This window comes from Novosphingobium fluoreni, assembly GCF_014196615.1.
GTDB lineage: Bacteria > Pseudomonadota > Alphaproteobacteria > Sphingomonadales > Sphingomonadaceae > Novosphingobium > Novosphingobium fluoreni.
This window is the reverse complement of record NZ_JACIDY010000004.1, coordinates 1-115343: the sequence shown is the minus strand read 5'-3', so window position 1 is coordinate 115343 and position 115343 is coordinate 1. Positions and strand designations below refer to the sequence as shown.

At 60.5% G+C, this 115343-nt stretch carries 93 protein-coding genes and 1 pseudogene; 40 read left to right on the top strand and 54 right to left on the bottom strand.

All coding sequences use genetic code 11. The features are described from left to right. Positions 1-106 precede the first annotated feature (106 nt). From GGR39_RS09695 to GGR39_RS09670, 6 genes are all read left to right on the top strand, one after another. A complete protein-coding gene (locus GGR39_RS09695) occupies positions 107-247 on the top strand; it encodes a hypothetical protein (protein ID WP_183616949.1) in 141 nt (46 codons plus the stop codon). Then, positions 244-735 (top strand): FAD-binding protein, encoded by a 492-nt coding sequence (locus GGR39_RS09690; protein WP_183616948.1) that lies wholly within the window; start codon positions 244-246, stop codon positions 733-735. The genes GGR39_RS09695 and GGR39_RS09690 overlap by 4 nt, the downstream gene beginning before the upstream one ends. A gap of 67 nt (positions 736-802) precedes the next feature. Then, positions 803-1597, top strand: a complete 795-nt coding sequence (locus tag GGR39_RS09685; protein ID WP_058736603.1) for an enoyl-CoA hydratase/isomerase family protein — start codon at positions 803-805, stop codon at positions 1595-1597. A 124-nt stretch (positions 1598-1721) separates the two neighbouring features. Continuing rightward, entirely contained in the window at positions 1722-2531 is an 810-nt protein-coding gene (locus GGR39_RS09680) for an enoyl-CoA hydratase/isomerase family protein (protein ID WP_058736602.1), read from the top strand. Positions 2532-2599: 68 nt separating this feature from the next. After that, entirely contained in the window at positions 2600-2920 is a 321-nt protein-coding gene (locus tag GGR39_RS09675) for a 2Fe-2S iron-sulfur cluster-binding protein (protein WP_082667977.1), read from the top strand. A gap of 116 nt (positions 2921-3036) precedes the next feature. After that, positions 3037-4290, top strand: coding sequence for a cytochrome P450 (locus GGR39_RS09670; RefSeq protein WP_183616947.1), 1254 nt, complete (start codon positions 3037-3039; stop codon positions 4288-4290). A gap of 126 nt (positions 4291-4416) precedes the next feature. Here GGR39_RS09670 and GGR39_RS09665 read toward each other — a convergent pair whose 3' ends face one another. Next, on the bottom strand, positions 4417-5193 hold the full coding sequence (locus GGR39_RS09665; RefSeq protein ID WP_281374474.1) for an SDR family oxidoreductase: 777 nt from the start codon (positions 5191-5193) through the stop codon (positions 4417-4419). Positions 5194-5407: 214 nt separating this feature from the next. Between GGR39_RS09665 and GGR39_RS09660 the strand changes: the two genes are divergently transcribed. Further along, entirely contained in the window at positions 5408-6451 is a 1044-nt protein-coding gene (locus GGR39_RS09660) for a phosphotransferase (RefSeq protein ID WP_183616945.1), read from the top strand. Between the two features lie 20 nt (positions 6452-6471). After that, entirely contained in the window at positions 6472-6897 is a 426-nt protein-coding gene (locus GGR39_RS09655; protein WP_183616944.1) for a GlcG/HbpS family heme-binding protein, read from the top strand. Positions 6898-7213: 316 nt separating this feature from the next. On the opposite strand, the gene GGR39_RS09650 is transcribed toward GGR39_RS09655, so the two are convergent. The 5 genes from GGR39_RS09650 to GGR39_RS09630 form a co-directional block, all read right to left on the bottom strand. After that, positions 7214-8422 carry a cytochrome P450 gene (locus GGR39_RS09650; protein ID WP_183616943.1) on the bottom strand — a complete coding sequence of 403 codons (1209 nt, stop codon included), beginning with the start codon at positions 8420-8422 and terminating at the stop codon, positions 7214-7216. A 468-nt stretch (positions 8423-8890) separates the two neighbouring features. Continuing rightward, positions 8891-9790, bottom strand: a complete 900-nt coding sequence (locus GGR39_RS09645; RefSeq protein WP_183616942.1) for an IclR family transcriptional regulator — start codon at positions 9788-9790, stop codon at positions 8891-8893. Between the two features lie 141 nt (positions 9791-9931). Further along, positions 9932-10831: an acyl-CoA thioesterase domain-containing protein gene (locus GGR39_RS09640; RefSeq protein ID WP_183616941.1), complete on the bottom strand. Its 900-nt coding sequence runs from the start codon at positions 10829-10831 to the stop codon at positions 9932-9934. 70 nt (positions 10832-10901) lie between these two features. After that, entirely contained in the window at positions 10902-12473 is a 1572-nt protein-coding gene (locus GGR39_RS09635; protein WP_183616940.1) for an AMP-binding protein, read from the bottom strand. A 201-nt stretch (positions 12474-12674) separates the two neighbouring features. Next, positions 12675-13694 (bottom strand): pyridoxamine 5'-phosphate oxidase family protein, encoded by a 1020-nt coding sequence (locus GGR39_RS09630; protein ID WP_183616939.1) that lies wholly within the window; start codon positions 13692-13694, stop codon positions 12675-12677. 308 nt (positions 13695-14002) lie between these two features. Here GGR39_RS09630 and GGR39_RS09625 point away from each other — a divergent pair, with 308 nt between their 5' ends. Together GGR39_RS09625 and GGR39_RS09620 are read left to right on the top strand one after the other, a co-directional pair. Then, positions 14003-14890 (top strand): SDR family NAD(P)-dependent oxidoreductase, encoded by an 888-nt coding sequence (locus GGR39_RS09625; RefSeq protein WP_183616938.1) that lies wholly within the window; start codon positions 14003-14005, stop codon positions 14888-14890. Positions 14891-15054: 164 nt separating this feature from the next. Then, the gene (locus tag GGR39_RS09620; RefSeq protein ID WP_058736592.1) at positions 15055-15744 is read left to right on the top strand and encodes a TetR/AcrR family transcriptional regulator; all 690 of its coding nucleotides are present in this window, start codon (positions 15055-15057) and stop codon (positions 15742-15744) included. A gap of 39 nt (positions 15745-15783) precedes the next feature. Here the strand turns inward: GGR39_RS09620 and GGR39_RS09615 are convergent, their stop codons facing one another. The 4 genes from GGR39_RS09615 to GGR39_RS09600 form a co-directional block, all read right to left on the bottom strand. Further along, positions 15784-17037, bottom strand: coding sequence for a cytochrome P450 (locus GGR39_RS09615; protein ID WP_183616937.1), 1254 nt, complete (start codon positions 17035-17037; stop codon positions 15784-15786). A gap of 48 nt (positions 17038-17085) precedes the next feature. After that, positions 17086-18003 carry a crotonase/enoyl-CoA hydratase family protein gene (locus GGR39_RS09610; protein ID WP_058736590.1) on the bottom strand — a complete coding sequence of 306 codons (918 nt, stop codon included), beginning with the start codon at positions 18001-18003 and terminating at the stop codon, positions 17086-17088. 434 nt (positions 18004-18437) lie between these two features. Continuing rightward, on the bottom strand, positions 18438-19709 hold the full coding sequence (locus GGR39_RS09605; protein ID WP_221226060.1) for an amidohydrolase family protein: 1272 nt from the start codon (positions 19707-19709) through the stop codon (positions 18438-18440). Positions 19710-20111: 402 nt separating this feature from the next. Beyond that, positions 20112-21449, bottom strand: coding sequence for an aromatic ring-hydroxylating oxygenase subunit alpha (locus GGR39_RS09600; RefSeq protein WP_058736589.1), 1338 nt, complete (start codon positions 21447-21449; stop codon positions 20112-20114). Between the two features lie 262 nt (positions 21450-21711). Between GGR39_RS09600 and GGR39_RS09595 the strand changes: the two genes are divergently transcribed. Continuing rightward, positions 21712-22257, top strand: a complete 546-nt coding sequence (locus tag GGR39_RS09595; RefSeq protein WP_183616936.1) for a nuclear transport factor 2 family protein — start codon at positions 21712-21714, stop codon at positions 22255-22257. 45 nt (positions 22258-22302) lie between these two features. Here the strand turns inward: GGR39_RS09595 and GGR39_RS09590 are convergent, their stop codons facing one another. Continuing rightward, positions 22303-23490, bottom strand: a complete 1188-nt coding sequence (locus GGR39_RS09590) for an acyl-CoA dehydrogenase family protein (protein ID WP_183616935.1) — start codon at positions 23488-23490, stop codon at positions 22303-22305. Further along, positions 23487-24539, bottom strand: coding sequence for an acyl-CoA dehydrogenase family protein (locus GGR39_RS09585; protein WP_183616934.1), 1053 nt, complete (start codon positions 24537-24539; stop codon positions 23487-23489). The genes GGR39_RS09590 and GGR39_RS09585 overlap by 4 nt, the downstream gene beginning before the upstream one ends. Before the next feature lie 547 nt (positions 24540-25086). Here GGR39_RS09585 and GGR39_RS09580 point away from each other — a divergent pair. Then, entirely contained in the window at positions 25087-26304 is a 1218-nt protein-coding gene (locus tag GGR39_RS09580) for a DUF1214 domain-containing protein (RefSeq protein ID WP_343055849.1), read from the top strand. Between the two features lie 68 nt (positions 26305-26372). On the opposite strand, the gene GGR39_RS09575 is transcribed toward GGR39_RS09580, so the two are convergent. Further along, entirely contained in the window at positions 26373-26906 is a 534-nt protein-coding gene (locus tag GGR39_RS09575) for a VOC family protein (protein WP_183616933.1), read from the bottom strand. Then, positions 26903-28063 carry a sulfotransferase family protein gene (locus GGR39_RS09570; protein ID WP_183616932.1) on the bottom strand — a complete coding sequence of 387 codons (1161 nt, stop codon included), beginning with the start codon at positions 28061-28063 and terminating at the stop codon, positions 26903-26905. Before GGR39_RS09570 ends, GGR39_RS09575 begins: the two co-directional genes overlap by 4 nt. A 306-nt stretch (positions 28064-28369) precedes the next feature. Between GGR39_RS09570 and GGR39_RS09565 the strand changes: the two genes are divergently transcribed. From GGR39_RS09565 to GGR39_RS09550, 4 genes are all read left to right on the top strand, one after another. Further along, positions 28370-29341, top strand: a complete 972-nt coding sequence (locus tag GGR39_RS09565; protein WP_183616931.1) for a helix-turn-helix transcriptional regulator — start codon at positions 28370-28372, stop codon at positions 29339-29341. Positions 29342-29363: 22 nt separating this feature from the next. After that, a complete protein-coding gene (locus GGR39_RS09560; RefSeq protein ID WP_183616930.1) occupies positions 29364-30401 on the top strand; it encodes an LLM class F420-dependent oxidoreductase in 1038 nt (345 codons plus the stop codon). 378 nt (positions 30402-30779) lie between these two features. Then, positions 30780-32375 carry a GMC family oxidoreductase gene (locus tag GGR39_RS09555; protein WP_183616929.1) on the top strand — a complete coding sequence of 532 codons (1596 nt, stop codon included), beginning with the start codon at positions 30780-30782 and terminating at the stop codon, positions 32373-32375. Between the two features lie 101 nt (positions 32376-32476). After that, complete coding sequence (locus GGR39_RS09550) at positions 32477-32794, top strand: 2Fe-2S iron-sulfur cluster-binding protein (RefSeq protein WP_058737261.1); 318 nt, start codon at positions 32477-32479, stop codon at positions 32792-32794. Positions 32795-33662: 868 nt separating this feature from the next. Here GGR39_RS09550 and nhaA read toward each other — a convergent pair. Beyond that, positions 33663-34838, bottom strand: coding sequence for a Na+/H+ antiporter NhaA (gene nhaA, locus GGR39_RS09545; protein ID WP_183616928.1), 1176 nt, complete (start codon positions 34836-34838; stop codon positions 33663-33665). Between the two features lie 271 nt (positions 34839-35109). Beyond that, the gene (gene katG / locus GGR39_RS09540) at positions 35110-37395 is read right to left on the bottom strand and encodes a catalase/peroxidase HPI (RefSeq protein WP_183616927.1); all 2286 of its coding nucleotides are present in this window, start codon (positions 37393-37395) and stop codon (positions 35110-35112) included. A 376-nt stretch (positions 37396-37771) separates the two neighbouring features. On the opposite strand from katG, the gene pgl reads away from it, so the two are divergent. The 7 genes from pgl (at position 37772) to GGR39_RS09505 (ending at position 45554) form a co-directional block, all read left to right on the top strand. Next, positions 37772-38482: a 6-phosphogluconolactonase gene (gene pgl / locus GGR39_RS09535; RefSeq protein WP_343055848.1), complete on the top strand. Its 711-nt coding sequence runs from the start codon at positions 37772-37774 to the stop codon at positions 38480-38482. Positions 38483-39359: 877 nt separating this feature from the next. Further along, positions 39360-40160, top strand: coding sequence for a transporter (locus GGR39_RS09530; protein WP_221226059.1), 801 nt, complete (start codon positions 39360-39362; stop codon positions 40158-40160). Positions 40161-40350: 190 nt separating this feature from the next. Beyond that, positions 40351-40947, top strand: coding sequence for an FAD-dependent oxidoreductase (locus GGR39_RS17080; RefSeq protein ID WP_221226058.1), 597 nt, complete (start codon positions 40351-40353; stop codon positions 40945-40947). 54 nt (positions 40948-41001) lie between these two features. Further along, on the top strand, positions 41002-41541 hold the full coding sequence (locus GGR39_RS09520) for an FAD/NAD(P)-binding protein (RefSeq protein ID WP_183617130.1): 540 nt from the start codon (positions 41002-41004) through the stop codon (positions 41539-41541). Between the two features lie 1234 nt (positions 41542-42775). Further along, positions 42776-43609 carry a formate/nitrite transporter family protein gene (locus GGR39_RS09515; RefSeq protein ID WP_246388598.1) on the top strand — a complete coding sequence of 278 codons (834 nt, stop codon included), beginning with the start codon at positions 42776-42778 and terminating at the stop codon, positions 43607-43609. A 332-nt stretch (positions 43610-43941) separates the two neighbouring features. Next, a complete protein-coding gene (locus GGR39_RS09510) occupies positions 43942-44739 on the top strand; it encodes an alpha/beta fold hydrolase (RefSeq protein WP_183616925.1) in 798 nt (265 codons plus the stop codon). Positions 44740-44750: 11 nt separating this feature from the next. After that, a complete protein-coding gene (locus GGR39_RS09505) occupies positions 44751-45554 on the top strand; it encodes an SDR family NAD(P)-dependent oxidoreductase (RefSeq protein WP_183616924.1) in 804 nt (267 codons plus the stop codon). A 49-nt stretch (positions 45555-45603) separates the two neighbouring features. Here the strand turns inward: GGR39_RS09505 and GGR39_RS09500 are convergent, their stop codons facing one another. The 3 genes from GGR39_RS09500 to GGR39_RS09490 form a co-directional block, all read right to left on the bottom strand. After that, complete coding sequence (locus GGR39_RS09500) at positions 45604-46497, bottom strand: SDR family oxidoreductase (protein ID WP_183616923.1); 894 nt, start codon at positions 46495-46497, stop codon at positions 45604-45606. A gap of 50 nt (positions 46498-46547) precedes the next feature. Further along, complete coding sequence (locus tag GGR39_RS09495) at positions 46548-48362, bottom strand: glycoside hydrolase family 15 protein (RefSeq protein WP_221226057.1); 1815 nt, start codon at positions 48360-48362, stop codon at positions 46548-46550. 129 nt (positions 48363-48491) lie between these two features. After that, positions 48492-48659: a hypothetical protein gene (locus GGR39_RS09490; RefSeq protein ID WP_183616921.1), complete on the bottom strand. Its 168-nt coding sequence runs from the start codon at positions 48657-48659 to the stop codon at positions 48492-48494. A gap of 148 nt (positions 48660-48807) precedes the next feature. On the opposite strand from GGR39_RS09490, the gene GGR39_RS09485 reads away from it, so the two are divergent. Continuing rightward, positions 48808-50154: a DUF1214 domain-containing protein gene (locus GGR39_RS09485; RefSeq protein WP_183616920.1), complete on the top strand. Its 1347-nt coding sequence runs from the start codon at positions 48808-48810 to the stop codon at positions 50152-50154. A 246-nt stretch (positions 50155-50400) separates the two neighbouring features. Here GGR39_RS09485 and GGR39_RS09480 read toward each other — a convergent pair whose 3' ends face one another. Beyond that, complete coding sequence (locus GGR39_RS09480) at positions 50401-53043, bottom strand: TonB-dependent receptor domain-containing protein (RefSeq protein ID WP_343055847.1); 2643 nt, start codon at positions 53041-53043, stop codon at positions 50401-50403. A gap of 453 nt (positions 53044-53496) precedes the next feature. Here GGR39_RS09480 and GGR39_RS09475 point away from each other — a divergent pair, with 453 nt between their 5' ends. The 3 genes from GGR39_RS09475 to GGR39_RS09465 are packed head-to-tail and all read left to right on the top strand — an operon-like array spanning position 53497 to position 56428. Beyond that, complete coding sequence (locus tag GGR39_RS09475) at positions 53497-54699, top strand: extracellular solute-binding protein (RefSeq protein ID WP_183616918.1); 1203 nt, start codon at positions 53497-53499, stop codon at positions 54697-54699. Then, positions 54696-55577, top strand: a complete 882-nt coding sequence (locus GGR39_RS09470) for a carbohydrate ABC transporter permease (RefSeq protein WP_183616917.1) — start codon at positions 54696-54698, stop codon at positions 55575-55577. The genes GGR39_RS09475 and GGR39_RS09470 overlap by 4 nt, the downstream gene beginning before the upstream one ends. Next, on the top strand, positions 55568-56428 hold the full coding sequence (locus GGR39_RS09465; RefSeq protein WP_343055846.1) for a carbohydrate ABC transporter permease: 861 nt from the start codon (positions 55568-55570) through the stop codon (positions 56426-56428). Before GGR39_RS09470 ends, GGR39_RS09465 begins: the two co-directional genes overlap by 10 nt. On the opposite strand, the gene GGR39_RS09460 is transcribed toward GGR39_RS09465, so the two are convergent. Further along, positions 56418-57485, bottom strand: a complete 1068-nt coding sequence (locus GGR39_RS09460) for an ABC transporter ATP-binding protein (protein ID WP_246388596.1) — start codon at positions 57483-57485, stop codon at positions 56418-56420. The genes GGR39_RS09465 and GGR39_RS09460 overlap by 11 nt on opposite strands. Before the next feature lie 897 nt (positions 57486-58382). Here GGR39_RS09460 and GGR39_RS09455 point away from each other — a divergent pair. Next, positions 58383-60698, top strand: a complete 2316-nt coding sequence (locus tag GGR39_RS09455; protein ID WP_058737275.1) for a TonB-dependent receptor — start codon at positions 58383-58385, stop codon at positions 60696-60698. Between the two features lie 239 nt (positions 60699-60937). On the opposite strand, the gene GGR39_RS09450 is transcribed toward GGR39_RS09455, so the two are convergent. Genes GGR39_RS09450 through GGR39_RS09430 form a run of 5 tightly spaced genes read right to left on the bottom strand, consistent with a single transcriptional unit; the run spans position 60938 to position 65544 of the window. Further along, positions 60938-62026, bottom strand: a complete 1089-nt coding sequence (locus GGR39_RS09450) for an LLM class flavin-dependent oxidoreductase (RefSeq protein WP_183616915.1) — start codon at positions 62024-62026, stop codon at positions 60938-60940. 35 nt (positions 62027-62061) lie between these two features. Continuing rightward, a complete protein-coding gene (locus tag GGR39_RS09445) occupies positions 62062-63294 on the bottom strand; it encodes a rhodanese-like domain-containing protein (RefSeq protein WP_183616914.1) in 1233 nt (410 codons plus the stop codon). Further along, positions 63291-63902, bottom strand: coding sequence for a cysteine dioxygenase family protein (locus GGR39_RS09440; RefSeq protein WP_183616913.1), 612 nt, complete (start codon positions 63900-63902; stop codon positions 63291-63293). Before GGR39_RS09440 ends, GGR39_RS09445 begins: the two co-directional genes overlap by 4 nt. Further along, positions 63899-64714 carry an ABC transporter ATP-binding protein gene (locus GGR39_RS09435; protein ID WP_183616912.1) on the bottom strand — a complete coding sequence of 272 codons (816 nt, stop codon included), beginning with the start codon at positions 64712-64714 and terminating at the stop codon, positions 63899-63901. Before GGR39_RS09435 ends, GGR39_RS09440 begins: the two co-directional genes overlap by 4 nt. A gap of 29 nt (positions 64715-64743) precedes the next feature. Next, positions 64744-65544 (bottom strand): ABC transporter permease, encoded by an 801-nt coding sequence (locus GGR39_RS09430; protein ID WP_183617106.1) that lies wholly within the window; start codon positions 65542-65544, stop codon positions 64744-64746. 263 nt (positions 65545-65807) lie between these two features. Here GGR39_RS09430 and GGR39_RS09425 point away from each other — a divergent pair, with 263 nt between their 5' ends. Continuing rightward, on the top strand, positions 65808-66638 hold the full coding sequence (locus GGR39_RS09425) for a LysR substrate-binding domain-containing protein (RefSeq protein ID WP_183616911.1): 831 nt from the start codon (positions 65808-65810) through the stop codon (positions 66636-66638). 119 nt (positions 66639-66757) lie between these two features. Next, positions 66758-67423 (top strand): peroxiredoxin-like family protein, encoded by a 666-nt coding sequence (locus GGR39_RS09420; protein WP_183616910.1) that lies wholly within the window; start codon positions 66758-66760, stop codon positions 67421-67423. 102 nt (positions 67424-67525) lie between these two features. Here GGR39_RS09420 and GGR39_RS09415 read toward each other — a convergent pair whose 3' ends face one another. The 17 genes from GGR39_RS09415 to GGR39_RS09335 all read right to left on the bottom strand — a co-directional run bounded on the left by GGR39_RS09415 (position 67526) and on the right by GGR39_RS09335 (position 91812). Then, on the bottom strand, positions 67526-68887 hold the full coding sequence (locus GGR39_RS09415; protein ID WP_183616909.1) for an FAD/NAD(P)-binding protein: 1362 nt from the start codon (positions 68885-68887) through the stop codon (positions 67526-67528). A 72-nt stretch (positions 68888-68959) separates the two neighbouring features. Then, positions 68960-71413, bottom strand: coding sequence for a TonB-dependent receptor plug domain-containing protein (locus tag GGR39_RS09410; RefSeq protein ID WP_183616908.1), 2454 nt, complete (start codon positions 71411-71413; stop codon positions 68960-68962). Between the two features lie 15 nt (positions 71414-71428). Next, positions 71429-72928 carry an NtaA/DmoA family FMN-dependent monooxygenase gene (locus tag GGR39_RS09405; protein WP_343055845.1) on the bottom strand — a complete coding sequence of 500 codons (1500 nt, stop codon included), beginning with the start codon at positions 72926-72928 and terminating at the stop codon, positions 71429-71431. A gap of 27 nt (positions 72929-72955) precedes the next feature. Then, positions 72956-73888: an ABC transporter substrate-binding protein gene (locus GGR39_RS09400; RefSeq protein ID WP_183616907.1), complete on the bottom strand. Its 933-nt coding sequence runs from the start codon at positions 73886-73888 to the stop codon at positions 72956-72958. Between the two features lie 22 nt (positions 73889-73910). Next, a complete protein-coding gene (locus GGR39_RS09395; RefSeq protein ID WP_183616906.1) occupies positions 73911-76283 on the bottom strand; it encodes a TonB-dependent receptor in 2373 nt (790 codons plus the stop codon). A 409-nt stretch (positions 76284-76692) separates the two neighbouring features. After that, positions 76693-77484 (bottom strand): class II aldolase/adducin family protein, encoded by a 792-nt coding sequence (locus GGR39_RS09390; RefSeq protein ID WP_183616905.1) that lies wholly within the window; start codon positions 77482-77484, stop codon positions 76693-76695. Positions 77485-77603: 119 nt separating this feature from the next. Then, positions 77604-78554 (bottom strand): NAD(P)-dependent oxidoreductase, encoded by a 951-nt coding sequence (locus tag GGR39_RS09385; protein WP_183616904.1) that lies wholly within the window; start codon positions 78552-78554, stop codon positions 77604-77606. After that, the gene (locus GGR39_RS09380) at positions 78551-79723 is read right to left on the bottom strand and encodes an acyl-CoA dehydrogenase family protein (RefSeq protein WP_183616903.1); all 1173 of its coding nucleotides are present in this window, start codon (positions 79721-79723) and stop codon (positions 78551-78553) included. The genes GGR39_RS09385 and GGR39_RS09380 overlap by 4 nt, the downstream gene beginning before the upstream one ends. A gap of 2 nt (positions 79724-79725) precedes the next feature. Continuing rightward, a complete protein-coding gene (locus GGR39_RS09375; protein ID WP_246388594.1) occupies positions 79726-80736 on the bottom strand; it encodes an ABC transporter substrate-binding protein in 1011 nt (336 codons plus the stop codon). A gap of 59 nt (positions 80737-80795) precedes the next feature. Then, positions 80796-81767 (bottom strand): ABC transporter substrate-binding protein, encoded by a 972-nt coding sequence (locus tag GGR39_RS09370; RefSeq protein WP_183616902.1) that lies wholly within the window; start codon positions 81765-81767, stop codon positions 80796-80798. Next, entirely contained in the window at positions 81742-84252 is a 2511-nt protein-coding gene (locus GGR39_RS09365) for a TonB-dependent receptor plug domain-containing protein (RefSeq protein ID WP_183616901.1), read from the bottom strand. Before GGR39_RS09365 ends, GGR39_RS09370 begins: the two co-directional genes overlap by 26 nt. Before the next feature lie 728 nt (positions 84253-84980). Further along, positions 84981-85712 carry a transporter substrate-binding domain-containing protein gene (locus tag GGR39_RS09360; protein WP_246388613.1) on the bottom strand — a complete coding sequence of 244 codons (732 nt, stop codon included), beginning with the start codon at positions 85710-85712 and terminating at the stop codon, positions 84981-84983. A 180-nt stretch (positions 85713-85892) separates the two neighbouring features. Continuing rightward, positions 85893-87680: an amino acid ABC transporter permease/ATP-binding protein gene (locus tag GGR39_RS17535; RefSeq protein ID WP_183616899.1), complete on the bottom strand. Its 1788-nt coding sequence runs from the start codon at positions 87678-87680 to the stop codon at positions 85893-85895. Further along, positions 87677-88222 carry a GNAT family N-acetyltransferase gene (locus tag GGR39_RS09350; protein WP_183616898.1) on the bottom strand — a complete coding sequence of 182 codons (546 nt, stop codon included), beginning with the start codon at positions 88220-88222 and terminating at the stop codon, positions 87677-87679. Before GGR39_RS09350 ends, GGR39_RS17535 begins: the two co-directional genes overlap by 4 nt. Then, positions 88219-89418: a M20 aminoacylase family protein gene (locus GGR39_RS09345; RefSeq protein WP_183616897.1), complete on the bottom strand. Its 1200-nt coding sequence runs from the start codon at positions 89416-89418 to the stop codon at positions 88219-88221. Before GGR39_RS09345 ends, GGR39_RS09350 begins: the two co-directional genes overlap by 4 nt. Then, positions 89415-90749 (bottom strand): LLM class flavin-dependent oxidoreductase, encoded by a 1335-nt coding sequence (locus GGR39_RS09340; protein ID WP_183616896.1) that lies wholly within the window; start codon positions 90747-90749, stop codon positions 89415-89417. Before GGR39_RS09340 ends, GGR39_RS09345 begins: the two co-directional genes overlap by 4 nt. Positions 90750-90783: 34 nt before the next feature. After that, entirely contained in the window at positions 90784-91812 is a 1029-nt protein-coding gene (locus GGR39_RS09335) for an MsnO8 family LLM class oxidoreductase (protein WP_183616895.1), read from the bottom strand. A 390-nt stretch (positions 91813-92202) separates the two neighbouring features. Between GGR39_RS09335 and GGR39_RS09330 the strand changes: the two genes are divergently transcribed. Further along, complete coding sequence (locus GGR39_RS09330; protein WP_246388592.1) at positions 92203-94683, top strand: TonB-dependent receptor plug domain-containing protein; 2481 nt, start codon at positions 92203-92205, stop codon at positions 94681-94683. Positions 94684-94778: 95 nt separating this feature from the next. Here the strand turns inward: GGR39_RS09330 and GGR39_RS09325 are convergent, their stop codons facing one another. After that, positions 94779-95786, bottom strand: a complete 1008-nt coding sequence (locus tag GGR39_RS09325; protein ID WP_183616894.1) for an aldo/keto reductase — start codon at positions 95784-95786, stop codon at positions 94779-94781. A 1252-nt stretch (positions 95787-97038) separates the two neighbouring features. On the opposite strand from GGR39_RS09325, the gene GGR39_RS09320 reads away from it, so the two are divergent. The 3 genes from GGR39_RS09320 to GGR39_RS09310 are packed head-to-tail and all read left to right on the top strand — an operon-like array spanning position 97039 to position 99719. Beyond that, on the top strand, positions 97039-97620 hold the full coding sequence (locus tag GGR39_RS09320; protein WP_183616893.1) for a TetR/AcrR family transcriptional regulator: 582 nt from the start codon (positions 97039-97041) through the stop codon (positions 97618-97620). 18 nt (positions 97621-97638) lie between these two features. After that, positions 97639-98520 carry an SDR family NAD(P)-dependent oxidoreductase gene (locus tag GGR39_RS09315; RefSeq protein ID WP_221226056.1) on the top strand — a complete coding sequence of 294 codons (882 nt, stop codon included), beginning with the start codon at positions 97639-97641 and terminating at the stop codon, positions 98518-98520. Continuing rightward, on the top strand, positions 98517-99719 hold the full coding sequence (locus GGR39_RS09310; RefSeq protein WP_183616891.1) for an SGNH/GDSL hydrolase family protein: 1203 nt from the start codon (positions 98517-98519) through the stop codon (positions 99717-99719). Before GGR39_RS09315 ends, GGR39_RS09310 begins: the two co-directional genes overlap by 4 nt. Here the strand turns inward: GGR39_RS09310 and GGR39_RS09305 are convergent. From GGR39_RS09305 to GGR39_RS09260, 10 genes and pseudogenes are all read right to left on the bottom strand, one after another. Next, positions 99703-101004 carry a PepSY-associated TM helix domain-containing protein gene (locus GGR39_RS09305; RefSeq protein ID WP_183616890.1) on the bottom strand — a complete coding sequence of 434 codons (1302 nt, stop codon included), beginning with the start codon at positions 101002-101004 and terminating at the stop codon, positions 99703-99705. The genes GGR39_RS09310 and GGR39_RS09305 overlap by 17 nt on opposite strands. A gap of 5 nt (positions 101005-101009) precedes the next feature. Next, positions 101010-103031: a TonB-dependent receptor domain-containing protein gene (locus tag GGR39_RS09300; protein WP_183616889.1), complete on the bottom strand. Its 2022-nt coding sequence runs from the start codon at positions 103029-103031 to the stop codon at positions 101010-101012. Positions 103032-103182: 151 nt separating this feature from the next. Next, positions 103183-103584, bottom strand: a complete 402-nt coding sequence (locus GGR39_RS09295) for a DUF2946 family protein (protein ID WP_183616888.1) — start codon at positions 103582-103584, stop codon at positions 103183-103185. A gap of 101 nt (positions 103585-103685) precedes the next feature. Further along, positions 103686-104075: a hypothetical protein gene (locus GGR39_RS09290; protein ID WP_246388590.1), complete on the bottom strand. Its 390-nt coding sequence runs from the start codon at positions 104073-104075 to the stop codon at positions 103686-103688. 94 nt (positions 104076-104169) lie between these two features. Then, positions 104170-104595, bottom strand: a pseudogene (locus tag GGR39_RS09285) (NAD(P)H-dependent oxidoreductase); the annotation flags it as partial. Beyond that, a complete protein-coding gene (locus tag GGR39_RS09280) occupies positions 104592-105026 on the bottom strand; it encodes a GNAT family N-acetyltransferase (protein WP_183616887.1) in 435 nt (144 codons plus the stop codon). The pseudogene GGR39_RS09285 and the gene GGR39_RS09280, both read right to left, overlap by 4 nt. Then, positions 105023-106084 (bottom strand): ACR3 family arsenite efflux transporter, encoded by a 1062-nt coding sequence (gene arsB, locus GGR39_RS09275; RefSeq protein WP_183616886.1) that lies wholly within the window; start codon positions 106082-106084, stop codon positions 105023-105025. The genes GGR39_RS09280 and arsB overlap by 4 nt, the downstream gene beginning before the upstream one ends. Next, positions 106081-106512, bottom strand: coding sequence for an arsenate reductase (glutaredoxin) (arsC, locus tag GGR39_RS09270; protein WP_183616885.1), 432 nt, complete (start codon positions 106510-106512; stop codon positions 106081-106083). The genes arsB and arsC overlap by 4 nt, the downstream gene beginning before the upstream one ends. Before the next feature lie 8 nt (positions 106513-106520). Beyond that, a complete protein-coding gene (locus GGR39_RS09265; RefSeq protein WP_183616884.1) occupies positions 106521-106853 on the bottom strand; it encodes an ArsR/SmtB family transcription factor in 333 nt (110 codons plus the stop codon). Between the two features lie 99 nt (positions 106854-106952). After that, positions 106953-107351, bottom strand: coding sequence for a MerR family transcriptional regulator (locus tag GGR39_RS09260; RefSeq protein WP_343055844.1), 399 nt, complete (start codon positions 107349-107351; stop codon positions 106953-106955). A 167-nt stretch (positions 107352-107518) separates the two neighbouring features. Between GGR39_RS09260 and GGR39_RS09255 the strand changes: the two genes are divergently transcribed. The 6 genes from GGR39_RS09255 to GGR39_RS09230 are packed head-to-tail and all read left to right on the top strand — an operon-like array spanning position 107519 to position 115007. Beyond that, on the top strand, positions 107519-108064 hold the full coding sequence (locus GGR39_RS09255; RefSeq protein WP_246388589.1) for a cation efflux transmembrane domain-containing protein: 546 nt from the start codon (positions 107519-107521) through the stop codon (positions 108062-108064). A 13-nt stretch (positions 108065-108077) separates the two neighbouring features. Then, entirely contained in the window at positions 108078-108407 is a 330-nt protein-coding gene (locus tag GGR39_RS09250; protein ID WP_183616882.1) for a hypothetical protein, read from the top strand. Between the two features lie 57 nt (positions 108408-108464). Then, the gene (locus GGR39_RS09245; protein WP_183616881.1) at positions 108465-109736 is read left to right on the top strand and encodes a TolC family protein; all 1272 of its coding nucleotides are present in this window, start codon (positions 108465-108467) and stop codon (positions 109734-109736) included. After that, entirely contained in the window at positions 109736-110875 is a 1140-nt protein-coding gene (locus GGR39_RS09240) for an efflux RND transporter periplasmic adaptor subunit (RefSeq protein WP_183616880.1), read from the top strand. The genes GGR39_RS09245 and GGR39_RS09240 overlap by 1 nt, the downstream gene beginning before the upstream one ends. 3 nt (positions 110876-110878) lie before the next feature. Beyond that, positions 110879-114103, top strand: coding sequence for an efflux RND transporter permease subunit (locus GGR39_RS09235; RefSeq protein ID WP_183616879.1), 3225 nt, complete (start codon positions 110879-110881; stop codon positions 114101-114103). Further along, on the top strand, positions 114093-115007 hold the full coding sequence (locus GGR39_RS09230; RefSeq protein WP_183616878.1) for a cation diffusion facilitator family transporter: 915 nt from the start codon (positions 114093-114095) through the stop codon (positions 115005-115007). Before GGR39_RS09235 ends, GGR39_RS09230 begins: the two co-directional genes overlap by 11 nt. Positions 115008-115343: the final 336 nt, after the last annotated feature.

Genomic DNA, 115343 nt, shown 5'->3' with positions numbered 1-115343 from the left:
CGTGAGTACGAGCGGGTCCAGCTCAGCGGGGGTCAAGGCATTCCCCGCAGCCATGCATGCGATCCCGCCCAGGCGATGAGCGCGCTGTAAGCCGCGCTGACTACGCATGGACGGCCTCACCCGTTGCGATCAGATCGGGGCCGAACGCCTGGAGCGCGATGCTCAAAGCTGGATCATTCACGCCCGCGGCAAGGCTCATACTGCGCGCAGCGTGATCATCGCCAGCGGCGGGGAGCGCTCGCCGTGAACCTGGGTTTGCAGCGGTTCGTCAACGAATTGCTTTCCTACAAGGAGATCGGTGGTGCATGCCTTCGTCAGCGGGACGGAATCGCGTTTCAGGTCTTTGACGAGGATACGATGGCGCAAGCACAGGAAATTCCCTTCAACTTGAACTTCCGCGCCGCGCTGAACCTTGGCATCGTGCGGCAGGCGGATAGCATTTCGCAGATTGCCGGCTCGGTCGGTCTGGACGGAATGGCATTGGAGGAAACGGTCGCGCGTTATAACGCGATGATTACTGGCGAAGTCGACACCGAGGCCCAAGCGCTCGACCAGTTCGGCGCGAGGATTGACGGTCTTTACGCCGCAGGAGAAGTGACCGGCGGTTTCACCCCCACCAAGATCGGGGAAACCTGCGGTACCAGTGCAGGCATCGCCCAGATGATAAGGACAGCCGAAATGCGATTGCCGATTTCGTTGTGGGCGGCACCCGTGTCACTACAAACCGTGAACTAAAACCGATGAGGCCCACCGCCTGGATTTGTGCGGCACGGCCTGCTCTCAAGATCGAGGACTGAGCGCGATGTACGATTATGTAACCGCCCTGAAGCTGGACCGGCGCGACAATGGCGTTCTTGTCATCACCCTGGACAACCCGCCGACAAATCCGTTCGAAGGCGCGATGCACGATGATCTGCGCCGCGTGCTGACAGACGTGAACGCGGACCCGGACGTAAAGGTCATCGTGTTGACCGGTGGTGGTGAAAAGGCGTTTTCCGCTGGTGGCGATATTCATGAGATGAAGCGATTGCTGACAGACAATCACGGCACGATCCACGGCTTTATTGAGGCGCGCCGAATGTTGGAAGCGCTGCTGCGCCTGGAAAAGCCACTGATTGCACGCGTGAACGGCCATGCCATTGGCCTCGGCGCGACTTTGGCGCTGTTCTCCGACCTTTGCTACGCGGTCGAGGGCGTGAAGATCGGCGATCCGCACGTAGCGGTTGGCTATGCGGCGGGCGATGGCGGGGCACTGATCTGGCCGCAGTTGATCGGTTACATGCGCGCCCGGGAATATTTGCTCACCGGCGATCCTGTTTTGTCTCAGGATGCGGCGGCGATGGGCCTGATCAACCGCGCGGTACCGCGTGACCAATTGGATGAAGTCGCTTTCGGTATGGCCGACCGCCTTGCAGCGGGGGCCAGCGTGGCGATCAACCTGACGAAGCAGGCGATCAATCTTCCCCTGCGCCGCCAGCTGGAAGGCATGCTGGACGCCAGCGTCTGGTTCGAAGCAATTTCCAGCTTCAGCAAGGACCACGAGGAAGCCGTGAACGCCTTCATTGAAAAGCGCAAACCCAGCTTCAACGGCGATTGAGCAAGACGGCCAAGGTCATTATCCCACAGCGATCGCCGAGCCATCCTGCATTGGCCTAGCGATCGCGTGCCCAAACTCTGGCAAATAGTATTGCCTCGACCGCTTGATCTGAGAGGATATCCGGATGGATGAAGCTGACGCCCTTCTGGTGGATCGCCCGCACCCTGAAATTCTACGGCTGACGCTCAATCGCCCCGAACGAATGAACGCCCTGACCTACGAGGTCGTGAATAAGTTGAATGACATCCTCGATTCGCTGGTCGAGGATACCCAGACGCGCGCAGTCATCATCACGGGTAATGGCCGCGGCTTCTGCTCCGGGCAAGACATGAAGAAGGCGGCCGAGCGGATGGAACCGGGCGGCAGCACCATCGTCACCCGGTACGCCAGTCAAACGCGGTTCGGCTCAATGTCACAACGCATGGCACGGGCTCCGCAACCGATCATCTGCGCGGTAAACGGCGCAGCGGTGGGTGCGGGGATGGCGATCGCTGTGGGTGCCGATATCCGCATCGGCACGCCCGCCACGCGCTTTCTGATCGGTGCGGTGAAGATAGGATTGTCGGCCGGAGAGAGCAGCATCAGCTACTGGCTTCCGCGCTGGATCGGCCCGGGGCGGGCATTCGAAGTGATGTTGACCGGCCGACCGATCGATGCCGAGGAAGCCCTGGCAACCGGGCTCATCACCAGATGCGTCGAACCCGAAGAACTGCAAGACGCCGCGATCGCCCAGGCCGTGGCCATCCTGGAAAACGCGCCGTTCTCCACCTGGCACACGAAGCGCATCATGCGGCGCAATCTCGATGCTACGAGCCTGGACGCCGCGCTGGACGTGGAAAACCCAACGCAGATCGTCACCAACGCGACGGAGGATTATCGCGAGGCGGTCGCTGCTTTCAATGAAAAGCGCAAACCGGTATGGAGAGGACGCTAAGATCTGGCAACGGCTTCACGATGAAGCCGTCAGCCGCTCCGTAAACGTGAACAGATGAGCACCACTCGTTGCCAAGACTTACTTTTGTAGAATTTGACGGTCAAACCCGCGAGGTCGATGCCCGCCTTGGTGAGACCGTCATGCGCTCTGCCCGGAATGCCGGAGTGGAAGGCATCATCGCAGAATGCGGTGGCAGCATGACCTGCCTGACCTGCCATTGCTATGTCACCCTCCCCGAGTCCGGCAGCCTGCCAGAGCCGTCTGCCAATGAGCAAGAAATGCTGGACTGCGTGTTGGAAGCGCGGGAAAACAGCCGTCTGTCTTGTCAGGTCGTGGTTACCCCAGAACTTGACGGGGCAAGGTTTGATATACCGCAGTGGCAAGGCTGACCTGTCTTTCGAAACTGTGCAAGGATGTGATGGAGGCCGCACCGCTATGTAGCGTCCGCTTGCTTATTTCGGGGGCGGGGCTACATGGGTGACCGAAGTTTTGATTGGAGAATGAGATGACGGTGCTGCCGAAGTTGCGCGATCTGGAAGACGCGACCTTCAGTCCCTTCATGGAGGAGTCGCTCCTGTTCGGCGCGCATGACGACCCCTATCCATTTCTCGCCGAGCTGCGTGAAAAGGGCCCCGTCCTCAAGGCGGATTACCGCACCGTCATGGGTCTGGGCCCGGACATCACGTTCCCGGCAGACGCGCCTCATTACATGCTGATGAGCTACGAGGCTTGCAGCAAGGCGCTGCTGACACCTTCCGTCTTCAGCAATCAATCTTACATGTACAACCTTGGCGCATGTTTCGGGCGCTCTGTCTCGACGATGGATGCGCCAGAACATGGCCGGTTTCGCCGCATCTTCCAAAAGGTCTTCCTGCCCCAATACGTGAAGGAATGGGGCGGCTCGGTCGTCGATCCCGTAGTGAACGAGCTGCTGGAAACCTTCATTCACGAAGGCAAGGCCGATTTGGTCAACCAGTTCACCCTGCTCTATCCGTTCGGCGTGATCTACAAGCAGCTTGATCTGCCGCCAGAGGAAGGAAAGATCTTCCACAAGCTTGCGGTAACGCAAACCCTGGTGTCAGTCATGAGGGACAAGGGCGTCGAAGCATCCGACAAGTTGGGCGAGTTCTTCCCCCGCCTGATAGCGCAGCGACGCGCCAATCCCGGTGACGATCTGGTGAGCCTTCTGGTTCAGACAGAAGTGGATGGCGAGTATCTGCCGGAAGACGTGCTTGTGTCCTTCTTCCGCCAGCTGATCAATGCAGCCGGAGATACCACGTACCGCGGCACCAGCGTGCTGCTGGCGAATTTGCTAAAACACCCTGACCAGATGGAAGCGCTGCGCCAGGATCGCTCGCTGTTGCCCAACGCCATCGAGGAAGCTCTGCGCTTTGACGGACCGGTGCTGGAGCAATCGCGCTGGACCACCACCGACATCGACTTTTTCGGAACGCATATCCCGGCAGGCTCGCTGATCCATGTCATGGCGGGTTCCGCCAACCGCGATCCCGCCAAGTTCGATAATCCTGATGTGTTCGATATCCGCCGCCCGAACGCGAACCGCCACTTGTCGTTCTCTGGTGGACCGCACATCTGCATCGGGCAACACTTGGCCCGCGTAGAGATGACCCGCGCGATCAATGCCATCCTGGACCGTCTGCCCAACCTCAAGGCCGATCCGGACATGCCCCCCGCTCAGCTCAAGGGCGCGATGATGCGGGTGCCGCACCACCTGCACGTTACGTTCGATCCGAGCTGAAGGGCATAGCCCTATCGTACAAAACCCCGGAAGCAGAATGTCGCTTCCGGGGTCGTTCTAGATAACATCCGCGCCATGCAGCGCGAGAGGGTTGGCCTCTAAGCCAGATCGAGCCAACGCCGCCCCCTAGACACGCTCAGGCCGCATGATCGCGTCTGTCCCTCCATCGACGTAGAGGATCTGGCCAACGATAAAGCTGGTTTCCACTTCCAACAGGAACGATGCAGCCTCCGCAATGTCGATCGCTTCGCCATACGGCCGATCGAGCGCAATCGGTGTGGCCTGGGCCAGCATCGCGCGGCCTTCCTCCGTCGCCAAAATCGGTTCTATCATCGGCGTGCGGATGCGGCCTGGTCCGATTGCGTTGAGCAGGATGCCCGCGCCGGCCCACTCGGCCGACGTGGCTGCCCGCCGTAGCCACTGCGCCACTGCAAACTTGCTTGCGGAATAGTCGCCACCATCGAACACCGCAGTGCTGGTGGCCAGCTTGTCCTCATCACCCGATTGAAGAAGAGCCAAAAACTCGGCATCGATTTCAAGGAACGATGCGGTGGACGTTATCAGTACGGCGCGCGGTGACTTGGATTGTGCCAAGAGCGGGCGCAATCCTTCAAGAGTGGCGATTGCGCCGTAATAGTTGACCGCACCGGTCAGCTTGGCGCTGACCTGCGAGACGCCAGCCGCTGCGACAACACCGTCCAGCGTCCCCGAAACCCCGCCGGATATCAAGCGCTGCGCCTCTGCCACCATATGCTCGCGGCCTTTACGAGTGCCAAGATCGGCCACGATGTCCGTGTCGCGCAAATCGACGCCGATGGCGGTGTGGCCCTTGCCGCGAAGATGCGCGCAAAGCGCCTTTCCCATGCCGGAAGCGGCTCCGGTAACCAGTATTGTTCTCTCCATGCCGGCAATGAAGCCCAACGGCCGCGGCGATACAAGGGGGCGAGGGCTTTTATCGCCGTCATCATCGATCTGGTGGAGATGCGACGCTCGTGGGTCAACGACTGTGTCGCCATCGCCTATGAGTTAACTGCAACGTCGCATTGTGCTGCTACGCACAACATTGCATCCTTTCGGACCGCGCCGAAAAGTGACTGCACGGCGGGAGAGGATATTCATGGCGAAAACTGCACTGCCCCTGCCCGTGCGTCCCGAAGAAGTCGATGCCGCGTGGCTCGCTGCCGCCACGGGCTGCAACGTCAGCACCGCGCGCGTGGTCGACGTAATCCTGGGCACTTCCACCAAGATCAGAGTCGCGGTGGAGAGTGACAGCTTGCCGCCCACGCTCATCGTCAAGGGCGGGTTTGAGGACCACAGCCCGAAGATGAAGGAGATGTATCGCAACGAGATCGACTTCTACTCGCGCATCGCGCCCCACCTGCCGATAAATACCCCGCGCTGCTGGTACGCCGGCTCTGATCCGGGCAGCCATCAGTCAATCGTCATCATGGAAGACCTTGTCGCTTCGGGAGTGACCTTCCTGCATGCCCAACGGCCCGAGACACGCGCTGCGGTCGAGAAGAGGCTGTTGGCGCTGGCACGCTTCCATGCGGCATCCTGGTACGACCCGAAGGTGACTCCGCAAGGCCGGGGTTGGGACTGGGTGCCGCGCCGCTTCACCGACTGGTCGATGGTCTATGCCGAGCGGTATCTGAGCGAAGAGGTCTGGCGGCATTATTGCGAAAGCCCGCGCGGTGCGGCGATCTCGGTTCGGCTCCATGATCGCGATTGGATGCGCCGCGCCCTGAGCGCCTACAACACGATCGAAGCAAACGACGCGCAATGCGTGATCCATGGCGATACCCACTTGGGCAACCTTTATGTCGAGGCGGACGGTACGCCGGGTTTTCTCGATTCCCAGCCCTCCGTCGCATCGCCTTTCAACGAAGTTGCCTATCATATCACCGGTGCGCTCGACATCGCCGACCGCGCGGGGTGGGAGCGCGAATTGCTCGATTTTTACCTGGTTGCCCTGGCGCAAGAGGGGATCACGCACGATCGTGAACTGGCCTGGCTGCGATACCGCCAGTATATCGGCTATGGCTTTTTCATCTTCCTGATCAACGAAATCCGCTTTCAGACCGAGGCGATCAACACAGCGTATACCGCGCGTTTCGGCGCGGCCATGCTGGACCATGACGTCATGTATCTGGTCGGCTGATGGCACAAGGAGACAAACCGATGCCTGGCATGATCGAAACCGTTCCGCAGCTGACCATCGCCGCAGCGCGCGCGATCGCGGGTGCTGCCTTCAGCGAAGCTGAACGGCAAAGCTGCGCGATTGTCGTGGTCGTGCTGGATGCGGGAAGCGAGATCCTGCTGGTCGAACGCGGTAGCGGAGCTCCCGTCTCGTCCATAGAGATTGCGCGGCGCAAGGCCGAATGCGCTGTCGGCTTCGGGATGCCGACTGAAATCCTCGCGTCGGTCAGCGCGAGTAACCCAGCCTTGGCGAACCTGCCCCGGATGCTGCCATTCGAAGGCGGTATCCCGGTGATCATCGATGGGCGGATCGCGGGCGCCATCGGTGTATCCGGAGCATCGCAAGAGCAGGATCTGGCTTGCGCTAGGGCAGGCATCGCCGCTGTCATGAGCGACATCGCGGGATGAGTGTTGCGATGGGGAGCGAGGAGGTGTGCGCAGACCGGCGGTGTACCGCCTGACGGCCGAACCCACCGCCCTCCTGCCGACGTAGATCATCGATCCGTCGAGGCAGGTGTGATCGGGCCCCAACCACGCATGACGCCGTGCGGCTGATCCGGCCCTATGACGGTGGAGCTGCGATCTGCGGCGACAAGTCCTTCTTTGCGGGAACTCTGTTTTCCACCCTTCGGTCCCCACGAACTCCACGCGATGTCAGGCGATTGGGAGAGGGGTCAGCGCCCTCTCTCCATTCATGCTTTAGCGCCGCGGGGCTTTTCCGGCGTCAGACGTCCCATTTCAGCGGTAGCGAGAGCACGCCGGTGACACTGCCCGATGCCGCGACCATCGGCTTGCCAGGAACAAGCGAGAAATCCGGGATGCGCTTTAGCCATTCTTCCAGGAACAAAATGATTTCACTGCGCGCCAGCGCCGCGCCGGGGCAACGATGCGGTCCGCTGCCGAACGTCTGGTAATCGGTACCAGTCGCCGATCGATCGAGATTGACGGTCATGGGATCCTCCCAGCGGCTGTCGTCCAGCCCGTGCAAGGCGGTCGCTAGGAACAGGGTGTCGCCAGCCTTGATATGAATACCGTCGAAATCGATGTCCTGCGCGGCCTGACGGGCCGGGCCGGCAACGCCGAAGCGACGAATGATTTCATCGATCCGCTTCTCGATCAATTCAGGCTGCGCCGTCAGGCGGTGGCGCAGTTCGACGTTCACAGCCAAGTGCGCGGCGATAAAGCCCATCATCGACGCCACGGTATCCAGCCCGCCGACGAGAACCTGGGTACATTCGCCGATGATCTCCTCTCGAGTCAACGGACGGCCGAGCACGGTTCCCGTCGCGATCTTGCTGATCATGTCATCGCCAGGATTGGCCAGCCTTTCATCGACCTGCCGGCCGACATATTCCTCCATCTGCGCGTAAGCCGCCAGCTTCTGGACGGGATCGGGCATGCGGACGACCTCGGCGAGCGACGATAACAGCAGGCGATCGTCTAAAGGCAATTCGACAAGCTGCAGGAACACCTCGATCGGGAGGTGCTGGGCAAAGTCGACCGCAAAGTCGCACTCGCCCCTTTCGCGAAAACTTTCGATCAGTTTGATGGCCAGTTCCCGCGCGCCTTCGATCGCGGCGCGCAGCGGCTTGCCGATCAGGAACGGCATGATCAGCGAGCGATAGGCGCGATGCAGCGCGCCATCCGCCTGAATCGGGATTTGCGGCTTCATGCCTTCCGGGTTGGGTGGAACCCACAAGCCGCCGTTGATGAAGACCTCGTGATCGCTCATCACGCGCTCGATCACGTGCGCCCGCATGGGAATCCAGTGGCCTCCGTACAATGGGCTGTAGATCAGCGCAGGACTGTCGTTCTGGATCGTACGCCACGCCTCATGAATGTCGGGATTGACCGACTGGATGTTGAAAATGTCGATATCTCGAACGACATCGCGTGAGACGTGCTGGGGAATCTGCGCCGATTGTGCCGACATTTACTCACCTCTCCATGGCTTTTTAAACGTTATCCAAAACCACTGTATGGTCTGGCTCGTCATTCAGGCATTTTATGCCGCTCCGCTGAGAATGATCCAGCTAAGCGCATCCAAAATGTGATAGGTTACGGCTATCTGACGTCAGCGACGAATGCGACGAGCCGACTGATCATCGCATCTTGCAGGAAAGTGGCCACCTAAGTCCCCGCTCGCCCGACCAGTCATGCTCCCTAGGCCATCACTCAGCTACACGATAGCCGCATATCGATCGCGCGCCGGGAAACCGTCGGCCCCCGCCGCTTCATTCAGCACAGGCGAGCGAGCGAAGGGCGGGCGATGCCAAGACCGATCTCCGGATGTGTCAGCGGTATATCGTAGACATTTCCACTTGTAATGCGCGGATAGGCCGCCTCACCGATCCGCCCGCGACTACGCTTTGCGAGTTGATTTTAAGGCACCTTAGTGCCGTCAACCGCCGTGATTGACGGCTGCCAGCCTGACCGGGGAAGAGGATGAAAATCGATCGATTGCATCGCAGCGCTGAGGTTCCCCGTCGGAATCAACAAGGTGACTGGCGATTTCCTCGCGCATGGCCGCCACGAACTCATCCTTGCTCCGCAACAGAATGTCCGATGGTCCTGCGATCCCGATTGACAGACGCTCATGTGCCGTCATCGGTTCGGGCAGGCACATTGCGATCGTCCCGGCACCGGGTGTTACGGTGTTGTGGTGGAACGCATACCCATTAGTGCGAACCGCCTGGACACGCTCCAGAAGCGTGGTGACAGAGACCTTGATGTCAACTTCCTGCGGCTCAGCGTTGTAGCGAATACCGATCCGCTTGATTTCGCTCACCGGAAGATCAGAGATCAAGGTGGCTCCGGTCGCAGAGCAAGCCAGCGGCCGGCGAGATCCCTGAACGACATAAAGCCGTACCGGGGATGTAGCCTGGACGACGTGAATATACTCAGAAAATGTCTGGTTGCGAGCCGCCAGAACGATCGCCTGCCCGGTCCGAACGTTTAACCGGTGCATAAGCCGGATCAGCGGCCCATCGCTGACCATTGGGCCATTCACCCAGCTTCCGAGCAAAGACAGGCGCGTGGTGGGCGCAAATGAACGAGTGGGATTATTGTAGACGAGGTACCCCATCTCGACGAGAGTACGCAGCAGAACCGAAGTGCTTGATTGCGGAAGGCCCAACAGTTCGGACACCACAGAAACCGGGGCTTCCCGCTTCAAGACGTCGAACAGTTCCAATATGCGCAACACACGACCGGCCGATTTGACGCAGCGGTCGGTATCATCTTGTTCGTGACCCGCGATCCAGCCCTCCCCCAAGGCACGGCCAAGTCTGACGAGTTCCATCGATTCCTCTCCAACGAAGTTTCGACCACTCTAACAGATGTTCGGTTCATAACAAGGGCACACTTTCAGCCTTAAGGTACAGGTGGTTGTCCGGCAAACCGAACGGCCTGCCGTGTTGAAATCACGTTATAAAATCGTACCTTAGTGCGTTAAGTCTGGCCGCAGCAGCGCCTCCTGCATGACAGTGGCTATCAGGCGCCCGGTGCGATCTTTGATCTGCCCCCGGACGATGCCTCTTCCGTCACCCGTCGAGGGGCTATCACAATCATAAAGCAGCCAGTCGTCCACCCGGCATGGACGATGAAACCAGATTGCGTGGTCGAGACTGGCCATGAAGGTTCGAGGCCAGCGATATTTCACCGGATGAGGAAGTAGCGCCACACCCGCGAGCATGAAGTCCGATATGTAGGCCACCAACTGTTGATGCACTGCCGGATCATCACTGTTTACGGCACTCGGCACCCTGATCCACAAGCGCCGGTTCGCATCCGGGTTGGGCTGCAGAAGCAACTCTTGATCGACAATGCGAATATCCAGCAACGGGAACGTCTGCACATTCTGGATTATCCCCCATAAGGCGGCCTGATCTTTGTCCGGATCAAGTGCGGTGATATCCGGTATCGTCTCCGGCTCTGGTACCGGGACCGAGGATGGCACTTGGTGTTCGAGGCCCCTCTCACCGAGATGGAACGAGCATTCTAGATGCAAGATCGGGACGTCGTTTTGCAGCGCGACGACTCGCCGGGTTGAAAAGCGCCCCCCGTCACGGGTTCTATCCACCTCAAAACTCACGCTGGCGGATGCGGAGCCGGCACGCAGGAAGTAGGCATGCATCGAGTGACAGTGACGCCCCTCGACCGTCGTCGCCGCGGCTGCCAAAGCCTGAGCCACAACCTGGCCGCCAAAAAGGTGATTGTTCCTGAAACTCTCGCTGTAGAGATTGGTAAAACAATCCTTCGACGTAGAGGTAAGTTTTACCAGCTGCGTTGCGTCGCCTTCCCCGGCGATTTCTTGGGGAGCGATCGCACCATCTTGCCCCACGGCTCGTTCCCTTCTTAAAATCACGGCACCAATCGAACCGCCACGAACGGCATGTCCGGCAGCATCGATGTCAGGCCAAAGCGCGCAGTTCGATCTTGGCGATCTTGCCGGTGGCGTTGAGGGGAAGAGCGTCTAGGAAGCGGATCGAACGCGGCACTTTGTAATTCGCCATTTCCTCTCGGCACCAGGCGATCACCTCCTGTTCGGTGAGTTGCACTCCATTCTCCGGAACAACAAACGCACGACCTACGTGGCCAAGCCGATCGTCATCCACACCGACCACGGCAACGTTTGCAATCCCCGGCATCGTCGCCATGACGCGCTCGATCTCCGCCGGATAGCAATTGAAACCACCAACAAGGTACATGTCCTTTATACGGTCTGTAAGGCGCAAGTTGCCATCTTCATCCAGACGGCCCGCATCGCCAGTCAACAGAAAACCATCCGAGGTGAATGCTGCGGCGGTGGCTTCTGGATTGTCCAGATAGCCCGGCGTGATCTGCGGACCCCGAACGGCGACTTCGCCGATCTCACCTTGCGGGAGTTCTACGCCATCCGGACCTACGATACGCAGTTCCAAATTGCTGAGCGCATGGCCCACGGTCTGCGCAATGACTTCCGGTGGGTCATTGTCAAACGTGTTGCAAACTGACCCAGCCGCCTCGGTCAATCCGTAACCGGTTTGAACGATCGTGCCCTCACCCAATAATTGACGCATGTCCTTGATCAGCCGAACCGGCACCACGGTGCCGCCGGTCGACATGATCCGCAAGCTGGAAAGATCGGTCTTTTCGCGATCAGGATGGTCGATCAAGGCGCGCGCGATCGGGGGCGCCGTCGGCAGCATGGTCACGCCTTCTTTTTCAATCAGACGTAGCAACTCGCCAGCATCAAAGGTTCGGACCGGTATGATCCTGACTCCGTAGAGCAAGGAGACCTGCCAGCCGGCCCTGTACCCGGCATTATGCGCAAAGGGAAACGTCACCGCAAAGACGTCGTCCGGAGTGAAGCGGTTGATCTCCTCACGCTGGATATCGCACGCGATCATGCTTTTGCGGTGGGTCATCAGCACGCCCTTGGGGCGTCCGGTCGTCCCTGACGTGAAGATGATGTCAACCAGATCGTCGCCACATCCCTGGGCGATCCGCGCGTTCAAGGCGGCATCGTCTACCCGGTCGGCCGAATTCCGCAGGTCAGAGATCGACATGACCTTGCTATTCGCCGCGCTAGCCAAGGCACCCAGGACGACGAGTTTCTCTACCGATGCGGGGGCGTGCTGCAAGAGCGCGTCGATATAGCTGAAATCGCCAAACGACGCATCGCAAAAGACAAAGCGCACTTTGGCGTCGGTCAGGATGTCTCCCGCCTCTCGCCCTCGTAAACGCGTACCAACCGGGATGAGAACACCACCGGCGGCCTGAATACCGAGCGCGGCGATCACCCAATTCGTACTATTTACACCCCATATAGCGATACGATCGCCGTGCTGGATACCCATGCCCATCAGCGCCGCGCCAACCTCCCGGCTCGCCGCCTCCAAGTCGCGATATGAGATATTCGCATCACCTTCGGTTATGGCGATGCGATCAGCATGTATAGCTACGGACTGCTGGAAGCGGTGGTAGAGGGATGTATCGGTCATATCATTACCATCGCATTGTCGTGATAGAGTGGTCGACTGCAAGAAAAGGTCTCTGCTCGCAAGCTACTGATCAATCCAGCGAAACAGGTATCGCCCTCCTGCTTGTTTCCACAGCGCCATCATTCAATCTCACTTCTGATATCAGGCTTCTATCCAAAAACCCGCCGGCGTCGACCATCGCAGAATGTAGCAGTCTTGCCGCTATTCCCCTTTTGCGAGTTCGAAAGCCATCTGCCTATCGAAGCGGGCTTGCGCCAGTCGCGTGCGGGCCGGCGGTTGCTGCGGCAACACCGGGATCGGCTGTCCTCGGCGCTGCGTCTCTTCCTCCAGTCGCGAAAACAGCTTGGCTCGGGTATCCTCCGCGGGGTTCAGGACTTGCGCGGGATCGACCGTCAGTGGATTTTGCGGAAGCGCGCGCTCAACGTTCAGCAGAATGGTTTCACCTTCGTCCACCGCTTCGCCCACGAAGGTCTCCACGCCTTGAAAGGTTAATGTCGCAGTGCCCGAACGAGCGGCCCAAGGCGCCCCCTTCGGCACAACCAGACGAAAGCCTTCGTCCACACGCTCGACTGAGGTCGCCCGGATCGGCAAGGGCCAACCATCCGCGTCCAGCAAAGTCAGGTGCCCGGGGGAGGAACGGGCGATGGCATCCGCCGCAATTTCTTGCCACGTCCTTTGCTTCCACTTGGGTGCGGGGCTGCCTTTACCCGCCGGCGCCGGATCGGACCTGAAGTCTGGCGAGATCGAGCCATTCCACACGTGTGGCGGTTGATCCATCGCATCTGCATTGTCCCACCACAGGACGCGCTCAGGCGCAATGTCGATGATGATACGGCTGAAATACCAAACGGCCTCACGCGCCTTGTCCCAGCCCACACCAGCTTGCGCGCCGACCATCTCCCAACCGGTTTCCGACAGGTAGCGAATGGCGTTGGCCTGAAGATCGCTATCGCGCACGGCGGCGATCCCTCTAATTGAGACCACCGGCTCGCCGGGCTGGCCCTCGATCAGTAGGCCGACCTTTGGATTGCGCCGGGCGCGCTCTGCCTTCGCGGGATAGGACAGGCCCGTCGCCACGCCCACCGCACTCAGATCATCCGTTGCGAAGCACAGCGTAGGCGTGTCGATCGGCACGCCAGCGCCACTGACAGTCGCAAATTCAGAAACAAAACTGCCTTCGAGAACTTTGATCACCGCTTCAGGCAATTGCTTCATGGTCATCGCCGGCGTCCTTTCCTGGAATATAGCCCACCTACTGCAGGAGTGAACGTCAGCAAACGCAGGCGCTTCTCCCTCTCGGGCTATCCAATTTCGGACGCTGATAAACAGTGTATGATAGGCCGGCGCAACCGCTAAATTACCGTCACCCCGCCGTGCCCTTGATCCGCTGCCAAATTTTCTAACGCCCCCCGGCGCCCTATTAGGTGACTGATAGACTCGGCAATCCCAAAGAGATTGCCTGCTGGCGCGGGGCCCAGATATGCTAACGGCAAGTAAGTTTAGCCGAGTAATGGGACAGGAAAACCAAAATGCTGGATGAGAAAGCCAATCTAAATGGCAAAGTCGCCGTTCTGCTGGGTGGTGGATTTGGTATCGGCGCCGCTGCTTCCTTGGGTTTGGCGCAAACGGGCGTGGACATCGCGATCTTTGACAAGGACGTGGCGGGAATGGCCGAAACCAAGGCACACGTGGAAGCTCTGGGCCGCCGTTGTGTGACAATGGTAGGCGATGTGCTATCAGTCGACGACGTCCGCAAATTTTACGAAATGGTCGGTCAGGAATTTGATCGCCTCGATATCGTGGTGAACGTGGCGGGCGGCGTGAAGCAGCGCGATTTCCTGCAGGGCACGGATGCGGAGGATGCCGAGGATATTCGCCGCAACTTCGGTTACGTGATTCAGTCGATCCGTCTCGCGGTCCCCCTGATTGAGCGTGCGTCGCGCGGTGGCAGCATCATCAACTTCACAACGATCGAAGCTTATCGCGGCGCCGCAGGTTTTTCGGTCTATGCTGGTGCTAAGGCAGCAAACGCCAATCTTCGCCGCGCTCTGGCTGTCGAATTCGGTACCCGCAATATCCGCATCAACGAAGTCACACCCGATACCACGCCAAGCCGCGGCAACATGTCGGCTCTCAAGCCTGATCTTCTGAAGTCAATGGAAGACGCGCCGATCGAGGATATCGAAGCGTCGATGGCGATGTATATTCCACGGGGCGCAGCCGCTAGCCCTGAGGACTTGGCGGACACCGTGGTCTTTCTCGCATCCGACCTTTCTCGCTCCATCACCGGCATCAACATTCACGTTGATGGTGGCACTTCGGCCGCATTTGGCTTCATCAACTGGCCGGGCGGCGGCTATTGCCCCGCTCCGGTTGGCGAATCGATCAAGAAGCTTTTCCCAGGCGCGACTGTTTAACAGAAACACCGATGGCTGCCCGACCTGGATGGGTAGCCATCGGCTTTCGCAATCGCCGAAAGTTTATCATCACACCCTTGCTACTGGCCTAAACTCGCGCCGTCTGTGGGCTTATCGACCGGCAGGCATGGCACTTTGATCCAGGATCGCGTATCCTTGGCGGCATGGGCCTCGTTTCAAATTCCATCGGCAGCGAAAAAAAGTCGGCGATTTCACCAGTCGATGAACTCCCACCTTATGTCTCAAGGCGAGAATTAACGGGCAAGCACACCGCCCGACGCAAGCAGGCGATCGATACTGCCGCCGCTATCTTCGCCCGCCTCGGCTATCAAGGTGCCAGCACTCGCGCTATTGCCGAAGCCTTAGGGATCAAGGTCGCCAGTCTCTATTTTCATATCGCCTCCAAGGAAGATGCGCTGGCCGAGATTTGTCTTCTTGGTATGCAGCGATCCTTGGATTATTTGGAGGAAGCGCGCCGCAAGACGACGTTGGACGAGCAAATTCGTCATTTTTTCGCCTGCCAGCGCGACGATTTGATCCACCATGCCGATTACGTCATTGTGTCAATTCGCGATCGAGATCATTTAAGTGACCCGGCCAAAAACCGTATTCGCGATCTCACCGCACGCTTCCGTATTACGATGGATGAGATGTTCGTATTGGCCGAAGCACGCGGCGAATTGCATCCGGCGCTGACACCAAGACATGGCCGCTTCATCATGATCGGAACGTTGCGCGGCATCAGTGAGATGTATTTGAGTGGCGTGGATCTTGCCAGCAATGACATCATGGATCGCTGGGTGGAAACATTGATCCGCGGCGTTGTGCCCGAAAACAAGTCTACGGGCGTGTAAAGGCCCCCGCGCGGGGGCCTTTACACAACCAATAGGATCTTAGGAAGGGTCGAACACAACGTCCAGGCGATGCGGCACACGCATCATCGCCCCTTTAAGCTGAGGCGGGGGACATGCTGGGTCGAGACGCAAATTTGGCAACTTGTCGAGAATGGCATTTATGGCCCGCGTCATTTCCACCCGCGCAAGATGCTGCCCGATACAGATATGGGGCCCGCTGGCGAACGAGAGATGGCGATTCGCATTCTGCCTTCGAATGTCGAAACGATCAGGGTCGGGAAACTTGGCCGGATCACGGTTGGCCGCACCGGCAATAACATCGATGATCGCGCCCGCCGGAATTTTCACCCCGTCAATCTCGGTATCGACGGTCGCCCACCGCGACTGCGCAAGCACCGGACCATCGAACCGAAGCGCCTCTTCGATCGCGTTGGGGAGGAGGCTGCGATCATTGCGTAGCAGCTCCAGTTGATCAGGATGTTGAAGCAACTTAGTCAGCAATACGCTTGTACCGCGGTAGGTTGTGTCTCCGGCAGCATTGATAAGTTGGCGAAAAAATGAGACCAGCACGTCCTCCGGCAGATACTCCCCGTCCACCTCGGCCTGTACCAAGAGACTGACAAGGTCATCGCCAGGTTCAGCCCTACGCTGGTCTATCAGCTTCGGGAAATACTCACCCAATTTTGCCGATGCTTCCTCACCGATCTCGCGAACCGCCATGATCATCGTTTGCGCGACGGCCAGCTTATGGAAAACACGCCCCTCTTCCGTTGGCAGCGCCAGCTGCTTGTAGATCACGCCAAACGGGTACAGCAGCGTGAATTGGCTCACGAGGTCGGCTTTGCCTTCATGAATGAACGCCTCCATCAGATCGTTCACTACCGGATCTACCACGGAGCCGCCCCACTCGCGTACGAATTGGGGTAGAAAGACCTTCTGAAAAATGCGTCGATAACGCGTATGCTCAGGCGCATCCATAGTAGACACGGAACGCCCAAAGCTGGCGCCCAGATTGAACACATAAGCAGCATTTGAAAAAACCGCCGGCGTCATCAACGCCTTATTGCACGCTTCGTAGCTCAGCAGCATGTAATGCGGCGCGTCGGACGGCATCGTCAGGTCAGGGTACAGTCCCATGTATTCGCGATAATCGCCGGGAACGACTGAACCCTGCTGCCGAAGCTCGGCTATCATCGGATAAGGATCGTCGTGATCTCCGAACAGGAGCCGCTCTTCCATGAAAGGATTGAACGAGGCATCCTCTAAATCTCGTAGCTTCGGCAGGGCAGTCATTCAAAATCTCCAAACCTTTGCCATAGCGCTCAAAAAGCTGTGACGGGCCTAGCGGTCGACCCGCAGCTTGATGGTGCTGTCACCGAACGGGCCATCACGGTTGGCGAGTGCCTGCTTCAAACCACCATCGCGCATGTCAGCCTTGAACTGCATCCGGCGAGGGCCCGTGCCCAGGTGCGCGCGCGCGTCCATTTCGATCGCCATACGCTGAATGTTCAGCATGCCCATCTGCTCCATCGCCAGATTGACGATACGCTTCTGAGTTGCCGCGAGGTCCGGATCGACAAGTGCCACGCGTTCAGCCAGATTGATCGCGAACTCGTCGATCTCGTCAGCCGGCACGGCATCAAGGACCAGGCCGATCTTAGCAGCTTCGCGACCCTGGATGATATCGCCGGTCAGCAACAGACGCTTCGCCCACTGCGGGCCCACGTGGTAAGTCCACATGTGGGACGGCGGCGAACCGTTGGCTCGCGTTGCCGGAAAACCGATACGTGCGTCCTCGGCAGCCACGACCATGTCGCATCGGAAAGCAAGATCGGTACCGCCAGCAAGGCAGTTGCCGTGGATCTTCGCAATCACGGGCTTGTGCAGCATGAAGATCAGGTCAGGGATCGATTGGTTGCGTTCCATGGCCCACGTGTCGTTATCGATGCTACCGCCCGAAGGACGATACGTGACGCGATTTCCTTCTGTCTCGTCGCCTGCTTCGGCTTCCCATTGGTCGTACGCAGCTGTCAGATCGTACCCGGAACAAAAATCCTTGCCTGCACCTTGCAGCAGGATAGCGTGCACGTCTTCGCGATCATCGGCTTCCAAGAGGGCATCACGCAATTCCGCCAGCAATTGAAAGGAAAGCGCATTGCGTTTTTCTGGGCGATTGAGGGTGATACGTGCTACTGCACCTACTACTTCAAACAGCAGAAATTGCGGCTTACGTAACCACTTTCCGGAATAATCCTGCACTTTTCTCTCCAAACAACTCTAAAAGTGGAAACGCGATTAATTGAAGTTTTGGTTGTCACAACGATCGATAATCGACCGCCGCCCGCAGCCGACACCTACGGGCATCGCATCGACAGAGACCCCTCCTCAGCTCAACCGATAACGACGATCAAGAAGCGATCGCCATAGTTCCACCGAATTACTGCGTTACAGTAATACAGGCCCATCCAATGAGCTACGCCATGCCTGCTTCGGACGATGCCCATCACAGTTATGATAGACACAGGGGCATTGTGCCTGCCAAATGCCCCTGATCGCAAAGTGCGGCCCGCGGGCATTCTTTATAAAGCCGGCACGAATGCCACTATAGAGAGAATTGCGGTCAACCAATTGGAATAAAGAGGGAAGGACACATCAGGGCGCGTCCTTCCCTCTTTACTATTGCAAGGGTTCGATCAAGCGATCACGCCCGTTCGGCCCTTAGGGAGCAAACGACGACCATTCGAATACATGATCTGCTCGATTTGCTCATCAGTAAGGCCATTGCAGCCTTCGGCCACGAAATCACGCGGGGTAGGAACGCCCTCGGCGTGCGGGTAATCCGAGCCCATCAGAATGCAGCGGGCATCGCCGCCAAGCTGTTCCACGATTCCCTGAATGTCATCTTCCGGGTAGGCCACGACAAAGCAATTGCGCTTGAAAATGGTCGACGGACGCTCGGTCAGCTGGCCCATCGGCCACCAGCCATTACGCGCCATACCACGCATCTTGTCCATCTTGTAAAGGAAACGGGGAAGCCATTCCGCTCCGTTCTCGACGCTTGCCATCTTGATGTTGGGGAAGCGACCGAAGAAATTCCAGTACACAAATGATGCCATTGTCATCATGACAGGGATTTCGCTGTAGCAGAACATCCACTGCCAGGCCGACTGGCCCTCACGACGTGACTGCAGCGGCTTTTCGCCCCACTCCTTGATCAGCGGATGCATGAAGTTCGCTTCAGAAACGTGGAAGGTCACCACCACGCCAGCGTCGTTCAAAATATTCCACAGCGGATCGAAGTACGGATCGGCCGGCGCCTTGCCGTCAGACGGCCCCATCGGCATGACGACAACGCGCACACCTTGTTCGACTAGCCACTTGGCTTCCTTCACTGCCCAGTCAAGGTCCCACAGCGCCAGGATTGGCGTGGAATAAATGCGGTCATCGGCATTCAGCTGCCACTCGTCCACCAGATACTGGTTCCAGGCATGAAACAGAGCATTGGCGCCTTCGGGCCCAAGCTCTTCCACCATCATTCCCAGGACGCCGAAAGACGCCACGAATTCACCAACGAACATGATACAAGATTCTACGCCGAACTCGTCGAGCTTGGCGATGCGGGCGTTGCGCTCGCTCATGTCAGCGGTCGGAGTGAAAGCCTCACCAACGGACTCGCCGGTCGAGATCGCGCGCAGCCATTCCTTCAGCTTGCCAGGGGGCGGGATCTTGCCTTCAGGATCAATATCAGCGTTTTCGACTCGGCGATCGCCAATGAAAAGACCAAACGTGCCATCGGGACCGTGCTTCCGAGCCGGCATCCAGTCCTTGTGGAACTGTTTCGGAAGGTACTTTTCGAAAAAGGAATAATCCTTTTCTTGAATATGAGTGTCGCCGTCGAAAATCGGGCCGTCATACTTCGGCGCGGTGTTATCGACTGACTTCAGCGCTGCATTAGTGCCGGCCACGATAAACTCCTTATTGTTATCTGCAAAGTGTCCCGTCCGGTGCTTATTGAAACACCGGCTCTGTCCCTGACATACCGCACTCAGGCTTGCGCAGCAAACAAAACCGAACGATCGCACGGTTCCCCTTTGGGCTAGCTCGCCTGCCGGGATAGCCCTGCTCAGACCCGAACTGCATCGACGCAGTGCGTTGTTATATCGCAATTATTTTTGGAAAAGAGAATCAAACGGAGTGTTAGATCGTGACTGCCGCGAAGCGCCCGGAAGGAAGGAAGTCTCAAATGCCTAGATAGGATCACGTGCTTGATAGCAGTGCTCAAAGGTAAGCTCCGATAGCCCTTCTTCACGAACAAAAAAGGGCCGCATAAATGCGACCCCTCCCTTTCAAATTTGCCTGAAATCCATTCAGCCTCGAGATTGCCCCAGTACATAGCGTTCCAGCGTCCGGTGGAAATTGATTAACTCCACCTCCTGCACCGGGTTGGGCCGAGCGTACTTGAACTTGCTGGACTTCATACCTGCCTGCACCTGCGCCATGTTAGCGATGTCTTGATCCAGAATGAGGCAAAGGCTTTCATTCACCGGATCTTTAATGACACGAGTCTGGACTTCAGGCTCCTTGCCCGGACCGTAGCGCTTCAGCGACCAAACTTCGAACAGGCACTTGTCGGGATTTTCCGGATCGCTGCTGTCGGGCCGCGCACGATACCAGATCGCGCCATCGTAATACGGCAGAGTGACGCAGTTCGGGAAGATATGCCAATCGCTCCCCGCCTTGGCCATCGCCTCGAACGTGAGTTTTTCGGGATACTGCGTACCATCCGCCAGCGCTGCCTCGCGACCCAGTTCCATCGCCGTCACCATGGCGGTCATCGCATCCGTACCCTCGGGCAGGATATCCATGATCTTCTTGGCGGCTTCGAAGTCACGATCGGTCTGGATTGCATTCAGATCTTCTTCGATCTGTCGGAAGAACTCGACGACGCCGGCACGTGCATCGGTCTGATCGTTTGATGCCAGGCGCGGAGATGACGTGCCAAGAGGCTGCACGTCCTTCCAATACCCAAAGTGGGCATGCTTACCCTGCGCGAAGCTTTGCGTGTAATCGTTACCCGCAACCGTCAGCAACTGCGGGTGCGTGGCCGCTACGTGATAGCCTTCCATGAAAGCTTCCAGGGCCACCTTCCAATTCACGGGCAAATGCAACTCTGCCTTCCACCGGAAACGCATCTCGTGCAGTTCGAATGGATCCAAGAATTCCGGGATCGCTTCCAGATATTCGGCCAGGCTTTCGCCTTCCATATCCATGTTGATCCAGACAAACCCACCCCAGGTGTCGACGCGCACCGGCCACAAGTCCAGCCGCTCATCGTCCAGTGCGCCGTCCCAATCATCACGATCCTGGACCTGAACGTTCTTGCCTTCCAGATTGAAGGTCCAGCCATGATACTTGCATCGAAACTGACTGGCCCGGCCGCAACCGTCAGCCAAGCGGCGGCCCCGGTGAGGGCAGACATTGTGATAGGCGACGTAGCCCTCCTTGCCACGTGCGACTACGATCGATTCCGTAGCCACATTGAACGTCAGGAAATCGCCGACGTTCTTTAACTCTTCCTCGCGACCGGCGATCAACCAGACCTTGCCCCAAAGGTGCTCGTTTTCAGCGCGCGCGAATTCGCGGGAGAGATAATTTTCTGGCGCCACGCGCGGCAGCGGCCCCGACTCTTTCAATTGGGTAGCCATATCTGGTCCAGTCCTTCACTCTCAGAGCGCCCTCGCATGCGCGATACGATTGGTGGCTCCATATAATGTCTTTGCTTGATAGGCTTAGCAGATATCGTTGCATACCTTGTTTAGCGCCATAGCCACGCTTGAGACAAACACCAGAATCGAACCGCTAATCACATGCTGGATAATGCCTACACCTCTACGCCAAGGCTATGCGCCTTTTCGATCCATAGATTATTCCGGACGCGGGAATGTCCGACTGATCGGAGAGGATTGCATGGGCGAAGATATGGAAAAAGCTGTCCGAGAGCTGAAGGATCGCCAGGATATCCTAGATTGCATTCACCGCTACTGCCGCGGTGTCGATCGCTTCGATCGAGAGGCAGTGCGATCTGCCTACCATCCCGATGCGCTGGATGATCACGGCGAGTATGTGGGCGATGTCGAGGGCTTCATCGATTGGGCATTTGATTACCACACCCGCCATCAACTGAGAACGTTGCACAGCGTTTCGAACCACTTGTGTGAGCTGAATGGCGATCAAGCTCATACCGAGACTTACTTTACCTTCTATGCGGTGAACCGGGAAGCCCCGCATCAGGCCACCACCTCAGGCCGTTACATTGATCGTTTCGAGCGGCGCGATGGCCGGTGGGGAATTGCTGCTCGAATATGCGTGATCAACGGCTTGGGGACGGAACTCGATCCAGAAGGGCAAGCTGGCGACCTGGCGTTTGTACAAACGTCACGCGACCGCAACGATCCGGCTTACATGCGGCCACTCGTAGTAGACACGACGCGACTTACAAGGGCGTCTATCTGAACAATTCCGTGCGCAGGCACCGTGGAGGACGGTGCCTGCGCCGAATTAACCGCGCGGCATTCCCAGACCGCGCTCGGCAATGAGATTGCGCATGATCTCGTTGGTGCCGCCCGATATCGTCCAGCCGAACGAATTGATGAAATCGGTCATCCCCGTTAAACGGCGGCGCGGCGTGAAGCCCCGGCGAAAATGCCCCTCGACCCCCTCGATCCGCACAATCAAATCGCCGATGCGCTGAAACAGCGTGGTTTGGAATAGCTTGATTTGCGAGGACGCAATCGCCGTCACTGCCGGTGGTGCGCCTTCCTCGTGATCTTTCAGCAGCTTGCGGATAAAACGGCGACTGGCCTGCATATCCGTCAGCAGAGTGAGGAACTCACGGCGCAACTCGTCGTCCTCAAGCCAGGACGCCTTCGCGTCAAGCGCACTGCGGTAAAAAGCCTCCATGGTGTGGCGGCTGCGCTCGCCAGCCTCGAACGCTAGCAGGCCCCGCTCGGAAGAAAGTGTCGCCTGCGCAACGCGCCATCCGTCATTCTCCTCGCCCACGCGGTTCGCCACAGGAATACGTACGTCCGTCAGAAACAATTCGGAGAATTCGGCTTGCCCGTCGATTTGCTTGATCGGGCGAACTTCAAGGCCTGGTGTGTCCATGTCCATGATCAGGAAGGAAATGCCGGCGTGCTTGGTCCCCTCCGTGCTGGTACGCACCAGAAGTATGCAATGCTCGGCATAGCGCGACATCGACGACCAGATCTTCTGCCCATTAATAACGTAGTGATCGCCATCACGCACGGCCCGGCAACGCAGTGACGCAAGATCAGAGCCGGCACCTGGCTCGGAGAAGCCCTGACACCATACCGTCCCGCGAGAGGCGGGCGGCAAGTATTTTTGCTGCTGTTCCTTGTTTCCGCAGGGAATGAGCGTTCCCGGCAAATGGTTCAAGGTAACAGTATGGACGTCCAGCATAGGGGCCTGGGCCCGTGCCATCTCGTCAGCAACGATCATCTGCTCCGCCAAGCCCAGGCCAACGCCGCCGAACTCCACCGGCCAATGCGGTACGGCAAGGCCTTGTTTGGCTCGCTCACCAAACCACCACCGCTGAAACTCAACATGATCATCCTCAGTGCCGCGTTCAGCAAGGGCGTCCCAGTCGTTCGGGAGAGCCTCTTTGATCCAGTCGCGGATGGCGGAACGAAATACGGAGGCATCGTTCTTCTGTTCAATGATCATCATGCAACCTCCAAAACATCTGCGCCATTCCGCACGGCCTCCGCAAGCGCCACATTGGCACGGTCGCGCAGCGCCGTATTCGCGGCCAACATCGCTTCGTTCAATCGGATGCGCTTCAGGAAGAGATGCGGGTCATACTCCCGGGTATATCCGACACCTCCATGCAGCTGGACGCAGTCGGTGGATATTTTGGACGCCTTCTCGGTAACATTCGCCTTGGCCATAAGCGGCCATAGTCGCGATTCCGGCCCGTTTCCTTCAAGATTCTCGACCGCTTGCCAGACAAGATGCTCACAGATGATCGCATGGACCGCGTGGTCGGCAGCTCGGTGCTTCAAGGCTTGGAAGGCAGCAATCGCGCGGCCAAACTGCTCACGCTCCTTCATATAGGCAACCGTGCGATCCAAGACACCACGCGCCGCGCCGGCGCTGTCGGCGGCCAGCGCAAGCGCGAACAAGCCCTCGAACAGCGGCCGCATTCCCACTAGAGTAATAATTGGCGCTGCTGCCGAAAGGTCGGTCGAAATCATCGATCGCGTCTCGTCCCAGATCGAAACCTGCTCAATCGCGCCGTCGGCGATGCCGACGAGTACAAGGTCCTCCCCTTCGCCGGCGATCAACGCCGCAGCGGCACTGGCTTCTCCCAACAACCAGGTCGAGCCGCCGGCCAGGCTCGCTCCGACCCGGGCCTCGACAGCCAGAGTTGCCGTGCCGCCGATAACATCCGCGATAAGCTTGGCGACGCCCTCATCGTCCGCGACGGGGCCCCGCGCCAGAATTTCGAGCGCAACGCTAGTCGCAAGAAACGCACCCGGAGCGCAGGCCCGCCCCAGCTCGAGATGCAGGATCGCCATCCCGGCCGCGCCCAGACCGATACCGCCCTGTTCCTCCGGAAGCGCAATGGCAAGCCAACCCAGCTCCGCCGCCTGGCGTTGCAACTCAGCATTTAGACGATTGTGTCCATCGACATAGGCGTGGATGGCCAGGCTTGTGCATTGCTCTTCCAGAACGATAGCGATGCTTTCGCGCACCTCTGCAAGCTCAAGATCCATCATCGGCTCCCATCATCCATTCGTATGGAGAAGAATATCAATGCTCAGGCCATGGCCATGGCCTGTCGGTTTCGACAAGTTGAAACTGGGGCAATTCACCTCCCCCCGGAAGGCATCAGTATCGGGATAACTGACGATGTCCCTGCCCGATCCCTACCCGCGAAAGGCGGGTCCTTACCGTTAGCACGATACAAGCGAACTAGCGCTTTGCGATCCCATAAGTGATTCCGTTAACGATACGCGCTTGCATTCTGCTCTCGTAAATCTGTTTGAAATAGATAAGAACCCGTCAATACCCAGGCATACCCTGGAAAACGTCGGCCAAATCGAAAAGTGAGGTGCCAGAACACGCAAAGGAGCCGAAATCGGTGCTTTTGCGTTCGACCACTCTCCTCCAACGTGTCGTCCCCAAACCGGTATAAAGCTGTTGCCAATGACGCTGACCCTGCTTAGCTTCGATCGGTGCGAATAGCCGACGGCAACGCCCACGAGCGACCATTACAGTGGAGTTCGATCTACTCACGGCAACGGACTAGGGCGACGCTTTGTGATCGTGGCCGCCGCACTGTCGTCTTTCCAGGAGAGTCTAATGCAGAAATGGTCTGAATACGTCGAATTGCTGAAGCAGGCAGAGCCCCTGATTGACCAGACAACCGCTCCGGTGGACGAACAGTTCCGCGCGGATATGTATCGGCAATTTGCCATGGGCTTGTCCCAGGCCTATTTTCTGACATTCATGATGGACCCGCGCTATCCCGAGTTCATTCCCTTTGAAAACTCCGCTTTTCTTGCGCAGCCAAATCCCGACGGAATTTATCACGCGTGCTTTTTGGATGGAGCCGGCACGTACAAGATCACAGGCGAGCGCGGAAATTGCGTTGTCGCCGGTTTCGCCACGGGCAAGAAAATTTTCGGGTTGCAGGACGAATGGGGCCAGGGCTTCGACAATTATGACGTCGATAGTCTCGACATCGATGCCGATGGCAAGTTTGAGGTCATCTTCAGCGAGCATAAACCGGAGGGGTGGACTGGCAATTGGCTGTATCTCAATCCCGAGGTAGATTTTCTGATGCTGCGACAGTTCCATTACAATTGGGGCCGCGATGTCGACATGCGCGTTGCCGTTGAGCGGTTGGATCCGATGCCGCCTCGCCCGCGCATGTCACCAGAAGAAGTCAGCGCCAAACTAACTCAAGTCATGCACTATCCGCGCCGGCTTACGACCACGGCATTGCTCAGCATGCGCCGCCCGCATGATGAAGGCTTCATCAACAAGGCTCACCTTCATAACTTCCAAGATCTGGGTAATGGAGACAGCTGGCCGCAGACCTATTTTGAAATGGTTTTTGATCTCAGCAAGAATCCCGACGATGTCTTGGTGCTGGAAACCGATTTGCCGCAGAACGTCAAATACTGGAATGTCCAGGTGATCGATGGGCTTTGGAATCAGGTCGATATTCTCTACCGGCAAAGCAGCCTCAATGGGGCCACGGCAAAGGTCGATACCGATGGCAAGTTCCGGGCCGTACTTTGCGCCAAAGATCCGGGTTACGCGAACTGGCTTGACACCGGGGATCATCCCTACGGGATGCTGATCGGCCGCTGGTACAAGGCGGACTCCCACCCTGTGCCCGATATCAAGGTAATGAAGCGGTCCGAGTTGGAAGCCTATCTGGGAGATCGTTCGCCCCGCATCTCGGCTGAAGACCGGGCAGCCGCGATGCGTGAGCGGTTGATCGGGTCTCAGTTACGGCGCAAATGGTAAGGTGACGCGCAGAAGGGGCGGGCTTGTAGGCTCGCCCCTTTAGGCAGACATAAACATCGCGGCGAAAACTAGTTTGCGGATACGCTTTCGAACAAGGCCTTACCTTCGGCGCTAGGGTAGACGTATTCAAGATAGTGGCCTAGTTCTGGAGCCTCGACATAGGCGAAACGCACCACCCCAGTGTCTCCCCCCATAACGACCTGACGGCCTTCCTGCTCCAGAAGGGCGTGAAGCGCATTCCACTGGTCATCATCCTCGATGAAGTAACCGAAGTGATGGAACCGAATATCCTCGCCCTCCCGCAGCCACGCGCCGTGCAACTCCATGCCAGGGCCACGAGCCTCGATCAGTTCGATCATCTGGCCCGCAGTCCAAGCAAGCGCGATTTTCATCACCGCGCCGCCTTCCATCGGAGGAAGTGGCAACCGCGTGAAATTTTTCACGCCGTATTTCGCAAAGGTCTCGATGCCGGCATCTAGGTCTCGCACCACGTAGGCGTGCTGAAACGTTTCAAAACCTTGCGAGCCGGCCGCCGTGGGGAAAGTCGCGGGGCGTTCCACCAAAGTTTTCTTTGGCGCGGTAAACGTATCCGACATGATCATCCTTCTCCAAATACAGCTCGGATACCCTCTTCGGTGAGGCCATAGTCCGAAAGCTTGTAGGTGTGCTGCCCGTGCTTGTCCGACGGGTTCTGAGCCAGCCAGGTCCGCATATCCTGTTCGACATCAGGATTCAGCACCAGCCCCGCATGATCATAGATCGCACGCACGATGCCGATAGGATCCGCATGAAAATCCTTGTGCTGAACGTCGAGGATTTGCGCACCCCGCTCGCTCTCACGGATCGCATCTGTTTTCGCTTTCGCGTCTCCCCAGAACTGTACTTCCCGAGCGCCAACCTTGTGAAGATCGACGTTTGGATCCATGAATTGCTGAGGATTCTGTAATACGCTGCAGACTGAACCAATGGACTTCACCGGATCGCGATGGGTGATGACCACACGGGCGTCCGGGAACACTGCGAACAAAGCGTCGAGATTTCCAAAGTGCCCAGGGTTTTTGAGCAGCCACCGCCGATCATCGTGCAATCCGATCAGCTTCAAAGCATCGGCCAGGTTCCGGTAGGAAGGCGTCTGGTCTTGAGCCTGCATCCACCCATCGTAGCGCGGCATCAGGGTGATCGACGGGAAGCGGTTTGTTACGAAGTCGTACCGAAGGATCTCGAGGCACTCTTCCACTTCGTCCACGAGCATCTCGTGCACGGCGCGCAACCCCGGCGTATCGGCATTGCGCTTTTCGAGTAACGCGACGGCGTGCTGATAGCCCGGCTCGTCAACCCAACGGTCTTGAGGTGGGCGCGGTTTAGGCCAGGATGCCAGCCAGAGATTTAAACCCTGGAACTGGGGATCGACTGACAATACCTTGTGCAACGCCGTCGTGCCAGTGCGTGGTATGCCGCAAATGACAAGCGGCGCGACTATCGTGCGATCCTTATACCCCGGATTTCGCTTCCATTCGTCGACCAAGACGAGCCGCCCCATGAGACTGGTCTCGATCTCGCTTTCCCAATCCAGACGTCGGGGGACGCGAATGGCTTCATCTAAAAGCAGGCCGAGAGGCTTTTCGAAGTCCGTCGAGCCGAAGTCCGTCAAGCCGGTGCGCTGCATCGCGCGGCTCTTCAGACGCTCCAATGTGTCCAGCGCGTCTTGAGTAACGGCGAAATCTTCGATTGCAGGCTCACGGTCAACGATAGTTGCCATATACGATTTTTCCTCTCCAATGATGCGGCATGACGCTGCCCCGGCATGACGCGATCGCCGTCTTCGTACATGCTTCTGTTCCGTATGGAATCATGAAGCAGCAAGATCGCGCTTGCAGCAGGTCTCAGCCGAATTTACAGTTCCCATATGGCAACACGGCACGATCCCCTTGACCGTTTCGAAAGCCGGGAATGGCTGCTCCTGGAAGGGCTTCATGCCGGGCCGCTTCAAGACCCACCATGGCGTGATTTCGTCGGGCAGCTGCGGCAGTATACCGGCGCCCAGACCGCATCGCTCAGCTATCGGATGGATCATCTGGATGGTCCTGGCGTCCGCACCCTTTCGATCGCGCCGGAGGTTCCCAATGCGTCTGACCTGCATACCGGCGGTATCCATCCCGTCTTTGCCCCGCCCGGCCACCAGCGCATGCCCACGGGGCGCTTTTTTGACGTGTGCCAGTATCTGGATTACGGGCGTCGATCACACCGTGCCTTTCGCGACCTTGTGCAAACCCGCCATGGCTTGAAGTCTACGCGATTGGCATGCGTGGGAGATGGCATGGGCGGAATGGCCTGGCTATCTGTCAGCTGGGCGTGCGAGGATATATCGCAAACCGTTCTGCGCCTGCTAGACGCCTTGCTTCCCCATGTGGGAATATCTCTGCGGAACTTCGCGGCTCTTGATCGGCAGCGCAGTCATACTTTGGCATCACAGGAAGCGGTCCGCCGACTCAATCTGTGCTGGCTGAAAATGAATGCACAGGGTCGTATCCTCGATAAAGACGCGATGGCCGACGGCGTGTTGAACGCCAGTAGCGCCTTCCGCCGACCACCTGTTGACAGGCTGGTCCTGTCCGACCCCGTCGCCGATCGCGAAATGCGAAGCGCGCTTGCCGCGCTGGCGACGAAGCCAAACGGTCGGGCGCGAGCCTTCCGGTTGTCCAGCCAGCCATGGCTAGATATGTTGCTGATGCGTTCGCGCGGCGATGCTTTACTAGACACCATGGAGCCGGTGATCGTAGCGTATATTCACGGCGAAGTTGCAGAAAGCAGCGATCAAAGTGAACAGCTGGCTGATCTGTTTGGCCTTACCTTCAAAGAAGCGGGGCTGGCGATCGCCCTAAGCCGCGGACAAACCATCAGGGAGGCTGCCGTACAGCTTGGCCTTACGGAGCAATCCGCTCGCGAATATACCAAGCGCATCTATGGCAAGACAGGTACCCGCGGGCAAGCCGATCTGGTACGCCTGTTGCTCACCAGCGTTGCCGCCATGGCATGAAAAGCAGCAGGAGAGGCCGAGGATGAAGCTGGGTATTGGTATCGGATACGCAGGCGCGAAGATGGACGTGCCGATCGAGCGTATTCGGCGCGCCGAGGCGCTGGGTTTTGATTCGGTCTGGACGGCAGAGACGTACAGTTCCGATGCCATGACGCCGCTGGCTTATATCGGCGCCCTGACCGACCGTATCCGGCTGGGTACCGGAATCGCGCAACTGGCGGCGCGCACGCCAGCGAATATGGCCATGGCCGCCCAGACCATCGATGCCATGTGCGGTGAAGGCCGGATGATCGTGGGCCTTGGTATGTCAGGCCCGCAGATCGTCGAGGGATGGTACGGACAACCCTGGGGCAAGCCGAATACGCGGATGCGCGATTACGTGGCGATCATGAAGCAGATATGGAAACGCGAAGGCCCCGTCAGTCATCCGGGCAAGGAAATTTCGCTGCCTTACACCGGCCCTGGCTCCTCTGGCCAAGGCAAGCCGCTTAAAAGCATCCTGCACGGCAACCCTGATATTCCCGTTATGCTGGGCACCGCGACGCCCTTGAACATCCGGATGACCGCGGAAATCGCCGACGGCTGGATGGCGATGCATCTGGCCCCCGATAGCTTCAAGACCCGCTACAAAGCCATTATCGAGGAGGGACTGGCACGGCGTAGCGATGGCAAGGCGCTACAGGATTTTGAGATCCGCACCTCTCTCAGCGTCCAGATCGTCGATGATGTGAAGGCCGCATTAGATGCGCTCAAGCCGATGGTGGCGCTTTATGCCGGGGGCATGGGGTCCAAAAGCACGAACTTTCACAAGGACGCGATGATCGAGCGTGGCTTCGGCGCGGCGGCGGAACGCGTCCAGGAACTCTTCCTCGCGGGCCGCAAGGATGAGGCCGCCGCGGCGGTTCCGGATGAGTATATCGACGACGAAGGCTTGCTCGGCCCGCCAGCTCGGATCAAGGAACGGTGGCAGGCATGGCGCGATTCAGGCGTCACCAGCATGTGTTTCCTGGACGCGACCGACGAGGTCGTCGAACTGATGGGCAGGATAGGACGCGATTGATGGGCTCTCCGCGTGCCACCATAGCGATCATCAGATTACAGATTTCTTCGCCCTTTTGCCTGACCGATCAAACCGCATTAGCCAAACGGACGAAACTTAAGTAGTGGGCGCTTCACGGCGGCCGGTCGGCTCACGTCAGGTCGTCCCGTACGGGCGTATCGGTCTGATCCTCACGGCGGTGCTCATGCCAAGCAGGTGGAGAAAGCGATGGAATTCGAGCTTCGTGCTGTCTCCCCAGCCCAATCCACCAAAGATGCTGTTGAAAAACGCGCCTCCTTCCTCGAAAAGCGCGATCCTACCTTGACCCAAAGATAACCCCTTCATTCCGAGTCACTCTGGCTTCACGAGTCACTCCGATCAACTTGCAGGATCCAGGCGATGGCCGAATTTGACTATATCATTGTAGGCGCCGGATCGGCCGGTTGCGTTCTGGCCGAACGCCTTTCAGCTGATCCGCGCAACCAAGTGCTCCTCATTGAGGAAGGCGGGCGCGGTGATCATTGGATTACCGAGATGCCCAAGGGCTTTGGCAAAACCACGTCCGACCCTGCCACCGCCCACTTCATCCCGACGACAAACAAGCGCGGCGCGGGGCCCGAGACATGGGTTCGCGGGAAGATGCTGGGTGGCTCGAGCGGTATCAACGGCATGGTCTGGAACCGGGGTGCGGCGGAGGATTACGATCGCCTGGCCGAACTGGCTGGCCCCCAGTGGTCATGGAGCGAAATGCTGCCCTACCTGCGCGGATTGGAAAATCATCGCATGGGCGAAAGCGACACGCGCGGCGTAGGCGGCCCGATCGAGATTTCGAACCATCCTGCCCCGTCGCCGCTGACGCACGCTTGGATCGAGGCGGGTGCGCAACTGGGCCTGCCGGTGAAGGAAGAGCACTCCGTTCGGGCGCAGGAAGGCATCGGTTTGATGCAATGGAATATTGATCGACGCGGCCGCCGCGTCAGTTCCGCGCGTGCTTTTCTCAAGCGGGCGGAAGGTCGGTCCAACCTGACGATCGCCAGTGGCGTGAGAACGGACCGCCTGATCATCCGCAATCATCGTGTCGTCGGCGTGGAAGGTATGCGCGATGGGCAGCCCGTCACATACGCAGCGCGCGGCGAGGTGATCCTGTCTGCTGGCGCGATCGGCTCCCCCCGTATCCTCCAGCTTTCGGGCATCGGCGATCCTCAGGTTCTGTCAGCTGCCGGTGTGCCGGTTGTGCTGGAAAGCCCCTCGGTAGGGCGACACTTCCGTGAGCATCTGCTGATCAACCACAATTTTCGCTTACGTGATCCCAGGCACAGTCAGAACGCCGCTTACGGCGGCCTCGCCCTCCTCAAGAACGTGATAAGCCACGTTCTATTCGGCAAAGGTCCGATGTCCTACGGCTCTACAGAGGCAGCCGCGTTCGTACGCGTCCTGCCAGATGCGCAGCGGCCTGATACTCAGATCATGTTCCAGCCCTATTCGCTGGATCCCAACAGCGGCCTGGCGTTTGAGAAGGAACCGGGGATGAGCCTCTACGCCTTCAAGCTGCGCCCCAGCAGCGAAGGCACCGTTTTCATCGGGTCGGCCGATCCGGCAGCTCCTTTGGTAATCAATCCGAACTATCTGGGCGAAGAAGAGGACCGCCGCGCCGCGATCAATTCGACGCGTTTCATCCGCAACCTTATGAAGCAGCCCGCCATCGCGGCCTTCACGTCAGGCGAGGTGGCCCCCACCGCAGGTAAGGAAAGCGATGAGGAAATCCTAGCACTCTACCATGAGCGCGGCCAGGCCGGCTATCACGGTACCGCAACCGTCAAGATGGGCCGCGACAACTCCGCGCCGCTGGACGGCAATCTGCGTGTCCGTGGCATCGAAGGTCTGCGCGTGGTCGATCTGTCGGTCTTCCCCGAGATGATCGCCGGCAACACCAATGCGCCCACGATGGGCATGGCAGCCCGCGCCGCCGATTTGATCCTAGCCGAACGCAAGTAGGGCACGGCGAGAGCAAAACTTGGTAGCGCAAGTGAACCTGACGTTATAAAGCGCACACAAACTTGCTCGCACACGGCGTTGCATGGAAAAGGGAACTGGGAATGGCAAAGCTGACGATTGTTACGCGTGAGGGTACTGAACAAGAAGTAGAAGATGCCGGTGGCCGTAGCGTGATGGAAATCATCCGCGATAACGGCGTCGATGAGTTGTTGGCCCTGTGCGGCGGCTGCCTCTCGTGCGCGACTTGCCATGTCTATGTGGATGACAGCTTTGTCGATCGCCTACCGAAGATTTCAGAAGACGAAAACGACCTCCTTGATAGCTCTGAGAACCGGACAGAGCGTTCGCGTTTGTCTTGCCAGATCGAGTTCAATGACTCGCTCGATGGCCTTCGCGTCGAGATCGCCCCAGAGGATTGACCCATGCGCGCGGACTTCGGCTGATGCCGAGGTTCGCGTTTTAGTGGTGAGGCTTTGCTCAATCCGGCCGAGGCAGAGCCTGTGCGCCAAGGACTTGATTTGCCCAAGCTTGATTTGAACAGCCTCCCACCTGAACCATCCCGCGAAATGCCACCGGAATTTGCTGATGCCTAACAAGGCCAGGTGATTTGCAGCACCGCACACGCGGACGGGCTCAAAGATGGTATCGACACTCGCATAATCATGCCACCCGGCCGGTAGTCATCGCAGCCTCGATGATATGAGGAAGAGAATAACCTTGCTGTCATCTTTTTCGGCAACGCATCGTCGACAACGACGATGGGCATCATGTTCGTAACGAGGGTAACAAACCGCTCGTCATCCTGGCGATCAGCTTTACCGAAGCATCCCCCATTGGCAGGTTCTGGTCCACCGCCGACGGCCCCAGTGATGAGACGATCACCTGAGATCGGCGACGGCGCGACCGCGGGTATCATCGGCTAGGCCACAGTACGTTTTCAGAATCATACTTTATACGTCTCACGAGATGAGGCCACCACCGACCGATAGCTCGCATATGCCCAGGCAATAGAGATGCTTCCTCGCCAAGTTCGATGATAAGCGATGGCTATACAAAATAGTTTAATCGAGACGGGACTTGCGGATGCGCTGCGAGCCCGTCCAGTCTCAATCGGTCGCCGTTTCCTTTTTTCGCTGACTTCGATCCAAGTCTGAGCAAGGTTGGCGCGAACGCCGTCTTGCGCATCCGTTATAATCGCTTCCAGCCAACCGCGATCCTGCTGATTCGCGAATGCATCCGCACCTCAGCCCCTCAATCAAACGAACTCCATCTGCCAACTCTCACAGATCAGATGGCGCAGGTATCTCGTTTTGCTTGGTGCAGGATCGCGCAGCCGAGGAGCCCCGCCAGCAGCGAGCCCACCAGTACGCCGATCTTGGCTTCCGCCTGCAGCAGCGGGCTGCCCGGAAAAGCGAGCAGCGTGATGAAGATGCTCATTGTGAAGCCAATACCACATAGGCATGCCACCCCGAACATCTGCAGCCGACCGGCGTGTGCGGGCATGTCCGCCAGGCCCAGGCGCACCGCGATGGTGGTGAAGCCGAAGACACCCACGATCTTGCCGATCAGCAGCCCGGCGCCAACGCCGAGCGTAACCGGGGCGATGAGGGCGCCGGGCGGCAATCCAAGAACCGGCACCGCCGCGTTCGCCAGACCGAAGATCGGCACCACCAGGAAAGCGACGGGCAGGTGCAGCAGGTGCTCCAGCTTGTGAAGCGGGCTGATGCTGTCACAGTCGGACCGGCTGGGCGTGCGGTCCATCGGAATGGTGAAGGCCAGCATCACGCCGGCCAACGTCGCATGAATGCCTGAGCGAAGCACGAGTACCCAGAGAACCAACCCTATCAGCATGTACGGCTCAAGGCGCCGCACGCCGAACCGGTTGAGGCCGATCAGGACGACCAATGCGGCCACAGCACCGGCCAGGTCGGGCAGCGACAAGCCAGTCGTATAGAAGAGCGCGATCACCACCACCGCGCCCAGATCATCGATGATCGCCAGTGCCGCCAGGAAGATGCGTAGCGATGCGGGCACCCGGTTGCCGAGCAAAGCGATGACGCCGAGGGCGAAGGCGATGTCTGTCGCTGCCGGGATCGCCCATCCCGCTGCGGTCGGCCCGCGATTAAATGCTAGGTATATCAACGCCGGGACGATCATTCCGCCTGTCGCGGCAATCCCGGGAAGAATGCGCCGCGGCCATGTCGAAAGCTGGCCGTCCAACACCTCGCGCTTGATCTCCAGTCCGACCAGCAGGAAGAATAGCGCCATCAGGCCGTCGTTTATCCAGTGTTCGAGCGAAAGCGGGCCGAAATCAGTATGCAGCATCTTGGCATAGCCGGGGCCGATCGGCGAATTCGCTATGCCGAGCGCCACGACCGCAGCGGCCATCAACACCAGCCCCGCCGATGACTGGGCGTGGAGGAAACGACGGATCGCGCTAGGGCGGGAATGGGCGTGGTTCATGATTTCGGCTTTCGGACACAGGCATACACCGCTAGCGGCCCGACCAGCGTGAAAACCTGCCTGTCCCGACATACCGGAGACAAACACCCTAGGCAGCTATTGCATTTGTATCCCGACAGGGCAACTCGATGCGGTGCCTCGGTCTTGTTCGAGCCATGGCCCCCAATCCACCCCTTCACCTCCCGCAATCGGCATCGGCTCGGCATCGCGTATATCTGTCTCCCAGCGCAAATGGCTCGGCGACTTTTCCGCGATGCCAATCCTGGAGCGGTCAGTCAGACCGCCCATCCCGCTTCTGATCGAAACGATCCGCCATCATGACCTTCGTCCAGGCCGCCACGAAGTCCCGGACGAGTTTGCGATGGCCGTCATGCGATGCATAGACCTCCGCGATCGCCCTGAGCTGCGAGTTTGCGCCGAAGATCAGGTCGTTGCGGGTCGCGCTGAACCGCGTCTCGCCACCATCGCGGGTCGTGAGGTGGAAGCGATGGCCGCGCTCATCGGCCTTCTTCCATTCGTAATCCATGCTGGTGAGGACGGTGAAGAAGTCATTGGTCAGCGTGCCGACACGATCGGTGAAAATGCCATCGCTCGAGCCATCCCAGTTGCTGCCTAGCATCCGGAGGCCACCAGTCAGCGCCACCCATTCGGGAGCGGACAGGCCCAGCAGCGCGGCGCGATCGAGGAACACCTGCTCGGGAGAAAGTCGTCCTTCCACGATCTCTTCGAATTGATCATCGACAAAGTTGCGGAATCCATCGACGACCGGGCGGAGCCACTCGAAGCTATCCGCGTCAGTGCGATCGTCGGTGGTATCCATGCGTCCGGGGACAAACGGGACCGCCACGGCCTCACCGGCGTCGGCCGCCGCCCGCTCGACCGCGACGCAACCCCCAAGCACGATCATGTCCGCAAGCGACACGCGCTTGCCGCCGGTAGCAGAGTCATTGAAATGCGCCACAACCGCACGCAGCCGCTCGATGACCGGTATTGCCCGGCGATTGATCGCCCAGTCCTTTTGCGGTGCCAACGCGATGCGCGCGCCATTCGCTCCCCCGCGCTTGTCCGTGACGCGGAACGTGGAGGCTGACGAAAAGGCTGCAAAAGCCAGATCGGAAACCGAAAGCCCGGTGTCCAGAATTTGCCGCTTCAGCGCATCGATGTCGGCATCGTCGATGAGCGGGTGATCGACCGGCGGGATCGGATCCTGCCACAGCAAATCGTCCTGTAGCGTCTTTTCAGGGCCGAGATAACGCTCCTTGGGCCCCATGTCGCGGTGCGTGAGCTTGTACCACGCCTTGGAAAATTGCAGCGTGAAGTAATCGAAGTCCGCCAGGAACCGCTCACAAATCGGGCGATAAACGGGGTCGACCTTCAAAGCCAAGTCGCTGGTCATCATCATCAGCGGATGGGTCTTGCCGGGAATATGGGCATCAGGGGTCTGCGGCGCGGTCTTGTCAACCGGCGTCCACTGCAACGCGCCGGCGGGGCTTCGCGTCTGTTCCCATTCGAACTTGAATAGGTTCTCCAGATAGCTGTTGTCCCACTGGGTCGGGTCAGGCGTCCAGCTGCCTTCAATACCGTTGGTCATCGTGAATTCCCCCGCGCCTGAACCTTCGGGGTTGTGCCAGCCAAGACCCATCTGCTCGAGCGGCGCCATCTCCGGCGGAGCACCGATGCGATCGGCCTTGACCATACCATGGCTCTTGCCAAAGGCGTGACCGCCGGCGATCAGCGCCACGGTTTCCTCATCGTTCATTGCCATGCGGGTGAAGGCGATCCGGATATCGCGTGCCGAGGCCTGCGGGTCGCCGTTTGCGTACGGCCCCTCCGGATTGACGTAGATGAGGGACTGGTGCGTCGCGGCCAGCGGCTGTTCCAGATCGTAGTCAGCGTCACCATTGCTCCCGCGCCAGCGCTTGTCGCGGTTGACCATCTCGTCGAACGAGGAGACGGTGGTCATGTCGACGACTTCGGGGCCCCAGTAGGTGGCGTCATCCGCTTCCCAGGAATCGTGGCGACCGCCGGCAAAGCCGTAAGTGGGAAAGCCCATGATCTCCAAGGCGCAGTTTCCGGTCAGCACCATCAGGTCTCCCCAGGATAGCGCAGCGCCGTACTTCTGCTTGATTGGCCAGATCAATCGGCGCGACTTATCGGTGTTGCCATTGTCCCACCAGCTATCAATCGGTGCGAACCGCTGCATGGCCTCGCCGGCGCCGCCGCGGCCGTCAGCGATGCGGTAGGTGCCCGCAGCGTGCCAGGCCATGCGGATCATTTGCGGGCCATAATTGCCGTAATCCGATGGCCACCACGCCACCGAACTGGTCAGGAACGTCTTTATCTCCTGCTTCAGAGCCTGAAGATCGATCGCTTCGAAAGCGCCGTTGTAATCGAAATCTCCCAGCGGGTTGGCCTGCGGGCCGTTGCGATGCAATTGCTCCACGCGCAGTCGGTTGGGATACCAATCCTGCAATGTCGGAGGGGTGGTTTGCGCGCCACCGATGCGATCTCCGCCGAAAGGGCATTTGCCCGCCAGAACGTCCTTGTAATCATTCATGAGAAGTCTCGCATCGATTAGGGCGAGCACCGCCGTCATGGCCGCATCCGCATGTGCAAGAACGAGGAGGGGGTCCTTCCGTTTCCTCCAGATCATGATTTAAGTTAACATTGCGGATCCCGCGCGCCAACGCGCCGCGAACCGGTTAAACCGTTCCACAAGGAAAACGTTCATTTCCGGATCACACCCACGGCTTTTCGTGGGCCGGCAAAACGCCCTCGACACATTGTGCCCTGTGGCACTCCCCGGTCATACTGGCGAAATTCATGGAACTGGATCACTGCCACTATTGGCCGGGAAATCGGGTTCGGCTAGGAGCCTCCAGGATGATGGCTGGTAACGGCATCAGTTCGAGCCAAGCTATCGAGGAATGTACGTGAGCGAAGAAATTGAATGGTGGGAATATGACGACGCCGCCGAGATGGCGGCAGCCGTCGCCGGTGACGTGGCGTTCATCATCGAAAGCGCAATCGAAGCACGCGGTGCCGCGGTCATCGCGCTAGCGGGCGGGAATACCCCGATACCGATCTACGAAAAGCTGGCATCGGCCAAGCTCAACTGGAAACGCGTCACGATCATCCCCACTGACGAACGCATCGTGGCGCTGGGTGATCCGCTGAGCAATGTGACGGCGGTGGCCAAGTTCTTCTTGCCCAAAGGCGCTCGCGTGATCCCGATCGTGCCCAATGCGCTGGCAGACTATAAAGCGGCGGGCCGTTCCGCAGATGCCTTGATGCAGGACCTGCACTGGCCTCTCGACTTGTGCCTTCTTGGCGTCGGCAACGATGGACACACCGCTTCCATTTTCCCGGGCCCTGACCTTGAGGAAGCGCTGACCAGCCCGAACGGACGGCGCGCCTTGGGCGTAATGCCAGAGCCTATGCCGACCGATGCCCCCGTGCCACGCGTCACCTTGAGCCTTGCAGCGATAACCACGGCCCGCGCCCTGATGATTGCCGCTACCGGCAAGGAAAAGCGCTCCGTAATCGAGCTCGCTATCAAACAGGGCAATGCTTCAGCATACCCGATCGGGCGGGCGCTTGCCGGCACCGAATTGCCCGTCGACATTCATTGGGCGCCGGCCTGAGCCTGTCACGGTGTCGCGTTATCATCGCGCGACACGTGCGACTGCAATATCTCAAAATCCGGGCGGTTGATAAGCGTATCACCGCCCAGTGCGCGGTAATAGGTAGTAGCAGGTTTGGGCACTGATAGCGATGATGCTAACGGCCCTCGCCGTAACCGAGACGATCATTTACACGCTGCGGCGAGCAAAAGAAGAACATGCTACTCACCGCAAGCTCAAGGTGGCATAGGTCGTAACAGACCCTGGGCCTACATTTGCGCCGCACTACATGTGCTGGGTTCGCCGCTCACATCTGGAGCGATATTGAGTGTCAGCTATGGCATCGACCGTAGCTGAGCTGGGACGGACTGACTGTCTTTCTTTTTCTTGATCTACGTTAACGATTGAGACGCCTGCCGTTTAATTTCACAACATGGGCTGCGAGTGTCAGTTCATAGTGCCTAGGAATGCCGGCCGTACGGTCAGGAAATATCGATGTTATTGCGGATTTAGTAGCCGAAAGGCCTGTGATGAGTGATTTAGAAAACTCCGCCCCCATGAGGCTTGCAAGCACTGCCTGGATCGAGGCTGTAAACGCGCCCTTACGCCGTTGTCCGATCCTGCCAATCGCCCCCGAAAGGTGAAATGGCGTTGCTTGAGCAACATCACGCCAGCACATCTGCTTGCAACGCCTCAGACCAACATTCCTACCATTTTGCGCAAGGCATTGGAAAACAGGCCAAGTCTCAGCTGGCACGTGGATTGCTAAAGGTTGGGAAGGTCGGATAGGTGCCAGCCAGGCACGGTGTCCGGTCTTGTCCTTTTGCCGGAGACCTTCATGCCATACCGTCGCCTGAGCCTGACGCTCGCATTCCTCGCGGCTTTTGTCACGCCGTCCGTGTCCTACGCCGTCGATCTCGATGCAGGCGATTACGATCCCGCCAAGCCTGGCACCAGCCTGGCGCTAGTCTATTTGCAGCATGCCGAGCGGGACGAGCAGGACGTAAATGGAGACAAGCTTCGTGGCCAGAACGACGTGAATACCGACGTCGCTATCTTCCGCCTTGTTCGTTACGTGCAGATTGCCGGACTGACTGTGGCGCCGCAGGTCTTGGTTCCGGTCATAGCACAGCGCGGCCTGGGCGATCGGGCCTCGATTGGTCGTAACACCGGTTTGGGTGACATCATCCTCGCCGCCCCGGTCTGGCTGGTAAACCGGACCCAGACCAATACCTATTTTGGCGTGACCCCGTATCTCTATCTTCCCACCGGCGATTATGATCCCAACCGCGCATTCAATGCTGGTGAAGACCGCTGGAAATTGAACCTTCAGGCCGCAGGAACAGTTCGCGTCGCACCGAAGCTGGCATGGGATGCAGGCGCGGATATCACCTTCTACGGCAAGACCGGCAAGTCCTTCGCTGGGGGCCGGATGACGCAAAAGGTCGGCTATCAGGTCCAGTCCTCGCTACGCAACTTTGTGAGCGACCAGTTTGATCTGCGCGGCGGCGTCTCTCATGCCGAGGGGGGCGACTGGACGCAGAACGCGCTGATCAACCGGGGCTTCACCCAAACAAAATTCTGGATCGGCACCGCAGTGAAGCCCAGCGCCAGTACCCAGTCATTTTGGCGCTCGGCCGCAATTTCGATGTGCGCAATGGCTACAAGGAGGATGGGCGCATTAACGTGCGGCTGTTGAAGTCGTTCTGAGCTGCTAGATCTGCTGATCCTCTGTTGCCCCAGCAACACCCCATCAGCAAAGCATGAGCGTGAAGCTCCGGTGGTCGCTACCCCCGCTCGGACCGGCGTGAATTGTCCCAAATGGTACGGCCCTTGCTGATGATCAGGAGGATGCGCGGACCGACGTTCGCTCACCGAAGGTCTGGAGTATGACATATACCACCGCCCGTGCCGCCGCGCCGCTTCGCGATGCTTTGCGAACCGCGACATCGCTTGGCGAGTTGTTCAAACAATCCGCGATCGCGCGGGATCGGCATGGCGGCACGCCCCAGACCGCGCGTGACCTGCTGCGCGAAAGCGGCTTGCTGTCGCTCACGATCCCGCGGGTGCACGGCGGAACCGGGGCCAATTGGGCAACGATGATGCAGACCGTGCGCATCATCGCGCGGGCCGACAGCTCGCTTGCCCACGTTTACGCCTTCCACCACCTGATGCTCGCCACCGTGAGGCTATTCGGTTCACCTACCGTACCGACGGTGGCGATCATCGGCGGCGGCTTCACCGGAGCCGCTGTCGCTTATCACTTGGCGCGCCTTGCCGACGATCCCGTGCGCATCCTCGTCTTCGAACCGCGCGCGGAGATCGGGTTGGGCGTGGCGTACTCGACGCAGGACCCGGTCCACCGCATCGACGTGCCCGCCGGGCGGATGACGCTGCTGCCCGATGACGAGGACCACTTCGTCCGCTGGATCGCGGCCCATGACGCGTTGGACGGCGACCCGGACGCGACACTGGCGAACGGCTAGTCCTATCCCGCCCGCAATCTTTTCGGTCGCTACGTAGCCGAATAGCTGCGTCCTTTGCTGGCAAGTGGCCGGATCGAGCATGTTCGCGCTCAGATCGCTTCGGTCGAAGATGAGGGAAACGGCTGGAAGCTGGAAACCGACGCCGCCCAGAGCCTCAGCGCCGACATTCTCGTCATCGCGACCAGCCACCCGCCGCCGGCCCCACCTGTCATACTTGCAGAGGCGTTCGACGGACAGCCCAAGTTCGTCGCGGACCCTTGGGCGATCGACGCGCTTGCCCCGATAGGCCAGGACGATCGCGTCCTGATCGTGGGCACCGGCCTAACCATGGCCGACGTCGTCGCGACGCTGGATGCGAGCGGGCACATGGGACCGATCACCGCGATTTGCAGACGCGGCCAGCGATCGAAAAGCCATGCCGCGGTCCGCGTTGATCCATTTGGAGATTTTGCTACTTCGGCCTCACCCACGGCCCTCGACCTACCGCGCCGTATACGCTTGACAGTAGAGGCGGGCGGACAGTGGCAAGGATTGTTCGACCGATTGCGGACACAGGGTCCAGATATCTGGAGAGCTCTGCCGCTGGTCGAATAGCGGAGATTGATCCGGCACTTACGGCCCTTCTGGGATACGCACCGCTTTCGGATCGCGCCACAGTTTGGTGCCATCCTCGATCGCCGCATTGCAAAAGGAACGCTGACGACACAAGCCGCGTCCATCCGCTATGCCGCGATGCAATCAGGTCAGTTCGCCCACCCTACGAGACCGCTCGGACCGGCACCGCCGGGACGTGCAGACGATGCAGACGTTCGATGCCGTCATCACGACTACAGGGCCCAGCCACGGCAGCATTCTAAGTTCGCAATCTTTCCTTTCACAACTTCACAAATCCGGTTTTCTCTTGCCGGACCCCACCGACCTCGGGATCGCAGTAAATGAAACCAGCCGGGTGATCGGCATTCAGGGGCCTAACCCCAGCGTCTTTATCGCCGGTCCGCTGGCGCGGGGGGACGTTCGGCGAGTTGATGGGACTTCCTGAAATAACGAACCACACCATGTCAGTGGCAATAAATATTGCCAAACTTCTTGAGTTTCCAACTTCCATACTGACGGGGGTTGAAGCATCCCGAAGGCGTTGTTCTGCGATTAAACTGTCACAATTTAGATAGATACGTGAAGCCCCTTCCAAAACACACGGTATACGAGTGGAACACCCGCATTGCTCCCGACGGAGACGACCCGGTCGGCTAACGGCGGGCTTCACTTCTTCCGGCGAAATTTCACCGGCTGCCCGATATCGACTTACGGCCCCCGCGCCGCCTACCAGCTACAATTTTCTGCTCCCGACCTGCTGAATGGTTATGGCTCTGACGGCCACACGGATTTCCGCTCGGAAACAGGGGCGCGATCCTGCCACACACCGATGCAAATGTGCGGATCAGAGTATTTGGCGAACCGCCGGCCCATGCTTTCACGATCATGAAAGGCTACACGATCGTAAATGTCAGCATTGGCTAGCTCTTTAACAAAAAATCTTGAATTTGCCGTTTTCGCACGCGATCTGTTCGAAAAGAATTATAGACCGAATCTGGCAGTCCAGGCAGACAATTTGAGTTTGATTGTCCGCATGCCAAGCGACCCGCACGTGATCGGACTGACGCTACGAAGCCGTCTGCAACTGGGAAAGGATGGCACATGCCGACAGCCAAGTGAAATGACAGGGTCGCTTATCGAAACTTGGCAATTCGTAAACGACATTTTCGCACCCAAGCCCCGAACCGCTCCGCCAATCGTTGCTCCTGTGGCAACTTTGCACGGGAGAGAGATCTTGGCTGACGATCTGGAGGTCAGGAAAGGCGATATCGACTTGAGCGACGATGAACGCGCGGCAGTCTCTGAGAGCGCGTCCACCAACGCGAAGGTGCTGCACGAGGTCGTGCGCAGCAGAGGCGACGAGGAACTGAGCCGGCCTGCATTTTCCTTGATTTGGTCGGCCCTCGCCGCCGGCGTGGCGATCAGCGCTTCTCTACTGGGACAGTCGCTGCTGGAGAGTATGTTGCCCGATGCTCCATGGCGTCCACTCATCGCTAGCCTGGGATATTCGCTGGGATTTGTGATTGTGATTCTCGGCCGGCTGCAGCTTTTCACTGAAAGCACCCTTTCGGCGGTGCTACCTGTCGCCACCCATCCAAGCTGGGGCAATCTGGGTCGATTGCTACGCCTTTGGGGGCTGGTACTTGCCTTCAATCTGATCGGCACTCTCCTGATTGCGTTTGCGATAGAGGCCGTGCTGATCGGCTCTTCGGAACAGCGTGCTGCGATGCTCGACGTATCGCGCAAGTTGCTCGAGCACGATTGGCTCGCCACGATGAAGCTTGGCATCCCGGCAGGCTTTCTCATTGCGGCGGTCCCATGGTTGCTGCCTGCAGCCCGCGGACAGTCCTTCTGGGTCGTGCTGACGCTGACCTATTTCATTGCGCTTGGCGGGTTTGCGCACGTCGTGGCAGGCTCTGGTGAGGCATGGTTGCTGGCCGCTGCGGGAGAGATCAGTTTTTCGTTTGCAATGTTGAATCTGATAGTTCCGGCGCTGTTCGGCAACATCATCGGCGGCACAGGGCTATTCGCTTTGCTTGCACATGCTCAGGTCAGACAAGAGCTATGAGCGCCTTCACAAAATGCGACTGTGGGTCGGCATCCGCGGGAATGGTCTGGCCGTGAACGACAAGCATCCAATCCTACTATCTACCCTGTGCGGGTCGATTGTAGCCTTGGCTGATCACCCTCAAGTGCATGTCTCGGAACTACCTAACTTTCCCGTGGCTTTCCAAGCGAGGTATTCGAGATAGGGCTAGCCATGATGCCGGACGAGAGCGCGTGTAACAGGATAACAATCCAGCCTGGTATTACCGCGTCGGCGACGTGCGAGGTGGCAATCGCGAACTATGCCGATGTCGTGATCGTCAAACGAGGTTCGCCCCGCAGCAAGCTTTCGAGATGAGCCGCGCCACCCTCGTCTTTCTCCACGCGCTTGGCTCTAGTTGGCACGAGTGGGAACAAGTCATCGATCTGCTGCCGGGCTATGACTGCATAGCGCTTGATCTGCCTGGCTTCGGGGATCGGCCATTGGCAAACCAAACCGATCCCGCGCGTCTGGCCCACTGGTTGACCCATGAAATCGCCGAACGACAGCTCAGCGCTAGCGTTCTGATCGGGCACAGCATGGGTGGAAAGATCGTCACTCTAGCCGTGGCGCGCGCCGTATCGGGCGGACCTTCGTTGGAAAGCGTTCGTGGCGTGATTCTGGTTGCAGCTTCTCCTCCCGCGCCCGAGCCGATGGACGAAGATCGCCGGGCCGAAATGATGAAGTGGTTCGCCGGCGGGCAAGCGACATACGAAGATGCAGCGAAGTTTGTCGATGACAATACGGCCGATCCGTTGCCGCAAGCCTTGCGTGAGCAAGCGATAGCGGACGTGATGCGGTGCGATCCTGAAGCCTGGTTGGCTTGGCTCGAGCATGGGAGCCGCGAAGACTGGAGCGCCCAGATCGGGCAGATAGACCTTTCCGCCCTGATCATCGCGGGAGCGAAGGATGGCGATCTTGGCGAGCCAGCGCAGCGCCACCTAAATGCCCCCCACTACCGGGACGCACGCCTGGAGGTCATCTCCGATGCGGCACATCTTATTCCCTACGAGAAACCACAGGCGCTGGCCGCTCTGATCGATCGCCACGCTGCTTTCGTAACCGGCACCTCAGCCGCTCACACACACCTTTCTCAACCATCGCAAAGCTGAAGGAGTTCACTATGGATTTGGGCATCAAGGGCCGCATCGCGTTGATCAGCGGAGCGGATTCCGGCATGGGCAAGGAAACCGCGCGGTTGCTGCTGGAAGCGGGCGCAAAGGTCGCGATCACCGACCAGGCCGGCGGGTCGCTGGACGATGCCGCCGCTGACTTAACCTCTTTGGGCGACGTGATTGCCGTCACCGGGGACGTGACAAAGCCGGACGAAGTGAAAGCCATCTGGGAACAGGTGCGCGAAAAACTGGGAGAGCCGGACATCTACGTCAACTCCGCCGGCGTGACCGGGGCGACTGGCGACTTTCTGGAGGTGGATGACGAGGGCTGGCAGCAAACGCTGGACATCAACCTGATGGGCGCGGTGCGCATGTGCCGCGAGGCGATCCCTGCGATGCGCCAGAAAGGATGGGGCCGGATCGTGCTGCTCGCGTCCGAAGATGCGGTTCAGCCCTACGTTGAAGAGCTGGCCTACTGCGCTTCGAAGGCCGGCATCCTCAGTCTGGCGAAGGGCCTTTCAAAGGCATATGGCGGCGATAATGTCCTGGTGAATACGGTCTCGCCCGCCTTCATCGCCACCCCTATGACCGACAAGATGATGCGCAAACGAGCCGAAGAACGCGGCGAAAGCTTTGACGAGGCGATCGTCAGCTTCCTGGACGAGGAACGCCCCGGCATGGAGCTGAAGCGTCGGGGCCGTGCCGAGGAAGTGGCCGCAGCGATCGTCTTTTTGTGCTCCGAGCGGTCCAGCTTCATCAACGGGGCCGGCCTGCGGGTTGATTCAGGCTCGGTCTTCACGATCGCCACATGAAGGCAAAGCGGGGCTGCGGCATGAACTGCTGCAACCCCGCATTTGACGTTCAACCGACGCCGGCGCCACCCGTCACGCCGTAAACCTCACCGTTCATGTAACTGGCCTCCTGACTGGCCAAAAGCACATAGACCGGGGCAAGCTCTACCGGTTGGCCGGGGCGGCCATACTGAGTCTTGGCCCCGAACTGCTCGACCGCTTCGGGCGGCTGACCACCGGAGGACTGCAGCGCGGTCCAGAACGGTCCGGGGGCGACCACGTTGGCACGGACGCCCTTTTCCAGCAGCTGCCTGGCAAGCGCCTTGGTATAGGCGACGATCCCGGCCTTGGTCGTCGCATAATCAAGCAGGATGGCGGACGGCTCATAGGCCTGGATCGAGGCGGTGGTGATCACGCTGGCACCCGCCGGCAAGTGCGGCACCGCGGCCTGCGTGATCCAGTGCATGGCATAAAGATTGGTCTTCATCGTCTTGTCGAAGTCCTCCGAAGTGACCTTCGAGATATCCTCGCGGTTCTGCTGGCGGCCCGCATTGATCACCAGCACGTCGAGGCCACCCAGGCTCTCTACCGTCTTGGCCACCATGTCCCGGCACCAGGCCTCGTCGGTGATGTCGCCGGGCAGCGCCAGTGCCTTGCGTCCTTCCGCCTCGATCAGCTTGATGACCTCGTCGGCATCGGCCTGTTCCGATGGAAGGTATGAGATTGCCACGTCGGCGCCCTCACGTGCGTAGGCGATCGCAGCGGCACGGCCGACGCCGCTGTCCCCACCTGTAACCAAGGCCTTGCGGCCTTTCAGCTTACCCGACCCGGCATAGCTGGTTTCGCCATGATCGGGCTTGGGGTCCATCTCGGCGGCGAGGCCGGGTACAGGTTGCGGCTGACGTGGGAATGGAGGCTGGGGATATTGGTTACGCGGATCCTGCATCTGCAAGCGGTCGGACATGGATATCTCCTGTTCGTGTAATGAGTTACTCGCTTACTAACGCTCCAGGATCAGCAAGCATCCCGGTGGGAAAGTACGTCCAGCGCCATGACGTGCGCGAGATGGGACAAACCTTGCGGCAGGTTGCCGAGGAAGGCTCCCGTCTTGGGATCGGCCATTTCCGTCATGATGCCGACACCTCGATCGAGCGCATGGGAAACGGCGATAAACGCTTTTTCCGCCCGGTCGCGCTGGCCAAGCAGCGCACGCGCTTCCACCATCCAGAAAGTGCAGGCGATAAAGCAGCCTTCCTCGGCCGCGACGCCGCTATAGCGATAGTGATAAGGGCCAGCGCCCAGCTCGGCATCGATCGCATCCAGCGTCTTCTCCAGCTTGTCGCGCCCGTCAAAGCCGAAGCGGACCGCCAGGGCCAGCGACGCATCTAGCTTGTCGCTGCCGGGATAAAAAACAAAGGCTTGCCGGCCTTCTGACCAGCAGTTCTCCTCGATCCAGTCTGCAATCCTGTCCCGTTCGCGCGCCCAGCGATCGCGGCAGGTGGTGGGCAACTGTCCCTCGTCCGCCAGTTCGACGGCGCGGGCAAGTGCCTGCCAGCAGCTAATTTTGGACATCGTATAGTGTTGGCGCTCTTCCAGCTCCCAGATGCCGGCGTCCTTCTTGCGCCACGCATCGGCGCAAGCATCGGCGAGGTGCGAAAGTTGCTCGGCGCTGGCGGGATCGAGAATGTTGCCGCACGCGACAAAGCAAGAGGCAGTCTCAAAGATATCGCCATAAATGCCGTGCTGGTGCTGATCGGTAGCGACATTGCCGATTCGCACCGGCTGCGACTGACGATAGCCAGGCACCTCGATCTCAGTAACACCAGGCACTCGCTCGCCACCCAGTGTATAGCACACCCGCGTACCTTGCTCGTCGAGCCGCTTGAGCAACCAGGTGAACGCCGCCTTGGCCTCGGCGTGCGCCCCGGCCGTCAGAAACGCCTTGATCGTGTAACCCGCGTCCCGAATCCAGGCGTAGCGATAATCGTAGTTCTTGGGGCCACTGATCCCTTCCGGAACCGACGTGGTCGCCGCCGCCGCGATCGCGCCGGAGGGCGAATAGAGCAGCAGCTTTAAAGCCAGCACGCTTCGGATGAACGCCGATCTATGCTCGCCATCGTATTCGACCCTTGAAGCCCAGGCGCGCCATTCGCTGTCGGATACGTCGATGCGATCGTCTATGTCTGCAAGCGAGGGCACCACCAGCGGCTCGCCTTCACCCGCAACAATCGCCAGCACCTCACGCTGACCTTGCGCAATAGTCAAAATGCCCTTTATCGCCTCGTCAGCGGGCCGCGCCGCAAAGCCGTCGGTGTGCAGGAAAAGGCCAAGAACCGAGCCGACGTGAAACACGGCGTGCTTGCCGATCTGCGAGTGATAGGGACTGGCCCCATTCGCGCGGCGGCCGGGACGCATCTCGACGCTGAATGAGACGCGACCCTCCAGCCCCTCCACCCGGCGTGCGAGCTCGGCCCAAGGCAGCCGACCCGCGGTGCCGCTGTTCAAAGACTCCGTCAGCCGCGCTCGGCCGTTAGCGGTGGTGAAGATCGTTTGCAGGACGTTGCTGTCAGGAAGGTAGCAACGTTCCACCTCAAAGGCGTCGTCCGGTGTGATGGTGAAGCGCCCGCCCTCCTCGGGATCGAGAAGGCGGTCGAATAACGGCGGCGAATCCAGGTTAGGCACGCACCACCAGTCGATCGAGCCATCGGCACCCGACAGCACGACAGAGCGCCCGTCGCCAAGCGCGCCATAGTCCTCCAATTCGAGATAGCCATCGCGTCGCCACGAGGCTCGTGATGACGAACGCACTAGCGACTGAAGTGTGGCCAAAACACCGCTCACGCGTGAGCTGACCTGTACAGCTTCGTTCTGATCACACGTCAGCCTCTCTAGTTGATGACACGGCGAAGCCTGCACACCTCGACAACGTGCTATTGAACGCGGATGCCCCCTCTTGGTTCAGGCCTGACCCTTGCGGGCAAAATGGAACCGAGCCCAACTCTCATCACTTGATGGCCCGTTGGCTTTTGAGCCGTCTTCAAAAATCTCTTGGTACTGATGCCGCCTGTACTCGGCCTTTTTCGATTGCTCTTCGGCGACGCCAATGGTCTCGAACAGTCGTGACACCTATACAATCCGGGCGCAGAAATTTTATTATGCCGTTATTGGCGCGCCGCTCAGGTTCGGACTGGATGTTGGCTGGCGGTTCGGCGATAATCAAAGATAACAAGGTCAAGGACCGGCCTGCTGCCGTCCGTTAAGACAGGAGATGGCCATGATCGGAGCAAAGCGTATGCTGCTAGTAACCGCAGCAGTCACGATGGCGATCAGCACGGTAGGCGGCGTCGCCGCAAAGCCCAAGACCGCGGCCAGCAGCACGACCGAGGCAAACCCGCTTGCCACAGCTGATCAGAACGAAATCACCCGCAAGGCGCTAGCTGCGATCCAGACCGAACAGGTCAGGAAAGGACGCGATCTTGCCGCCTTCCGCTGGAAGGCCGTGCTACGAGACGAGCCTCCGGCCGAGGCTTGGCCCAGTTTCGACAGCATGATGGATGATTTCATGTTTAATTTCGCAATCAAGGCAGCGGCCAGCGATGCGAACTATCCGAAAGTCGTCCACATTTATACTCCGCCGCATAGCTGGCAAGGCATGGCTGTGCCCGGCTCACGCTGGGGCGGAGATAATCCGGACAACATCTACCGTTGGATACCGATCGACAGCACCGGCCACTTCCGGCTGAATGGGAAGGTCAGTGCCAATCCGCCGTCGGATGTGTCTTATGTGTTGGTGGGGGACTGGAACACATCCAAAACGCTCAACATGGTTGAGCAATCCGACCTCAAGGTTAACTCGGATGGCAGCTTCTCGATCACGCTCGATCCCGAGCCTGCAAATGGCAGGGCCAATCACATCCAAACCTTCCCGGGCGCGAAGGCATTATTCATCCGTGATTCGCTTGGCGACTGGAATCAACGCGCCAACGCTCTGGCGATTCAACGCCTTGATCCGCCGTCCGCTCCTCCTATGACCGATGACCAGATCGCCGCGAAGACCGCCGACATTGCGCTTGAGGCACTCCCCCATGTCTACTGGTTCTACAAGCTTGCCCACGGCCATCCCAACGACATTACTCAGCTGACAAAATCTGGTTCGGTCGGAGGGCTGCTGACGCAACGCGCCGGTAGTGGGCTCGCCGTATTGGCTGACGATGAGGCTATGCTCATCACCATGGACCCTTCGGATGCTGCTTATTACAGCGTCGTAGCGCACAACAACTGGTGGATCACCATCGACTATGCCAACCACACTTCCAGCCTAAACAACAGCCAAATCACGAAGAATGCGGACGGCACCAGTACATTCGTGATCGCCCCGCGCGACCCGGGTGCGCACAATTGGATTGATACCGGCGGCCTGCACACCGTGCCGCTTGTCATTCGCACGCAAGGCCTATCAAAGAACCCGGCACGCGAACCCTCGATCAAGTTTCGCGTTGTCAAAGTGAATGAACTTAAAACCGTACTACCGAAGGAGACTGTCTGGGTTACCCCGGCGCAGCGCCATTCACAGATCACCGAACGCCAACGCCAAATCGCGGCGCGCATGGCCGATCACTGATTGGATCAACAATCCGCAACAATCTGCCACTCGGCCAACGCTGCTCAGTGGCAGTGCTTCGAAGTCTTCCTATCTGCGAGGTGGCGTTCTAAACTGATTTCGTTGTGGAAGTTGCCTTAGCCCCCTTGAAGCCACGCACGAAATCTGCGGTAGATGTTTAGCAGCGACCGGTAATCTCGTTCCGAAATTCGTCCGACCTAATTTTTCATACATCCCGCAAGCATGGTGAGTTCCGGCCCGCAACCCTTACCGACGGCTGCCCAGCGTCATCTTGGCTCCGGCATAAAAGTAGCGGCCTACGGGCGAAATCGGCACGTTCGTTTCAAAACCGATGTCCGGCGTCTGATTGGTGCAGTTGTTCACACCTGCGTAGAAAGCGAAGGCATCCCCGACCTGGTATTGTGCTCGAATGTCGTGCTGCCACAATTCCTTGAAGCGGAAGTACTGCGGATCGACATAGCTCGGATTGCCGTCGGTGGCGACCCGCTCGAACCGGCGCACGCCATTCTGCCAGCGCAAGTTGTAGTTCACGGTCAGCGCGCCCAACGTCCAGCTTGGAGAAAAGGTAAGGTTGTACTTGGGCCTGAACGGGCGGTCGCGATTATCCTGAACATCGGCGCCGATGGTCGGGATCTGCTCCAGCCGGTGCAAATAGCCGCCGACGAGCCGCATATCGAAGGTGCCGAGATTGGCCGTGTCAACCTGGTATGCAGCGTTCAATTCCAGGCCGGCGGTTCGGAATGCGGCGACGTTCTCGGGCTGGACGATGTAACTGTCGATATAGCCGCTGCCCGCCTGCCGGCTGATCGCATCGCAGAAAGGGTTATCGGTGGTTGGCTGATCCACGCACAACGCGGCGACCGTGGAGGCGTTGGCGGTGTTGATCGCGTCCTTGATGCGGATGTCGTACCAGTCCAGCGCGATCTGCAGACGGGGTAGCGGCCGCAGGACCAGGCCAGCAGTCCAGGTGCGTGCAGTCTCAGCCTTGAGGTTGGCATTGCCCTGTCGAGCGCCGGGAATGTTGATGTTGGCGTTAGGGTTGTTGGCGCTGGTGAAGTTGGCCGCATCACCGCCAGCCGATCCGATCAGCGCCGCGCAGTTTGCCGCACGGTACTGCGTGCCATCGCCACGATTGCCGAGATAGCACGGGTCGGTTACGAAATCGCTGTCTCCCGTGCGTGGGCGGAACACTTCGGCGATGTTGGGCGCACGGACGGACTGGCCGTAAGACCCGCGCAAGGTGACTTGCTCTACAGGAGCCCATACGCCGTTGAACTGGTATGTCCTGGTGCTGCCGACCGTTGAATAATCGGAATAACGCCCCGCTGCGCCGACCGACAGCAGGTGCGCAAAAGGCCGGTCTTTGAACAATGGCAGGTTCAACTCGCCGAACGCCTCCCACACGTCAAATTTGCCGCTTGACGGGGTTGGGATGACGTACTCGTCATATTGGTAGAAGACGTTGTCAAGCAATTCCTGCGCGGGCCGGAAGCGACTGGATTCGCGCCGGTACTCACCGCCGAATGCGAACTGAACGGGGCCACCGGGTAGCTGGAACAAGGAGCCGAAGTCGCCGCTTATCGATGCGTTGGCGACATGCTGTTCTAGACGGGCATTGCTGACGGGATCGAATAGATAATAGTCGTAGGATGCCGGGTCGACGGTGTTTGCGCCGAAGGTGTTGACGGGCACGCAGCCTGCCGCGCGCGCCGCCGCGGAACGACAAACGATCCGCCCGGTCGCGGGATCGCGCACGGCGTCAAGCGCGGCGGTAAAGCGGTCGCTCAGCCGGTCGTTCAGCTTGGTCGCGCGAACGTCGGTGCGTCCGTAAGTATAATAGGCATCGTATGTGGCATGGTCGGATATTTTTCCGGTCACGTCGATGACGCCGCGGTAGGTCCGCCGGCGATCCTCCTCGCCGCGGCGCGGAATATCGAAATTGTTGCGGCTAATGTCGATCGCGGTCAGCCCGGCCTGCTGGGCCGCCGCCAGGATGCTGGCCGGGATAAACGGATTGTCCAGCGTGACGGTGGCGGGATAGTTGCCGCCGTACCCGGCGAACGTGCGCACGGTACTCTGCACGAACTTGCCTTCGACGCTGACCTTGAAGGCCTCCGATGCTTCGAACCGGCCGAGTAGATTGACGGCATGGCGCTCGGTTTTGGGATAGATGTCGCCAATGTAGCCGGCCACCGGCGTATCGTCCCCGCCGGTCGAGTAGCCGTCGTTCTCAAGCACAGTTCCTGGTGTGTAGATCCGCCCGTCTCCCCGATATCGCACGCCCGCGATATCGACGATTCCGTAGGTAGAGCTGTCCGGGTAGCGAATATCGCGCAGTGGCCCCTTCTGATAGCTGCCGGCCTTCGACGGATCATAGCCGTTCAGGTTGACGAAGTTCGCGCGATTGGCGCTGCGCAGATACTTGCGAGCGTCGTTCGCGAGTGGGTCATCGGCATTGTACTCGTAAGCGACTGTCAGATTGGCGCGGCCATCGGCAAAGTTGCGGCCGGCGATGATCGAGGCGAAGCGATTGCCCGCGTCCCCTTGCTCGGAGATGCCAATTTGCGCGCGGGCGGAGATGCCATCGAAGTTGCGACGCAGGACGAAGTTGACGACGCCGGAAACGCCATCGGCACCATACACCGCCGACGCCGCACCGGTCAGCACGTCGACCCGCTCGATCAGGTCGGTTGGAATAGTATTGATGTCAACTGCGGCGCTGTCTGGCTGGCTGGCCACGTGGCGGCGGCCATTCACCAGAACCAAACTGCGATTGGTGCCAAGGCCACGCAGATCGAGCAGGTTCAGGCCAACCTGGCCCAGAGCGCCGTCTGCCTGCGAGTTGCCTGCCGTGCGCGTGCTGTCCAACGAGTTGGTAAGCGCTGGCACCCGCTGGAGGAAGGTGGTGACGTTGGTGTTGCCGGACTGTGCGATCGAGGCGGCGTCGACGAGACAATGGGGTTTGGCGCGGCATAGTCGGGCCGTCGGATGCGCGATCCTGTGACGACGATCGCATCTTCCGTGTTCCGGGTCGTGCCCTGCCCCGCGTCCTGCAACGTTTCCTGTGCGATCGCAGGCGATCCTGCCAGGATCACGGCACAACCTGAGAGCAGCGCCCGGCGCATCGTCGATGTCTTATTCATTGCCCTCAGCACCCCTGCTTCGTCCGGCTTGTGTTCCTGCCGTTTGACGCGAAAAACGCGAGCTTACAACTTGTTACAATAGACCCCTTGGGCAACTGGCGCGTTGTCGCGCGTACGGTCATAAGGAATCATGGGGGTATGGGGAGATTATCGCGGCGAGCACCTGACGCGCAGGAGCGTTCTCGTAGGCGCCACCGCAATGGCGGCTACCTCTTGCGGATCAAAACCGGCCTCCCCGCCGCTGCGGTTTTGGGCGACCAGCTATGAGGGCGATTACTCCCCCCACCTGATGCCCGCCTTCACCGCCGCGACCGGTATCGAAGTCGATGTGCAATCGGTGCCATCCACCGCGGCTCACGAAAAGATGCTCACCGCATACGCTGGCGGCGTGTTGCCAGACGTGTTCATGCTGCCCTCCGGCTGGATCGGCGAGTTCGCGACGATCGGTGCGCTCGCGCCGGTACCCTCGCCCGATCTGGTGACGGATATCGTCCCCGCCGCCCTCGCCCTTGCGCAAGTAGAAGGCAAAAACTGGGCCGTTCCATGGGCGGCCGCGCCCCAGGTTCAATTCTACCGCCGCGATCTGCTGCAGGACGCCGGTTACGCCAGCATGCCGACAAGCTGGAACGCATGGCGCGAGATGGGCCGCACGATCAAGCGCCGCCGCCCGGACGAGTTCGTGTTCCTAACCCTGCTGAACTGGCCCGACACGCTGTTCTCGATGCTCTACCAGACCGGCGCGTCGATGCTGCGCGACCATAACACGCGCGGCAACTTCCGTTCGGCAGCGGCAGAGGCCGCCTTCGCATTCTACCTTTCGCTGTTCACCGAAAACCTGGCCCCCCGCGCCCTATCGACGGAAGTGCAGGACCCCTTCGCGGCCTTCGCGCAGGGGCGATATGCCGTGTGGCCAAGCTGGCCGACACTGCTGCTCGACCTGCATCGCCGCCGCGCGGAGATCCCGGCGGACCGCTGGGCGGTGGCGAGGCTCGCGGGTCCGAACGGCCCGGGACCTGCTGCGATGATTGCTTCGAACGTGGCGGTCAGCGCCGCCACGGCGCGTCCAAAAGCCGCTTGGGCATTGGTTCGGCATCTGACCTCGGCCACCAGCGAACTGCGTTTTCAGCAGTTGATCGGTAACCTGCCCGCCCGGGCAAGTGCCTGGGCTTCGCCGCAACTCCAGGCGCCGGTGCTGCGGCCCTTCGCCGAGCAGATGCGCGAACCCGCGATGGCGCCCAAGATCATCGAGTGGGAACGGATCCAGATCGAAGTGCAGCTTGTCGCCGAGCGCGTCGTGCGTGGGCTTCTGACCATCCCGCAGGCGCTCGCCACCATCGATGACCGCATCGATCAGATACTCGCCAAGCGTCGCGCGCTGGTAGAGGCCGGGCGCATCGTATGACCCGCCAGGAACGCACTGCCTGGCTGTTCACCGCGCCGGTGCTGGCGATTATCGCTGCGATGCTGGTGCTGCCGGTAACCCTCGCCCTGGCGCTCAGCCTCACCGACTACAGCATCTATGCGCTGGCGGACTGGAGCAATGTGCGCTTCGTCGGCCTGGGTAACTTCGCGGAGCTTTTGCGCACCGCATTGTTCTGGCGGGCGCTGGCGAACACCGCCCTGTTCGCCGCGCTCGGCGTGCCGATGGCGATCGGTGCATCGCTGGGCGCGGCGCTCTTGCTGCACGATACCACGGTACGATGGAAGCCGCTGTGGCGGGTGGCGCTGTTTGCCCCCTATGTCACCAGCGTAGTAGCGACAGCGGTGGTCTGGCGGTTTTTGCTCAACACGCGCTTCGGCCTCATCAACTACGCGCTGGGTTGGCTGAGCCTGCCCCCGGTCGACTGGCTCGGCGATCCCCATGCCTCGATCCCGGCGATCCTGCTGTTCGTGACCTGGAAGATCTTCGGTTACAACATGATCGTCTTCACCGCCGCGCTGTCCTCCGTGCCGCAAGACCTGATGGAGGCCGCCCGGCTCGACGGTGCGTCTCGCTGGGGGCGCTTTCGCCATGTTACCTTGCCGGCGATCGGGCCGACACTGCTGCTGGCCTCCGTGATGAGCGTGGCAGGCTTCCTGCAGATCTTCGCCGAGCCCTATGTCATGACCCTGGGAGGCCCGGCGCAGAGCACCGTCACGGTGCTTTACTTCATGTTCGACGAGGGGTTCAAATGGTGGAACCTGGGCCAGGCCTCCGCTGTGGCGCTGATCCTGTTCATCCTCATCCTGGCGATCACTTTCGTGGAGACCCGGATTGGCAAGCGGAACCAGTGGCTTTGATACAGCGCCGCCGCATCCGCGCGATCGTCGCCAACGGGCTTGTCGCCTTGCTGACGGCGGTCACGCTGATCCCGCTTGTCTGGATGGTCACCGTCTCGTTCATGCCACGGGGAGCTTCGAGCCACTTTCCGCCGCCGTTCTGGCCCGAACGGTGGTCTGGCGAGAATTACTACGAGCTCCTCGTCCGGCGTGAGATCGACGGTGCATGGTTCGACTATCGCGTGCTGCCCGCGCTCGGCAACAGCCTGCTCATCGCTGTGATCGCGACGGTGCTGGGCCTGCTGCTGACCGTCCCGGCCGGATACGCATTTGCGAAGCTGCGTTTCACCGGACGCGAGCGGCTATTGAAGCTGCTGATCGCCGGATTGGTGGTGCCGGGACAAGTCGCGATGCTGCCGCTGTTCCTGCTGTTCAAGGAACTCGGGCTGGTCAACAGCTTCGCTGGCGTGATCCTGCCGGGTCTCGCCGGTATTTTTGCGATCCTGTTCGTGCGTCAATCCGCCCTCGCCATCCCAGACGAGATGCTTGATGCGGCGCGCCTGGATGGAGCCAGCGAGGCGAGGATATTCCGGTCCATCGTGCTGCCGCTGCTGGCTCCGATCACCGTCACGCTGGCGCTGTTCCTGTTCCTGGGCAGCTGGAACGATTTCCTCTGGCCGCTGATCATCCTCACCGACCAGAGCAAATACACCCTTCCAGTCGCGGTCGGCGCGATCGTGCGCGAACATGCGGCCGACGGCGAACTGATGATGGCTGCCTCTGTCGTCACCACCCTGCCGGTGCTGCTGATCTTCCTGCCCCTGCAGCGCTTCTACATCAGCGGCCTGCTTGGCGGCAGCGTCAAGGGCTGATGCGCAGCAACGCGCACCCTTGCGCATCGAACACATGGACCTGCTGCGGCGGCACGCCGAAGCGTAGTGTCTCGCCCAGCGAGACGACCTGATCGCCGGGCAGCTGAGCGACGACCGTTCCGATATCACCTCTTGCCCCCAAGTGCACGAACGAGAGCGGGCCAAGGCGCTCGAACAGTTCCACCGCGCCCTGGAAGGGGCCATGCTCGTCAGCGATCAAGTGCTCGGGCCGCACACCCACCGTAACGGGGGCGCCAAGGAGATCAGGCGTGGCGCGCACATCGGCTCGTAAGGTCTTGCCTTCCGGTAAGCGAAGGCTGATACCGCGCTCGTCTATCGCTTCGAGCACCGCGGCGATCAGGTTCATGCCCGGAGAGCCGATCGCCCGCGCCACCGCCAGTGTCGCCGGCTCCGTGTAAAGCTCCAGCGGTGCTCCGACCTGCTCGATCCTGCCCGCACTCATGACCACGATGCGATTGGCCAGCGTCATGGCCTCAAGCTGATCGTGCGTGACATAGACCATCGTCGCACCCAAACGCCCATGCAGCCGCGCGAATTCATGACGCATCCTGACGCGCAGTTCGGCATCGAGGTTGGACAAGGGCTCGTCGAGCAGCAGCACGCGCGGTTCGCGCACGATGGCTCTGGCAATCGACACCCGCTGACGCTGGCCACCCGACAATGCCGCCGGCCGCCGCTTCAGCAGAGCATCGAGGTCGAGCGCCTCGGCGACAGCGGCGACGCGTGATCGCACCTCCGCCTTGCCAAGCCGCTGTACCTTCAGCGGAAAAGCGATATTCTCTTCTACCGTAAGGTGCGGGTAAAGCGCGTAGGACTGAAATACCATCCCCAGGCCTCTCTCCGCCGGCGGGGCATCGGTCACGTCGCGACCATCGATGAAAACGCGGCCACCGGTGGGCCCCACCAGGCCAGCGATCAAGCGCAGCAAGGTAGATTTGCCGCAACCTGATGGCCCGACGATGACAACGAACTCGCCCTCCTCTATCGCAAGATCGATAGGGTGCAGCACGTTGATCGCCCCGAACCTCTTGCTCAACTCGGTTATGCAGACTGATGCCAAGGTCGCTCTCGCTAATGTTTTGATTAGACGCGCAAACCGAGCGCCTTGTGCGAAGCGTGACCATCAAAGCGCCCTATTGTCGAGAGTGTCCCGACGGGCAGCGTCGGAGTTATTGTGCCATGGGCGAAGGAGGGTGATGCTCTGCGTCTTCCAGCAGGTTGTTAAAAACAACAAGATCGCCCAACGCAGCAAAACACGACCTATTCCTGCGATAGCAGGCCAAGGCATTCTTTCACAATCCTCTCCCCTTGGCGTACCGGCAGAACTTTTGCATCGGGGTGTCGTCGAGAGGATGAGAGCGAGATATAGCCACTTCTGCAAGGTCAAATACGGATCATGTCGCCACTGTCACGATTAATCGCATCTGCGACGAAGTCCCCGTCCGGCCATTTCACGGTGAAACTTAGGCGATTGTAGTTCTCAGTTCTGACTTTAAGCTAGCGCGTGCAGCCTGGCTTGCTCCCGTCGATCCTCATGGGCCGGCTTCGCTATCCGTCGCCGGATGCAGCCAGCGTTTCCCCCGCAACAGTAGGGCGCGGGGATGCTGAGTTTGTCATATGTTTCCATGATGCCACCAAGCCAAACACGTGGTGAGATAGGTAATTGTATGTGTTTTGAGCAAAAGTTGCTTCATGCGGCCGCGATTGGCTGTGCCCATGACTGAGCGCGGTTAGCGATAGGGAAAAAGCCGTCAGCGCTGATCTGTTATTCGATGCTCCCCCGCGACTATATCGCAGCCACGATCAAGGCAGCAAACGATGGCATTCCTTGTCTAGCGCGGATTGAATATCCTCAATCGGATGGTACGATCCGACCTGATTTTGGCGACCGGGAAGCGATATCACGGCGGCCGGTAAAAGGGAGAGAAGTGGCATGAAGCGTTTTGGCTTGCTGTTGTTTGCGTCAATTCAGGCCATAGGCCTATCATCAATCGCCCATGCCCAGGACGCGGCACCAGCTCCGGAACAGACGTCCGCACCCGCAAGTGGCGACATCGTCGTTACCGCACGGCGTCGTGCGGAATCTCTTCAAAATGTGCCGATCTCGATCACTGCGGTTTCCGGCAGCAAGTTGGTCGATGCTGGCGCCACCGATATCGGTTCACTCCAAGCCGTCGCCCCCGCGCTAAACGTTACAACGTCGGGTACCAGCCGCAACGTCTTCTCGCTCTCGCTGCGTGGCCAGCGGACGAACGAGTCCCAACTCCTTACCGACGCACCGGTCGGCGCCTATTTCGCGGAAGTGCTGCAGGCCCGCACCGCTGGCTTTGGCTTCTCGCTTTACGATCTTCAGTCGGTTCAGGTGCTGAAGGGCGTTCAGGGCACGCTGTTCGGCCGCAACATGACCGGCGGCGCCGTGCTGGTAGAACCCAACCGCCCGACCGACAAGGTGGAGGGCGAGCTACGCGGCCAAATCGGCAATTATCGCCTGCGCGACCTTTACGGCATGGTCAACCTGCCAATCACCGACTGGGCGGCCTTGCGGGTCGCCGGCAAGACCCGCGAGCGCAAGGGCTTCACCACCGACATCAGCGACGGCCGCGACTATGACGACCAGAATTTCGACTCCTTCCGCGCCTCGCTGCTACTGAACCCAGGAGACATTGAGTCAATCACGATCTTCGATTGGGTGCGCAGCAAGACCCACGGATCTGCTCTCTACCCGACCGCGATCGACCCAACCGCCCCGGCGATCGCCGGCTATGCCGCGTTGCGTGGCTTCGGCTTTCCCGTGCCCGATCCCGTAGCCCAGTTCGCACGCCAGCAGACGTTCGGGCGGCAACAGATCGATCAGGGGCTGGGCGATGGCGGCAACCTGGACGCGTATGGCCGCAAGCCGTCGGAGTTCATCAAAAACTACGGCATCAGCAACCGGACCTCGATTCCGATCGGCGATCTCACAATCAAGAACGTCTTCGGATATCGCAAGCTCAACACAAACACCTTCCAGGACTTGGATGGCGTCCCGGCCATATTGATCCAATCCAACCAGTTCAAACGCATTCAGCAGTTCAGCGAGGAGCTGCAGCTTCAGGGGGACGTACTCGACAACAAGCTCACATTTGTGGCCGGTGCCTATTATTTCCTGGAAAAAGGCTCTGACGGATCGACCTCGCAGCAATTCCCGGAGCTGGCGATCGTCGGATCGGGCCTGCCGCTCTCGACCCCCGCTATCCTGTTCCGCAACCAGCTTGGCGGAACCGGTCGTGCAGAGGCAATTGCCGGTTATCTGGCGGGCACCTATCGCTTTTCAGACAAGCTCCAGTTGTCCGCGGGCCTGCGCTACACCGACGACAAGCGCCGCGCGACGGTCAGCCCAAGTCTTCCTGCGCTTGGCGTCTGCCTCTTCCGCGATCCCAGCGGCACCCCGCTTCCGTTCAATGCGTGTAGCCGCACAAACAGCCGCTCGTGGAACGCGCTGACCTGGGATGTCACGCTGCAGTACCAGCCGACCGAAGACATCACCGCCTACGTTTCAACTCGGAAGGGCTTCCGCGCGGGCGGCTTCTCGCTACGCGCGACGTCGGATGCCGAGCTTGCGCCGTTCAATCCGGAGAATGTGCAGGAATATGAGGTCGGCCTGAAGAACCGGTTCGATCTTGGTGGGCCCACTCTGTCAACGGCGCTGGCGCTCTTCTACCAGGATTACAAAAACGTCCAGAAGCAGACTTCCGGCATCGACGCCGCCGGCAACGTGACGACCATCATCGAGAACACCGCAGCGCAGAAGAATTATGGCGGTGAGTTCGATGCGACGCTCACATCCGGCCCTTTCAACGTCACGCTCGCTTACGCCTACGTCAACGTCGACATCACCAAGGGGCGGCAGCAGTTCGAATACGAACTGGTCGGAGCGTCCAAGCATCAGTTGGGCCTCAACGCGAATTACACCTCCACCATTCAGGAAGTGGGCGATCTATCGCTGAACGCCAGCCTCGCCTATCGTAGCGGCGTTTGGCTCGACAAGAATGACGAGCAGGGGCGGCAGAAGGCCTACGCGCTCGTCAATCTGCGCGCCGGTATCGACAACATCGGCGGAACCGGGCTGGGTGTCGCCGCCTTCGCCAACAACGTCACCAACAAATGGTATCGGGTCGGTGTGATCGGTATCTATCGCGAGGCCGGCTACCTCTCGAGCACATTTGGCGAACCACGGACTTACGGCATGGAAGTGTCATATAAGTTCTGAGGAATCAGGCAGGCGACAGACCCATCATAGGGTACTGTCGCCTGTAATCTTCGAAACGCACCTCTATTAGTTGTGAGCATGCTTGGCTTGCCGGATAGTCAACCAGTTGAGTAGACCTGACCGTGCTCAAACTAGCGCGATTCAGCTTCAATCAGAACTGCCGATACGGGGCGGATGAGAAGACAATCAAAATCTGAAGGGTGTAATCAAAATCGCCCTGATTTGATACAAGATGACGCTCATCCTGCAAGGGCAATAGGCCTGCCTTCACGTTCAGCAACTTTGGCGCGGACAAGGGGGATCAGTTCCCGCCCGTAATCAACGGCATCGTCCAGCGGCTCGAAGCCGCGGATCAGGAAATGGTCGATACCGATGTCGTAATAGTCCAACATGCCAGCCGCGACCTGCTCCGGCGTGCCAACCAGGCCCGTGCTGTTGCCCTGCGCGCCGGTCAGCGCAGCAACGCCAGTCCACAAACGCGTATCGCGCCGCCCGGCCTGCGCGGTCTCCAGCAGACGCAGTGATCCGGCATTTGCGGGGCGATGGCCGCTTATGGGCAGACCAGCCGCCTCACGGTTGGCGCGCACCTGCTCGACGATGTCATCGGCCTTCTTCCACGCCGCTTCCTCCGTATCAGCGATTACAGGCCGCAGCGAGAGCGAAAAGCCGGGATCGCGGCCGAACCTTTGCGCCGAGCGCCGCACTTGCCGCACGGCATCTTGAACCTGCTCAATGGTTTCGCCCCACAAGGCATAGACGTCGGCGTGCCGCCCGGCGACCTCGATCGCTTCTGGTGATGAGCCGCCGAAGAATACCGGCAGGTTTTGCGGCTTGATCAAACTGTGCGCGCCACGCGCTTCGTACCAGCGGCCTTTGTGATCGAACGGTTCGGCGGCGGTCCATTCCTGACGCAAGATATCAAGATACTCGTCGGTACGGGCGTAGCGCTCTGCCTTGGAAACCCCGACGTCCCCGTCGCGCGCCATTTCGTCGTCAGCGCCACCGGTGATGATGTGTACCGCGACCCGGCCGCCGGAAAGCTGATCCAAGGTCGCCAGCTGGCGCGCCGCAAGCGTCGGCTGCGTAAAGCCGGGCCGATGCGCCACCAGAAAGCCAAGCCGGGTGGTGATCGCGGCGGCGTGCGCAGCGACGAGCTGGCTTTCCGGCGAGTTGGAGCCGAACGGTATCAGTACGCGATCGAAGCCACCCGCTTCCTGCGCCTTCGCGGCGGCGTTGACATAATCGATATCGAGCGCCCTCTGACGCACGCCGCTGTGCACTTCGGAAGTGTTGTTGAAGCCAATGTAGCCGATGAATTTGACGGACATGATGTCCTCCTTGAAATGGCAAGAACCTTAGGATTTCAGATGACGAAGAAGCCGTGAGTGCCGTCGCGAGCCAGCTGATCGACCAGACCGTATTCCCAGTCGAGATAGGCCTGCATCGCCGCCTCGGGGTTGTCGGTTCCCTCGTATGGCCGCTTGTAGCGACCCTCCGGCCCACGCGGCGTGGGCGCGCCATCGCTTCCATATTCCAATGGACCGTCGAGGGCGTGTTCAAGAACCAGCACTTCCCAGCCCATCTGTGCGAGCCATGACGCGGTCATGTCCGCGCGTGAGCCGAGGTCGTCGGCCAAAACGATGCGGGCGCCGCGCACCGGCGCGAAATGATCGGTTTCCTGCACAAGCTGACCGCCGGGCGCCTTGCGAAATCCGGGAAGATGGCCGGCAGCGAAGGCTTCGGGCTGGCGCACATCGAAGCAGTAAAGCGTTCGCGCGGTCTCCGCCCGGATATGCTGCAGTCCTTCGGCATCAATCCGGCGCACGCCAGCCCGGTAGGCGACATCGCGTGCACGGACTTGGGCGATTTGCGCGTCGTCGTCGGCGAATTCGGCAACGCTTTCCTGCTGGCCGGTAGCGAGCCGTTGCCCGGCGAGCGTCCAGCCGATCGTGCCATTACGCAGCGCATATATGGGATTGGGCAACCCGGCATTGATTAGCGACTGGGTCCCGATGATGCTACGCGTGCGCCCCGCGCAGTTGACGATGATCGTAGTGGCTGGGTCGGGCGCGGCGATGGGTGCGCGCAAAACTAGCTCGGCACCAGGAACGCTGCGTCCGCTCGGGATGCTCATGGTGGCGTATTCGTCGAAGCGACGCGCATCGAGAATGGTGATATCGGCATCTTCGTCGATCAGCGCCTGCACCTGCGGGGCGGCCAACGAAGGCGTATGGCGGCGATGCTCGACAAGTTCACCGAACGCCTTGGAGTAGGAATTCACATCTTCGAACAATTCGTACCCAGCATCGCGCCATCCCGCCAGACCACCGGCCAGCACATCGACATGAGCGAAGCCGAGTGTCCGAAATTGCGTGACTGCCCGCTGCGCCAGGCCTTCGCCGTCATCATAGACCACGATAAACACGTCTTTGCGCGGAAGACGCCATTCGGCCTCCTCGTCGATGCGGCGAACGGGAAGCTGGGCGGCAAACAGGGGGTGTCCCCTGGCGAAATCGGCTTCCTCACGCACGTCGATCAGAGCGATTTCGTCTCGGGCAAGCAGCGCGGCGCGAATGGCGGCAGGTAGGACGCTCATTTCGATCGGTCCCATATGTTCGGCTGGGTGGTGTTCGCGTAGCCGGAGATGAAGCGCTTGGAATTGCCTTGCAGATCGTAGGTGGCCCGCTCCACTGCGCCGATGTTGCCGCCATACACATGAATCGAGATCGACGGCTCGTGCGGGCGGGCATTAGAAACGCGATGGATATCGCCCGTGCGCGGGCTGAAGGCATCCACCTCGCCCTCATCCAGGTAATCCGCTGCGCCGAATTGCTCGAGTTCGCCATCATGGCGGTGGCGGAACGTCTCTACCTGCTCGGCCCCGCGCAGCACACCGACCAGGCCCCAGACGCGGTGGTCATGGATGGGGGTGCCCTGCCCCGGCCCCCACACGAACGAAACGACGCTGAAACGCTCGCGACTGTCGCAGTGAAGCAGGTATTGGCGATACCCATCGGATGATGGCCGCGCGTATTCATCGGGCAACCAGTCGTCACGCGAAACCAGGCCGGCAAGCAGCGCGCCGCCGGCTTCCAGGATTTCTTCTTCGCGACTACCGGTGTTGAGCAATTCGGCAAAGCTGGTCACGAAACCGCGCAACCGTTCCAGCCGCGGCTGCACCACTATCCTGGCCGCCATATTCATGCGAAGGCCTCATGGCTTTGTCGAAACGGGATCACGCTCGCGTGCTCCGCCCCGCTGCCCAGGGCGCTGAGCAACCGCTGCCGCAGACCGCGAGCCACGTCTGAACGCTCGCCCCTCGGCGCCGTGATCCGTTCCTGTGTTACGATACGGCCCTGATCGAGTACGAGGACACGGTCTGCAAGGGCGATCGCCTCGTCGACATCGTGCGTCACCATCAGCACAGCCGGGCGATGGGCCTGCCATAGGGCCAACGTCAACTCATGCATTTTCAGCCGCGTCAGGGCATCCAGCGCGGAGAACGGCTCGTCCAGCAGCAGCAATTCCGGCTCACGCACCAGTGCGCGCGCAAGAGCCACGCGCTGCGCCTCGCCGCCTGAAAGCGTCAGCGGCCAGGCATCGAGGCGGTGGCCGAGACCGACTTCGTGCAAAGCCCGCTCCGCCTTGTCGCGAACAAGCCCGGTCAAGCCGCGAAGCCCTAATGCAACATTGCGCCAAACCTTCTTCCAAGGCAGCAGGCGGGCATCCTGGAAAACGACTGCGCGCGAGCCTGGTATCCGCACCGATTGGCCCGTGGCATCGTCCAGTCCGGCGAGCGTGCGTAGCAGCGTTGTCTTGCCCGATCCCGACCGGCCAAGCAGGACAACGAACTCACCCTTGCCAATTTCAAGGTCCAGATCAGAGATGATGACGTTATCGCCAAAAGCGCGGGTGAAGTTCGTAAGCCTCACGATCGGCTCGGGAACCGCTCGCAGACTATTTTGGCCTCGGTCAGCGGGGTGACGATCAGCTTGAAAAGAAAGGCGCGCGTCCATGTGTCTTCCTTTAATTTGGTTAGGTGCAGTCACGAGGCGACGTTGCTTGGGCGCCAGACCAAGGCGCGTTGCTCAATGATCCGGACAAGCCAATCGGCACCCAGGCCCAGCACGGCGTAGACCATCAGGCACACAACGATGATGTCGGTGCGCATGAAATCACGGGCGTTGTTGATGAGATAGCCAAGCCCTGCCGATGCGTTGATCTGCTCGGCTACCACCAGCACCAAAATGGCGACCGACAGGGAATAGCGCAGGCCGACCAGCAAGGAGGGCAGTGCCCCTGGCAGAATGACGTGCCAGATCAGTTCGAACCGGCTGAGGCCGAAGCTGCGCGCACCCTCGATCAGGCGGACATCGACGGCGCGGATGCCGCTATACAAATTGAGGTAGATAGGAAAGATCGAAGCGAACGCGATCAGTGCGATCTTGGGTGTTTCACCAATCCCGAACCAGACGATAAACAGCGGCGTCAACGCCAGCGTGGGTATGGTGCGCTTGATCTGCATGAGTGGATCAACCGTCACCTCGCCCGCCCGCGAAAGACCAGAAACCAGTGCAAGGATCAGGCCGGCGGTGACCCCGATCGCTAACCCGGATATCACACGCAACGCGGAGACGGCTAGATTGCCGGGCAACTCACCACTCGCGATCATCTGAAACATGGTGGTGAGCACCGCCGAGGGCGCGGCGAGTGTGCGCTGAGGAATGGTACCACTACGCGATGCGATTTCCCACAAGACCAAAAGAGCCACCGGGGATATCCATCGTGATCGACCCATACCGCTGAAAACTGGGGCGAAACGTCCTGTCGTTGTGATTGCTGTCATGCTCACATGGCAACAGATTATCTCTACCTCGGCAATTGAGTTATTAGCCCTTTCCTATCAGGAAACCTCATATGTCGCCTTTGGATGGGGGAAGAGCGTTTGAAGGCGCCGACAAGCTGAGGGTGAAACGGGGCGAGCCGACCACGGCATTCCTCGATAGATTTGCTATCGACGGCGTTATATCTACTACTTTGATTGAGTATGAGCTATGTTGCACGAGGAACGCGCAATTGATCTCTTTCTCTGACGTCAGGGCCCGCGCGATGCCTGTTAATCTACCGACCAATCTGCTGCGCGGTTTCGTGGCGATCGTCGATTCCGGCTCTATGCTGAACGCATCGGAAAAAGTCTTTATCACGCAGTCCGCGCTCAGCCTCCAGATCAAACGCCTGGAGGAATTGCTGCAGCAGGCACTATTTCATCGTGAAGGCCGGCGGCTTTCCCTCACCCCGGCAGGTGATCTGATGTTGGACTATGCCCGCAAAGTGCTGGCTTTGCATGACGAAGCCGTGAACGCTGTCAGTGCGGGTCAATATGCCGGTCCCGCGCGGATCGGCATGGTTCAGGATTTTGCGGAGACACTGCTATCGGGTCTGCTGGCGCGGTTCGCCGAACTGCATCCCGAGGCGCAGATTTACGCCCGCGTCGCTGGAACGGCCGACTTGCTTGCCATGCTGGATACGCGCCAGTTGGACATCGTCCTGGGCTTTGCCGCCAATAACGATCCGAACGCCATCACCATTGCGCCGATGGCGTGGTACGGCAGACAAGAACTGCTCGCCGATCCGACGGTGCCGCTCGCCGTATTGGAGCCGCCGTGCCGTTTTCGGGAAGCCGCCATCCGTACGCTGAAGGATGCAGGCAGGCCCTATCGCATCACCGTGGAGACCCCAAACCTCACCACGCTAAGGGCGGCGGTATCGGCAGGGCTAGGAGTCACCTGCCGCACTCATCTGTTCTCGCACGATGAGCCGATCGACTTGCCTGATATGCCGCTGCCCAAAGTGTCCTGCATTCTGCAGACAGCGCCGTCATTGTCCCACGCCACCGGCCGTCTCGCCGAACTGACGCGTGAGACGGTCGCCGCGTTGTAAGGCCGCAATAAGCCGAGGATTATCGCTTATTGCAAAGATCAATGATTTACGAGCCGGTTCTCATTGTCCGCAGGAGCTACATCACGCCTAGCCTCTCCCTCGTAAGAAGGAGCCCCAAGATGAGCCACATTTCGCTGCGCGAACGTTTTGCACGCCTTCAGGCAGAACGCGAGCAGACCTGGAAGCCTGAGCAACTGGCGGGTAACGCTCGGCAGCGACAGGCTTTGGTCGCAAGCCACGAGCCGGCAGCACATCCCCAGCCAGGTACTGTCATCGCGCCGTTCGCCTTGATCGATCAGGATGGGCGCGATTTGACGCGAGACACGCTGACCGCAGGCGGACCGGCGGTGCTGGTGTTCTTCCGCTTCGGCGGCTGTCCCGCCTGCAACATCGCTTTGCCTTATTACAACGAGACACTGTGGCCGAGCCTGCGCGCCGCCGGTATTCCCATGGTGGCGGTGAGCGCCCAAACTCCGGTGGATCGCGGCATCATCAATCGGCATGGCTTAACGTTCACCGTCGCCACCGATCCGAACTATGCTTTGAGCCGGGAACTGGGCATCACGTTCCTGCCCCATGATCGCCCTCAGGTAGCACCGGGGGAAGACTGGATCGGCAAGACGCTGGGCACTGACAGTTACGAGATGACCCAACCGGCGGTGCTGATCCTCGATCGCGGTGGCGAAGTGCGGTGGCTGGATATCAGCCCTGACTGGCTATCGCGCACCGAGAGCAATGAGGTCCTGGATCACCTTCCGGAAGTGGCACGCAAGGCCGCTGCCTGATCGTAGAGGAGGGATCCACCGAAAGACCCAGTCGGTGCCGCACCAGCCCTTTTCCTGCGCTTTTAACTCGAAATTTGAAGCCTGCGCCTACACGACGCAGGCTTACAGTCCCTCGCCGCCGACCCAGTGCGTATTTCCAAGATAGCGGGCCAGGTCCCATACCTGACGGCGGATGTCGGGCACCGCCACGATCTCCCACGCCTCGCCCTTGGTGATCGGCCCCACCGCACGCAGCCGGTCCTGTGGATTGCCGTCAGCGTCGCGCACCCGGCCCGACTGTTCGACGTCGAGGCCGAGTTGGTGCGCATCAGCGCGGATCAGCCCCTGAGCCGCCAGATTGCAAATCAACGGATGATCGGAACCCGTAATCGCCCCTTCCGGCCCGGTGCAGTTGATAACACGATCCGCGACAAGGCTGTGCACTTCAGTCTGGCCACGCGGCCGCCATTGCAGGTGCAAGCGGTCATCACGCGGCGCGGCACGGCATAGCTTGCCCGCGCTGAAGAGCAGCCGCCGCTCTTCCTCCAGCGCCTGCAACTGAATGGCGACGTCGGGCGCCAGACGGTGGCGGTGCACATCCCAATAGGGCCGCGCATGGCGAAGAAAGCGGCGTTGCGCGAGTGCGTCGTGCCGTCGCCAGAGATGCTGCGTGTGGGGGCGCAACTCATCAATAGCGGCGCGCCATCCGATCTCCTTGGCGCGGTCGCGAACCGAGCGCAGCAGCCACGATCCCCTGGCTTGCGGCTCGGTGACCGGGGTGACGGTGGGGCCTACTTCGGCGTGAGCACGCGGCTTCAGGCCGCGGCGCGAGAGCACGGTGATCCGCCCCCTGAAGCCGGAACGGTCAAGCGAGACAATCATGTCGGCTGCAGTGAGACCACTACCGAGCAGGACAATATGGTCGAGACCGTCCAAACCATCGAGCACGCCCGGCATCCAAGGATCAGCGAAATGCAGGGGCGGCGTAACCGCAGTTAATGGCGGCAGGGGTGCGGGCGGAAAATTGCCCAGCGCCAGCACCAGCGCGCGGCAATCGACGCGCCTGCCACTCGCGAGTGTCAGCTTGACTTGATCCGGAGCGACCGCCGCACCGACTGCCTCGCCCTGCACGATCTGGGCGCGTCCCGGAGCCGATGCGAGAGCGCCCAGCAACAACTCTCGCAAGTAATGGCCGTAGGCCAGGCGCGGTACGAAGCGGTTAGCTTGATCGCGATCCGAAAAGCCCATCCAGCGCACGAAATGCCCGAGATCGTCGGGAAATGCGCTCATGTTCGCAGCCCGTACGTTCAGCAGATGCTCGGGCCGGCGGGTACCGAAAGCCAGCCCCTTAGCCAATTGCCGCTCGTCACGCTCGACGATAATGACTTCAACGCCCTGGCGGATAAGGTTGACCGCCAGCAGCGTGCCGCTGAAGCCCGCGCCTACGATGGCGACAGGCAGACGGGCGGGGTTCGATGCCGTCATTTCAATTTCCGGTTCATGGTAATGAAAACGCCGGGAGACGAGACAAGGCTGCCCCGTCTCCTACCCGAGACATCACCAAGCAAGATTTACGCGCGCATAAAGGAAGCGGCCGTTAAAGCCGAACGGCGAGTAATACGGGAACGCTGTGCCGCCGTTGTTGTAGTTGATAACGTTGCTGTCCGGCACCCGATCGGGATAGACGTCGAACAGGTTGTTGACGCCGATCGCCACGTTCGACTTCCTCAACAAAGGCGCGCGCAATTCAGCGTCTACGATGACGTGCTTGCCGGTTTCCACATAGTCCACTAGACTGGAGGCAGGCTGCGTGACGCTGCCGTAGTAGGTGGCGCGCACCAAGCCGCCGAAGCCGGACTTACTCCAGTCAAGCTGCCCCGTCAGCTTCTCGCCGGGGGTACCGTCCTCGATGCTGACGATGCGCTGCTGGCCGAACAGCGCCGGGACCGTGATGGTGCCGGTACCGGTGGGAACGCGGGTCAGCTTCACGTCATTGAGGTTGCCCGCTACGGTAATGTCGAAGTTGCCCGCCGCGCCTGTCACCAGGCGGTAGTGCGCAACAAGGTCGATGCCCTTGGTGGTAGAACGAAGGCCGTTCACGAAGAAGCGCGCCGCGCTGACGTTGAACGGTCGCAGCAACGCGGTGATTGCCGGGCTGGAGTTCACGCCCGTACCCAGGTTGTCCGACAAGGCAAGCTGGTCGCGCAGCTTGATACGATAGGCGTCAACCGTCAGGTCGAACCCGCCCGAGCGAAAGACAAAGCCGCCAGACAGGTTGAACGACTTTTCAGCATCCAACGGTTTGCCACCCAGCGCCGTCGCCACCGGACTGGTAGATGGGAACGTGCCGATATCCACGACTGCTGCGGCCCCGTTGATATTCGTGACTTGCGGCTGCGTCAGCGTGTAGTACTGCTGTTGCAGCGATGGCGCGCGGAAGCCGGTGGAAACGGTGCCGCGCAGCGCGAAGCTGTCTGTCAGATCGTAGCGCGCGGAAAATTTGCCTGTCGCGGTTTCGCCGAAGTCGGAGTAGCTTTCGCCACGTCCGGCCAGCCCAAGCAGCAACTTCCCCAACTGCGCCTCCAGGTCGAGATATGCACTCACATTGTCGCGGTGGCGGCTGAGCGCATTGGCGGGCGAGAATCCCTGAAACCCTTGCGCGCCGCTGCCCAGCGTGCTGCCCAGCGCACCGTTCGGCAAGACGTAGGTCGCCACGCCGAGCGGGCCGCGCGCATAGCTCTCCACTTGGCCTTCGCGAATGGCAAAGCCCTCGTTGCGGTATTCCACGCCCCAGGCGACGTTGAGCGAGTTGCCGTCGGCGAAGTCGAACTTCTTGCTGACGTCCAGGCCACCCACGATCTGGTCGTAGATCAGCTTGCCGTCATAGAAGTCGGTTGGCGAGGCCGCTCCATAGGTCGAGTTGACCGAGTTGCGGGTGTGCAAGGTCAACGCGTTGCGGCCGTACGAGACGCTGAGATCGACTGCCCAGGTGCTCAGCTCGCCCTTGATGCCAATCGCGGAGTTGATGTCGTCCGACTTGACGTTGATCTTGGGCAGGAAGCCGTTGGGGTAAAATGATGACGTGAGATTGTTGGCATTGCCCGCGAGGCGGGGGAAGGCGGCGCCGGTGCTGTCGCGGTTCTGGTACCCGGCATAGCCGTAGACGGACCACACGTCGTTCATTGGTACGCCGAAGTTGGCGAAGACAGTGTACTGCTCCACCTCGGGATCGCCGAAGCGCGAGGTCACGGCGTTGGGAGTCACCCGGCGGTCAAGATCGCCGCGGCTGGTGTGGCCGCGCTTCAGGTAGTCGCCCGAAATCGTCAGGAAGCCGTCCTCACCGATGCCGAAGCCCTGCCAGACAGAGGCGTTGTACGTTTTACCATCGTGGCGATCGCGGCTTTGTCGCGCAGTTTTGACGCTTGTCTCGTATTGTCCGTAGCTGGCAGAAGCACCGCCGCCTGAGCGCGCTTCGCGCAGGCGCAAGTTGATGACGCCAGCGATCGCGTCCGAACCATACTGCGCCGAGGCACCATCGCGCAGTACCTCCACCCGGTCAAGCGCGACGGTCGGGATGGTGTTGAGATCGAAGGCCGCCGAACCCCGGCCCACCGAGCCATTCGTATTGAGCAGCGCCGAAGCATGACCGCGGATGCCATTGATCAGGACAAGCGTCTGATCGGGCGAGAGGCCCCGTAGCGTGGCAGGCCGGATTGAATCGGTTCCGTCCACCGCTGCCGAGCGCGGGAAGTCGAGCGACGGCGTGACGTTCGAAAGTGCCTGCCCTAACTCAGTGGTGCCTTGTGACCGCAGCGCGGCGCCCGAAAGCACGTCGACAGGCGAAGCAGTGTCGAGCCGCTGTCGCCCGGTCACGCGCGTGCCGGTGACGATGATATCGCTGGTATCGGCTGCTGTGCCGCGTTCAGCATCGCCGACCTGGGCGTGCACGAGACCGGGAGTAAGCAGCGCCGTCAACGACGAAGCGAGCAGATAGCGTACGTGAACTTTCATGGCGGCCCCCAATTTTCAAAATGCCCGATACACAAGTTGTAGAGTAGAGAATAGTTCTGCCCTGCGGGATCGGAATAAAATTCGTCCATTGATGGACCAACCTTGCAACATGGTGCGAGCCCCCGCTCCATGCCGAAAGGCAAAACGGCGATCAGCCGGCGATCGCCCGTGCGCGGGGTTCCTCGCGTCCTGCCCTCGCTCGCACGTTTCGCGGGATCGGAAGCCCAAGATTTTGGCGCAGAGTGGGATGTTCGTAATCGGAGCGGAACACGCCGCTCGCCTGCAGCAATGGGACAACTTCGCTTGTGAAGCGGCGGAACTGATCGGGATGCCCGACATAGACGTTGATGCCATCCAAAGCACGACACTCGAACCAACGCGTAATCTCGCGGGCGATAGTCTTCGCTGATCCAACGAAGGGCTGGTGAACTGGTCGCGTGCATGTTCGACCGTCTGGCGCAGTGTCAGGCCGCGCTCCTGGGCAAGTTGCGTGATCCGCTGCGCTTGGGTGAAGAAGCTGGAGGCCGCATAAGCCAAGGCCTCGGCCGGGAATGGCGCGTCGAGATTGTACTGCCGAAAATCGTGCCAGCCGAAAGCGCGGCCGAACTCAGCCAGCGCCTGATCGAAGCTTTGGTCAAGCCGGCGTTGCTCACGCTCGATTTCTCGGGCGTCATCGTCGGTATCTCCCACGGTGATCGTAAAGCCGGGCAAGATGATCAACTCGTCTGGATTGCGGCCCCGCGCAGCGGCACGCGCCTTGAGGTCGGCGTAGAATGCCTGACCCTGCGCCAACGTCTTGGCGTGAGTGAAGATCGCATCGGCGACACTCGCGCCCAGATCGCGCCCTTGATCGGAATCGCCCGCCTGGAAGATCACCGGCTCCCCTTGTGGCGAGCGCTGGATGTTGAGCGGCCCGACTACCTGGAAATGCTCGCCCTTGTGATCGAGCGCATGAAGCTTGCTCTTGTCGAGGAACACGCCGCTTGCCCGATCCCCCACGATCGCGTCATCCTCATACGAGCGCCACAGGCCGCGGACGACATCGAGATATTCAAAGGCGCGGCCATACCGGGTGTCGTAATCGAAATGCTCATCGCGGCTGTAGTTGCCGGCGGTACCGGCATCACCACTGGTCACCACGTTCCAGCCTGCTCGCCCCTTGCTGATCAAATCCAGAGACGCAAGTCGCCGGGCAAGATTGAACGGTGCGTTGTAAGAGGTCGTCAGCGTACCGACCAGGCCGATATGGCTGGTGGTTACCGCCAGCGCGGACAAGAGCGTCAGCGGCTCAAGCCGATTGAGATAGTGCGGGGGCGAGTCCGGCGTGATGAACTGGCTATCGACGATGAAGACAAAATCGAATTTGGCAGCCTCCGCCTGGCGGACAAGCTCGATATACCAATCGATACTAACGCTCGCATCGATCGGGATTTCGGGGTTACGCCAGCGATTGGTCTGGCCGGGACCACCGACCCCGGTTGGAACGAGGCCGAGTTTCAGCTGTCGCTGGGTCATGGGAAAGTCCTCCGGGATCGTACGGGATCAGAGTGTTTGGAAATGCGATGCCACTGATATGGGCCGGGTCAGCAGGCCCCCTTCGTGGAACACGTCGGCGATCTGCTGCTCTTCGGCAATAAGGCCGGCATCGATGGGAGCGGGCACCAGGACGCTGCGGCCGACGTAGCGCTTCGTAGCGGCAATTGGCACGCCGGTCTGGCTGGTTAGCATTTGCGCGTATGCATCCCGATTGACTTCGCTCCATCGGCGAGCAGCAGCGAGGCGGCTGGCGAAATCCACTAGCAGCGGGCGCTTGTTTTCGAGTGAAGCGTCAGTGCCATACACAAAGGCTAATCCCGGCGTCAGCGAATTGTCGATCGGCAGAATGCGCATGCCGTCGCTCAGCTCGCCGATGGCCGCGTAAGGGTCCCAGATCGCCCATGCATCAACCGCGCCGCTGGTTAGTGCGGCCCGGCCATCGCTGGGATTGAGAAACTTGATATCGATGGCGTTGAACGGACGTTTCAGACGCTTGAGCCCGGCGAGCAACACATAATGCCCGATGGAGCCACGCGGCGTGGCAACCCGTCGTCCCAGCAGGTCATCGAACCGTGCGATGGATGACCCTCGCGGTACCATGACGGTGGTGGAAGCGCCTTTGGCGCGGAAAGCCGAAATCGCCTTCACCCCGGCATCCGCCTGCAGGCTGTAGATGAAGGGCGCATCCCCCCCGAGCCCGGTATCGATCGCCCCGGCGCCCAGGGCTTCGATCAACGGCGCGGCATTAGGAAATTGCGTCCACTCGATGCGATACGGAATTTCCTTTAGCTGACCGGAAGCATCGAGCAGCGCCTGGATTCCCCCTTTCTGATCGCCCACCACGAGTGTCGTGGCGCCGGCCTTCGTGCACGCGGCCAGGAACCCGGCTCCCGCCAGAGCGAGGGCTTGTCGGCGAGATGCATGCGACGGAAACGACATAGTGCTATCCTTGAGACGGTGATCAGAAACGGAAGCGCAGCGTCGCGCCATACGTTCGCGGCTCTCCCACCCCGACCTGGGTCAGCCCCCAGGTGGCGTTGACCGTGGCGGTGGTGAGATAGTTCTTGTCAAACAGGTTGCGTCCCCAGATCGACACGTCCCACGGCCCGTCGTCAGGCCGGATACCAAGGCTTGCGCCGACCAGAGCATAACCCTTGATCCGAGTGAACGGGTCATTGTTGACCGCCGAGAAGAAGCTGGAACGATAGCTGGCGTCAGCCGAGGTATAGACGGTAAGCGTATCGCTCACCGGAGCTTCGTAAAGCACCTGCACCGCACCCGCCCATTTCGACGTGCCGGACAGCCTCTGCCCCGAGATATCGCAGGAACTTTGATACGACAGCAGGAACGGGCAGATCGAGTTGTTGTATCGCAGATATTTCGCATCGGTAAACGCGCCTGATGCCGAGATGGTCAGGCGACGACCAATCGACGCGCGCGCATCTACCTCCACACCCCGGCTGCGGACCTTGCCAGCATTGCCGATATAAGCGACGCGATTGAGGACGTCATAAAGATTGGCCTGATAATTCTTGTCAATCGTCCAGAACAAGGCAGTATTAAACTGTACCTTCCTATCGAATAATTGCGTTTTCAGGCCGGCCTCGTACGCATCGACCTGCTCTGGCTCGACGAAGATGTTGATGCCGGCATTGCGACGCACCAGGTTAATGCCAGCGGACTTATAGCCGCGCGAGTAACTGACGTAAGCATGCACGTCTTCGCCTAGATCCTGGTTGGCGCTGAGCAGCCAGGACACCGTGCCCTTCGAACGCTCGGCATCGTATGCCCCACCCGATGGCGCATAAGCCGCGCGGATCGCAGCGGCGCTCGCCTGATAGGCCAGCGGCAGGCCGGATATGGGCGCTGGTGTTCCCACTTGAACCGCGTTGTAGCTGCCGGTTTTCTTTTCATAAGTGTAGCGAAGACCGCCGGTCACGCTGGTTGTGGGCGTGATATGCCAAGTGGCCTGACCATACGCAGCATAACTATGCGTTGCAGGATCAAGAAAGCTGAAGGAATCGAGGCCATCTAGCAGCGCATCCGGTGCAGCGGGACCGAAGTACCACTTTGCCGCATCCTTCTTGAAGGAAACTTCCTGCTTGAGCTTCGCCTTCTGCCAGAAGAAATAGAGCCCGCCGGTATATTCGATCGCGCCGCCGCTGGGCGATGTCAGGCGCAACTCCTGGCTGAACTGCCTTTGATTGGTTGCCACCGTACCCTGTCCCAGAATATCGGCCCCGAACTGATCCCCATCCCAGTTTGGTATCCATTTCCAGAACCGAGCGGCGGTGATGGAGGTCAGCGTATGCCCGCCGATCGTCGCATCCACGCGAGCTGTAAGACCGCCACTAGGCATCTTGATCGCCTGTGATCCGTTAATGTCGGTACGGCGGTTGTACGGGTCCACCTCGATCGGCGAGTAGCCGACATCGGCGGCATGCTGGTAAAAGCCTTTGACGATGGCACCATTTGCAAGCCTCGTCGGCAATACCTGCCCCAGCAGGTAGAAGCCCATGTTGCCGGTCTGCCGGGCATAGTCCCCGATCAAGCGGACCTTGATCGCGTCGCTCGGCTGCCACAGAAGATCGGCCTTAACCGCAACGTTTTTGTAATTGTCCCAGTGTTTACGTTGCAACGTGTTGTAGACGATCCCGTCCCGCGCCGCGTACAAGCCGCTCAGCCGTAGGGCCAGCGTGTCCGTCAAGCCACCCGAGGCCGAGACCTGACCGCGCCGATAGTTATAGTTGCCATATGTCAGGTCGCCTTGCACCTCAGGCGTGAAGCTGGGCAGTCTGGTACGCACGTCGATGGCGCCCGCCACCGTGTTCTTGCCGAACAACGTCCCTTGCGGACCGCGCAGCACCTGAACGCTTTCGACATCCAGCAGATCGTTGAGCACGGTACCGGTCCGTGGCCGATAAACCCCGTCGATGTAGAGGCCAACACCCTGATCAAGGCCATCATTGGTACCGCCCGAATTGGTTCCCAGGCCGCGAATGGTAATAGTCTGGTTGCGACCACTAAAGCCTTGGATGCTGACGCTGGGCGTGAACGCCGCCAGGTTCTTAAGGCTGGTCTGGCCGCCGATCGCCGCGATCTGCGCCGCTGAAAGCGCGGTGATGGCGATCGGCACAGTCTGCAGCGTCTCGTTCTTGTAGCGCGCGGTGACGACGATATCCTGACCGGCGGACGCTGATTTCGCTTCTTCAGCAGCCCCCCCGTCAGCTGGGATTGAAAGCGCCGGTTCGGCGGCGGCGTACGCGTGACTTGTGACTGACCCAAACACTACCAACCCTGCCGCCAGGGCAGCACGGCGTGAGATCACGGACATCGAACCGAAGATCCTGTTGGCCATTACACCATATGGGCGTGCGCTGCGGCCGTAGGATGGTATCCGGCCAACCTTTGTGCGCCGGCCCATTCCGGGAAGGCAGTTCCTTGCAGTCTCGATCACGATACCCTCATTCGCCGGTGGATTCCGACACGACGCTGAAGAACGGAAAAAGACTACCAGATCAATAGAGTTAAGGCGTTCGATTCATGAGAGTTGCTCATATAAGCAGATTGAAGATCCTCGATCGAAGGGGAGGACGGGTTGCGCCCAGGTCTTGGATCGCGGATCGGCCCGGTCCAGATTGGGCATCCCTGACCGTTCGGCACGCGTTAGGATGCCCCGGGATAGACCAGGGAAGTACTTGTCAGATCGGCGATCTTTCTGCGTCGCTCTGGCATTAGCACAATCAGGTATCGAAGCCTGGAAGCTCGCGCTCCACCTTCCGCAACACCGCTTCCCACACCAGTTGCTCGTGCGGTTTGCCCCCCTGCTTGGCGAGCGTGGTGGACCGGCGTTGTTGCAATTGCCGCCGCATCTCCGCCTGCGCCGCTGGCGGCGCGATCAGCACATGATCACGTCCACCCGCCAAGGCCGCCACCTGAACGGAACAGGCGGTCTCCAACTGATAAATCCCGCTCCAAGCTTCGCCAGGACTGCTGCCGAGGGCTAGCGTCCCGTGATTGCGCAGCAGCATCAGCTTGGTGTCCCCCAGATCGCGAACCAGACGTTCGCGTTCATCGAGATTGAGGGCCACGCCTTCGTAATCGTGGTAGGACAGCCTCGGTATTATCGCCAAAGAGCGTTGGCTGATCGGCAATAGGCCCTCTTTATGCGCTGATGTGCCCATTCCATCAGCCGTGTGAAAATGCGCGACATAGTGCGCGTCATCCCGCGCGGCGTGGATCGCGGAATGGATTACGAAGCCGGCATAGTTGATGCCATACTCGCTATCCGAAAGGATGTTGCCGTCGAGGTCGATCTTGACCAGGCTGGATGCCGTGATTTCCTCGAAAGCCAGACCAAAGGGATTGATGAGGAAATGAGCATCAGGGCCCGGGACACGGGCAGAGATGTGCGTATAAATGAAGTCATCAAAGTTGTAGAGCGCGGCGACGCGATAAAACGCGGCCAGATCGATGCGTACTTTCCACTCCGCTTCCGTGACCGCGCCGGGATTGATCTTAAAAGCCGTGGCCATGGCAAATGTCTCCTGAAGGCCGCATCAGCTGATGTCGGCGATCAAGCTTGCGGACTATTCTGCAGGGCAACAATCGAGCTTTTCTGTTTTCGTATTGAGAGCCCCTTATACAACCATCGTCAGTACCTGCTGACAGAATCCACCACGTCGCCGGGTTGCTCTCCCTTGGCGAAGAGGCAGAGATCGCGTTTGAGCTTTTCCAGCAATCGATCGCGCACGGCCTCGGAATGCGCCGAGATGTGCGGGGTCAGACGAACTTTGGCATGCGTGTAAAGTGGATCGCCTTCGGGCAGCGGCTCCGGATCGGTGACATCTAGCGTCGCGAAGCCCAGGCGCTGCGCGTCCAGCGCGTCCACCAATGCTTTTTGGTCGACGATCGCACCGCGCGCCACATTGATAAGGTGTGCGTCCGGCTTTGCCCGGGCCAGCAATGCGGCATTGACTATTCGAAGGGTCTGAGGCGTGGAAGGCAAGGCGATCACGATGTGATCCGCCCGCTCTACCACCGCGGCAAATCCGGTCAACAACTCGACGCCGCCGGGGATGGCCGCGCCTGTATCGCGTCTTCGCACGCCGACGACCCGCATTCCCGAGGCCAGCGCTCGACTGGCCACGGCCTGTCCGATCGCGCCCATGCCCAGAATCCCGACAGTGGACCCCATCACGCCCCCCAGGGACTGAACGCGCCATTCGGCGGCGGAACGCACTGTCACAGCATCGAGGTTCTTCGATCGCTGATATATTGCCGCCATCACGTAATCCGCGATTTCGTCAGACGCTGTGCCTCGCCCACAGGTTACCAGTGGCGCATCCAGCAGCCAGGCAGGATAGGTGTCGATCCCGGTGGAGGCGGAGAATACCCAACGCAAACGACCTGGCCAGCCAGAGGGTACCGGCTTTCCGCGCATGGCCTGCCATTGCGGCGATGGACGTACGACAAGCACGTCGGCTTCATCAGCCACCCGCCACGGTTCGTCACCATTCACAGAGACAATCTTGGGATCAAACGGAAGCGCGGCCAGTTCCGCATCGAATTCCGGGCCGAGCTGGCTCGCCACGGCCAGGCTCATCGCGAAAGCCCGGCCCGCCCCGCGCCGATCAGGATGGTATCGGCCTGTGGCGAGTGGATACGACTGCATAACACGTCGCGGTAGTGGCGCTCCAGCGGATGGTTCCGGCTGATCCCGGGATTACCTGTCAGTTCCAGACCGATGGCTACAGCCTGGATCGCATTTGTGGTGATGACGTGCTTGACGACGTTGGCGCTGTCTGCGGACGGAAGCTCGCCACGATCCGCCGCCTGCGCCGCGCTGAAGATCAACGTCCGGTTGACCTGCAGCAGCGCCTCGATCTCACCGAACTTTTCCTGCACACGCGGCAAAGTTGCCAGCGGTGCCCCGAGATTAGCGGGTGCACGATCATTCAGGTAGCCCGCCAACCAGTCTCGCGCAGCCCGGGCCACACCATCGTAGATGGCCGCGATCGCCAGCGCATTCCACAGAACCGGCCCATTCGCCTGACCGGTGGGGAGCACCCATTCCTCCGGCCGTCGTACATCGACCGCCGCCGATGTCGGGGCCAGTGTATCGTCGAACACGACCCTGTGGCTGACGGTCGCACGCATGCCCAAGTGATCCCATTCGGGCACGATCGTTATGCCTGGACTGGAAGAGTCGATCAGGAACAGGCCGACGCGAGGTTCCGCCTCGTTGGTACGCGCCCACACCGCGAACCAGTCCAGTCCAGTCGATCCGGTGGAATAGATCTTCTCCCCGACGATCCGCCAGCCATCTGCCGTTTGGCGCGCGGTTGTTTTGGGCAACCCGCCGCGGACAGGGGTTCCCAACTCAGGCTCGACCCGAAATGTCCCGATCAAACCGCGACCGGCCAACGCCTCAAGCGCCAGTTTTTTGTGAACTGCGGCCGGCCAGCGACCGCCTTTGGCCTCCCCCGCGTGGAATGCGTAGGTCATGAACAGGATCAAGGCGGCGGAAGGATCGCCCTTCGCCACCGCGCCCAGCACGCGCAAGGTATCGACATAGCCGGCCCCCTGTCCGCCCAGATCGCGAGAGACAGTTAGCCCGACCAGCCCTTGCCGTGCCAGGATGTCGAACGCCGCCTGGGGAAATTCGCCGGCCCTGTCGTAATGTTCCGCCGTTCTTGCCAAATGCTTGGTCAGTTGTTCGAGAGCGGTATCATCCAGCGCGTTCGTGACGCCTGCAAAAGATTGGGTCGCCATGATCAGCCTTTCATGATGTCGGCATTGAACCGCATGTCCCACAACCGGGTCATGTCGACATGATTTGGAATCAGACCGGCTCGGGTAAATACATCTGCAACCACTTGTTGCGAGCGGATCGCTTCTATCGTCACTGGTTGGAGCTGAAATAGCGCGCTCTCCTCGCGAAGCTGGTCCTGCACGTAAGAGACCGGAACGCCGATCTCTGCTGCTACCAGGTTGGCCCACTTATCTTGATGGTCCCGAGCCCAGGCGTAGCCTTCGCTCACCAACCGCATGTAGGTCAGCACGTGCGCCGCCTTTTCCCTATTTGCCAGAGCGTTGCGATGCGCCAGCACGGGATAGTTCCCCGAGAGAAATCCCAGCGCTGTCCGGAGCACCGTGGCTCCTTGCGTCGCGACGGCACGCTGGATCACGTAGCCGTAGATCGCCCAGGCATCCAAAGCACCTTGCGAGAATGCGGCGACACCGTCCGACACCGTCAGCGCCACCGGCTCAATATCCGACCACGACAGCCCGACGGAACGTAGCATCTCGATCAGGAAGTATTGCGATGTCGTGGCGCGGACATAACCTACCCGCTTGCCTTTCAGGTCTCGCAGATCGCGGATGGCGGAGCCTTTGGGAACCAGCACGGCCTGATTGTTCACGTCACCATGCAGGACCCCCACCTGGAGAAAGCTTTGGACGGTAGAGGCGGCGGAGAAGACCGGCGGAATCTCGCTGCTGCCTCCAAAATCTAACGCATCGCTGTTCAAAGCCTCAATAACGAGGTGCCCGGATTGAAATTCTGAGTATTGAACTGGAAAGTCCGGCGCCAGCCCCGCCGCCTTAAGGAGCAGGCGGGTATCGCTTGCCCCTTTGCCTGTGATCGCCACCCGCAGCGGCATGGCGAACTGCCGCGCGCAACCGCTGGCGGAAAGCGCCGCGATGGCGGCCCCGCTCGCGATCACCGCGCGGCGGCTCCACGTGGGCTGCCCGGCCATCGCCTTCGGTCGTGCTTGATCTTTCATGCTCATCATTCCGTTTCGATGGCGCCATGAGGATTTTCAGAACGAGGCGAACAAAGGTCTTAGGTGCCGATCAGCCCGGGTGCGATCAGTGCCTCGACATTGACGTTGCGAGGTAAAACCCGGTACGGGCGGTAGAAGCGATCGGAGGCTCGCTGCAACGCCGCCACGAAAGTCGCATCGGGCGCCGTGAAGGCCGGTCTCTCGCGCGCCACCCACGCTTTGGCGACAGCGATATCCATCCCGGTCTGGGCGGAATAAAGCCTGGCATAGGCGTCAGGCTGCTGCTGGCTCCACAACGACGCGCGCCGCAACCGCTCCAGATAGTCGCGGATCGCGGTGCGCTTCGCTTGGTCGGCTATCGCCGCCTCAGATACCACTATCGTCGAATAGCCCGGTCCGATCCCTGCACCGTCCCGTAGGATACGGGCGCCTTCAGCCTCGGCGCGAACTTGATATGTCCCGAACGTCGCCCAAGCGTCAATCTGCCCGGTGGCGAACGCGGACGCAGCCTCGTTCGGCAGCATGAACCCAATGCGCACCGAGGAGATCGGAATGCGCGCCTCGTTGAGTGCTTCCAGCAGCAGGTAATGGGATATGCTGCCCCGCGCGCTGGAGACGATTACGGATTTGCCTGCCAGGTCAGCCACAGACTGGATAGTGGACCCGCGCGGCACCACGATCGCCATCGCCTGATCCGACATCCGCGTTACCGCCGCGATCTTGAGCCGACAGCCGGCGGCCGCCGCCAGGATTACCGGCAGGTCGCCCGCGGGAGCGGTATCTACCGCGCCGGCGTTCAACGCTTCCAGCAAAGGCGCGGCTCCTGGGAAATTCGCCCAGGTGATGCGGTATGGAAGATCATCAAGCTGGCCCGCCGCCTTCATCCGGCTTTCCACCAGATGCACCTGATCGCCCATGACCAGCGCGCCGCGATCCCCACGGCCACATGCACCCAGCCACGGCAGCACGCCCAGCCCCAGTGCCCCTCCCAGGAACGATCGACGATCAGAAGCTGACGGCGACGCGGCCATAATAGTATCCACCGTTGGGGTTGAAAGGTGATGGTCCGTAATATCCTTGGCCCGTCTGGGGGCTGCCGGGTCCGTTGGTTTCGGGCCTGACGTTGAAGACATTCGTCGCACCGAACTGCAAAGTGGCGAAGCTGGTCACCGCCAACGATGCATTGACATCTGTGATCCACTTCGCGCCGAATGCCCGATCGTCCCCCGCCGCTGTGCGCTGCGTATACTTACCGTAGCGCGTCGTGGTGAGGGATAATCCCAAGATCCCCCGTGCCCAGGAACCATTCAGCACAAGCTTGATGCGTGGATTAATTACCTCCAACTCACCAATTCGATCGCCACCGAAGAAAACCGACCCCACGCCCAGCAGGGAAGTACCGTTCGGCCCTAGTAACTGGGTCGGCGTGGCCGGTAGCTTGTCAATCCTGGTCTTGTTGTAGTTGAACGCCGCATTCAAATTCACTTTACCCAGCCCGCCGGTGTGCGACCAATCTGCAACCACGTCGACACCGCGTGTGGACGTGTCAACCGCGTTGAAGAAGTATTCGGCTTGCTCGACACCGTTAAGGCCGTTGGCGTTGAGGATGGCGGTAATGCCTGATCCGAACAAGCGGCCCGATCGTTCAATCCGGTTCTTGATCTTTATATAGTAACCATCCGCCGTGATGCTGATATTCGATCCTGGCGTGATGACGAACCCGGCGCCCGCGTTCCAGCTTCTCTCAGACTTAAGCGGCTTTGCCCCCAGCAAAGCTCCCAGAGCAGAGTCCGGCGTGACAAGCTTGGCGACAGTAGCGGTCACCTCTGTCCGGCCCGTGGCGGGATTGAAGACCAGGGCGGTGCGCCCGTCCGTCTGTGCATAGGCGGATTGCGTCAATGAAGGCGCACGAAACCCTGTGCCCACGGTGCCACGTATGGCGAAGGCGGGGCTAACCTCGAAACGCGAATTCAACTTCAACCCGACCGGGCTGCCCGATCCGTCGCTGTAATGCTCGGCCCGCACCGCCGCACCGATGTACCATGCGTCCACAGGATATATGCCAAGATCGACATAGCCGGCATAGACCCGCCGTTGCGCGTCCGCCCGGTCCGCCGGGGAAAGGACGATAGCCGCCTGCACGACCGGCGCCGCTGCCAGCCCGACATTCCAATCGTACTGTTGGTCGCCCGGTTTGAAGATGTAACTGGCCGGGCTGTAGGCCAGCGGGTCGCCCGGCAGCGTGCGGAAGCGATCCAGCCTGTATTCCGCGCCGAAAGACAATTGCAGCGGCCGCGCCAGCCCAATCTCGAATTCACGCGTAACATCCAGGTTGTGAGTCCATTGGCTGAATTCGAAATTCGCCAGATTTGGCCACGATGTCGGTCCGTTGGGTCCCAGCGCGGGCCGGATCGATAGCTTGGAATATTGCCGACTGCGGTTCTGGCCATAACTGCTGGACAAGTCGGCATGCCAGCCGCCAAACTCACCCCGGCCGCCGAACAAGAACTGCAAGTCCTTCTCGGCGATATTGTTCAGGGGGTAATACCCATCCGGGAAAAGCGCGGTGAAGTTCGCCAAACCATTCGGGCGGCGAAAATTGTTGCTGATTTGGGCGTCACGCTCACCATAAGTGGCAAAGGAGTACAGCGTGACCTGCTCGGTCACTTCCAATTCGGCATTGTATGCCAGGTTGAAGGCCTTCACTTCCGGATCGCCGTTGTGCGCCCCGTCCCTGTTCCAGGCGGCGTTGCGTGCGCTTGCCGCCTCACTGTTCGCCTGCACTTGCGCAGCGGTAAGACCGGCCGTCGTTGCCACTTGTGCGATCGACCGATTGGCCGGACGCCCGTAGATATTGGTGTCGGTGGCAGGCAGGTTCCACCAGTTACCGCCACGCTTGCGCACATCGGCGCTGAGGCGGATGAACCCACGGTCGCCCAGCTTCGCACCGTAGCCGATCTGCCCCTGCCAGCTATCGCGGTCGCCATTGCCGACAAACTGGCGTCCATAGCGGTAACTGGCGTCGAACCCTTCCGACTTGTTCAACTGGATGTTGATGACGCCGGCGATAGCATCGGTTCCGTACTGGGCCGCAGCGGAATCCTTCAGCACTTCGATCCGAGCGATGGCGCTAGCGGGAATCAGATCGAGATCGACCGCATTTACCCCGCTGGAATCCTGTGGAGAATTTGTCAGGAAAGCGCTGTTATGCCGCCGCTTTCCGTTCATCAGCACCAGCGTATATGCAGGACTGAGGCCACGGTTCGTCACCGGCCTTACGATCGAGAAGACACCCGCATTCGTTGCGCCGAAGTTCAGCGCGGGTAGCAACTTCGTCAAAGCGTCGCCGAACTCGGCAGCTCCCGTGCCGCCAAGCTTGTCTCCGCCCACAACGTCGATCGGCGCGGGGCTTTCCGCCACTGTCCGCGCGGGGCCACCGCGCAGACCGGTCACGACAATGTCGCCAGTCGGCGCCTCCTCGTCAGTAGCTGCCCGTGACAAAGGAACGATAGCCATGCTGCTGCAAGCGACACTTACGCATAGAAAGGTCCGGAAAGCCCGGTTCTGCATATCTCTACCCCCTGAGTTGAGTTGCAGCCGTATTTTATCGATCGAGGTGTGGCCAATGAGGATTATTCAGATAAATTTAGAATGCCTCATATCTGCTCTGCCAGACACGCGGTCAGGAGGCTTACTCGAAGCCCCTTGGATACCGAACCACCCCGGGTTCCAGGTCTATCGACATGTTTGAAAATTGATCTCTAATTTTAAATGGTCGCATTTCTATTTTTCCACGTTTCATCCTGGTATTTTTCGCCGGAGTTATGAATTGTAGATTTTTCTACGAAGTATTGGATGATCCGTAGGAGGCCCGCTTCAATGTAGGTTGGCGATAGACGAGGATTTGCAGCGGGATCTCGGGCATCGGCCAGAGCCTATCTGCAGAAGCTGCTTAATGAGACGCGGCGTCGGATTCGGCCAGCGTACATCACCGACATAGAAACGAGCGTAGGGATATAGATCGGCGCGCTGGAAATTGGATCGGCGGAAGCTTAGCGCCCCCCGCATCGTGGCGGTGTTGGTTGGCTTCGCTCCCGCGCCGCTCCTGGCAGCCAGCATAGTGAATTAGCTACGCCCTACAAAAACCTCTCGTCGAGGCCGGATTAAGTTAGTTGAGCGTCGTGGCCGTTCGGTTGTGATGGAGACCACTGCGCTCGATTGCCAGTTTCGGGTCAAAGTGATGCCTATTGACGTGGCAGCCCGGCGGGGTTCGTCGCCGATCGCGGTATCCGCTCGTCCGCCATGTTCCAGCGGCGCAATAGTTTGATATAGTTGCCATTGTCGATCTGAGCGTTGATGGCGGCGGTGATCGCAGGGGCAAGTCCTGACGCTTTTCGCGTCGTGACCGCTATAAAGGCCGTCAACGGCCAACCGCCCGCGACCGTACCGACCGACCTCGTTCGACCATCTCGCGCTTCATATGCAGCCAGGAAGTTCGGTCCAAACGACAGGTCTGCCCGCCCCGAAAGAACCGCCAAGCGCATTACGCCAGGATCGTCGTAGTAAAGCGGTTCGACCGGCTTCAAGCCTGCCGCGATGTTGCGCGCATTCCATCGATCGAGAATCTGAGATTGGTTCGTTCCGGCTGTCAAAGCGACACGTCGCCCGGCGACGTCCTGCGGGCCGTCGACGCGCAGGATCGGCCCATCGCTGCGAGTATAGATACCCAGCTTGTCATCGCGATACGTTGAAAAATCAAATTTGTCCTTGCGTTCCTCCGTCACGGTGACGTTCGCCATGACCGCGTCGTATTTACCGGAGGTAAGCCCGAGCGGCCAATCTGGCCACGCAATCGGTAGGATCTTGAGCTTCAACCCTAATGACTCAGCGATAAGTTGTGCGAAATTGGGATCGAGCCCCACGTACCCCTGCCCGTCCGGCGTATAGTCCGCGATCGGAAGCGCGCCGACCGTCATGCCGATCGTCAAAGTGCCGGGCGTCTTGAAGCTGTAGGCGCGAGGCACTAGTGCGGCGGCCGCAGATACTGGCGCGGTGCGGATGAAGGGTAACGCTTCGGCGCCGGCTTTTTCCTTTGGCGGCGCGCAGGCGCCCAAAAGAGCCATGCACGAAAGTGCCGTAGCCAGAAGCGCCCTCACTTACAGTACCTTCGAGAGAAATTCGGCGGTTCGAGGATGAACGGGTCGGGAAAAGACCTGTTCCGGCGTACCTCGCTCCACGATCCGGCCCTGATCCATGAATACAACCGTATCAGCCACCTCGCGCGCGAAGCCCATTTCATGCGTCACGATGATTAGAGTCGTGCCTGAACTTGCCAATTCGCGGATTACGCCCAACACCTCGCCGACAAGTTCAGGATCCAATGCGGACGTTGGCTCATCGAAAAGCAGAACTTTGGGCCGCAACGCCAGTGCCCGGGCGATCGCAACGCGCTGCTGCTGGCCACCCGAAAGCTGACGTGGATAAGCGTCTACCTTGTCTGACAAGCCGACCCGGGTCAGGAGCACGCGTGCATCCGCCTCGGCCTCCGCCCGTGGCCGACCACGAACATGGACAGGGGCCTCCACAATATTTTCCAAAACGGTCATGTGCGGAAACAGATTGAAGCTTTGAAAGACCATGCCAACATCCACTCGTCGGCGAAGCACTTCGGCTTCCTTCAACTCGTGCAAAATATTTGCGTCTTCGCGGTAGCCAATGAGTTTGCCATCGATCGAAATCAGCCCAGCATTCAAGGGTTCCAGATGGTTTATTGTTCGTAGTAGGGTGGATTTACCCGATCCAGATTGACCGATGATGACGGTGACGCTTCCAGAGGGAATCGTCAGCGAGACGCCTTTGAGCACTTCAAGATCGCCGAACCGCTTCACCGCGCCCTCGATCACTACGGTACCGCCTTTGACAGGCCTGTGGAATGATCCGGTGTCGCCGCGAACGAGAGTATGCCCGCGGACGGGCATGCGGGTGATTGAAGCGGACGAGTCAATACGGCGCAAGCTAATCCTTGCAGACCTGACGAAACTGCCTGCCCCCTGCGATCCCGCCACGCCGCGCGAAAAGCGCCGCTCGATCCGGCGCTGGATCACAGACAGAACTGTTAGGATAATGAGATACCAGACCGTCGCCACCATCAGCAGCGGCACCACCTCAAGATTACGGCGGTAGATCACCTGCACGGTGTAGAACAACTCCGGCAGCGCGAGGATGTAGACGACCGACGTGCCTTTGGCGAGGTTGATGATTTCGTTGAACCCGGCGGGAAGAATGCTGCGCATCGCCTGTGGCAGCACGATACCGAAGATCTGGCGGCGGCGCGGCAGGCCCAGAGCGGCAGCCGCTTCCCTCTGGCCGTTGTCCACCCCCAGGATGCCGCCACGAATGATCTCGGACGAAAACGCAGCCTGGTTCAGCGTTAGGCCGATCACCGCAGCCACGAAGGGACTGATCAGCGCGGCGGTAGACCAAGAACCGAACCGAAAATCAGTAAGGGGCACGCCGAGGCTGATTGTAGCGTAGAGGTATCCCAGGTTATTGAGCAGCAGCAGCAGGACGATGAGCGGGATGGAGCGGAACAACCAGACATAGCCCCAAGCAAGCCAGGCCAGCAAAGGGGAGCCTGAAACCCGGGCAAGCGCGATCGTAGTGCCTAGCAGCGATCCGAACAGGGTGCCAAGCGCGGTTAGCAAAAGCGTCTGGCCGAGGCTAACGATAACCGGCTCTGCAAAGAACCACTGGGCAAAGACCGGCCAACCCCATTTTGGATTTCCTAGTACCGAAGCGGCGATCATCAATAGAGTGCCGGCGGCAACCACCGTGCCGAACGTGCGTGCCGGATAACGTGCAGGAACAACACGGCGTTGGGGTTGAATTTGGGCCTTGTGTTCGGCGAGACGGGAAGTCGACGTATCCAGGGTGATGGCGTTCATGCCAACACCGCCGCGTTGTCTCCGATCGCCTTTGCGAAGGGTAGCGTCATTAGCACCGCGGGGTCGGCTTTTGGATCGTACAAGGGCGTATAACCGAGGCGTTTGTATAACGCGCTGGCCTCCGGCTGACGAAAGCCAGTGGTGAGAAATATCCGGCGATACCCTTGGCGGATCGCCGCATCTTCTAGGGCAAACACAATTCGCCGTGCCAATCCCTGGCGGCGCAGATGCGCGGCAGTCCAGATGCGTTTCAGTTCGGCGGTGTCGGTCTCCTCATGCGGCATGAACCCGCCGCCCGCAATCGCCTCACCATTACGGACGATCAGCAGGAAGTTTCCGTGTGGCGGCAAAAAGCGATCGGAAGCATAGCGGCCATAGACTTCCTCTCGCGCGGCGTCCTGGCCGAATTCTGCAAGATCGCCGTAACGCGCGCTGTACTCCCCGATCAATGCCTCAAGCAAAGGACGGGCACGGGGATCCATGGGGGATGACGTGACGATCCAATCGTCATGAAGCTGGGTCGTGGTCGGGATGATGGTCATGCCGATGCCCTCTCAGGGTTATCCGTCAGATAGGTTTCCACCAAGCGCGCCCAGAATGCGGCGGCCGGAGCGATTACCGCATCGTTGAAGCGGTATCTGGGGCTATGAAGCGGTTCGCCGTCACCCGTTCCAACAAACAGGAAGCTGCCGGGGCGCGCCTGTAGCATATAGGCGAAGTCTTCGCTGGCTGTGCGCGGTGCAAGATTGGAAATGATGCAATCTTCACCCAAAAGATCGCGCGCAACATCGCGCGCGAAAGCGGTTTCGGCGGGATGGTTTATGACACTGGGGAAACCGGGCTTAACATCGACCTCGGCCGTCGCACCGAAGCTGGCGGCGATGCGATGAGCCAGATCGATCACGCGCCCCCGGATTGCGTCACGCACCTCCTCACGAAAGGAACGCAGCGTTAATTTCATCTCTACGGCGGCAGGGATGACGTTGGCGGCATCCCCGCCGTGGATTGCCCCCACAGTGACGACGGCGCTGTCCAGCGGGGCGACGCTACGGGAGACCACGGTTTGTAACGCGGTGATGAGATGTGCCGCCACCACCACTGGATCCACCGCCTCATGCGGTGCCGCGCCGTGGCCGCCCTTGCCGATAACCCGGATCGCCAGCCAGTCGACCGCCGCCATCGCCGGGCCGTCTACGAAACCCAGCTTGCCTTCCGGGACGCCGGGCCAGTTGTGTAGAGCGTAAACGGCGTCACAAGGGAAGCGTTCGAACAAGCCGTCCTCGATCATCCGACGAGCACCCTGACCCAGCTCTTCGGCAGGCTGAAAGATCAAGTTGACCGTTCCGGAGAAGTGCTCGCTTTCAGCCAGGTATCGAGCGGCTACGAGGAGGATGGCGGTATGACCGTCATGCCCGCATGCGTGCATCCGCCCTTTGTGAACACTGGCGAAATCGAGGTCGGACGCTTCCTGGATCGGAAGCGCGTCCATGTCGGCGCGTATTCCGATCGCCCGCGTGCCCTGACCTCGGCGAAGCGTGCCGACCACTCCGGTGCCGCCCACGCCGGTGGTTACATGAAAACCCCATTCGGCAAGCAATTCCGCCACGCGCGACGAGGTTCTGTGTTCATCCCAGGACAGTTCAGGGTGGCGATGCAGGTCCTGCCGGATCGCGATCGCATCGTCGACGAAACCGGCGATCGTGCCGCGCAATTCGTGTCTGTCGAGCACTTTGCTCATGCGGAGCGTCTCTCGGTAGCTTCGGCTACGCGCGCGACGGGTTTGTAGGGTAGGCCGAGGTGGTCACGCAGGGTGGTACCTTGCAACACACGGTCGTAGCGGCCGCGCGCTTCCAGGGCGGGCACCACGTACCGGGCGAAATCGTCCAACCCCTCTTGCGCCGCCGCAAAGCCAAGGATGAACCCATCCGCCGCGCCGCCATCTATCCAGCGCACCAATTCATCGGCCACTTTTTCACCACTGCCCAGAAAGTCGGGGCGTGGTGTCGCGACTTTGAGAGCCACCTCTCGCAAAGTCCGGCCGTTTTCGAGCGCGTCTGCTTTGATATGATCGGTGGCCGAACGAAAGCTATTCGCCCCGATATCCCCAAGGTCTGGGAAAGTCGCGTCCAGCGAATAGACGCTGAAATCGTGGTGATCGAAAAACCGGCCAAGGTAGTCCAGCGCTTCCTCGATGGTCAGCAGTTCTGCGATCCTGGCATGCTTGGCTTCCGCTTCCTCGTCGGTAGCGCCGGTGACGATAGAGATTCCGGGAAAGATCTTCACCGAATTTGCCGATCGCCCATGTACCACCGCGCTAGCGCGAATTTGCGCGCGAAATCGGACGGCGTCTTCGAAATTAGCCGGGCCGGTAAACACGGCATCGGCGAACTTGCCGGCGAGGCCTATTCCTGCCTCGGATGAGCCAGCCTGAAAGATCACGGGCTGGCCCTGCGGTGACCGGCCAATATTCAGCGGCCCTTCAACCTGGAAAAAGCGACCCTTGTGCGAAAGGCGACGAAAGCGGTTGCGATCGAAAAAGACGCCGCGCTCTCGATCGCGCACGAAGACATCGTCGTCCCACGAATCCCACAATCCTTGCGTGACGGTCAGATATTCATCCGCGATTTCATAGCGCAGCGCATGATCGGGATGGGCGCGGCTATAGTTTCGCCCCGACCCTTCGAGTGGCGATGTCACCACATTCCAACCCGCGCGACCACCGCTTATAAGGTCCAGAGACGCGAATTGCCGCGCTACGGTGAAGGGATCGCTGTAAGATGTTGAAAGCGTGCCGGCGAGACCAATCTTGCTGGTGACCGTGGCCAGCGCGGACAACAGTGTGATTGGCTCGAAACGGTTGAGAAAGTGCGGGACGGACTTTTCCGTGATATAGAGACCATCGGCCACAAAAGCGAAGGCAATTCCCGCCGCTTCGGCCGTGCGCACCTGGTCGATTAAAAACGGCAGATTGACGCTACCGTCGGCCGGGCCCGACGGATGGCGCCAGGCGTTCATGTGCGTACCGGGGCCATTTAGCATAAGGCCAAAGGTTATGGGCGTCTCAGACATGGAATTTCCTCAGGGAAAGGGATGAGGGAGTCGATCAGGCGGCCACGCGGGCAATTGCACGGTCGGCCTGCATCGCCCGGGCAAGGGTTTCCATCGCCCCGCGCCGCTGCGCATGATCGGCGACGGGAATGTCGATGATGAATTCTTCCACTCCCAAACGATCATGCAGATCGTCCAGCGCATCGCGGATTTGCTCGCCCGTACCTGCTAGAACATCGGGCGCAATCGGATCGGCCGTATATTCCGTGGCACCGGACTGGCGTGCGAACTCCGCGGCGGCAGCCAGATCCGGCAGGTTAACCGACTGTCCGTTGGCCAATCTGACCCGATAGAGCCGGAGAGGCTTGGCGAGCGAGCGCGCCCGCTCTTCGCTGCTGTCAGCAAAAGCGACTAGGGCCAGTAGCGGTCGCCTGCCTGTGAGATCAGCGAATCTGCCGAAAACCCTGGCCATGCGATCAGGATCGCCATCGAAATGGCCGGCATAGCAATAGTCCCAACCCAGGTGGGCCGCGGTTTCAGCGCTTTCCAAGCTGGCGCCCAACAGAATGCGTGCGGGCGGCGTCACCGGCTCGGGCGCGGCCAGGGCACCTGCCCAGCGATGATCTTCAGGCAAGTTGCCAACAACAAAGGCCTCCAACTCATCAAGCTTGTCGGCGAAGGCATCCGGGCGCGCGCCTTCCTGATTGGCACGCAAGGCGCGTGTCGCCTGCGGCATGCCGCCAGGTGCGCGGCCAACGCCCAGATCGACCCTTCCGGGTGCCAGCGCCGCCAGCAGCCGGAAAGTCTCAGCCACCTTGAAAGGCGCATAGTGCTGTAACATCACCCCGCCTGAGCCGACGCGGATACGGCTCGTTCGTGCCAACACGAACGCTACCAAAGCCTCTGGCGCGGTGCTGCCCGCCATCGCCATGCCACGATGTTCGGCAAACCAATAACGGTGAAAGCCCAGTTCTTCAGCCAACTGCGCGAGTGCAACCGTACTAGCCAGGGCATCGGGAGCGTCCGCGCCCTCCGGAACAAACGCCTTGTCCAGAAGGCTCAGGCGATAGGGATCTGTAGGCATATGGCCTCCACTGGGCGTAGCGTACACGCCCGTTACTTGCGGAAGATCCTATCTGTCTACCTGCTGAGTAGACAATTTAAAATTCCTGTATCAAGGTTCAGAAAATATTGATCGCGTTCATCGCTCAAGATCTGCCACTGCGTCAGTGCAAATCGCGTTTTCACCAGATGCTACTCTCTTTCGAGCTGTATTAGTATTTTTCCTATTGTTTTATATAGGACAATATGAATTTTCTCTCGAATCGCCGAGAATATTGGTGGTGATATTGATTCCAATCATAATCTAATGAAATTATCTGATAGATTTTCAAAATGCGTGATCTGAAATGAATATTGCCGATTGTTTGGCTGGGCATAACAGATACGTGCGGATCAACAGGGATAAATAGACTTGAAAGCAGGATTTCTTGTGGGCGGTGCGGCAATTGCGCTGGTCCAAATGGTTCCGTTCACGGCGCAGGCGCGGCTGGCTGCCGCTGGCGACGACGCCACCGCCGGTGCAGACGCTCCGGAGGATATCATCGTCACTGGAACGCGGCAAACGGGGATTCGCGCTGCTGATAGCGCCGCGCCTGTGCAAGTTCTGGACACAACTGCGCTCGCCCATGTGGGCCAGCCTGACCTTACCCAAGTTCTATCGCAATTGGCACCATCCTTCACCTCACAGGCTTTGGGCGGCGATAGCGGCAATCTCACGACTTCGGCCAGGCTTCGCGGACTAAGCGCCAATCATGTCCTGGTTCTGGTCAACGGCAAGCGCCGGCACGGCACGGCAAACCTTCAGGTTACCACGGGCCCGTACCAAGGCGGCGCTGCTCCCGATCTCGATCTCATTCCGCCGGAAGCGATCGAACGGATAGAGATCTTGCAGGATGGCGCAGCCGCGCAGTACGGTTCTGATGCCATCGCCGGCGTCATAAACATCATACTCAAAAAGGATCGCGCAGGTGGTGTCGCAAATATCACCGCGGGCCAATATGGTGTAGGTGACGGCGAAACCTTGGCCGGTACAACTCGACTGGCTTTGCCGCTTGGTGGAAACGGCTTTCTAGACGTCACCGCATTGCATCGATTTCACGATTACAGCCAGCGCGGCGGGGCTGACCGGCGCGTTTCCAATCCAGATGGAACGCTGCTCCCCGGCGTACCGGCGGCGTGGGCGAACATTCCAGGTTTTCCCAGACTGAACCCGTTGCTGGGTGACGCGCGCTTGTCGCTTACTACCGCCACTATCAACGCCGGTTACGATTTCGGCAGCGTAGAAGCCTATGCATTTGGCACCTACGGCCGCCGCCTGGCGCGATCGCGCCAGCAGTACCGTCTCCCCAATCGCGTAAGCCGCACCGCCAACGGCATCACCGTGTTCCCCTTTCCCAACGGCTTTGTTCCCAAGATCGGTTTGCAAGAAGAGGATTTCAGTGGGACTGGCGGGCTGCGCGGTGCGCTGGCGGGCTGGAACTGGGATCTATCGGCCACCTACGGACGTGACAAGGCGAAGATCAGCACTCTCGATTCCGCCAACGCCTCGCTTTATACCGACACCGGGTTCACACCCCGCGATTTCTACGACGGCGCGTTCCTCGCGTCTCAGTTCACCGGCAATCTCGATTTGCGGCGTACAGTGGACGTGGGCCTGGCCGCGCCCCTGACAATTGCTTTTGGTGGCGAGTATCGGCGCGATGTTTACGAAATTCGGTCCGGTGACGAGGCTTCGCGGTACAAGGAGGGAGGCCAGGCCTATCCCGGGTTCCAGCCGACCGATGCCGCAGTCCGCCGCCGTCATGCCTGGTCAGGCTATATCGACGCTGCCACACAGCCGTTGACCGGGTGGACGGTCGACCTTGCGGGACGGTTCGAACACTACAGCGACGTCGGCAATACGACAATTGGCAAGATCAGCACGCGATACGATGTGTCACCCGCGTTCGGGTTGCGCGGCACTGCCAGCACCGGGTTTCGTGCACCGACACTGGCCGAGTCCTTTTACTCAGCCACTAACGTGTCGCCCGCCTATGCGATTGTCCAGCTACCGGCCAATTCAGCCGCGGCGGCGTTAACTGGCTTTTCACCTTTGACGCCCGAGAAATCGACAAACTTCTCAGGCGGCCTCGTCTGGCGCGGGTTGCCAAAGCTCACGATCACGCTGGATGCCTACCAGATCAGAATAAAGAAGCGCATCGCCGCGTCCGGATTAGTTCTCGGCCGATTTGGCACCTTCGTTATCAACCAGACCGTGCTGGATGCGATCACGGCGCAAGGCACCGTGATCGACCCTGCCGCCGCCTTCGTTGGCGTAAGTGCCTTCACCAACGGCGTAGACACACGCACACGAGGCGTGGAACTATCCGTCAATTACGCAACCGAGTTGCCAAATGCACGAATAGACTGGTCACTTGCTGCTAATTACAATCGTACCACAATTACGCACAACCGATTGGGTGATAACTTGTTCGGACCTACCGCGCAGAGCAATCTTGAAACTGCGTCACCCCGTTTCAAAGCCGTTTTGGGCGCGCTAGTCACTCATGGTCCAATTTCGCTGAACGTCCGTGAGACAGTCTATGGCAAATCCAGCACGCTTGCGTCACCTTCGGGGACAGCACCATTTTATCGAGCGACTGTGACAAAGGCCGCGATCACCGATCTCGAGTTGGCCTACGAAAGCGACGCTGGCCTGCGCTTGGCGATCGGCGCGAACAATCTGTTCGACAAGCGGCCGCCAAACGCCTCCTCCGTTCCCGGATCAGTCGGCACTCCCACGGCAGGACCGCAAAGCATCCTTGGCGTGGAAATGTATGACGCGCCCTTGGTAATCGCACCCTATGGCTTCAACGGCGGATACTATTACATCAGGGCCGGAGTGCGTTTTTAGAAAAGGGTGGTCAGGCGGCCGGATCGCATTCGCTTGTTACTGGCAGGGCGGTGAGTGTTCACGTTTTTCGGAACACTCACCGCATCGAGACAGGTTTATCCTGGAAGCGGAGCGGCAAGATCAATCAGCCCCGCATCCCGCAGCTCTTGCCAAAACGACGCCGGAATGACTTCATTGAGCGCCGCTCTGTCTTCAGCGATCCGGCTCGGTCGACTAGCACCAGGAATGACGGCGACGACCGCCGGATTGGCAAGGGAAAACTGCAGACCAGCCGCCTTGATGCTCACGCCGAGACGATCGGCGATGGCCCTGATCTTTGCGACCCTTTCGAGAGTTTCGGGGTTCGCCGGCGCATATTCAAAATTGGGCCCGCCAACAAGAGCGCCTGAATTGTAGGGTCCACCAATCACAATGCCCACACCGCGCTTAGCTGCGAGCGGCATCAATCGCTGGAGGGCCCGGCTGTGATCGAGCAGTGTATAACGCCCGGCGAGCAAAAAGGCGTTGGGCTGCGGCTCTTGGAGTTCTAGAAGCAATTCAATCGGCTCTACTTTGTTGACTCCGAGACCCCACGCCTTGATCGTACCCTCTTCACGGAGCCGGTCTAGCGCCCGGAACGCGCCCGTCCGGGCCTCCTCGAACTTTTCTAGCCAGCGATCGCCCCACAAATCCTGAGCGACGTCGTGGACAAACGCGATCTCGATATGATCAGTGCGCAAACGCTTCAGGCTGTCTTCTATTGAGCGTAACGTTGCGTCGTAACCATAATCGTTGATCACCCGATTTGCCCGGCCGTGCGCAAATGCTTCGCCCCTTTCCGCTCGGTCACGGACACTCAAATCCCCCAACTCGTCGAGGATTACACGACCGACCTTCGTGCTGATTACATATTGATCGCGTGGCCGTCCGGCGAGAACCTCCCCCATCCGCAACTCGGCAAGACCGGCACCGTAAAAAGGCGCATTGTCATAATAACGGATGCCGTCGTTCCAGGCGGCCTCTACGGTTGCCAAAGCCTCTTCCTCGGGGATATCGCGAAACAGGTTGCCGAGCGGTGCTGCGCCAAAGCCGAGCTTTCCCGGTAAGATATCTGTCAAATCCATTACGCTTCTCCTTGGCGCTCATTTAATTTCAGACGAGGCGTCTCTTGTCATGTTGCAGCCATCGTCTGCGATCTCGCCAGTAGCAAATGCGATAATGACCGATTCTTGATAATTTCAGAGAAACCATCAGCAGATCTAAATTGACTTCAAAAGACCTATCCAAACGTGTTTGCGAAAAAAAGCTGAGCAAGCGAGATGCGAACCTTTTTACGTGTTACTGAGGGGCGCTCCCTGAACCGCGTTTCGGCATTTGCATCGCCTCTGCCGGCCTGGCGCGGTCCTGATGCTGGCTCATCCTGACGCGCGCCTTGCGGCTCGCATCCCTTTCAGCAAGCCCTCTGTGTTCAAAAGTCCAACGCTTCGAAAAAATAAGCGAAGCTGGCGAAAAGATCATAGAGTTTCCACGCCGCAAGTCGTTCTGCTGCCGCTACTTCGTCCCTCCTACGAACGTGATGACAAAGTCATCGTCATCCCGGCCGAGGTAGGGCTGGTACCCTGATTGTAAATCAGTGCAGTCCTACGCAAGACCGCTGGCCATCGACTTGACGTCCGATACAACCGCCAGTCCATCCGCAGGGTTGCCGTCGCGACCTTAGCGAAGGGCTTGGGATCAAGATCGCCGAACCATGCTCGGAATGGGCTTGAGCCGCCAAGCCGAAAGTGTCCCGGCAGGTGGCGGAGAACAGCGAGTTTGTTGCAGCCGATGTCGAAGCCAACCGACACTCGGAAAAAGCAACTCGCCTCCGCACGCGACAAAGATGGCGACCTCAATTCCGGCAGGAACGACGTGACGCCATGCATAATAGATATGCGGCCAGCCTGGCACAAGCCGGACGGGTGCCGAGCATCAAGCTTCGGCACAGTGCAGTGATAGATCGCCAAGCTGCGTAAAGTCATGAACCAGTTCACCGCTAGTGGCCATGTACGATCCCTTTTGCACAATGCTACGTCACCCCGAGCGCGAAGCGCCGCAGTTAGGCGCCATGGCCAGCGTGATCGCTACAGCGCCGCAACGGCAGGTGGCAGTGATGGGAAGGGTCATCGCGGATATCCGATCGGGTTTGGGCGTCGGGGATGGTAATGTCATCCACATGACGGCATCTGTGGCGTACCGGGCGTAGGGTAAAGGACGCCGATGATGGCCTGAGGACCGCCCGTTCGCCGCGATGTCCATTTGTCATTTCAAGGCGTTGAGCAGTCAAGTGCTTCCGCCAATATTGACAGACTGATCACTCTTTTATAGGTAGCGGTCATGGCTCGGCCCAAGAGTGACACCAAACGCAACGACATCATGACGGCGGCGATCCGCGTGATCGCCGAACAGGGCATCGGCGCGTCCACCGCGACGATCGGAAAGGCGGCGGGTGTTTCCAACGGTGCGCTGTTTACCTATTTTGAGACCAAGGCGGCGCTGTTGAACCAGCTCTACCTGGAGCTGAAAGCGCGCATGGCGACGATGACGACTGTTGACGTTCCGGGTGCAAACGTCCCGGTTGAAAATGGCGCGCGCGAGCAGTTGCGGCTTGTCTGGTACGCGATGCTGGGCTGGGCCAGGGAGCGGCCCTTGGAACGACTGGCGCTCGCTCAGGTCAGCGTGTCGAAGGACGTGACGGACGAGACGCGCGCGCTCGCCGCGAAGCCCTATGCGGAGGTCGAGGCGCTGCTCGATCGATGTCGCGCCAAGGGTGCGATGCGTGATGCGTCGCCCGCGTTCCTCGCCAAGATGGTCCTGGCCATGGTCGATGCGACGATCGACAGCATCGCCGTCGAACCCGAGGCCGCGGACAAGCATGCCGAAATCGGCTTCGACGCCCTGTGGCGCGCGATCCACTGACGCGAACGGAGAATGGTTGTGGCCCATGGTGGAAAATCGGCTGACCGCCTTGCCGTCGTGACGGGCGCGTCGGGCGGCATCGGCGGAGCGACGGCGCGGCTGCTGGCGAAGCGGGGCTTCCATGTCCTTGCGGGCGTCCGTCGCCGTGAAGATGCCGATGCGCTTCGGAACGATCGTATCGAGCCAGTCATGCTGGACATCACCGATGAAACGGCGATCGCGGCGTTGGCGGACAGGATTCGTGACGATCCAGAGCGGCGTTCCCTGCGCGCGCTGGTGAACAACGCCGGGATGGCGGTCAACGCGCCGATGGAGACCTACCCGCTATCGGATTGGCGTCGGCTGTTCGAGGTCAACCTGTTCGGCCATGTCGCGATGACGCAGGCTCTGTTGCCGGCGCTGATCGAAGGCCGGGGTACGATCGTCAACATCTCGTCGGTGGGCGGCAAGGCGGCCATGGCGACCTACGGCCCATACGCTGCCACCAAGTTCGCGATGGAAGCGATCAGCGACTCGCTGCGCCGGGAAGTCGCCGCGCACGGCGTCAGGGTCGTGGTGATCGAACCCGGCGCGGTGACGACAGAGATGCTGGGGCAAGTTGCCGCCCGTGGTGAGAAGATTGTCGCGGCGATGACGCCCACCCAGCGGACTCGCTACAGCGCCCTCATGCAGGCGGTCGTCGCGCAGGCCGAGGCATCGGCTGCGGGCGGCGCCACACCGGACGAGGCGGCCCGGACGATTTTGGAAGCGATCACCGCCGCTCGTCCCCGCACCCGCTATACGGTCGGTCGCGGCGTGGGGCTGGTCGTCAAGCTGACGCGGCTCTTGTCGGATCGCGCGCTCGACCGGTTGCTGGCCGCCAATTTGAAACCCCATTGGCCCAAGGCGTCGCCCGCATGACCGCATCTGACTGGCACAGTACGCCGATCACCGCCGCGATGCTGCAGGGCTGGATCGAACTGGAGCAGACCCCATTGGGCATTCTGCCGCACCGCTTGCCTGCATGGGCCCGGGCGCAATGCGCAGACGAGCAGCTGGCGGTGGTCGAGCAACAGCCATCGGGCGTGCGCCTGTGTGTCCGCACGGCGGCCACGGTCATCGAGCTGGAAGCGCTGCCGATGAAGCGCGTCTATGTCGGGATGCCGCCGCGCCCTGACGGCATCTACGATCTGACGATCGACGGCATTGTCGCCGGTCAAGGCAGCATCGCGGGAGGCAAGGTGCTGCGCATCGATCTGGCGCAGTGGTCGGCTGATGCCAGGCTCGCCGCCGCCATGGAGCCGGGAGAGCCCGGTCGGTTGCGCTTCACGGATTTGCCGGACGGCAACAAGACCATGGAAATATGGCTGCCGCATGACGAGATGACCGAGCTTGTCGCGCTCCACAGCAATGCGCCGGTCGAACCCGCGCCGCCTTCCGGACAACGGCTCTGGCTGCATCATGGCAGCTCGATCAGCCACGGCTCCAACGCCACGCATCCCACCGGCATCTGGCCCGCCGTGGCCGCATCCCGCGCCGGCGTCGACCTGCTGAACCTCGGCCTGGGCGGCAGCGCGCTGCTGGACCCGTTCCTGGCGCGCACCATCCGGGACCAGAGCGCCGATCTCGTCAGCCTCAAGCTCGGCATCAACATCGTCAACATGGACCTGATGCGGCTGCGCGCCTTCGGTCCGGCGGTACATGGCTTTCTCGACACGATCCGCGACGGTCATCCGACGACGCCGCTGCTGATCGTGTCGCCGATCTTGTGCCCCATCCACGAGCATACGCCCGGCCCCTGCGCACCGGACTTCGTGGACGGCCAGCTCATGTTCCGCGCGACGGGAAGCGAAAGCGATGTCGCCAGCGGCAAGCTGACTCTCAGCGTGATCCGCGATGTCCTGCAAGCGATCGTCGCGCAGCGGCGGGAGGCCGATCCCAACCTCCATTATCTGGACGGACGGCATCTCTATGGGGAAGCGGATCATGACCATCATCCGCTGCCCGATCGGCTTCATCCCGATACCGCAACCCACCGTCTGATCGGCGAGCGATTTGCAGCGGTGGCGTTCGGCGCGGAGGGACCGTTCGGCGGACCGATTTCTAGCGGACGCGGCTGATGATCCGGTCGATCGCCAGCAGGACGAGCACGGACGCTCCGAACAGCGGTAACAAAAGCGCAAGGACGAACATCGCCACGATCATCCAGGGCTTACCTGCCCCCGCGACCGTTGCTGGTGCTGCGATGGCGCCTTGCGGCTTCCGCTTGAGCCACATAACCACGCCGAGAATGCTGATCGTGCACAGCGCGATAGCCGTAAGCACACCGATCAGCTGGTTCACCCAGCCGAACAACTGGCCCTCATGCCAGGCGACACCGGTGTTCACTATCCGGTCGAGCACATGCTGATCGGCAAAGCCGCGCCGCCCCGTCTCAGCACCAGTGGCAGGATCATAGGTGACCTGTCGTCCGAGCCAGCGGTTTTGTGCCTCGGACTTGGCGGTCCACTCGTCACCTGTCGGCGGACCGAAGCGTTGCGGCGCGTGCGGCGGCATCACCAGCGCAGGAAAAGCGAGGTGTTCTTGCTGTGCCTTTGCAACGAAAATTGACAGGGGTAGTTCGGCCGCCGGGCTGATCGATGGCATCGCCATCGGCATGTCCGGATGATGTCCGGCGTGGCCGCCATCAGCCCCGATCTTCCAGTCCTGCGGTCCCTTGACCAGGCCAAGCTCGGTCCGCGCCCATTTGAACGCGCCGCCCCAGGCACCGGCCCAAGGGAGACCGCTCGCCAGCATCACCAGCACCAACCCTGCAATCCAGAAGCCGGTAACGCGGTGAACGTCCTTGAGGAGCGGCCGCCCCTTGAGCGACAGACGCGGCCACAGCGTGCCGGCGAGCCGGAACGGCCGCGGCCACCAGAGATAGAGGCCAGTCAGGATCATGACGATCGTCCAGCTCGCCGCCAGTTCGACCAGCCAGTCGCCCCACGTGCCGATCAGCAGCGACCCGTGGACGCGCGCGACCGTCTCCGAAATCTTGGCGGTGGGATCACGGCTGCCTAGCACCTTGCCCTGTGGCGAAACGAAGATGTCATGCTGCGCGCCATCGGGGGCGATCATGTGGATCATCGCAGCGTCGCCGGGCCGCTCCGGCAGACGATAATAATTGAACCGCATCCCCGGGCTGGCGGCGAGCGCGGGTGCCAGCTGTCGATCGGCCGACACGGCGCCCGCCGTCGGCTGACCTTGATACGCACGCTCCTCCCAGCGGTCTATTTGCGGCTTGAACAAATAGATCGCGCCGGTGACGGAGAGGATCAGGATGAACGGCAGGACGAACAGGCCGGCATAGAAATGCCAGCGCCAGATTGTCCCATAAGCGCTGGAGGGTGCGGTGCTCGCCATGTTCGTCACCACCGGAACCGCACGCCGCCATAGACGGCGCGGCCCGTACCCGGATTGAAGATTTCCCATGTTGGACCGGCCGTGCCGGCGATGGCCACGGTGGAGATATAGCGCTTGTCGGCGAGGTTGCGGCCCTCGACGTAGAAAGACCAACGCTCGCCCAGATCAAACCCGGCCTTCAGGTTCAGCAACGCATAGGGATCGACCGTCAGCGTATTGGCATTGTCGGCGAAATAGTGCCCCGGCGCCCATTCGACATTTGGACCGGCGTAGAAACCGCTGGGATGCTTGTAGAGCATCTCGGCGCGCAGATAATGCTTCGGTACGCCCGGAATGCGGTTGTTCCCGTAGATGGCGTCATCGTCGAAGAAGAAGTCGCTGTAGGTGTAGGCGGCGGTTAGCGCGAGGCTGCCCCCGGAGGCCGAGAGCGGAATATCGCCGTTCAGCCCCGCTTCGATCCCCTGATGCACAGTGCGATCGGCATTGATGGTGGTACACGGCGCCCATGGGAAGAGCGTGAGGCACTGCAACTCGTTGCGGATCTCGGAACGATAGAGCGAGACATCCCATCCGATGACGCCGCTGCGCCCGCGCGTGCCGATCTCATAGGTGGTTGCGCGCTGGGCCTTCATGTCCGCAGTCGGTGACGAGAAAATGCCGGCGTCGTAGCTCGGCACTTCTGCACTGCGCGAGACATTGGCGAAGAACTGGACGTCCGACTGGACGTCCCACAGCACACCGACCTTGGGGCTCCACAGGTCGTAGCTTTGGCGGCCTGACCCCGTGCTGATCCGGTCCCGTCGATCGCGGGTCGCATGCAGATACTGAACGCCCGCGATCAGAGCGAGGTTGGGCTGCACGTAGAGCGAGTCCTCGGCATACACGGAGAGGTTCTTCGACTTGTCGGCCATCGACTGGGTCAGCGCGCCCTTCACCGCGCCGGGCAGATTGACGAACTGCTCGGTATCCATCGTGCCGTTGTGTAGATTGACACCGACGATCAGCCGGTTGCGTAGGCCACCGATAATGCGATCGTCCACGGCGCGCAGGAACCCGCCATAATCGTCCACGGTGTAGTCGAGATACTGGTAGATTGGATGATCGACATGGCGCCAGTTGTAGAAGGCACCGAACTCCAGCACCGTCTGATCAAGCCGGACCGTCGTCTTGTTCGAGATGCGGACGGAGTCGACATTGCGCTGCTGGTCCTGATCGACCCAGGCGGGGTTCGCCGCCCGCGGATTGCCGAGCGCTTGCGCTTTCGAGACCTCGCCGGGGATGCGCTGATTGGTGGAGGCGCCGGTCAGATAGAAGCGAGTCTCGACATTGGGCGAGATCCGGTAACCGACATTCATGTTGCCGCGAATGGCATCGCCGTCGCTATGGTCGCGATAGCCGTCGATCCGCTGGGCCGAAACGGTCGCGAAATAGTCGAGCGCGCCCGAGACACCGCCAGTGCTGGCCTGGCCCTTCACATAGCCGAAGCTGCCAACGTCGAGGCGCGCATCGAGCGGCGAGGCATCGCGGCCGGTCGGCGTAACCAGATTGATCGCACCGCCCAGCGCATTGGCACCATAGCGCAGGGCATTGCCGCCCCTGAACACCTCGACATAACGATAAGCGCTGGGATCGACCTCGAAGAAATCGACTAGGCCATCCGCCGTGTTCATCGGCACGCCGTCCAGCAGGAGGGAAATGCCGCGTGCGCCATAGGCCCGTGACAGCCCTGATCCACGAACCGAAACGCGTGCATCGTCGCCCATGCGCGGCTGCGTGATGACGCCCGGCACATAGCCAAGAATGTCCTTGATATGCTGGACCGGCGTGTTCTTGAACGCGGTGTCGGAGACAACTTCGACACCGCCCGGCGTGCGGTCGATCGCAGCGGTGGCCTGCTGGGTTGTGGGTGTCGCGGTAACGATAATATCGTTGGGTCGCGCTGTGTTGGTGTCGGCTGGAGCCTGGTCCTGGGCAACGGCGGGGCTCGCGGCCAGACAGGCTGCGAGTGCGATAATGGATGTTTTCACGGTTCTTCCCTGAATCTCTGGTTGCACGGGCGGGCAAATTTGCCGTCGCCCGACACGCGGCCGCGTGCGGTCGCGCCGATTCACATGCGCGGCCACGCGGGCGGTGGCGCCTGGAAGCGCCAACACCCGTCGCCGTCATGCGACACGAAGATCAGTGGAGAGGCGGCCCTCTTAGAGGCGGGCGTAGATAGGGCGGCGCGGTGGAAGCCGGCAGCACCAGGGGGCGCATTCCGAGCGCCAGGACGAACAGGATCGCGGCTGCCAACAACAACGTATCGGCAGCGGCAAGTGAAGGCGCTGAAAGTCCGGCGAAGGCGCAGGGCTGCTCGGCCTTGCTCCTATGATCATCGCCGTCCGATTTATGCTCGAGGCCAGGGATGGTCATGATCATCGTCGCCGGCCCCATCCCCGAACAGACGCTGACCACGATGTGACCGTTTGACATCGTCGGCATGAAGCCAGTCGGGATGACGATTTTTATCAGCAACGCGAGCGCAAGAACCGCACAGGCGAAGAGCCTATTGGCAAGGACGAGGCGACGCAGCCGATGCACGGGGGTTGCCCCTAACGAGCATAGTCCGGGATGTCATTGTATATTGCTCGATGCCGCCCCTCGTCGATCGGTAAAGTGCGCCCCCTCGCCATGACCATAGATCAATCGGCATAGCGTCGGCGTCGTGCCAACAGCGCAATAAGACCTGCACTCGCTAGAAGTACAGCGTCGATGAACCAAGCTATCCCATCCTGAGCAGTGCCGCTCCAGCGGATCACATGCAAAATCGGTACTGCCGCCATCAATACAGCTGCACAATAGCGGAAGACTGCACCGAATATCTTATCAGGTATAGAAATGCAGGCCGTGCCATAGGCCATTCCGGTCATAATGATCCACGCGATGAGAGCATGATCATGGACTCCTGTCAGCGGGAGGATGGCGATTAACGCGAATGTGGCGGGCTGGCCCCAGGCCGTCGCGGTCCAAAAACGCTGCCAGGCCAGAGCAGGGCGCCCTTTATCACGCCGCCGAGCGAACCAGATCGTCATGCCGCTCGAAGTTACGACGCAAAGTGCCAAGCCGAGAAGCCCGTAAGCGACTTTGATGGCGAGGCCGCCGAACCATCCGAAATGGAGAGGCGGCAGCGAGGGTGCGGCCCTGGGTCGGGCGCATGCCGCCGAACTCCAGCGGCAGATGGTCGATCTGCGCCTTCATGATCCCGGTAATCTGGCCGTGGCGCTCGGGGCTGCACCAAACCATGCCCTCGGACCAGAGCGCATGCTGACGAAGCTCATGGACAGCGGGGTGATCGTCTCCCGCCACCTGATCGGGGAGCGGCAGATCACTCGGATCGAATATCCGCACCTCGGCACCGAACAGCATCAGCAGCCGCGCGGCTTCCTCGGTCGCGAGGCGGCTGAACGAGCGCTCGCGCAGCGACCCGTACAGCAGCAGGATGCGGGGCGGAGGGTGGTCGTCGCCCATGCCGGCGCCGGGCCGGGTGATCGCGAGGCTACGGTCGAGGGCGGGCAGATGGTCGCGGTCGATCAACGTGCGGATACGGGTCATTCAAGATCCTTGACGAGATAGGTCGCGCGCGGACCGCATAGCGACGTGAACTGCGCGGTCGCGGCGATGAAGGCCGGCGCGGCGTCGCGATCGGCGTCGACATAACCGAGCTGGCGGAAGAGCTCCCCGGTGCCACTGGTCAGCAGGTGCAGTCGTTCCACAGCACCATCGGCAACGCCTTCGAGGCGCTCGACCAGCATCCGTCCATAGCCCTTGCCGCGACGGGTCGGCAGCACAACCAGCGATCGTAGCAGCCGGTCAGCGCCGTTTCCTTCCAGACCGATGAACCCGATCAGCCCATCATCGTCGGACAGGCTGAAGAACATCTGGTCGGGACGGCCGAGATCGTCGGTCGGGAGCTGCGCGGCACCGAGCGCGAGCTGCAAGGTATAATCGGCGTGCCGCGCTTCCGAGAAATATATCTGGCTCATGCCCTCGCTCTCGCCTCGTACCAGGGCCGCGTCCGCTTCACGATCGAGACGACCGACAGCATCACCGGCACCTCGACGAGCACGCCGACCACGGTCGCCAGCGCCGCGCCCGAGTTGAGCCCGAACAGGCTGATCGCCGCGGCGACCGCCAGCTCGAAGAAGTTGGAGGCACCGATCAGGGCAGCAGGGGCCGCCACGCACCATGCCACACCGAGCCTGCGGCTCAGCCAATAGGCGAGCCCGGCGTTAAAATAGACCTGGATGAGGATCGGCACCGCGATCAGCGCGATGACGAGCGGATGGGCGATGATCGCCTCGCCCTGAAACCCGAACAGCAGCACCAACGTGGTGAGCAACGCGAGCAGCGAGACCGGCCCAAGCCGGGCCAGCAGCCGGTCCAATGCAGCCTGTCCACCCGATCCGACCACGGCGCTGCGGACGATCTGCGCAACAAGCACCGGCACGACAATGTAGAACATCACCGAGATCATCAGCGTGTCCCACGGCACCGTGATCGACGCGACGCCGAGCAGCAGGCCGACAAGCGGCGCGAAGGCGAACACCATGATCACGTCATTGAGCGCGACCTGGCTTAGCGTGTAAGTCGGCTCACCCTCACAGAGGTTGGACCAGACAAACACCATTGCCGTGCAGGGCGCAGCGGCAAGCAGGATCAGCCCGGCGATGTAGGAACTGACCTCGCCCGCCGGCAGCAGCGGCCGAAACAGCCAGCCGAGGAACAGAGTGCCCAGCAGCGCCATCGAGAAGGGCTTCACCGCCCAGTTGATGAACAGGGTGACGCCAACTCCCTTCCAGTGCTGGCGTACCGAGCCGAGCGCGCGCAGGTCTATCTTGAGCAGCATGGGGATGATCATCAGCCAGATGAGTATCGCGACCACAAGGTTGACGCGCGCCATCTCGGCCGAGGCAATGGCAGCGAAAAGGCCCGGCAAAGCATAGCCGAGCGCGATCCCGACCACGATGCACAGCGCCACCCAGACGCTGAGATAGCGCTCGAACGTGCTGATCGCCTGCCTTGCCGGAACGGCGGTGGTCATCCGCCGATCCTGTTGCCCGCATCGTCGATGATCTTCTCGCCATCTTCCTTGGTGAAGGCGCCGCGCTGCCGCGCGGGCAGCAGGTCGAGCACCTCTTCCGATGGGCGGCATAGCTTCACCCCAAGCGGCGAGACGACGATCGGCCGATTGATGAGGATCGGATGCGCGATCATTGCCTCGATCACCTGGTCATCGGAGAGTGCCGGGTCGCCAAGGCCAAGCTCGGCATAGGGCGTGCCCTTCTCGCGCAGCAGGGCACGGGGCGTGATCCCCATCCGGCCAATCAGCGAAACGAGCCGCGAGCGGTTCGGCGGGGTCTTGAGATACTCGATGACGTGAGGCTCGATGCCGGCGTTCTGGATCATCGCCAGCGTATTGCGCGACGTCCCGCACTCAGGGTTGTGATAGATGACGATATCGACGGTCATGGGGGCCTTCAGCAGCAGGGGTTGAGCTCGGCGATCAGCGGGGCGCACAGCTCCGCTTTCCCGCCGCAGCAGTCCTTCACGAGAAACAGGGTTAGCGCCTTCAGCTGGTCGAGATTGGCGCGGTAGTTGATGACGCGGCTGCGGCGCTCGGACCAGATCAGCCCAGCGCGCGCCAGCGTCGCGAGATGCACCGACATGGTGTTTTGCGGCACGTCGAGAGCCTTGGCGACCTCGCCGGCAGCCAGGCCCTCAGGCTCATGACGTACAAGTAGGCGAAATGCGTCGAGACGCGTTCCCTGAGCGAGCGCCCCAAGCGCGCCAATAGCTGAGTCGTTGTCCATATATCCACATTAATGGATATATGGATTTACGCAAGCGCGGCGATGATCTCGCTGATGCCAGTGGGGAGCTGTTTACCCCGCGGAACGCGCCCGTTTCTGCTAGTCTTGCTGAAACGCTCCCAAAATCTGGCAATCAGCCACGGTGCCTCCGCGGCACGATGTGATCATAGCTGATAGTTGCTGTCGAAGCGCAGTAAGGTCTGCAATTTTTCGGTCAACTTCAGCTAAGTGCTTGGTCGCAAGGACATCGATTTCGCAGCAGTCGCGATCTTCCTGCGCTGCAATATCCAGCAGCGCGCGGACCTCCTCCAAGCTAAAACCTAAATCGCGGGTTCGTTTGATGAACCGCAGACGCGCCACATCATCCGGAGTGTAGGAGCGATAATTGCCGCTAGTCCGGGACGGTCGGGAGATCAGGCCGGCACGCTCATAGTAGCGAATGGTCTCGATCTTCACGCCTGTGGCGGTCGAAAGACCGCCGATCGTCACCTGGGTCACGAGAAAGTCCTTGAGTCTGTAGTTGCTACAGGGTGCATATAGCGTTCCACATCGCGAATCACGAGGTGGAGATGGCCTGCAACAGTTGCGCATCGGCAAAGCCCGATCCGAACAATGATCCGTCCTGGCGGCGCGCTCTGTGGATCGCGCTCGGCATCAACGCCGCCATGTTCGTGGCCGAGATGGTAGCAGGCGTGGCTGGCGGTTCGAAGGCGTTGCAGGCGGATGCCCTCGATTTCCTTGGCGACAGCGCGAACTATGCGATCAACCTCGGCGTTGCCGGCATGGCACTCGCCTGGCGTGCCCGTGCTGCCCTGATGAAGGGCGCTACGCTTGCCGCGCTCGGGCTCTACGTGCTCGCGATCACCGTTTGGGCAATCTGGAACGGCAAAACGCCGCAGGCCGAAGTCATGGGGATCGTCGGGGTTGTGGCACTCATCGCGAACGCGGGTGTCGCTGTCATGCTGTATCGCTACCGCAGCGGCGACGCGAACATGCGATCAGTCTGGATATGCTCGCGCAATGACGCGATCGGCAACATCGCGGTCGTCCTCGCCGCAGCTGGTGTGTTCGGCACCGGCACTGCATGGCCCGACCTGATCGTCGCCGGCATTATGGCGGGCCTCGGCATTTCCGGGGGTACGCAAATCATCATGCAGGCGCGCAGAGAGTTGACTGCGCAAAACGTCAGTTACACTGTGGCGGCGGAGTGATAGGGGGTAGATGATGCGTAAGCTCCTCCCTCTGCTCGCATGCCTGGTGCTGGTGCTGACCGGCTTCGCGGGCATGGCGCATGCCGCTGAAGCAGCGGGCGGGAGCGTACTCGGCATCGAATTGGCTATCCATGCGCCGGGTGATGGCGACGAAGTCCCTGCAGACAGCGACAATGGCCTGCCGCACCATCACAACGCCTGCCATGGGCATGACGTCGGGACGCCAGCCACTGCCTGCGGCCGCGAGACTGCTGTGCTCATGGTCATGCCAGGGATCGGTCAGTTGAACGCCCCTGCCCCCAACGCGCATGGCAATGTTCTGCCGAGGCCACCCCAAGCCTGACGATTTCGCTGGTCGGCACATACCGGCCTGACGCTCATCAGTCAGGAATAAATACTCATGAAGAAATTGCTCGCGGCGATGTTCGCCGCGGCGTCCTGTGCCTCTGTGGCGCAGGCGCAACAGGAGCGCCTATCGGCCGATACGTCGGCACCGATATTGACGCTAGAACAGGCCGTTGCCGCCGCTGGCGGCGCGGCACCGTCGGCGGACGCGGCCAATGCCGGGATCAAGGCGGCACAGGCGAACCGGACGGTCGCCGGCCTGCGTCCCAACCCGGTGGCCCAGGCCCAGGTCGAAAACGTCGCCGGCACTGGTCCCTATAGTGGACTCAGAAGCGCCGAAACGACGATGGGCGTCGCCTTGCCCATCGAACTTGGTGGCAAACGCAGCGCTCGAGTCGCTGTCGCCAACGCCCAGCTTTCGCGAGCCGAACTGGAGGCGGCGGTCGCTGCAGCCGATGTCCGGCTTCAGGTTACCTCGCTCTATGTCGAGGCAATCTCTGCGGAACGACGGCTCGCGACGGCGCGTGACCAGCTCCGCATCGCAGATGATGCTCTGCGAGCCGCAAGAGTGCGGGTGCAGGCTGGCAGAGCATCGCCCCTCGAAGAGCAAAGGGCCGACGTCGCCAGGATCAACGCGGCAGCCCGCCTTGAGCGTGCGGCGCGACTTGCCGAAGTTGCCCGTCTCAGCTTGGCACGGCGACTGGGACGCCCCATCGATAGCGGGCTCGACGTTGCACTGCTCGATCGTCTTCCGGCCGCGACCTATCGCCCAACCGTCCTGCCCTCAGCATTCGGCACGCTGACCCTGGCGGCAGCGGATGCTGATCTGGCGGTCGCCGATGCCGGCATCCGCCTAGCGCGCGCCAATCGCGTTCCCGACCTCAACGTCGGTCCTGCGCTGCGGCGTCTGGAGGCGACCAAAGACACCGCTGCAGTGTTCACCGTGTCGATCCCGATCCCGCTGTTCAACAATGGAAAGGCGGCGGTCGCCCAGGCGAGCGCCGAGCGCTCACGGGTGGAGGCGAGTCGGCGGATGACTGCGCTCGATGTCGAGCAGGCCATTGCCGAAGCACAAGCCGAGGCTGCCAACGCCGAAACGACTGCACGCGCCGCCGTCGGCCCGGCGCTCGCTGCGGCGCAGGAGGCCGCCCGCATCGCCCGTATCGGCTATCGCGAAGGGAAGTTCGGCCAACTCGACCTGCTCGATGCCGAACGCACCCTCGCCGACACACGTGTCGCCGCGATCGATGCGCTCGCAAACTATCAAAATGCCCGCGCGCGGCTGGAGCGACTGACCGCTCCCGCGCCTCAAGGGAGGAACCAGTGATGAAGAATATCCAGTTGTCGGGCGCAATGTCGCTCGCGCTCATGCTTGCTGCCTGTAACGGCGCCAATTCGACGAACGAGGCTGCGCCCGAAAAGGCCAAGGAAGCCGGCCACGCCGATGAAGGTGTGGTGACACTATCGACTGACCAGATCGCGGCTGCTGGCGTTCAGGTTGCAGCGCCACTGGTCGGCGGCTCCGGTACGATCGAGCTGCCAGCGACGATCGACGGCGATCCGCAGGCGACGCAGGTCGTCTCGGCGGCGATTGCCGGGCGCGTGGTCGCACTCAACCGCAATCTTGGCGAGAGCGTTGCGCGTGGGCAGACGCTCGCCGTGATCGAAAGCCGGGAGGCGGCGCAACTCAAGGGGGAGGTCGAAGCGGCGCGCGCCCGGCTTGCGCTCGCAAATTCCAATCTCTCGCGCGAGCAGCGACTGTTTTCCCAGCGCGTCTCGCCCGAGCAGGATCTGATCGCGGCGCGAACCGCCGCGACCGAAGCACGGATCGCGCTCACCCAGGCGCAAAGCCAGGTGTCGGCGGCTGGCGGCGGCGGCGGCGGTTTCAACCGCCTTGGCATCGTCTCGCCGATTTCCGGTCAGGTGATTAGCCGTCCGGTGGTGCTTGGCCAGACGGTCGCAGCCGATGTCGAGCTGTTCCGGGTCGCCAATCTCTCGAAGGTGTCGCTATCGCTCAGCCTCAAGCCCGAGGATGCGGGGCGCATCCGGCCGGGAGCGCAAGTGACGGTCAGCGCATCGGGGCGCACGGCAACGGCGCGGATCAGCTTCGTCTCGCCCGCGCTTGATCCACAGACCAGACTGGTGCCGGCAATTGCCTCGCTGGACAACGGCGGCAATCTCTGGCGCGTGGGTGAGGCCGTGACCGCCTCGGTGCAGCTTGCTGGCGACGGCGGCCCCTCCACGATCCGTGTTCCGTCGACAGCCGTGCAGACGGTCGAAGGACGGACGGTCGTGTTCGTGCGAACTGCGACAGGCTTCAAGGCAACCCCGGTCCAGCTCGGCGATGCCGCCGGCGACACGGTGCTCATCCGTTCCGGGCTGTCTGGCCGTGAGCGGATCGCCACCACCGGAAGTTTCACGCTCAAGGCCGAACTCGGCAAGAGCGAAGCAGCGCACGAGGACTAAGCCATGATCGCCCGCATCGTCACATGGGCGATCGAGAAGCGCTGGCTTGTCCTCGCTCTCACCGCCGTCGCTGCCGTCACCGGCGCCTACTCCCTGTCCCGACTGCCTATCGACGCAGTGCCGGACATCACGAACAACCAGGTCCAGATCAACGTCCGGGCGCCCGCCCTCTCGCCCGAACTGGTCGAGAAGCAGGTGTCGTTCCCGATCGAGACTGCGCTCGCCGGCATCCCCGGCCTAGAATACACCCGCTCGCTGAGCCGGAACGGCTTCGCGCAGGTGACGGCCGTCTTCACCGACACGACCGACATTTACTTCGCGCGCCAGCAGGTCGGCGAACGCCTTGAGGGGGTGAAGGAGAGTCTGCCCAACGGCGCCAGCCCCGAGATGGGGCCGATTTCGACCGGGCTTGGCGAGGTCTATATGTGGACCGTTCGTCTGGAGCACCGCGCCGACGACAGGCACCGGCCCGGCGAACCCGGCCAGCAACCCGATGGAAGCTATATCACGCCAGAAGGTCAGCGGCTGACGAGCGAGGCCGACAAGGCGACCTATCTGCGCACCGCGCAGGACTGGATCGTCACGCCGCTCCTCAAGAACGTGTCCGGTGTCGCCGGCATCGACTCCATCGGCGGTTACGCAAAGCAGTACCTAGTCGTCCCCAACGTCCAGAAGCTGGCGTCCGTCGGCCTCACGCTGACCGACCTTGGCACGGCGCTCGAACGCAACAATACGAGCGTAGGCGGTGGCTTCGTTAACCGTGGCGGCGAGGGTCTCGCGGTCCGGTCGGATGCCCTGATCCGCAACGAGGCAGAGCTGGCTCGGACTGTCATCGCTACCCGGGAAGGCGTTCCGATCACGCTCGATCAGGTCGCGACCGTCCAGACCGGTCAGGCGATCCGGATGGGCTCTGCATCGGAGAACGGGACCGAAGTGGTCGTCGGCACAGCGGTCATGCGCATCGGAGAGAACAGCCGAACGGTGGCGACGGCCGTTGCCGACCGCCTCAAGGAGGTGAACGCCTCGCTGCCTCCAGATGTCGTCATCCAACCGGTACTCGACCGAACGGCGCTGGTGAACTCGACGATCAAGACCGTCGCCAAGAACCTGAGCGAAGGCGCTCTGCTCGTCATCGTCGTGCTTTTCCTTCTGCTAGGCAATTTCCGGGCCGCATTGATCGCGGCGCTGGTAATTCCCATCACGATGGTTCTGACCGGGTTCGGGATGCTGCGCGCGGGCGTCTCGGCGAACCTGATGAGCCTAGGGGCGCTGGACTTCGGGCTGATCGTCGACGGCGCGGTCATCATCGTCGAGAATGCTCTGCGACGGATCGCCGAACAGCAGCATCATGAAGGCCGTCTACTCAGCCTTCAGGAGCGGCTTTCGAACGTCGCGAGGGCGGCGCGCGAGATGATCCGTCCCTCGGTCTATGGGCAGGCGATCATCATACTCGTCTATGTGCCGCTGCTCACCCTCACGGGCGTGGAGGGCAAGACCTTCGTGCCGATGGCGCTGACGGTCATCATCGCGCTGGCCTTCGCCTTCATCCTGTCGCTGACTTTCGTGCCGGCCATGATTGCGATCTGGCTATCGAAGAAAGTGGAGGAGAAGGACGGCCGGATCATCTCGTGGCTGAAGCAGCGCTACGAGCCCGGTCTCGATCGGGCGATGAAAAAACCATCGATCACGATCGGTGCGGCGGTCGGCAGCCTCGCTGTCGCGACGGCTGCCTTCCTCTCGCTGGGCCAGGTTTTCCTGCCACAGCTCGACGAAGGCGACGTGCTGATCCAGGCGCTTCGCATTCCGGCCACCTCGGTCCAACAAAGCCAGGCCATGCAGGTGCCGCTCGAGCGGATATTGTCGCGACAGAAGGAGGTGAAGTTCGTCTTCTCCAAGACGGGCACTGCGGAACTCGCGTCCGATCCGATGCCGCCCAACGCCACCGACATGTTCGTCATCCTCAAACCGCGCGACGAATGGCCAGACCCAAAGCTCAGCAAGGCCGAGCTGGTCGAACGACTTGAAGCCGAGTTGGGCAAGGGTCCGGGCAACGCCTATGAGATCACCCAGCCGATCCAGATGCGGTTCAACGAACTGATTGCCGGCGTACGCGGAGATGTCGCGGTCAAAGTCTTCGGTGACGACTTTGCGGCGATGAACCGCACGGCCGAGCAAATCGCCTCGGTGTTACGGAAGACCGAAGGCGCGACCGATGTAAAAGTCGAGCAGACGACCGGTCTTCCTATGCTCGACATCCGCGTCAATCGTGACGCGATGGCGCGGCTCGGGGTCACCGCGCAGGACGTGCAGGATACCATCACCGCGACTATCGGCGGCCGGACGTCTGGCATGATCTTCGAGGGTGACCGGCGCTTCCCGGTCGTCATCCGCCTGTCCGAAGCCGAACGTGCCGATCTCGGAGCACTTGCCCAGGTGCAGGTGCCTGTCGCTGGTGGCTCCTATGTGCCGCTCTCGAGCGTGGCGACCATCGCGGTGTTCGATGGCCCCAATCAGATCAGTCGTGACAACGGCAAACGTCGTGTTGTCGTCCAGGCCAATGTGCGTGGCCGCGACGTCGGCAGCGTCGTTACCGACGCGCAGGCGGCGATCGCCAAGGAGGTGCGCTTGCCCGCCGGTAGCTATCTCGAATGGGGCGGGCAGTTCGAGAACTTGGCGTCAGCCAGCGAACGGCTCAAGCTGGTCGTCCCGGGCTGCTTCCTGCTCATCCTGCTGCTGCTCTACGGAGCTCTCGGCAACGTGCGCGACGCGGCGATCGTGTTCACGGGCGTTCCGTTTGCGCTGGTCGGCGGTGTTCTGCTGCTATTCGTGCGGGGGATGGATTTCTCGATCTCGGCAACGGTCGGGTTCATCGCGCTGTCCGGCATCGCAGTCCTAAACGGGCTCGTCATGGTCAGTTCGATCCAGGATCTGATCCGGTCTGGCATGAGCCGGGCTGAGGCGGCGAGGACCGGGGCAATCCAGCGCCTGCGGCCCGTTGCCATGACCGCGCTGGTCGCAAGCCTGGGTTTCGTACCCATGGCTTTTGCCAGCGGGGCCGGTGCCGAGGTTCAGAAGCCTTTGGCTACGGTGGTCATCGGCGGACTGATCTCGGCAACGCTGCTGACCCTGTTCGTTCTTCCCACACTCTATGCCCAGTTTGGGCAGCGCGCTGCCGATCGCGACGAACGTCCGGCAGGCCAATTTGAGGAGATGCCCCATGGCGCATGACCATAGCGGAGCTGGCCACAGCCACGATCACACGGCCGGCGCGAACACGAAGATGTTGGGGTGGGCGCTTGCGCTCACCTCGACCTACCTCGTCGCCGAGGTAATCGGCGGGTTCGTCTTCAACAGCTTGGCGCTGTTGTCCGACGCCGCTCATATGCTGACCGACGTCGCCGCGCTTGTGATTGCGCTGCTCGCAATCAAGATGGGCAAGAAGGCGCCCGATGAGAAACGCACCTTCGGCTATCGACGGTTCGAGATTCTCGCGGCCGCGTTCAACGCCGTCCTCCTGTTCTCCATCGCGACTTATGTATTCGTGGAAGCGATCAAGCGGTTCAACGAGCCTCAGGAAATCCAATCGTTGGGCATGCTCATTGTCGCTGCGATTGGCCTTGGCGTGAACCTCATCTCAATGCGCCTGCTCATCGCCGGCAAGGAGGCGAGCTTCAATGTGAAGGGCGCCTATCTTGAGGTCTGGGCCGACATGATCGGTTCGGTCGGCGTGATTCTGGGGGCGCTGGCGATCAAGTTCACCGGATGGACCTGGGTCGATCCGATCGTCGCTGTGGCGATCGGGCTATGGGTCTTACCGCGAACATGGATCCTGCTGCGTGACACCACGAATGTGCTGTTGGAAGGCGTTCCCCGCGGACTCGAACTCGCGCAGGTCCGTAAGGAAATCAGAAGTCTCGCTGGAGTGACCGGTCTCCACGACCTTCACATTTGGTCGACGTCCAATGATGATGTCAGTTGCACCGTCCATGTGACGTTGGGCGGCGGCGCGGATGCGGATTCAGTGCGGCAAAGCGTGAGCGCATTGCTGGAGGCGCGCTTCGAGATCCATCACACAGCCATTCAGACCGAAAGCCCCGGGGAACCGTGCGATCCAGAGCAAGCGCATGAATAGCCAATCTGGTTGACCGATCGTGACTGTAGGGCGGTTCTCTGCCACATTTTAGCTCCCCATAGCCAGCGCTGCACAGGGAGCGAAGACGGTGCAAGGCGGCCATCGCCGCGCTGAAAGGCAGTACAGGGTACGTTGCCGCCAAGCGGCCTCTCGTTGAGCGAATGGCTGGTTTCGGTGGAATCTGCCGTTCCAAACCCTATCGACTGACGACGCATTCTGGTCGGCACTCGCCGGAGGGTCTTGGGAGATTGTGTTGAAAAAGTCGGGCTTGCACTTGGGGTAAGGGTCTGATTCAGCATTAGGATGCTGAAGGATGGCAAGCCATGATGGGCGAGC

Bases quoted from the DNA above. Each gene is read 5' to 3' on its own strand.
- katG (WP_183616927.1), bottom strand. From the start codon at position 37,395: ATGAATGATTACAAGGACGTTCTGGCGGGCAAATGCCCTTTCGGCGGA.
- GGR39_RS09550 (WP_058737261.1), top strand. From the start codon at position 32,477: ATGGCAAAGCTGACGATTGTTACGCGTGAGGGTACTGAACAAGAAGTA.
- GGR39_RS09280 (WP_183616887.1), bottom strand. From the start codon at position 105,026: ATGAGCCAGATATATTTCTCGGAAGCGCGGCACGCCGATTATACCTTG.
- GGR39_RS09620 (WP_058736592.1), top strand. From the start codon at position 15,055: ATGGGCCTCGTTTCAAATTCCATCGGCAGCGAAAAAAAGTCGGCGATT.
- GGR39_RS09250 (WP_183616882.1), top strand. From the start codon at position 108,078: ATGCGTAAGCTCCTCCCTCTGCTCGCATGCCTGGTGCTGGTGCTGACC.
- GGR39_RS09585 (WP_183616934.1), bottom strand. From the start codon at position 24,539: ATGGATCTTGAGCTTGCAGAGGTGCGCGAAAGCATCGCTATCGTTCTG.
- GGR39_RS09455 (WP_058737275.1), top strand. From the start codon at position 58,383: ATGAAGCGTTTTGGCTTGCTGTTGTTTGCGTCAATTCAGGCCATAGGC.
- GGR39_RS09435 (WP_183616912.1), bottom strand. From the start codon at position 64,714: ATGGACGCGCGCCTTTCTTTTCAAGCTGATCGTCACCCCGCTGACCGA.
- GGR39_RS09430 (WP_183617106.1), bottom strand. From the start codon at position 65,544: ATGACAGCAATCACAACGACAGGACGTTTCGCCCCAGTTTTCAGCGGT.
- GGR39_RS09575 (WP_183616933.1), bottom strand. From the start codon at position 26,906: ATGATCATGTCGGATACGTTTACCGCGCCAAAGAAAACTTTGGTGGAA.
- GGR39_RS09420 (WP_183616910.1), top strand. From the start codon at position 66,758: ATGAGCCACATTTCGCTGCGCGAACGTTTTGCACGCCTTCAGGCAGAA.
- GGR39_RS09365 (WP_183616901.1), bottom strand. From the start codon at position 84,252: ATGGCTATCGTTCCTTTGTCACGGGCAGCTACTGACGAGGAGGCGCCG.
- GGR39_RS09670 (WP_183616947.1), top strand. From the start codon at position 3,037: ATGACGGTGCTGCCGAAGTTGCGCGATCTGGAAGACGCGACCTTCAGT.
- GGR39_RS09370 (WP_183616902.1), bottom strand. From the start codon at position 81,767: ATGGCCGCGTCGCCGTCAGCTTCTGATCGTCGATCGTTCCTGGGAGGG.
- GGR39_RS09505 (WP_183616924.1), top strand. From the start codon at position 44,751: ATGGATTTGGGCATCAAGGGCCGCATCGCGTTGATCAGCGGAGCGGAT.
- GGR39_RS09305 (WP_183616890.1), bottom strand. From the start codon at position 101,004: ATGGCGAGCACCGCACCCTCCAGCGCTTATGGGACAATCTGGCGCTGG.
- GGR39_RS09325 (WP_183616894.1), bottom strand. From the start codon at position 95,786: ATGGATTTGACAGATATCTTACCGGGAAAGCTCGGCTTTGGCGCAGCA.
- GGR39_RS09350 (WP_183616898.1), bottom strand. From the start codon at position 88,222: ATGACCATCATCCCGACCACGACCCAGCTTCATGACGATTGGATCGTC.
- GGR39_RS09445 (WP_183616914.1), bottom strand. From the start codon at position 63,294: ATGAGCGTCCTACCTGCCGCCATTCGCGCCGCGCTGCTTGCCCGAGAC.
- GGR39_RS09415 (WP_183616909.1), bottom strand. From the start codon at position 68,887: ATGACGGCATCGAACCCCGCCCGTCTGCCTGTCGCCATCGTAGGCGCG.
- GGR39_RS09385 (WP_183616904.1), bottom strand. From the start codon at position 78,554: ATGAGCCTGGCCGTGGCGAGCCAGCTCGGCCCGGAATTCGATGCGGAA.
- GGR39_RS09615 (WP_183616937.1), bottom strand. From the start codon at position 17,037: ATGACTGCCCTGCCGAAGCTACGAGATTTAGAGGATGCCTCGTTCAAT.
- GGR39_RS09360 (WP_246388613.1), bottom strand. From the start codon at position 85,712: ATGACGGTCGGCGCGCTTCCGATCGCGGACTATACGCCGGACGGGCAG.
- GGR39_RS17080 (WP_221226058.1), top strand. From the start codon at position 40,351: ATGACATATACCACCGCCCGTGCCGCCGCGCCGCTTCGCGATGCTTTG.
- GGR39_RS09380 (WP_183616903.1), bottom strand. From the start codon at position 79,723: ATGGCGACCCAATCTTTTGCAGGCGTCACGAACGCGCTGGATGATACC.
- GGR39_RS09655 (WP_183616944.1), top strand. From the start codon at position 6,472: ATGCCTGGCATGATCGAAACCGTTCCGCAGCTGACCATCGCCGCAGCG.
- GGR39_RS09555 (WP_183616929.1), top strand. From the start codon at position 30,780: ATGGCCGAATTTGACTATATCATTGTAGGCGCCGGATCGGCCGGTTGC.
- GGR39_RS09560 (WP_183616930.1), top strand. From the start codon at position 29,364: ATGAAGCTGGGTATTGGTATCGGATACGCAGGCGCGAAGATGGACGTG.
- GGR39_RS09485 (WP_183616920.1), top strand. From the start codon at position 48,808: ATGATCGGAGCAAAGCGTATGCTGCTAGTAACCGCAGCAGTCACGATG.
- nhaA (WP_183616928.1), bottom strand. From the start codon at position 34,838: ATGAACCACGCCCATTCCCGCCCTAGCGCGATCCGTCGTTTCCTCCAC.
- arsC (WP_183616885.1), bottom strand. From the start codon at position 106,512: ATGACCGTCGATATCGTCATCTATCACAACCCTGAGTGCGGGACGTCG.
- GGR39_RS09600 (WP_058736589.1), bottom strand. From the start codon at position 21,449: ATGGCTACCCAATTGAAAGAGTCGGGGCCGCTGCCGCGCGTGGCGCCA.
- GGR39_RS09405 (WP_343055845.1), bottom strand. From the start codon at position 72,928: ATGACCCAGCGACAGCTGAAACTCGGCCTCGTTCCAACCGGGGTCGGT.
- GGR39_RS09590 (WP_183616935.1), bottom strand. From the start codon at position 23,490: ATGATGATCATTGAACAGAAGAACGATGCCTCCGTATTTCGTTCCGCC.
- GGR39_RS09235 (WP_183616879.1), top strand. From the start codon at position 110,879: ATGATCGCCCGCATCGTCACATGGGCGATCGAGAAGCGCTGGCTTGTC.
- GGR39_RS09290 (WP_246388590.1), bottom strand. From the start codon at position 104,075: ATGACGATCTGGTTCGCTCGGCGGCGTGATAAAGGGCGCCCTGCTCTG.
- GGR39_RS09500 (WP_183616923.1), bottom strand. From the start codon at position 46,497: ATGTCCGACCGCTTGCAGATGCAGGATCCGCGTAACCAATATCCCCAG.
- GGR39_RS09400 (WP_183616907.1), bottom strand. From the start codon at position 73,888: ATGTCGTTTCCGTCGCATGCATCTCGCCGACAAGCCCTCGCTCTGGCG.
- GGR39_RS09680 (WP_058736602.1), top strand. From the start codon at position 1,722: ATGGATGAAGCTGACGCCCTTCTGGTGGATCGCCCGCACCCTGAAATT.
- GGR39_RS09630 (WP_183616939.1), bottom strand. From the start codon at position 13,694: ATGACCATGAAGCAATTGCCTGAAGCGGTGATCAAAGTTCTCGAAGGC.
- GGR39_RS09335 (WP_183616895.1), bottom strand. From the start codon at position 91,812: ATGCCTACAGATCCCTATCGCCTGAGCCTTCTGGACAAGGCGTTTGTT.
- GGR39_RS09230 (WP_183616878.1), top strand. From the start codon at position 114,093: ATGGCGCATGACCATAGCGGAGCTGGCCACAGCCACGATCACACGGCC.
- GGR39_RS09340 (WP_183616896.1), bottom strand. From the start codon at position 90,749: ATGTCTGAGACGCCCATAACCTTTGGCCTTATGCTAAATGGCCCCGGT.
- GGR39_RS09695 (WP_183616949.1), top strand. From the start codon at position 107: ATGGACGGCCTCACCCGTTGCGATCAGATCGGGGCCGAACGCCTGGAG.
- GGR39_RS17535 (WP_183616899.1), bottom strand. From the start codon at position 87,680: ATGAACGCCATCACCCTGGATACGTCGACTTCCCGTCTCGCCGAACAC.
- GGR39_RS09255 (WP_246388589.1), top strand. From the start codon at position 107,519: ATGTTCGTGGCCGAGATGGTAGCAGGCGTGGCTGGCGGTTCGAAGGCG.
- GGR39_RS09635 (WP_183616940.1), bottom strand. From the start codon at position 12,473: ATGACCGATACATCCCTCTACCACCGCTTCCAGCAGTCCGTAGCTATA.
- GGR39_RS09470 (WP_183616917.1), top strand. From the start codon at position 54,696: ATGACCCGCCAGGAACGCACTGCCTGGCTGTTCACCGCGCCGGTGCTG.
- GGR39_RS09625 (WP_183616938.1), top strand. From the start codon at position 14,003: ATGCTGGATGAGAAAGCCAATCTAAATGGCAAAGTCGCCGTTCTGCTG.
- GGR39_RS09410 (WP_183616908.1), bottom strand. From the start codon at position 71,413: ATGAAAGTTCACGTACGCTATCTGCTCGCTTCGTCGTTGACGGCGCTG.
- GGR39_RS09510 (WP_183616925.1), top strand. From the start codon at position 43,942: ATGAGCCGCGCCACCCTCGTCTTTCTCCACGCGCTTGGCTCTAGTTGG.
- GGR39_RS09665 (WP_281374474.1), bottom strand. From the start codon at position 5,193: ATGGAGAGAACAATACTGGTTACCGGAGCCGCTTCCGGCATGGGAAAG.
- GGR39_RS09345 (WP_183616897.1), bottom strand. From the start codon at position 89,418: ATGAGCAAAGTGCTCGACAGACACGAATTGCGCGGCACGATCGCCGGT.
- arsB (WP_183616886.1), bottom strand. From the start codon at position 106,084: ATGACCACCGCCGTTCCGGCAAGGCAGGCGATCAGCACGTTCGAGCGC.
- GGR39_RS09310 (WP_183616891.1), top strand. From the start codon at position 98,517: ATGACCGCATCTGACTGGCACAGTACGCCGATCACCGCCGCGATGCTG.
- GGR39_RS09245 (WP_183616881.1), top strand. From the start codon at position 108,465: ATGAAGAAATTGCTCGCGGCGATGTTCGCCGCGGCGTCCTGTGCCTCT.
- GGR39_RS09565 (WP_183616931.1), top strand. From the start codon at position 28,370: ATGGATCATCTGGATGGTCCTGGCGTCCGCACCCTTTCGATCGCGCCG.
- GGR39_RS09650 (WP_183616943.1), bottom strand. From the start codon at position 8,422: ATGTCGGCACAATCGGCGCAGATTCCCCAGCACGTCTCACGCGATGTC.
- GGR39_RS09660 (WP_183616945.1), top strand. From the start codon at position 5,408: ATGGCGAAAACTGCACTGCCCCTGCCCGTGCGTCCCGAAGAAGTCGAT.
- GGR39_RS09595 (WP_183616936.1), top strand. From the start codon at position 21,712: ATGGGCGAAGATATGGAAAAAGCTGTCCGAGAGCTGAAGGATCGCCAG.
- GGR39_RS09320 (WP_183616893.1), top strand. From the start codon at position 97,039: ATGGCTCGGCCCAAGAGTGACACCAAACGCAACGACATCATGACGGCG.
- GGR39_RS09390 (WP_183616905.1), bottom strand. From the start codon at position 77,484: ATGGCCACGGCTTTTAAGATCAATCCCGGCGCGGTCACGGAAGCGGAG.
- GGR39_RS09265 (WP_183616884.1), bottom strand. From the start codon at position 106,853: ATGGACAACGACTCAGCTATTGGCGCGCTTGGGGCGCTCGCTCAGGGA.
- GGR39_RS09645 (WP_183616942.1), bottom strand. From the start codon at position 9,790: ATGGAACTCGTCAGACTTGGCCGTGCCTTGGGGGAGGGCTGGATCGCG.
- GGR39_RS09440 (WP_183616913.1), bottom strand. From the start codon at position 63,902: ATGAATATGGCGGCCAGGATAGTGGTGCAGCCGCGGCTGGAACGGTTG.
- GGR39_RS09685 (WP_058736603.1), top strand. From the start codon at position 803: ATGTACGATTATGTAACCGCCCTGAAGCTGGACCGGCGCGACAATGGC.
- GGR39_RS09570 (WP_183616932.1), bottom strand. From the start codon at position 28,063: ATGGCAACTATCGTTGACCGTGAGCCTGCAATCGAAGATTTCGCCGTT.
- GGR39_RS09375 (WP_246388594.1), bottom strand. From the start codon at position 80,736: ATGAAAGATCAAGCACGACCGAAGGCGATGGCCGGGCAGCCCACGTGG.
- GGR39_RS09240 (WP_183616880.1), top strand. From the start codon at position 109,736: ATGAAGAATATCCAGTTGTCGGGCGCAATGTCGCTCGCGCTCATGCTT.
- GGR39_RS09475 (WP_183616918.1), top strand. From the start codon at position 53,497: ATGGCGGCTACCTCTTGCGGATCAAAACCGGCCTCCCCGCCGCTGCGG.
- GGR39_RS09425 (WP_183616911.1), top strand. From the start codon at position 65,808: ATGCCTGTTAATCTACCGACCAATCTGCTGCGCGGTTTCGTGGCGATC.
- GGR39_RS09450 (WP_183616915.1), bottom strand. From the start codon at position 62,026: ATGTCCGTCAAATTCATCGGCTACATTGGCTTCAACAACACTTCCGAA.
- GGR39_RS09395 (WP_183616906.1), bottom strand. From the start codon at position 76,283: ATGTCCGTGATCTCACGCCGTGCTGCCCTGGCGGCAGGGTTGGTAGTG.